99 protein-coding genes and 1 pseudogene (2 of these 100 running past the window's edge) are annotated in these 113,314 nt (G+C 71.7%); 60 read left to right on the forward strand and 40 right to left on the reverse strand.

Going from position 1 to position 113,314, the window contains the following annotated elements; translation table 11 throughout:
* The 11 genes from Q0863_RS07330 to Q0863_RS07380 all read left to right on the forward strand — a co-directional run.
* Window positions 1–163, forward strand: the 3' portion of a protein-coding gene (locus Q0863_RS07330; protein WP_298576851.1) for an RNA polymerase sigma factor FliA. 599 nt of this gene lie to the left of the window's left edge; only the last 163 of its 762 coding nucleotides appear in the window; its start codon lies beyond the left edge, outside the window; its stop codon occupies window positions 161–163.
* A 41-nt stretch (window positions 164–204) separates the two neighbouring features.
* Window positions 205–597 (forward strand): chemotaxis response regulator CheY, encoded by a 393-nt coding sequence (cheY, locus tag Q0863_RS07335; protein ID WP_298576853.1) that lies wholly within the window; start codon window positions 205–207, stop codon window positions 595–597.
* Window positions 598–632: 35 nt separating this feature from the next.
* Window positions 633–1,220, forward strand: coding sequence for a protein phosphatase CheZ (locus Q0863_RS07340; protein ID WP_345780519.1), 588 nt, complete (start codon window positions 633–635; stop codon window positions 1,218–1,220).
* A gap of 4 nt (window positions 1,221–1,224) precedes the next feature.
* Complete coding sequence (locus Q0863_RS07345; RefSeq protein ID WP_298576858.1) at window positions 1,225–3,051, forward strand: chemotaxis protein CheA; 1,827 nt, start codon at window positions 1,225–1,227, stop codon at window positions 3,049–3,051.
* A gap of 7 nt (window positions 3,052–3,058) precedes the next feature.
* Complete coding sequence (locus tag Q0863_RS07350) at window positions 3,059–3,799, forward strand: flagellar motor protein (protein ID WP_298576859.1); 741 nt, start codon at window positions 3,059–3,061, stop codon at window positions 3,797–3,799.
* 4 nt (window positions 3,800–3,803) lie between these two features.
* Window positions 3,804–4,826, forward strand: a complete 1,023-nt coding sequence (gene motD, locus Q0863_RS07355; RefSeq protein ID WP_298576861.1) for a flagellar motor protein MotD — start codon at window positions 3,804–3,806, stop codon at window positions 4,824–4,826.
* Between the two features lies 1 nt (window position 4,827).
* Complete coding sequence (locus Q0863_RS07360; RefSeq protein WP_298576862.1) at window positions 4,828–5,601, forward strand: ParA family protein; 774 nt, start codon at window positions 4,828–4,830, stop codon at window positions 5,599–5,601.
* Window positions 5,598–6,332, forward strand: a complete 735-nt coding sequence (locus Q0863_RS07365; RefSeq protein WP_298576863.1) for a chemotaxis protein CheW — start codon at window positions 5,598–5,600, stop codon at window positions 6,330–6,332. Before Q0863_RS07360 ends, Q0863_RS07365 begins: the two co-directional genes overlap by 4 nt.
* Window positions 6,333–6,397: 65 nt before the next feature.
* Complete coding sequence (locus tag Q0863_RS07370; RefSeq protein WP_298576864.1) at window positions 6,398–6,709, forward strand: STAS domain-containing protein; 312 nt, start codon at window positions 6,398–6,400, stop codon at window positions 6,707–6,709.
* A complete protein-coding gene (locus Q0863_RS07375; protein ID WP_298576865.1) occupies window positions 6,706–7,074 on the forward strand; it encodes a response regulator in 369 nt (122 codons plus the stop codon). The genes Q0863_RS07370 and Q0863_RS07375 overlap by 4 nt, the downstream gene beginning before the upstream one ends.
* A 3-nt stretch (window positions 7,075–7,077) precedes the next feature.
* Window positions 7,078–9,087: a chemotaxis protein CheW gene (locus Q0863_RS07380; RefSeq protein ID WP_298576866.1), complete on the forward strand. Its 2,010-nt coding sequence runs from the start codon at window positions 7,078–7,080 to the stop codon at window positions 9,085–9,087.
* Window positions 9,088–9,816: 729 nt separating this feature from the next.
* Here Q0863_RS07380 and motB read toward each other — a convergent pair.
* Both motB and motA read right to left on the reverse strand, forming a co-directional pair.
* Window positions 9,817–10,701, reverse strand: a complete 885-nt coding sequence (gene motB / locus Q0863_RS07385; protein WP_298576867.1) for a flagellar motor protein MotB — start codon at window positions 10,699–10,701, stop codon at window positions 9,817–9,819.
* Between the two features lie 9 nt (window positions 10,702–10,710).
* Window positions 10,711–11,571, reverse strand: coding sequence for a flagellar motor stator protein MotA (motA, locus tag Q0863_RS07390; RefSeq protein ID WP_298576868.1), 861 nt, complete (start codon window positions 11,569–11,571; stop codon window positions 10,711–10,713).
* Window positions 11,572–11,932: 361 nt separating this feature from the next.
* Between motA and Q0863_RS07395 the strand changes: the two genes are divergently transcribed.
* The 20 genes from Q0863_RS07395 (at window position 11,933) to Q0863_RS07490 (ending at window position 41,835) form a co-directional block, all read left to right on the forward strand.
* Entirely contained in the window at window positions 11,933–14,167 is a 2,235-nt protein-coding gene (locus Q0863_RS07395) for a methyl-accepting chemotaxis protein (protein ID WP_298576869.1), read from the forward strand.
* A gap of 62 nt (window positions 14,168–14,229) precedes the next feature.
* Window positions 14,230–14,730, forward strand: coding sequence for a chemotaxis protein CheW (locus Q0863_RS07400; RefSeq protein ID WP_298576870.1), 501 nt, complete (start codon window positions 14,230–14,232; stop codon window positions 14,728–14,730).
* A 66-nt stretch (window positions 14,731–14,796) separates the two neighbouring features.
* The gene (locus Q0863_RS07405) at window positions 14,797–17,112 is read left to right on the forward strand and encodes a methyl-accepting chemotaxis protein (RefSeq protein WP_298576871.1); all 2,316 of its coding nucleotides are present in this window, start codon (window positions 14,797–14,799) and stop codon (window positions 17,110–17,112) included.
* 385 nt (window positions 17,113–17,497) lie between these two features.
* On the forward strand, window positions 17,498–18,646 hold the full coding sequence (locus Q0863_RS07410) for a porin (protein ID WP_298576872.1): 1,149 nt from the start codon (window positions 17,498–17,500) through the stop codon (window positions 18,644–18,646).
* Window positions 18,647–18,865: 219 nt separating this feature from the next.
* Window positions 18,866–21,109, forward strand: coding sequence for a methyl-accepting chemotaxis protein (locus tag Q0863_RS07415; protein WP_298576873.1), 2,244 nt, complete (start codon window positions 18,866–18,868; stop codon window positions 21,107–21,109).
* 149 nt (window positions 21,110–21,258) lie between these two features.
* A complete protein-coding gene (locus Q0863_RS07420) occupies window positions 21,259–22,035 on the forward strand; it encodes a flagellar brake protein (protein ID WP_298576874.1) in 777 nt (258 codons plus the stop codon).
* Window positions 22,036–22,147: 112 nt separating this feature from the next.
* A complete protein-coding gene (locus Q0863_RS07425) occupies window positions 22,148–22,528 on the forward strand; it encodes a hypothetical protein (protein WP_298576875.1) in 381 nt (126 codons plus the stop codon).
* Window positions 22,529–22,590: 62 nt separating this feature from the next.
* Window positions 22,591–24,969 carry a methyl-accepting chemotaxis protein gene (locus Q0863_RS07430; protein ID WP_298576876.1) on the forward strand — a complete coding sequence of 793 codons (2,379 nt, stop codon included), beginning with the start codon at window positions 22,591–22,593 and terminating at the stop codon, window positions 24,967–24,969.
* A gap of 268 nt (window positions 24,970–25,237) precedes the next feature.
* Window positions 25,238–26,410, forward strand: a complete 1,173-nt coding sequence (locus Q0863_RS07435; RefSeq protein WP_298576877.1) for a hypothetical protein — start codon at window positions 25,238–25,240, stop codon at window positions 26,408–26,410.
* 11 nt (window positions 26,411–26,421) lie between these two features.
* Window positions 26,422–26,841, forward strand: a complete 420-nt coding sequence (locus Q0863_RS07440) for a phosphate ABC transporter substrate-binding protein (protein ID WP_298576878.1) — start codon at window positions 26,422–26,424, stop codon at window positions 26,839–26,841.
* Window positions 26,842–26,941: 100 nt separating this feature from the next.
* A complete protein-coding gene (locus Q0863_RS07445; protein ID WP_298576879.1) occupies window positions 26,942–29,203 on the forward strand; it encodes a methyl-accepting chemotaxis protein in 2,262 nt (753 codons plus the stop codon).
* A 236-nt stretch (window positions 29,204–29,439) separates the two neighbouring features.
* Window positions 29,440–31,698, forward strand: a complete 2,259-nt coding sequence (locus Q0863_RS07450; protein ID WP_298576880.1) for a methyl-accepting chemotaxis protein — start codon at window positions 29,440–29,442, stop codon at window positions 31,696–31,698.
* Window positions 31,699–31,756: 58 nt separating this feature from the next.
* Entirely contained in the window at window positions 31,757–34,000 is a 2,244-nt protein-coding gene (locus Q0863_RS07455) for an EAL domain-containing protein (RefSeq protein WP_298576881.1), read from the forward strand.
* Window positions 33,993–34,865 carry a CheR family methyltransferase gene (locus Q0863_RS07460; RefSeq protein WP_298576882.1) on the forward strand — a complete coding sequence of 291 codons (873 nt, stop codon included), beginning with the start codon at window positions 33,993–33,995 and terminating at the stop codon, window positions 34,863–34,865. The genes Q0863_RS07455 and Q0863_RS07460 overlap by 8 nt, the downstream gene beginning before the upstream one ends.
* Complete coding sequence (gene cheD / locus Q0863_RS07465) at window positions 34,862–35,449, forward strand: chemoreceptor glutamine deamidase CheD (protein ID WP_298576883.1); 588 nt, start codon at window positions 34,862–34,864, stop codon at window positions 35,447–35,449. The genes Q0863_RS07460 and cheD overlap by 4 nt, the downstream gene beginning before the upstream one ends.
* Before the next feature lies 1 nt (window position 35,450).
* On the forward strand, window positions 35,451–36,491 hold the full coding sequence (locus Q0863_RS07470; protein ID WP_298576884.1) for a chemotaxis response regulator protein-glutamate methylesterase: 1,041 nt from the start codon (window positions 35,451–35,453) through the stop codon (window positions 36,489–36,491).
* 63 nt (window positions 36,492–36,554) lie between these two features.
* Window positions 36,555–37,733, forward strand: a complete 1,179-nt coding sequence (locus Q0863_RS07475) for a methyl-accepting chemotaxis protein (RefSeq protein WP_298576885.1) — start codon at window positions 36,555–36,557, stop codon at window positions 37,731–37,733.
* 72 nt (window positions 37,734–37,805) lie between these two features.
* Window positions 37,806–39,623 carry a cache domain-containing protein gene (locus Q0863_RS07480; protein ID WP_298576887.1) on the forward strand — a complete coding sequence of 606 codons (1,818 nt, stop codon included), beginning with the start codon at window positions 37,806–37,808 and terminating at the stop codon, window positions 39,621–39,623.
* A 97-nt stretch (window positions 39,624–39,720) separates the two neighbouring features.
* Window positions 39,721–40,785 carry an HDOD domain-containing protein gene (locus Q0863_RS07485; protein WP_298576889.1) on the forward strand — a complete coding sequence of 355 codons (1,065 nt, stop codon included), beginning with the start codon at window positions 39,721–39,723 and terminating at the stop codon, window positions 40,783–40,785.
* A 141-nt stretch (window positions 40,786–40,926) separates the two neighbouring features.
* Window positions 40,927–41,835 (forward strand): Ku protein, encoded by a 909-nt coding sequence (locus Q0863_RS07490; RefSeq protein ID WP_298576890.1) that lies wholly within the window; start codon window positions 40,927–40,929, stop codon window positions 41,833–41,835.
* A 168-nt stretch (window positions 41,836–42,003) separates the two neighbouring features.
* On the opposite strand, the gene Q0863_RS07495 is transcribed toward Q0863_RS07490, so the two are convergent.
* From Q0863_RS07495 to glnA, 5 genes are all read right to left on the reverse strand, one after another.
* Window positions 42,004–42,774: an N-acetylmuramoyl-L-alanine amidase gene (locus Q0863_RS07495; RefSeq protein WP_298576892.1), complete on the reverse strand. Its 771-nt coding sequence runs from the start codon at window positions 42,772–42,774 to the stop codon at window positions 42,004–42,006.
* A gap of 284 nt (window positions 42,775–43,058) precedes the next feature.
* Window positions 43,059–44,447 carry an ammonium transporter gene (locus Q0863_RS07500; protein WP_298576894.1) on the reverse strand — a complete coding sequence of 463 codons (1,389 nt, stop codon included), beginning with the start codon at window positions 44,445–44,447 and terminating at the stop codon, window positions 43,059–43,061.
* Window positions 44,448–44,469: 22 nt separating this feature from the next.
* On the reverse strand, window positions 44,470–44,808 hold the full coding sequence (locus tag Q0863_RS07505; RefSeq protein WP_298576895.1) for a P-II family nitrogen regulator: 339 nt from the start codon (window positions 44,806–44,808) through the stop codon (window positions 44,470–44,472).
* A 26-nt stretch (window positions 44,809–44,834) separates the two neighbouring features.
* Window positions 44,835–45,539 carry a TorF family putative porin gene (locus Q0863_RS07510; protein WP_298576897.1) on the reverse strand — a complete coding sequence of 235 codons (705 nt, stop codon included), beginning with the start codon at window positions 45,537–45,539 and terminating at the stop codon, window positions 44,835–44,837.
* Between the two features lie 330 nt (window positions 45,540–45,869).
* Window positions 45,870–47,279, reverse strand: a complete 1,410-nt coding sequence (gene glnA / locus Q0863_RS07515) for a type I glutamate--ammonia ligase (protein ID WP_298576898.1) — start codon at window positions 47,277–47,279, stop codon at window positions 45,870–45,872.
* 308 nt (window positions 47,280–47,587) lie between these two features.
* On the opposite strand from glnA, the gene Q0863_RS07520 reads away from it, so the two are divergent.
* The 3 genes from Q0863_RS07520 to Q0863_RS07530 all read left to right on the forward strand — a co-directional run bounded on the left by Q0863_RS07520 (window position 47,588) and on the right by Q0863_RS07530 (window position 49,655).
* Window positions 47,588–48,382: an undecaprenyl-diphosphate phosphatase gene (locus Q0863_RS07520; RefSeq protein ID WP_298576900.1), complete on the forward strand. Its 795-nt coding sequence runs from the start codon at window positions 47,588–47,590 to the stop codon at window positions 48,380–48,382.
* Between the two features lie 212 nt (window positions 48,383–48,594).
* On the forward strand, window positions 48,595–48,984 hold the full coding sequence (locus Q0863_RS07525; RefSeq protein ID WP_298576902.1) for a VOC family protein: 390 nt from the start codon (window positions 48,595–48,597) through the stop codon (window positions 48,982–48,984).
* Between the two features lie 71 nt (window positions 48,985–49,055).
* Window positions 49,056–49,655, forward strand: a complete 600-nt coding sequence (locus Q0863_RS07530; protein ID WP_298577082.1) for a YceI family protein — start codon at window positions 49,056–49,058, stop codon at window positions 49,653–49,655.
* Window positions 49,656–49,736: 81 nt separating this feature from the next.
* On the opposite strand, the gene Q0863_RS07535 is transcribed toward Q0863_RS07530, so the two are convergent.
* Window positions 49,737–50,999, reverse strand: a complete 1,263-nt coding sequence (locus Q0863_RS07535) for an RNA polymerase sigma factor (protein ID WP_298576904.1) — start codon at window positions 50,997–50,999, stop codon at window positions 49,737–49,739.
* A 255-nt stretch (window positions 51,000–51,254) separates the two neighbouring features.
* Window positions 51,255–51,653, reverse strand: coding sequence for a VOC family protein (locus Q0863_RS07540; protein ID WP_298576906.1), 399 nt, complete (start codon window positions 51,651–51,653; stop codon window positions 51,255–51,257).
* Window positions 51,654–51,880: 227 nt separating this feature from the next.
* Between Q0863_RS07540 and Q0863_RS07545 the strand changes: the two genes are divergently transcribed.
* Window positions 51,881–52,366, forward strand: coding sequence for an META domain-containing protein (locus tag Q0863_RS07545; RefSeq protein ID WP_298576908.1), 486 nt, complete (start codon window positions 51,881–51,883; stop codon window positions 52,364–52,366).
* 149 nt (window positions 52,367–52,515) lie between these two features.
* On the opposite strand, the gene Q0863_RS07550 is transcribed toward Q0863_RS07545, so the two are convergent.
* The 11 genes from Q0863_RS07550 to Q0863_RS07600 all read right to left on the reverse strand — a co-directional run bounded on the left by Q0863_RS07550 (window position 52,516) and on the right by Q0863_RS07600 (window position 62,714).
* Entirely contained in the window at window positions 52,516–53,127 is a 612-nt protein-coding gene (locus tag Q0863_RS07550) for a YbhB/YbcL family Raf kinase inhibitor-like protein (RefSeq protein WP_298576910.1), read from the reverse strand.
* Between the two features lie 19 nt (window positions 53,128–53,146).
* The gene (locus Q0863_RS07555; RefSeq protein ID WP_298576911.1) at window positions 53,147–55,228 is read right to left on the reverse strand and encodes a tetratricopeptide repeat protein; all 2,082 of its coding nucleotides are present in this window, start codon (window positions 55,226–55,228) and stop codon (window positions 53,147–53,149) included.
* Window positions 55,229–55,287: 59 nt separating this feature from the next.
* Window positions 55,288–56,295, reverse strand: a complete 1,008-nt coding sequence (locus Q0863_RS07560) for an alpha/beta fold hydrolase (RefSeq protein ID WP_298576913.1) — start codon at window positions 56,293–56,295, stop codon at window positions 55,288–55,290.
* Window positions 56,292–57,101, reverse strand: a complete 810-nt coding sequence (locus Q0863_RS07565) for a lysophospholipid acyltransferase family protein (RefSeq protein ID WP_298577083.1) — start codon at window positions 57,099–57,101, stop codon at window positions 56,292–56,294. The genes Q0863_RS07560 and Q0863_RS07565 overlap by 4 nt, the downstream gene beginning before the upstream one ends.
* A gap of 447 nt (window positions 57,102–57,548) precedes the next feature.
* Window positions 57,549–57,965 carry a hotdog fold thioesterase gene (locus tag Q0863_RS07570; protein ID WP_298576914.1) on the reverse strand — a complete coding sequence of 139 codons (417 nt, stop codon included), beginning with the start codon at window positions 57,963–57,965 and terminating at the stop codon, window positions 57,549–57,551.
* Window positions 57,966–57,976: 11 nt separating this feature from the next.
* On the reverse strand, window positions 57,977–58,597 hold the full coding sequence (locus Q0863_RS07575) for a YkvA family protein (protein ID WP_298576916.1): 621 nt from the start codon (window positions 58,595–58,597) through the stop codon (window positions 57,977–57,979).
* Between the two features lie 88 nt (window positions 58,598–58,685).
* Window positions 58,686–58,877, reverse strand: a complete 192-nt coding sequence (locus Q0863_RS07580; RefSeq protein WP_298576917.1) for a hypothetical protein — start codon at window positions 58,875–58,877, stop codon at window positions 58,686–58,688.
* A gap of 203 nt (window positions 58,878–59,080) precedes the next feature.
* Window positions 59,081–60,997: a phospholipase D family protein gene (locus Q0863_RS07585; protein ID WP_298576918.1), complete on the reverse strand. Its 1,917-nt coding sequence runs from the start codon at window positions 60,995–60,997 to the stop codon at window positions 59,081–59,083.
* Window positions 60,994–61,563 (reverse strand): YceI family protein, encoded by a 570-nt coding sequence (locus tag Q0863_RS07590; protein WP_298576919.1) that lies wholly within the window; start codon window positions 61,561–61,563, stop codon window positions 60,994–60,996. The genes Q0863_RS07585 and Q0863_RS07590 overlap by 4 nt, the downstream gene beginning before the upstream one ends.
* An 11-nt stretch (window positions 61,564–61,574) precedes the next feature.
* On the reverse strand, window positions 61,575–62,051 hold the full coding sequence (locus Q0863_RS07595; protein WP_298576920.1) for a histidine phosphatase family protein: 477 nt from the start codon (window positions 62,049–62,051) through the stop codon (window positions 61,575–61,577).
* Between the two features lie 27 nt (window positions 62,052–62,078).
* Window positions 62,079–62,714 (reverse strand): ParA family protein, encoded by a 636-nt coding sequence (locus tag Q0863_RS07600; RefSeq protein WP_298576921.1) that lies wholly within the window; start codon window positions 62,712–62,714, stop codon window positions 62,079–62,081.
* A gap of 255 nt (window positions 62,715–62,969) precedes the next feature.
* On the opposite strand from Q0863_RS07600, the gene Q0863_RS07605 reads away from it, so the two are divergent.
* Entirely contained in the window at window positions 62,970–64,457 is a 1,488-nt protein-coding gene (locus Q0863_RS07605; protein WP_298576923.1) for an AAA family ATPase, read from the forward strand.
* Between the two features lie 6 nt (window positions 64,458–64,463).
* Here the strand turns inward: Q0863_RS07605 and Q0863_RS07610 are convergent, their stop codons facing one another.
* The 4 genes from Q0863_RS07610 to Q0863_RS07625 all read right to left on the reverse strand — a co-directional run bounded on the left by Q0863_RS07610 (window position 64,464) and on the right by Q0863_RS07625 (window position 68,608).
* Complete coding sequence (locus Q0863_RS07610) at window positions 64,464–64,955, reverse strand: hypothetical protein (protein WP_298576925.1); 492 nt, start codon at window positions 64,953–64,955, stop codon at window positions 64,464–64,466.
* A gap of 92 nt (window positions 64,956–65,047) precedes the next feature.
* Complete coding sequence (locus Q0863_RS07615; RefSeq protein ID WP_298576926.1) at window positions 65,048–66,085, reverse strand: hypothetical protein; 1,038 nt, start codon at window positions 66,083–66,085, stop codon at window positions 65,048–65,050.
* A 93-nt stretch (window positions 66,086–66,178) separates the two neighbouring features.
* Complete coding sequence (ggt, locus tag Q0863_RS07620) at window positions 66,179–67,888, reverse strand: gamma-glutamyltransferase (RefSeq protein WP_298576927.1); 1,710 nt, start codon at window positions 67,886–67,888, stop codon at window positions 66,179–66,181.
* Between the two features lie 63 nt (window positions 67,889–67,951).
* Window positions 67,952–68,608, reverse strand: a complete 657-nt coding sequence (locus tag Q0863_RS07625) for a tetratricopeptide repeat protein (RefSeq protein ID WP_298576929.1) — start codon at window positions 68,606–68,608, stop codon at window positions 67,952–67,954.
* Between the two features lie 202 nt (window positions 68,609–68,810).
* Between Q0863_RS07625 and Q0863_RS07630 the strand changes: the two genes are divergently transcribed.
* Together Q0863_RS07630 and Q0863_RS07635 are read left to right on the forward strand one after the other, a co-directional pair.
* A complete protein-coding gene (locus tag Q0863_RS07630) occupies window positions 68,811–70,430 on the forward strand; it encodes a hypothetical protein (protein ID WP_298576931.1) in 1,620 nt (539 codons plus the stop codon).
* 135 nt (window positions 70,431–70,565) lie between these two features.
* Window positions 70,566–71,234 (forward strand): ankyrin repeat domain-containing protein, encoded by a 669-nt coding sequence (locus Q0863_RS07635; RefSeq protein WP_298576932.1) that lies wholly within the window; start codon window positions 70,566–70,568, stop codon window positions 71,232–71,234.
* Window positions 71,235–71,559: 325 nt separating this feature from the next.
* Here the strand turns inward: Q0863_RS07635 and aceA are convergent, their stop codons facing one another.
* Together aceA and aceB are read right to left on the reverse strand one after the other, a co-directional pair.
* Window positions 71,560–72,903 carry an isocitrate lyase gene (gene aceA, locus Q0863_RS07640; RefSeq protein WP_298576933.1) on the reverse strand — a complete coding sequence of 448 codons (1,344 nt, stop codon included), beginning with the start codon at window positions 72,901–72,903 and terminating at the stop codon, window positions 71,560–71,562.
* A 74-nt stretch (window positions 72,904–72,977) separates the two neighbouring features.
* Window positions 72,978–74,543 (reverse strand): malate synthase A, encoded by a 1,566-nt coding sequence (gene aceB / locus Q0863_RS07645; RefSeq protein ID WP_298577085.1) that lies wholly within the window; start codon window positions 74,541–74,543, stop codon window positions 72,978–72,980.
* A 159-nt stretch (window positions 74,544–74,702) separates the two neighbouring features.
* Here aceB and Q0863_RS07650 point away from each other — a divergent pair, with 159 nt between their 5' ends.
* On the forward strand, window positions 74,703–75,671 hold the full coding sequence (locus tag Q0863_RS07650; RefSeq protein WP_298576935.1) for a LysR family transcriptional regulator: 969 nt from the start codon (window positions 74,703–74,705) through the stop codon (window positions 75,669–75,671).
* Between the two features lie 19 nt (window positions 75,672–75,690).
* Here the strand turns inward: Q0863_RS07650 and Q0863_RS07655 are convergent, their stop codons facing one another.
* The 3 genes and pseudogenes from Q0863_RS07655 to Q0863_RS18450 all read right to left on the reverse strand — a co-directional run.
* A complete protein-coding gene (locus tag Q0863_RS07655; RefSeq protein WP_298576936.1) occupies window positions 75,691–76,554 on the reverse strand; it encodes a hypothetical protein in 864 nt (287 codons plus the stop codon).
* Between the two features lie 265 nt (window positions 76,555–76,819).
* The gene (locus Q0863_RS07660) at window positions 76,820–77,815 is read right to left on the reverse strand and encodes an isoaspartyl peptidase/L-asparaginase (RefSeq protein WP_298577087.1); all 996 of its coding nucleotides are present in this window, start codon (window positions 77,813–77,815) and stop codon (window positions 76,820–76,822) included.
* 429 nt (window positions 77,816–78,244) lie between these two features.
* Window positions 78,245–78,814 (reverse strand): annotated as a pseudogene (locus tag Q0863_RS18450) (Type 1 glutamine amidotransferase-like domain-containing protein); the annotation flags it as partial.
* 48 nt (window positions 78,815–78,862) lie between these two features.
* Here Q0863_RS18450 and Q0863_RS07670 point away from each other — a divergent pair.
* From Q0863_RS07670 to Q0863_RS07680, 3 genes are all read left to right on the forward strand, one after another.
* Window positions 78,863–79,441, forward strand: a complete 579-nt coding sequence (locus Q0863_RS07670) for a sigma-70 family RNA polymerase sigma factor (protein WP_298576938.1) — start codon at window positions 78,863–78,865, stop codon at window positions 79,439–79,441.
* A gap of 1 nt (window position 79,442) precedes the next feature.
* Window positions 79,443–80,504, forward strand: coding sequence for a FecR domain-containing protein (locus Q0863_RS07675; protein ID WP_298576940.1), 1,062 nt, complete (start codon window positions 79,443–79,445; stop codon window positions 80,502–80,504).
* An 80-nt stretch (window positions 80,505–80,584) separates the two neighbouring features.
* Window positions 80,585–83,680, forward strand: a complete 3,096-nt coding sequence (locus tag Q0863_RS07680) for a TonB-dependent receptor (RefSeq protein ID WP_298576942.1) — start codon at window positions 80,585–80,587, stop codon at window positions 83,678–83,680.
* A 184-nt stretch (window positions 83,681–83,864) separates the two neighbouring features.
* On the opposite strand, the gene Q0863_RS07685 is transcribed toward Q0863_RS07680, so the two are convergent.
* The gene (locus tag Q0863_RS07685; RefSeq protein ID WP_298576943.1) at window positions 83,865–84,467 is read right to left on the reverse strand and encodes a lysophospholipid acyltransferase family protein; all 603 of its coding nucleotides are present in this window, start codon (window positions 84,465–84,467) and stop codon (window positions 83,865–83,867) included.
* Between the two features lie 31 nt (window positions 84,468–84,498).
* Entirely contained in the window at window positions 84,499–84,903 is a 405-nt protein-coding gene (gene arfB, locus Q0863_RS07690) for an alternative ribosome rescue aminoacyl-tRNA hydrolase ArfB (RefSeq protein ID WP_298576945.1), read from the reverse strand.
* Between the two features lie 66 nt (window positions 84,904–84,969).
* Here arfB and Q0863_RS07695 point away from each other — a divergent pair, with 66 nt between their 5' ends.
* Window positions 84,970–85,470, forward strand: coding sequence for a DUF2059 domain-containing protein (locus Q0863_RS07695; RefSeq protein ID WP_298576946.1), 501 nt, complete (start codon window positions 84,970–84,972; stop codon window positions 85,468–85,470).
* A gap of 48 nt (window positions 85,471–85,518) precedes the next feature.
* Here Q0863_RS07695 and Q0863_RS07700 read toward each other — a convergent pair whose 3' ends face one another.
* Window positions 85,519–86,313, reverse strand: coding sequence for a pseudouridine synthase (locus Q0863_RS07700; RefSeq protein ID WP_298576947.1), 795 nt, complete (start codon window positions 86,311–86,313; stop codon window positions 85,519–85,521).
* Entirely contained in the window at window positions 86,310–87,614 is a 1,305-nt protein-coding gene (locus tag Q0863_RS07705; RefSeq protein WP_298576948.1) for a sialidase family protein, read from the reverse strand. The genes Q0863_RS07700 and Q0863_RS07705 overlap by 4 nt, the downstream gene beginning before the upstream one ends.
* Before the next feature lie 175 nt (window positions 87,615–87,789).
* Between Q0863_RS07705 and Q0863_RS07710 the strand changes: the two genes are divergently transcribed.
* A complete protein-coding gene (locus tag Q0863_RS07710; protein WP_298576950.1) occupies window positions 87,790–88,167 on the forward strand; it encodes a DUF2007 domain-containing protein in 378 nt (125 codons plus the stop codon).
* 111 nt (window positions 88,168–88,278) lie between these two features.
* Complete coding sequence (locus tag Q0863_RS07715; protein WP_298576951.1) at window positions 88,279–90,624, forward strand: Tex family protein; 2,346 nt, start codon at window positions 88,279–88,281, stop codon at window positions 90,622–90,624.
* A gap of 37 nt (window positions 90,625–90,661) precedes the next feature.
* Here the strand turns inward: Q0863_RS07715 and Q0863_RS07720 are convergent, their stop codons facing one another.
* Window positions 90,662–93,568, reverse strand: coding sequence for a ligand-binding sensor domain-containing diguanylate cyclase (locus Q0863_RS07720; RefSeq protein ID WP_298576953.1), 2,907 nt, complete (start codon window positions 93,566–93,568; stop codon window positions 90,662–90,664).
* A 180-nt stretch (window positions 93,569–93,748) separates the two neighbouring features.
* Here Q0863_RS07720 and Q0863_RS07725 point away from each other — a divergent pair, with 180 nt between their 5' ends.
* Window positions 93,749–93,952 (forward strand): oxidoreductase-like domain-containing protein, encoded by a 204-nt coding sequence (locus Q0863_RS07725; protein ID WP_298576955.1) that lies wholly within the window; start codon window positions 93,749–93,751, stop codon window positions 93,950–93,952.
* 25 nt (window positions 93,953–93,977) lie between these two features.
* Here Q0863_RS07725 and Q0863_RS07730 read toward each other — a convergent pair whose 3' ends face one another.
* Window positions 93,978–94,340 (reverse strand): carboxymuconolactone decarboxylase family protein, encoded by a 363-nt coding sequence (locus tag Q0863_RS07730; protein ID WP_280941122.1) that lies wholly within the window; start codon window positions 94,338–94,340, stop codon window positions 93,978–93,980.
* 78 nt (window positions 94,341–94,418) lie between these two features.
* Window positions 94,419–94,766: a metalloregulator ArsR/SmtB family transcription factor gene (locus Q0863_RS07735; RefSeq protein ID WP_280941123.1), complete on the reverse strand. Its 348-nt coding sequence runs from the start codon at window positions 94,764–94,766 to the stop codon at window positions 94,419–94,421.
* A 230-nt stretch (window positions 94,767–94,996) separates the two neighbouring features.
* On the opposite strand from Q0863_RS07735, the gene Q0863_RS07740 reads away from it, so the two are divergent.
* The 10 genes from Q0863_RS07740 (at window position 94,997) to Q0863_RS07785 (ending at window position 105,754) form a co-directional block, all read left to right on the forward strand.
* Window positions 94,997–96,268 (forward strand): FAD/NAD(P)-binding oxidoreductase, encoded by a 1,272-nt coding sequence (locus Q0863_RS07740; RefSeq protein WP_298576958.1) that lies wholly within the window; start codon window positions 94,997–94,999, stop codon window positions 96,266–96,268.
* 28 nt (window positions 96,269–96,296) lie between these two features.
* A complete protein-coding gene (locus tag Q0863_RS07745) occupies window positions 96,297–96,500 on the forward strand; it encodes a DUF2892 domain-containing protein (RefSeq protein WP_298576960.1) in 204 nt (67 codons plus the stop codon).
* 9 nt (window positions 96,501–96,509) lie between these two features.
* Window positions 96,510–97,592, forward strand: a complete 1,083-nt coding sequence (locus Q0863_RS07750; protein ID WP_298576962.1) for an efflux RND transporter periplasmic adaptor subunit — start codon at window positions 96,510–96,512, stop codon at window positions 97,590–97,592.
* A 1-nt stretch (window position 97,593) separates the two neighbouring features.
* Entirely contained in the window at window positions 97,594–100,839 is a 3,246-nt protein-coding gene (locus Q0863_RS07755) for an efflux RND transporter permease subunit (protein ID WP_298576964.1), read from the forward strand.
* Complete coding sequence (locus Q0863_RS07760; RefSeq protein WP_298576966.1) at window positions 100,836–101,477, forward strand: DUF3365 domain-containing protein; 642 nt, start codon at window positions 100,836–100,838, stop codon at window positions 101,475–101,477. The genes Q0863_RS07755 and Q0863_RS07760 overlap by 4 nt, the downstream gene beginning before the upstream one ends.
* 21 nt (window positions 101,478–101,498) lie before the next feature.
* Entirely contained in the window at window positions 101,499–101,978 is a 480-nt protein-coding gene (locus tag Q0863_RS07765; RefSeq protein ID WP_280941130.1) for an OsmC family protein, read from the forward strand.
* Window positions 101,975–102,412, forward strand: a complete 438-nt coding sequence (trxC, locus tag Q0863_RS07770) for a thioredoxin TrxC (protein ID WP_280941131.1) — start codon at window positions 101,975–101,977, stop codon at window positions 102,410–102,412. Before Q0863_RS07765 ends, trxC begins: the two co-directional genes overlap by 4 nt.
* Window positions 102,409–103,536, forward strand: a complete 1,128-nt coding sequence (locus tag Q0863_RS07775) for an FAD-dependent oxidoreductase (protein WP_298576969.1) — start codon at window positions 102,409–102,411, stop codon at window positions 103,534–103,536. Before trxC ends, Q0863_RS07775 begins: the two co-directional genes overlap by 4 nt.
* Entirely contained in the window at window positions 103,533–104,387 is an 855-nt protein-coding gene (locus tag Q0863_RS07780; RefSeq protein ID WP_280941133.1) for a TlpA disulfide reductase family protein, read from the forward strand. Before Q0863_RS07775 ends, Q0863_RS07780 begins: the two co-directional genes overlap by 4 nt.
* A 191-nt stretch (window positions 104,388–104,578) precedes the next feature.
* Window positions 104,579–105,754, forward strand: coding sequence for a porin (locus Q0863_RS07785; protein ID WP_298576971.1), 1,176 nt, complete (start codon window positions 104,579–104,581; stop codon window positions 105,752–105,754).
* Between the two features lie 255 nt (window positions 105,755–106,009).
* Here the strand turns inward: Q0863_RS07785 and mnmG are convergent, their stop codons facing one another.
* A complete protein-coding gene (mnmG, locus tag Q0863_RS07790; RefSeq protein WP_298576973.1) occupies window positions 106,010–107,938 on the reverse strand; it encodes a tRNA uridine-5-carboxymethylaminomethyl(34) synthesis enzyme MnmG in 1,929 nt (642 codons plus the stop codon).
* 497 nt (window positions 107,939–108,435) lie between these two features.
* The gene (locus tag Q0863_RS07795; protein ID WP_298576975.1) at window positions 108,436–109,134 is read right to left on the reverse strand and encodes a hypothetical protein; all 699 of its coding nucleotides are present in this window, start codon (window positions 109,132–109,134) and stop codon (window positions 108,436–108,438) included.
* 123 nt (window positions 109,135–109,257) lie between these two features.
* Between Q0863_RS07795 and Q0863_RS07800 the strand changes: the two genes are divergently transcribed.
* The 4 genes from Q0863_RS07800 to Q0863_RS07815 are packed head-to-tail and all read left to right on the forward strand — an operon-like array spanning window position 109,258 to window position 112,335.
* On the forward strand, window positions 109,258–110,220 hold the full coding sequence (locus Q0863_RS07800; protein ID WP_298576976.1) for a pyridoxal-phosphate dependent enzyme: 963 nt from the start codon (window positions 109,258–109,260) through the stop codon (window positions 110,218–110,220).
* Entirely contained in the window at window positions 110,217–110,825 is a 609-nt protein-coding gene (locus Q0863_RS07805) for a YdcF family protein (RefSeq protein WP_298576978.1), read from the forward strand. The genes Q0863_RS07800 and Q0863_RS07805 overlap by 4 nt, the downstream gene beginning before the upstream one ends.
* Before the next feature lie 54 nt (window positions 110,826–110,879).
* Entirely contained in the window at window positions 110,880–111,305 is a 426-nt protein-coding gene (locus Q0863_RS07810; RefSeq protein ID WP_298576979.1) for a ketosteroid isomerase-related protein, read from the forward strand.
* Window positions 111,306–111,336: 31 nt separating this feature from the next.
* On the forward strand, window positions 111,337–112,335 hold the full coding sequence (locus Q0863_RS07815; protein WP_298576981.1) for a glycoside hydrolase family 16 protein: 999 nt from the start codon (window positions 111,337–111,339) through the stop codon (window positions 112,333–112,335).
* A gap of 237 nt (window positions 112,336–112,572) precedes the next feature.
* On the opposite strand, the gene Q0863_RS07820 is transcribed toward Q0863_RS07815, so the two are convergent.
* On the reverse strand, window positions 112,573–113,169 hold the full coding sequence (locus Q0863_RS07820; protein ID WP_298576982.1) for a hypothetical protein: 597 nt from the start codon (window positions 113,167–113,169) through the stop codon (window positions 112,573–112,575).
* A gap of 127 nt (window positions 113,170–113,296) precedes the next feature.
* Window positions 113,297–113,314: the 3' end of a malonyl-ACP O-methyltransferase BioC gene (gene bioC, locus Q0863_RS07825; protein ID WP_298576984.1), read on the reverse strand. 906 nt of this gene lie beyond the right edge of the window; 18 of the gene's 924 nt are visible here — the last part of the coding sequence; its start codon lies beyond the right edge, outside the window; its stop codon occupies window positions 113,297–113,299.

Genomic DNA, 113,314 nt, shown 5'->3' on the forward strand with positions numbered 1-113,314 from the left:
GCTGTACTACGAGCAGGAACTGAACCTGCGCGAGATCGGCGCGGTGCTGGGCGTGAGCGAGTCGCGTGCCTGCCAGATCCACGGCCAGGCCGCGGTACGCCTGCGCGCGCGGCTGGCCGACTGGCGCCGCGACGACGGCGAAGACGACGACTACCTGCCCTGAGCACAACCGGTGCGGCCCCCGCACGCAACCAAGAGGTCCGCATGGACAAGAACATCCGCATCCTGATCGTCGACGACTTTTCGACCATGCGTCGCATCGTCAAGAACCTGCTCAACGACCTGGGCTTCTTCAACACCACCGAAGCCGACGACGGCTCCACCGCGCTGGTCGAACTGCGCAAGGGCCCGTTCGACCTGGTGATCACCGACTGGAACATGCCCGGCATGCCCGGCATCGACCTGCTCAAGGCGATCCGCGCCGACGCCGCGCTGGCGAAGACGCCGGTGCTGATGGTCACCGCCGAGGCCAAGCGCGAGCAGATCATCGAAGCCGCGCAGGCCGGCGTGAACGGCTACGTGATCAAGCCCTTCACCGCGGCCACGCTCGGCGACAAGCTGGGCAAGGTGTTCGAACGCCTCGGGGCCGCGGCGTGACCGCGGCGCCCGCCGCCACCGCGCCGGGCGCCGGCGTGGCCGAGGAACGCGCCGCGCTGATCGAGTGCCTGCACGCCGCGCTGGCAGCGCTCGAGGACGAGGACGACGATGCCTGGCGCAGCAATGTCGACGAGCTGATCCATTGGCGCAGCCAGCCGCTGGTGCAGGGGCTGGTCAAGCTCGCGCGCGAACTGGAGCAGGCGCTCGGCACCGGCAGCGGCGGCGGTTCGCTGGCCGAGGCCTGCCTGCGCCTGGAGCACGTGGTCAAGGTCAGCGAGGACGCCAGCCACCACACCCTGGACCTGATCCAGGAGTGCGCGGGCCTGCTCGCCACCCTTCCCGGCGCGGAAGCCGAGGCGCACGCCGCGACGGTGGCCGGCATCCGCAGCCGGCTGTCGGAGATGACCGCGGCCCAGGGCTACCAGGACCTCACCGGCCAGATCATCCGCCGCGTGGTCGAGCTGGTGCGCACGGTCGACGAAGGCCTGGGCGACTACGCGCCCGCCGGCGACCGCCCGCTGCAGCTGTCCAGCCACGGCTACGGCCCGTCGATCCAGGGCCTGGACGCGCCCGCGGCCAGCCAGGACGACGCCAACAGCCTGCTGTCGTCGCTGGGGCTGTAGCGCGATGTCCTCGCCCGCCTCCGACATCTGCGCCGACTTCCTGGTCGAGGTCGGCGAGATCCTCGACCAGCTCGGCGAGCAGATGGTCGCGCTCGAGCGCGCGCCTGCCGACCGCGAATGCCTCAATGCCGTGTTCCGCGGCTTCCACACCATCAAGGGCGGTGCCGGCTTCCTCGACTTCACCACGATGGTGTCGGTCTGCCACGCGGTCGAGGACCGCCTCAACGCCGCGCGCGACGGCAGCGCGCCGCTCGACCCGCCCGCCTTCGATGGCGTGCAGCAGGGCATCGACCTGCTGATCGACATGCTCCACGCCATCTCCAGTGGCGTCGAACCCGAACCCGCGCCCGAGGCGCTGCTGGCCGCGCTGCGCGCGGGTGCGGCGCCCGTGGCCGCGCCTGCCCCGGCTGCGGCGCCCGTTTCCGCCGTGGCGACGCAGGCCGGCGCCGGCGATTCGCTCGACGACCTCGATTTCGAAGCGCTGCTCGACAGCCTGCACGGCAGCGGCGGCATCCCCGGCGAGCCTGCGGCGCCGGCACCGGCACCGGCGGCAGTGCCCGTGCCCGCGGCCGCACCGCCACCGCCCCCGCGCCCGGCGCCTGCACCACGCGCAGCCGCGGCCGCGGCACCCGAACCGGCCGACGTCACCGTGCGCGTGGACGTGCGCCGGCTCGATGCCATGGTCAACCTGGTCGGCGAACTGGTGCTGGCGCGCAACCGCCTCAAGACCCTGCGCCCGCGCCTGCGCGACGACGACCTCGACCGCGCCGTGGCCGCGCTCGACGTCGCGACCTCGCGTCTGCAGGGTGCGGTGATGACCGCGCGCATGCAGCCGGTGGGACGCGTGTTCGCGCGCTTTCCCAAGCTCGCCCGCGATGTCGCCCGACAGCTCGACAAGCAGGTGAACCTCGAAGTCACCGGCGCCGAGACCGAACTCGACCGCAACCTGGTCGAGGCCCTGGCCGATCCGCTGGTGCACCTGGTGCGCAACGCGATCGACCACGGCATCGAGATGCCCGAGGCGCGCCGCCGCGCTGGCAAGCCCGAGCTCGGCACCGTGCGCATCAGCGCGCAGCAGGAAGGCGACCACGTCGCCATCGAGGTGCGCGACGACGGCGCCGGCATCGATCCCGACCGGATCCGCCGCAAGGCGGTGGAGAAGGAGCTGATCGACGACGATGCGGCCGCGCGGCTGTCGGCCGACGAGTGCCTGCAGCTGCTGTTCCTGCCCGGCTTCTCCACCCGCGACGCGGTCAGCGACCTGTCCGGCCGCGGCGTGGGCATGGACGTGGTGCAGTCGCGCATCCGCGAACTCTCCGGCACGGTGCAGATCCATTCCGAGATCGGCGCCGGCTCGCGCTTCGCGATCCGGGTGCCGCTGACCCTGGCGATCCTGCCCACCCTGCTGGTGGAGGTGGAGGGCGACGTGTACGCGCTGCCGCTGGTGCGGGTGGTCGAAGTGCTCTCGCACGACCCGGGCCGGGCGCTGTGGATCGACGGCCAGCGCGTGCTCGACCTGCGCCAGCAGCCGCTGCCGCTGCTGGGCCTGCGCGAATGGCTGGGCATGGCGCCGGCGCCGCTGCCCGACTCGACCTGCGTGGTGCTGCAGTCGGGCGAGGCGCGCTACTGCCTGGCCGTGGACCGCGTGCGCGGCCGCGAGGAGGTCGTGATCAAGGCGCTGCCGCCGACCCTGCGCGGGCTGCCCGGCTACGCCGGCGCGAGCCTGATCGGCGACGGCCGCATGGCCCTGATCCTGGACGTGGACGCGCTGCTGGGCAGCAGCATGCGCACGCCCGGCCTGCGTTCAAGTAACCCCGGCAAGGACCGTTAAACAGGCAATGGACAGACTCAGCGTCATCGGCACCGTGCTCGCGCTCGTCGCGCTGATCGGCGGCAGCGTGCTCAAGGGCGCGGGGCTGTCGGGATTGTGGTCGCCGGCCGCCTTCGTGATCGTGATCCTCGGCACCCTGGCCGCGATCCTGCTGCAGACGTCGCTGCCGACCTTCATGCGCGCGATGAAGATGGTCGCCTGGGTGTTCAAGCCGCCGGCGCACGACCAGGCCGCGGTGATCGCGCAGATCGTCGAATGGTCCACCACCGCGCGCAAGCAGGGGCTGCTGGGGCTGGAGGCGCAGGTGGCGCAGCAGTCCGACCCGTTCCTGGGCAAGGGCCTGCAGATGGTGGTCGACGGCGTCGAGCCCGAGTCGATCCGGCAGATGCTGGAGATCGAACTGCACGGGCAGAGCGCGCGCGACCTGGCCGCGGCCAAGGTGTTCGAGGGCATGGGCATCTACGCGCCCACACTGGGCATCGTCGGCGCCGTGCTCGGCCTGATGGCGGTGATGAAGAACCTCGCCGATCCGAGCAAGCTCGGCCACGGCATCGCCGCGGCGTTCACCGCCACCATCTACGGCATCGGCTCGGCCAACCTGGCGCTGCTGCCGATCGGCAACAAGCTCAAGAACCTGGTCAACGCGCAGACGGTGGAGCGCGAGATGATCATCGAGGGCCTGATCGCGATCGCGCAGGGCGAGAACCCGCGCAACATCGAAGCCCGCCTCAGCGGCTACGTGCACTGACGCCATGGCACGCCGGCACCATCACGAGGAGCACCAGAACCATGAGGCCTGGGCCGTGCCCTACGGCGACCTCATGACCCTGCTGCTCGCCTTCTTCGTGGTGATGTACGCGATCTCCTCGATCAACGAGGGCAAGTACCGCGCGGTCTCCGACGCGCTCTCCTCGGCCTTCGGCGGGCCGCCGCGCTCGATCACCCCGATCCAGCTCGGCCAGACCCAGCTGCGCGGCTCCTCGTTCGACCGCCCCTCGCTGCTCACCCCCGGCGCCAAGACCGGCCCGACCGCGACCAGCCCGGTGAGCAACGTGCGCGTGCGGCAGATGCTCGACGCGCCCATGGGTGGACAGAGCGCGCTGGCGGCGCGGCAGGCGGCCGAGGCCGCGGCGATGGACGCCAGCCTGCGCGGCCAGTCGCAGCTCAGCACCCTGGGCCGGCGCATCCAGGAGGCGCTGTCGGAACTGGTCCGCCAGCAGCTGGTCGCGGTACGCCGCGGCCGCACCTTCCTCGAGGTCGAGATCCAGAGCGACATCCTGTTCGCCAGCGGCGTGGCCGTGCCCAGCGACGTGGCCACCTCCACCGTGCGCAAGCTCGGCCAGGTGCTGCGCGCCGAGCCCAACGCCGTGCGCGTGGAGGGCTATACCGACGATGTGCCGATCCAGACGGCGGTGTTCCCGTCCAACTGGGAGCTGTCCACGGCGCGCGCGGCCAGCGTGGTGCACCTGCTCGCCGAAGAGGGCGTGAACCCCGGCCGCCTGGCCGTGGTGGGCTACGGCGAGCACCAGCCGGTGGCCGACAACGCCACCGTCGAGGGCCGCAACGCCAACCGCCGCGTGCTGCTGGTGATCCTGGCCGCGCCCGACGGCCCCGACGCGGTCCCCGAAAACGGGCCGACGATCGCCCTGCAGCCCGCGCCCGCGGCGCCGTCGCCGGAACCGGCGACAGCGCCGTCCACAGCGTCCGCGCCCGCCCTGCTGGGTTCCGCCGCCACCCACCTCACGCCATCCAACACCTACCCGGGAGCCGACTGACATGCAGGTCTGGGCCATCGCCAACCAGAAAGGTGGAGTCGGCAAGACCACCACCAGCCTGTGCCTGGCGCGCGGACTGGCGCAGGACGGCGGCCGCGTGCTGCTGGTCGACCTGGATCCGCATGCCTCGCTGACGCGGGCGTTCTCGGTGCCGACCGATCCGCCGCCGGCGGGCACCCACGACCTGTTCGTCGGCAGCGGTGCCTCGCTGGCGGCGCTGGCGCGCGCGACCGACGTGCCCGGCCTGCAGCTGGTCGCCGCGCAGCCGGCCCTGGCCACGCTGGAGCGGCGCAGCGCAGGCGCGCCGGGCCTGGGCCTGGCGCTGGGCCGCGCCCTGCACGCGGTCCACGCCAGCTACGACCACGTCCTGCTCGACTGCCCGCCGACGCTGGGCCTGCTGATGGTCAACGCGCTCGCCGCCGCCGACCGCCTGGTGGTGCCGACCCAGACCGATCCGCTGGCGCTGCACGGCCTGGCCGACATGCTGCGCACCGCCAGCATGGTGGAGCGTTCGCGGCGGCGCCCGTTGCCGCAGCACGTGTTGCCGACCCTGTACGACAAGCGCACCCGCTCGGGCGTGCAGAGCCTCGAACAGCTGCACGCGCAGTACGAGGGCCGGGTCTGGCCGGACGCCGTGCCGATGGATACGCGCCTGCGCGATGCCCAGGGCCTGACCAGCGAAGCCGGCAGCAGTGGCCGCGGGGCCGAAGCCTATGCGCGCGCCCTGTCCTGGCTGCTGGAGCAGGGGCAGCCGGCGCAGAGGCGCGCGGCATGAACCCGGTTGGCGCCAGCGACGTGATCGACTACGTCGATGCCCTGCTCGACGATTCCCAGCCGGTGGCGATGATCGCCGCCGACGATTCCGGCGCGCCCGTACGGGCAGTGCCCATGGCCACGCCCGATCCCATGCAACCCCCCGGATTCGTCTCCGCACCGGAACCGGAGCCTGCTCCCGCACCGGACCCCGTGCCTGCCCCCGTGCCGCCACCCACGGCCGTACCGGCCGCCGCCAGACCGGCTCCCGCACCCGCGACTTTCCTGGCGCCGGCGCCCGCCCAGGCGCTGGCCGCAACGCCGCCGCCGGCCAGCGCGATCACGCAGACCTCGCGCTGGCTGCGGGTCGTGGTCGGCCGCGACAGCTACGCGCTGGAGCTGCTGCGCGTGCAGGAAGTGGTGCGCGTGGTCCCGATCGTGCCGATGCGCGGCGCGCGGGCCGCGGTGCTCGGGGTGATGAACCTGCGCGGCCGCATCGTGCCGGTGTTCGACCTGGGCCTGTGGCTGGACGCCGGGCACGTCGACGCCGACGAACACAGCCGGATCGTGGTGGTCGAGCGCGACGACGAGCTGATCGGGGTACTGGTCAGCGCGGTCGAGGACGTGGTGACCCTGGGCCGCGACCGCATCGAGCCGCCGCTGCACGGCAGCGCGACGGGCGTGATCCTCGGCGTCGCCCGCGTCGGCGCCGCACCGACGGTGCTGTTCGACGCCTACGCGCTGTACGGCTGACGCGCGCTCAAGTCGCGGTTGCGGACGCCGTTAATCCTCAGGACTGCATCCACGTGGCCACGCCCATGACCCATCTGACGCTCCAAACCGATCTCGGGATCGAGCGCGTCGCCGAACTGCAGGCGGCGCTGCAGCCCCACCTCGAAGCCGACGCTCCGCTCGAACTCGCCGGCGACCGCGTCGAGCGCGTGCACGCCGCCGGGCTGCAGCTGCTGCACGCCTTCGTCCGCGACCGCGCCGCGCGCGGCCAGCGCACCACCATCACCCAGGCCTCGCCCACCCTGGCCGCGGCCGCGCGCCAGCTCGCGCTCGCCGTCAGCCTCGGCGTCGACGATGCGCCGGCCGACCCCATTCCTTCCAACGGAGCAACTGCATGAGCGCCAAGCAACTGCTCGTCGTCGACGACTCGACCTCGATGCGCCAGATGGTCGCCTTCGCCCTGACCTCGGGCGGTTTCGAGGTCAGCGAAGCCGAGGACGGCCAGGCCGCACTGGAGATCGCGCGCACGCGCTCGTTCCACGCCGTGGTCACCGACGTCAACATGCCGCGCATGGACGGCATCTCGCTGATCCGCGAGCTGCGCCAGCTGCCCGACTACCGCTTCACCCCGCTGCTGATGCTGACCACCGAGTCCGGCGGCGACAAGAAGATGGAAGGCAAGGCCGCCGGCGCCACCGGCTGGCTGGTCAAGCCCTTCGATCCCGAGCAGCTGCTCGCCACCGTGCGCAAGGTCCTGAGCTGAGCCATGGACATCACCCGCTTCCATGCCGCGTTCTTCGAAGAAAGCCGGGAAGGCCTCGACGCCATGGAGCGCGGGCTGCTGTCGCTCGAATCCGGCGCCGGCACCGCGGATGCCGAGACGATCAACGTCATCTTCCGCGCCGCGCACTCGATCAAGGGCGGCGCGGCGACGTTCGGGTTCTCCAGCGTCACCGACCTGACCCACCTGCTCGAAACCCTGCTCGACGAAGCCCGCGCCGGGCGCCGCGTCCTCGACCAGGCCGCCATCGGCGCGCTGCTGGTCTCGGTGGACGTGCTGCGCAGCCTGCTGGCCGCGTGCGAGCACGGCAGCCCGATCGACGCCCAGGCGCTGGCCGCCGCGCGCGACGCGCTCGACGCCCTGCTCGCCGGCGAGGCCCCGGTCGCGGCTGCCGCCGCCGAGGCAGCGCCCGCGGCCGCCGGCGACTGGCGCATCGCCTTCGCCCCGGCGCCGTCGATGTTCCTCAGCGGCAACGATCCGCTGCGGATCCTGCGCGAGCTCGCCGGCCACGGCGAACTGGGCGTGGAATGCATCGACGCCCGCCTGCCACCGTTCACCGACATGGATCCGTTCGAGGCCTACCTGGCCTGGAACCTGACCCTGCCCGGCAGCGTGCCGCGCGCGGCGATCGACGAAGCCTTCGCCTGGGTCTCGGACGAATGCGACCTGGGCATCGAGGCCAGCGCACTCGCGCCGGCGGCCGAACCCGCGCCGCTCTCGCTGGGCAACACGCCCACGCCCGTCTCCGCGCCCGCGGCCACGGCCGCGCCCGAGGCGGTCGCCGCCACCGCGCGCCGCGGCGGCGACGCCGACAACTCGATCCGCGTGGCGGTCGCCAAGGTCGACGCGCTGATCAACCTGGTCGGCGAACTGGTGATCACCCAGGCGATGCTGCGCCAGCGCTCCGAGCACCTGGATCCGGTCGCCAACGAGGCGCTGATGTCGGGCCTGGTGCAGCTCGAGCGCAATACCCGCGACCTGCAGGAGTCGGTGATGGGCGTGCGCATGCTCCCCGTCGACTTCGCCTTCAGCCGCTTCCCGCGCATGGTCCGCGACATCGCCACGCGCCTGGGCAAGAAGGTGCAGCTGCGCACCCACGGCGAGGCCACCGAACTGGACAAGGGCGTGATCGAGAAGATCGTCGATCCGCTGGTGCACCTGGTGCGCAACGCCATCGACCACGGCCTGGAACTGCCCGACGAGCGTCGTGCCGCAGGCAAGGACGAAACCGGCACGCTGAGCCTGAGCGCCGCCCACCAGGGCGCGAACATCGTCATCGAGATCGGCGACGACGGCCGCGGCCTCGACCGCGAGCGCATCCTGCGCAAGGCCGCCGAACGCGGCATCGCCATGCCCGACAACCCGACCGACGCCCAGGTCTGGGACCTCGTGTTCGCGCCAGGCTTCTCCACCGCCGACACGCTCACCGACCTGTCCGGCCGCGGCGTGGGCATGGACGTGGTGCGCAAGAACATCGCCGCGCTCGGCGGCCAGGTCGAAATCCGCAGCCGCGCCGGCCACGGCACCACGGTGGTCATCCGGCTGCCGCTGACCATGGCCATCGTCGACGGCATGTCGGTGGCGGTGGGCGAGGAAGTGTTCATCGTGCCGCTGAGCATGGTGGTCGAATCGCTGCTGCCCACGCCCGCCGACGTGCGCACCATCGCCGGCGAGGCGCGGGTGCTGCGGGTGCGCGAGGACTACCTGCCGCTGCTCGACCTAGCTTCCCAGTACGGCCTGCCCGCGGCCGCGCGCGGCCAGGGCGAGGACGCGCCGCCGCGCATCGCGGTGGTGGTCGAGGCCGACGGCCGCCGGCTGGCGCTGGAGGTCGACGAACTGCTCGGCCAGCAGCAGGTCGTGGTCAAGAACCTCGAAAGCAACTACAAGCGCGTCGCCGGCGTGTCCGGGGCCACCATCCTCGGCGACGGCCGCGTCGCGCTGATCGTCGACGCCGGCGGCCTGGCCCAGGCCACGCCGCTGCCGGTCGCCGCCTGACCGCGGCCGCCGCCCGCCGGGACCGACAGGGATTTCCATCCGTTGCGGGCATCCGCCCGCGACGGCCCCCGGATCCCACCCCAGCGCGTTGACTGGCTGACCCGTCGGGACGCACCCGCACGCAAAGGCGGTCTCGCCCGGGCCGCGCCCACCGCGTGGATCCACCGCTGCCTGTAGGAGCGCGCGCTCGCGCGAAAGGGGTCCGACCCAGGGTCGCCACCCGCTACTGCCTATGGGAGCGCGCTCGCGCGCGAAGAGCGTCCGGACCCGGCTCACTCCTGCAGCATGGCCCGCTGCCCCCTGTGGGAGCGCGCTCGCGCGCGAAGAGCGCCCGGTCCCGGGCCACTCCTGCAGCACGGCCCGCTGCCGCCTGTGGGAGCGCGCTCGCGCGCGAAGAGCGTCCGAACCCGGCTCACTCCTGCAGCATCGCCCGCTGCTGCCTGTGGGAGCGCGCTCGCGCGCGAAGAGCTTCGGACTCCTCTCACTCCTCCAGCATGACCGCTGCCATCTGTGGGAGCGCGCTCGCGCGCGAAGAGTGCCCGGTCCCGGCTCACTCCTGCAGCATGACCGCTGCCATCTGTGGGAGCGCGCTCGCGCGCGAAGAGCTTTCGATCCCGGGTCGCTCCAGCGGCATGGACCGCCTTCCCCCTGCAGGAGCGTGCCTGCACGCGCAAGGCTGGGACAAACGCGGCGCATGGAGGCATGCACCGCACGGCCCGCCCGCTCGATCTAGGCCCCGGCGTCGACGCTGGCCGCGATGCGTTCTGCGGCATCGCTCAGGACCACGATGCTGATCCGTCGGTTGACCGGGTTGTCCGGATCGGTGCGGTCGAACGGCACCGAGGACGACAGGCCGACGACGCGCGAAAGCTTGTCTTCCGACAGACCGCCGGCCACCAGGGCGCGCCGCGCCGCGTTGGCGCGCTCGGCCGACAGTTCCCAGTTGCTGTAGCCGGTGCGCCGGGTGTACGGCGCGGTATCGGTATGGCCGGAAATCGCGATCCGGTTGTCGACCTGCTCGAAATACCCTGCCAGCTCGAACAGGATATCGCGCGTGTAGTCCCTGAGCGTGGGCGAGCCGAGATCGAACATCGGGCGGTTGTGGGCATCGACGATCTGGATGCGCAGGCCCTCGGGCGTGATGTCGATCAGCAGCTGGTCCTTGAACGGGGCCAACGCCTGGCTGCTGGCGACGGCTTTCTCGAGCGCCCGCTTGAGCGCCTCCAGCTCGCGCCGGTCGGCCGCGTCCCCGGCCTTCTGTGCCCCGCCCGACGACTGCGGCGTGGCGCCCGGGGTGCGGATCGGGCTCGCGTCCGGCGACTTGCGGGCATGGTCGAACATCCGGATCGGGGCTTCACCCGCGCCGCCCGGCCCGGCGCGGCCCGGCGCCATGGTCGCCGCCTTGCCCGCCACCGCGCTCGGGTTCTTGAAGTAGTCGGCGATGCCACCGAGCTGCTCCTGGGGCATGGTGGCCACCAGCCACATCACCAGGAAGAAGGCCATCATCGCGGTGACGAAATCGGCGTACGCGACCTTCCATGCGCCACCGTGGTGGGGATGCGCGCCGCGCTTCCTCTTGCGGACGACGATGATCGGTTGCAGTGGCGTGGCCATGGCGGCCCGTCAACCCTTCGCGGCCTTGAGGTCGGCTTCCAGGTCCTGGAAACTCGGACGCACGTCGGAGAACAGCAGCTTGCGCGCGAACTCGATCGCCACCGCCGGCGCGTATCCGCGCAGCGATGCCACCAGCGCCATCTTCACCACCTCGAAGGCCTTGCCCTCCTCCTCCGCGCGTTTCTCCATGGCCGAGGCGATCGGCCCCACGTAGCCATAGGCGAGGAAGATGCCGAGGAAGGTGCCCACCAGCGCGGAGGCGACCTTCTGGCCGATCTCGGCGGGCGCCGCGCTGCCGACGATGGACATCGTGTTGATGATGCCCAGCACCGCGGCCACGATGCCGAAGCCCGGCAGCGCATCGGCCACCTTCTGCACCGACTGGGACGGCCCGAGCGCCTCGTGGTGGTGGGTCTCGAGCTCGTACTCGAGCAGCGATTCGAGCTCGTGCGGCGTCATGCTGCCGCCGACGATCAGGCGCAGGCAGTCGGTGATGAAATCGAGGATATGGTGGTCGGCCAGGATCTTCGGGTACTTCTGGAAGATCGCGCTCTCGGTCGGGCGCTCGATGTGGTTCTCGATCGCCATCATGCCCTCGCGCCGCATCTTCTGCAGCAGCGCGTAGATCAGCTTCAGTAGTTCGACATAGTCCACGCGCTGGTACTTCGGCCCCTTGACCAGGGCCACAGTGCCGGCCAGCGCGGCCTTCATCACCTTCGGCGGCGTGGCGATCACGTAGGCGCCCAGGGCCGCCCCGCAGATCACGACGATCTCGTTGAGATGCCAGAGCGCCAGCAGCTTGCCGCCGACCATCATGAAGCCGCCGAGCACGCTCGCGATGACCACGAGGGCTCCGATGATCGGGTACATGCCGGGCTGTCCGTAAGGGAGGGGGAATTGCGACGGGTAACGGCGCGCGCCGCTCCGGCTTGAGCCGGATGCGACGGGCGGTACACGGTGCGCATGAAGAATCCGCATGCCCGGCCGACATCGGGGACAGGATCGCGGTCTGCACGGGCGACGGTCCGACAGGACCGCCCCGTCCACGCCGAACCCCGTCTCGCGCCTGGCGCGGATCGCACCACCGCTGGCCGCGACCCGGCGCAATGGTGATGCAGCGCCCGGTTCCCGCCGGAGATCCGCGTTGGCAGCCCAGTGCTTGACATGGATCAAGCAGCGGGCCGGGTGCGGGCCGATACGGACGATTCCTCCCTCGCGCAGCAAGCCCCACATGAAATCGCTCCTGCACCACTATCGCATCGGCACGCGCCTGTCCTGGGCCTTCGGCATCCTCTTGGTGACGATGGTGTGCCTGGCCGCGACCGCACTGGTCGGCATGTCCCGCATCCAGGCGAGCCTGGACGAGATCGTCCAGGACAACAACCTCAAGACCACGCAGCTCGAGATCATGCTCGACGCGTCGCAGGCGGTCATTGCCCTGGTACGGGGCGCGATCATCGAGAACGATCCCGCGGCGATCCCCGGGACCATCGACGCCCTGGCTCAGCAGCGCAGGAAGTTCGACGACGCGTTCCAGGCATTGTCGGCGTTGCCGGCGTCCGCCGAAGGACAGCGTCTGCGCGACGAGACGACCGCGGCGCGCAACCTGGCCAAGCCGATCAACGACCGGACCCTGCAACTGCTCATGGACGGCGACGTCGATGCGGCCCGCGCGTTGCTCCTCGCCGAGGGCAACCCGGCGATGGAAGCCTGGCACGCGCCGCTTCGCGCCAACCTCATGCTGCAGGTCCAGGCCAACGAGAGGGATTACGCGGTCGCCACGGCAAACTACCGGGTCGCCCGCGGCATGGCGATGGGCATCGCCCTGGCCGCGCTCGCGATCGGCGTGCTGCTGTCGTGGATCATCACCCGCAGCCTGACCGGCCCGCTGGCACAGGCGACCCGCGTTGCCGATGCGATCGCCAAGGGCGAGCTCGACGGCGAGATCGTGGTCCGCGGGCGAGACGAGGTGGCGCTGCTCCTGGGCTCGATGCGGACCATGCAGCAGGCACTACAGCACTTCTCCGCTGCGCAGGCCGACATCGCGCATCAGCACGCGGACGGCGAGATCGACCATCGCATCCCCGCCAGCGAATTCCCGGGCGCGTTCGGCAGGATGGCCGAAGCGGTCAATGCGCTGGTGGATGCGCACCTGCAGACGGTCGTGGAGATCAACGGCCTGGTGGACGAGTACGCCCGTGGCGACCTGTCCCGCGATTTTCCGCCGATGCCCGGCAAACAGGCGCGGATCAAGCAGGCGATGGACGCCGTCAAGGCGAACATGGTGTCGGTGACCGGCGAGATCCAGCGCCTGGTCGATGCGGCGATGCGCGGCGACTTTTCCCAGCGCGGCGACGCGCAGCACTTCGCGTTCGTGTACCGCGACATGCTCACCAGCCTCAACGGCCTGATGGCCAGCGCCGACCGCGGCATCGAGGAAGTCGGCGAGGTGCTCACCGCCATGGCGCGCGGCGATCTCGGGCGGCGCGCCGACATCGATCTGCCCGGCCGCTTCGGCCAGCTGGCCATCGACTGCAACCGCACGGCGGAGCAGATCACCGGCATCGTCGACCAGATCCGCAGCGGCAGCGACGCGATCAATTCGGCCGCCAGCGAGATCGCCGCCGGCAACGACGACCTCTCGCGCCGCACCGAGCAGCAGGCCGCATCCCTGGAGGAAACCGCCTCGTCGATGGAGGAGCTCACCTCCACCGTGCGCCAGAACGCCGACAACGCCCGCCAGGCCAACCAGCTCGCGATCGGCGCGGTCGACGTCGCCTCGCAGGGCGGCGAAGTCGTCGACAAAGTCGTGCACACCATGTCCGCGATCTCCGAGTCCTCCAACCGCATCGCCGACATCATCGGCGTGATCGACGGCATCGCCTTCCAGACCAACATCCTGGCGCTCAATGCCGCGGTGGAAGCCGCGCGCGCCGGCGAACAGGGCCGCGGCTTCGCGGTGGTCGCAGCCGAGGTGCGGTCGCTGGCGCAGCGTTCGGCCGGGGCTGCGAAGGAGATCAAAACCCTGATCACCGATTCGACCGACAAGGTCCGCCACGGCAACGACCTGGTCGGCCAGGCCGGCAGGACCATGGGCGAGATCGTGACCAGCGTCAAACGCGTCACCGACATCATCGCCGACATCTCGGCCGCTTCGCAGGAGCAGAGCGCGGGCATCGAGCAGGTCAACCAGGCGATCACGCAGATGGACGAGAGCACCCAGCAGAACGCCGCGCTGGTCGAGGAAGCCACGGCGGCTGCGCGCAGCATGGAGCAGCAGGCCGGACAGCTGGTGCAGGCCGTGGCCGCGTTCCGGCTGGAGGGCGCATCCGGCGGCAACGGCCGGAGCCTGCGCCCCGATGCGGCCATCGCGGCGTCGCGCCGCCCCCTCCCGGCGCCCGGCGAAGGCCGGAAACCGCTCCTGCCGGCGGAGAACGACGCCGATCACCGGCTCCGTGCCTCCTGAGCCCTAAAGAATCCAGCGACCGGGCCGATCCCACCAACATGCATCCGAAAATCGAGCAGACCATGTCCCAAGCCACCACAACCCCCGTCCCCGCCGCCAACGGCGACGCCGATACCGGCGAGTTCCTCACCTTCGTGCTCGGCGAGGAGGAGTACGGGGTCGACATCCTGCGCGTGCAGGAGATCCGCAGCTACGACGCGGTCACCCGCCTGCCCGACGCGCCGGACTACATCAAGGGCGTGATCAACCTGCGCGGCATCATCGTGCCGGTGGTCGACATGCGCCTGAAGTTCCGCCTGGCCAAGGCCGAGTACAACGCGCTCACGGTGATGATCGTGCTGAGCGTGGGCGGCCGCGTGGTCGGCATGGTGGTCGACAGCGTCTCGGACGTGGTGCGCCTGTCGGGCGAGCAGGTCCGCGCGGTGCCGGAGATCGGCGCCACCATCGACCGCCAGTTCCTCACCGGCATCGGCACGCTCGACGAGCGCATGCTGATCCTGCTCGACATCGAGCGCCTGATGGGGCACGAAACGATGGGGCTGGTGGCCGCCGAAGCCGCCTGATCGAGCCCGCGCAAGTCCCCCGCGGCGCGTCGACGCCGCGGGTTTGTCTCCCCGCCGGAAGTCGAAATGCGCAACAACCTCCCTGTCACCCGGCGCGAATTCGCGCTCGAGGACGACGAACCCCTCGTCTCGCGCACCGACCGGCGCGGCCTCATCGTCTACGTCAACGCCGCGTTCGTGCGCGTCAGCGGCTTCGGCGAAGCCGAACTGCTCGGCCAGCCGCACAACCTCATCCGCCATCCGGACATGCCGCCCGCCGCCTTCGCCGATTTCTGGCGCACGCTGCAGGCCGGTCGCCCCTGGGTGGGCATGGTCAAGAACCGGCGCAAGGACGGCGACCATTACTGGGTCCGCGCGCACGTCACGCCCTACTACGAGGGCGATACGCACGTGGGCTACATGTCGGTGCGGCGCAAGGCCAGCCGCGCCGAGATCGACGCGGCCGAGCGCGACTATGCCGCGATGCGCGCCGGTACCAGCCGGCTGCGCGTGCGCCATGGCGCGCGCGTGGCGCCGGACCTGCTGCGCACGCTCAATCCGCTTTGGCGCCTCAGCCTGCGCCAGCGCCTGCTGCTGTCCGCCGCCGGGGTCGGAGGCCTGTGCGCCGCCCTGGTGCTGCTGGCATCCGCGGGCGTGTCGTTGCCGCTGCTGCTCGGACTGGTGGCCGCGGCCACCGCGGCGGCGTTCTACTCGGCCTGGTGGCTGTGCCGGGACGTGGTCGGGCGGCTGGAGACGGCCGTGTCGCACCTGCGCGACTTCGCCACCGGCCACTACAACCGCGACATCGCCATCGACCGCAACGACGAAGTGGGCGGCGTGCTGCTGGGCCTGAAATCGATGCAGGTGCGCCTGGGCTTCGAGATCGAGGACCGCCGCCGCGAGGCGGCGGAGATGGCGCGGGTGCGCTGCGCGCTGGACGCCGCGTCCACCAGCGTGCTGGTGGCCGACCACGACCACGCGATCGTGTACGCCAACCCGGCGGCGCGCACGATGCTCGCGGTCGCCGCGGCCGACCTGGGCGAAGCCTGTCCCGGCTTCGTGCCCGACGCCCTGGACGGCAGTCCGCTGCATGTCCTAGATCCCGACCCGCAGGCGCAGCGCGCCAGGCTGGAGACCCTGGCGGCGACGCATCCCTACCGCATCACCTGTGGCGCCCGCACCTTCGACATCACCATGACCCCGGTGCTGGGCGACTCGGGCGCGCGCCTGGGCACGGTGGCCGAGTGGCGCGACCGCACCGTCGAACTGGCGCTGGAGCAGCAGCTGGAGACGGTGGTCGCCGCCGCCGCCGACGGCGACTTCAGCCAGCGCCTCGACCTGCGCGGGGCCAGCGGCTTCGTGCACACGGTCGGCACTGGCCTGGCGCGGCTGATGCAGGCCACCGAGCTGAGCCTGCGCGAGACCGCGGGCGTGCTCGACGCGCTCTCGCACGGCGACCTGCGCCAGCGCATCACCAGCGACATGCACGGCCTGTTCGGCGAGATGAAGGCGAGCACCAATGCCGCTGTCGAGCAGCTCGCGCAGCTGGTCGCCGACATCCAGGCCGCCACGCGCACCATCGGCCAGGCGGCCGCCGAGATCTCGACCGGCAACATCGACCTGTCCACCCGCACCGGCCAGCAGGCCGCGAACCTGCAGGAAACCGCCAGCTCGATGGAGCAGCTGACCGCAGCCGTGCGCCGCAACGCCGACAGCGCGCTGCAGGCCAACGAACTCGCGCGCGGCGCCGGCGACGTGGCCGAGGACGGTGGACGGGTGGTCGCCGACGTGGTGGCGACGATGGCGCAGATCAGCGAATCCTCGCGCCGCATCACCGACATCGTCGGCGTGATCGACGGCATCGCCTTCCAGACCAACATCCTCGCGCTCAACGCCGCGGTCGAAGCCGCGCGCGCCGGCGAGGAAGGCCGCGGCTTCGCTGTGGTCGCCGCCGAAGTGCGCAACCTGGCCCTGCGTTCGGCCGAGGCCGCGCGCGAGATCAAGGCGCTGATTTCGGATTCTTCGGCGAAGGTCGGCGAGGGTGCCGAGCGCGTCGATCGGGCCGGCCGCACGATGGCCGAAATCGTCGATGCCGTGCAGCGGGTGACCGCGATCATGGGCGGGATCACCTCCGCCTCCAGCGAGCAGTCGGCCGGCATCGGCCAGGTCAACCGCGCGGTCATGCAGCTCGACGAAGCGACGCAGCAGAACGCCGCGCTGGTCGAGGAAGCCTCCGCCGCGGCGCGCAGCCTGCAGGACCAGGCCAACGGCCTGGCGGCCGCGGCCGCCGCCTTCCGCATCGATGGCGCCGGCCAGGCGCAAGCGACCCGGCCCGACAGCGGCGCCGCCGGTGCTTCGTGCCCGCCGCGTCCCGCCCGGGTCCTGGCGACGGCGGCAGGCTGACCGGCGCTCACGGGCGGTCGCGACCGCGCCCGCCCCGTATCGGCAGTCCTGCATTCCTGCCGCAGGGAAGGATCCATCTCGCCATCGGCGTGCACCCGCCCGCGCAGGCGGATGCCCGGACTTGCCTGCGCGCGCTCCCTTGTCTGCAGGGCGCGCGGGACCTGGGACGCGGCGCACGCGCCCATTGCAGGACGGCGCTGCGTCGCAGGGATGAGCGGAACGTCGCGCGGATCGCCCCTCAAGCCCGCTGCGGCACCGCCGACAACGTTCCCAGGCCGGCATCGCGTCGCCCGGGGTGGCGGTCGCGAACGCGCCGCCCGCCTGCGGCGCGTTGCCTTCGATCGTCCACGTCCGCCGGGCCCCAGTGCGCCCGCCAGGAGCTGCCATGCGCATCCAGATGTTCCTCTTCGTGTCGTCCTTCGCCCTCGCCGCCGGCGCCCACGCCGCGGACTGGCGGGACATCTCGTTCAAGGCGCCGGTCGGCGAGCGCGACGAGCTCGTGTTTACCGGCAACTGGGCCTGGGACCACAACGGCTTCGGCCATCTTGGCCAGGGGATCGATGCGGCGGCATTCGATGACGACAGCCGGTTCCGCCGCCGCGAGGTGGGCGTGGCACTGCGTCGCAAGGGCAGCTACGAGCTGGCCGTGCAGCGCGATCTCGAGGCCGGGGTCTGGATGGACGTGGCGCTGAAGCTCGATTCGAAAGGCCTGCTCGGCCACGATGCCGGCACGCTGCGCCTGGGCCAGTTCAAGACGCCGGTAGGCTTCGACGGGGTGGGCGCATCGCGCAACACGCCGTTCCTCGAATCGGCGCTGCCGGTGCAGGTGGCCTATGCCGGGCGCCGCATCGGCGCGGAGTGGTCGCTGCAGCGTCCGGCCTGGCTGGCCAGCGTGGGCTGGTTCGACGGCGGCGACCTGGAAGGCGCCAATGAAGGCAGCACCGTGGCCGCGCGCGCCGCCTGGGCGCCACGCAAGTCCGCGGGCGACGTGCTGCACCTGGGCATCGCCGGCAGCCGCGAACGTCCCGACAGCAGCACGGCGCGAATGCGCGCGCGCCCGGAAGTCGGGCTCACCGACGTGCGCCTGGTGGACACGGGTACGCTGGCGGGCGTGGACGCGATCCGCCGCGTGGGCCTCGAGGGGTTGTGGATCCACGGCCCCTGGTCGCTGCAGGGCGAACTGCTCGACGTGCGCGCGCAGCGCGATGCCGGGCTGGCCGATGTGGCGGGACAGGGCGGCTACCTGTTCGGCAGCTGGGTGGTCACCGGCGAATCGCGTGGCTACAACGGTTACGCGACCAACGTGGTGCCCGCTTCGACCGCGGCGCTTGAGCTGCTGCTGCGCTACAGCCAGCTCGACCTGGACGACGGCCAGGTCCGTGGCGGGCGCCAGTCCGACTGGACGGTCGGCGCCAACTGGTACCTCGGCCGCAACTTCAAGCTGCAGGCCAACTACGTGTTCGCCCACGCGCGGCGCGGTGGTGTGCTGCGCGATCCGGAAGCCTTCGGCCTGCGCGCGCAGTTCCACTTCTGACCATCGCGTCCAGCGCAAGGGCTGGACGGTCACACCTTGCAGGCGCCGCGCAGGCCGGCGGAGCCGGCCGGGGGCGCGTGCATCGCGTCACCGCCGCCGGCGCCCGCTGCGGCCGCGTCATTCGCAGCGGGCTGCTCTCGGTTACACCGCCAGCCTGCCTCAAGCACATCCGGGCGGCGCCGTTACTACAGCATCCGTCATCACACCGGGACACCGCACATGTTCAGTTCGTTCAGCATCGGCAAGCGTCTCGGCATCGGCTTTGCCGCCCTCGCGCTCCTGATCCTCGTCATGGGCGGCTTCGCCGCCGACCGCATGGGGAGGGCACAGGACATGGTGCTCGACCTCACCCACGAATCTGTCCCCGCCGTGCGCGAGCTGGGCGCGATGGCCACCGCATTGGCCGAGTACCGCGTCAGCGAGCGCGGCCTGGTCAGCAGCGTCGGCGACACGGCGAAGATGGAGGAGTACGGCAGCGAACTCGTCGCCGGACGCCAGGCCTTCGAGGCGATGACCAGCGCCTTCGCCGCACGGGTGCAGGGCGATGGCGAGCGCGCGGCCTACGAGGACGTGCTGGCGAAGGCCGCGGCCTATTTCGACAACAGCGCCGGACTGATGGCGGCGCTGGAAACCGGCGATCCGGGCCCCGCATCCGCCGCCGGCGACCTGCGCCAGGCCACGGCCGACGCCGTCGCCGCGCTGCTGCAGCAGAACCTCGCCGACCTCGACGCCGCGGTCGCGCGCCAGGAAGCGGCCCACGTCTCCAACCTGTGGGCGATCGCGGTGCTGCTGGGCGTCGCCCTGCTGCTCGCGGTCGGTGCCGCGCTGCTCATCAGCCGCTCGATCGTGCGGCCGCTGGCCGAGGTCATGGCGGCGGCCGATGCGGTCGCGCGCGGCGACCTCGATCGCCCGGTCACCGTGTCCGAGCGCAGTGAACTGGGCGCGCTGGCCGAGTCGATGCGCGCGATGGTCGCAACGCTCAAGCGCTATGTTGCCGCGCAGCGCGAGATGCACCAGGCGCACGACGCCGGCACGATCAGCCACGTGATGCCGGCCGCCGAGTTCCCGGGCGCCTACGGCACGATGGCGACCGGCCTCAACGACCTGGTCGCCGCGCACATCGCGGTGAAGATGCACGTGGTCGATACCGTCGCCCTCTATGCGCGCGGTGATCTCTCCCGCGACCTCGACCGCCTGCCGGGCGAGAAGGCGAAGATCAGCGCCATCATCGACGCGGTGAAGCAGTCGATGCTCGACAGCAACGCCGAAGTGCGGCGCCTGGTCGAAGCCGCGGTGGCGGGCGATTTCTCGCAGCGCGGCGATGCCGGGCGCTTCGAGTTCGCCTACCGCGAGCTGATCGAGGAACTCAACCGGCTGATGGCCGCGACCGACGAAGGTCTCGGCCAGATCGGCGCCCTGCTCTCGGCCGTGGCCGATGGCGACCTCTCGCGCCGCGTCGATGCCGGCCTGCCCGGCCGCTTCGGCGAGGTGGCCGGGGATGCCAACCGCACGGTCGAGCGCCTGGCCGAGATCGTCGGCCAGATCCGCAGCGGCAGCGATGCGATCAATTCGGCCGCTGGCGAGATCGCCGCCGGCAACGACGACCTCTCCCGGCGCACCGAGCAGCAGGCCGCATCGCTTGAGGAAACCGCCTCGTCGATGGAAGAACTCACCTCCACCGTTCGCCAGAACGCCGACAACGCCCGCCAGGCCAACCAGCTGGCGATCGGCGCGGTCGATGTCGCCTCGCTGGGCGGCGAAGTGGTCGACAAGGTGGTCGAGACGATGTCGGCCATCTCCGAATCGTCCAACCGCATCGCCGACATCATCGGCGTGATCGACGGCATCGCCTTCCAGACCAACATCCTGGCGCTCAACGCCGCGGTGGAAGCCGCGCGTGCGGGCGAGCAGGGCCGTGGCTTCGCGGTGGTCGCGGCCGAGGTGCGCTCGCTGGCGCAGCGTTCGGCTGGCGCGGCCAAGGAGATCAAGACCCTGATCACCGATTCGACCGACAAGGTGCGCCACGGCAACGACCTGGTCGGCGAGGCCGGCAGGACCATGGGCGAGATCGTGACCAGCGTCAAACGCGTCACCGACATCATCGCCGACATCTCGGCGGCCTCGCAGGAACAGAGCGCGGGCATCGAGCAGGTGAACCAGGCGATCACGCAGATGGACGAGAGCACGCAGCAGAACGCCGCGCTGGTCGAGGAAGCCACGGCGGCTGCGCGCAGCATGGAGCAGCAGGCCGGGCAGCTGGTGCAGACGGTGGCGGTGTTCCAGGTGCAGGGCGGCCAGCCGACGCCAGCCGCGAAGTCCGAGCCGGCTGTTGCGACGCGGGCCGGTGTGGCCAGGCTGTCCAGCCACAGGCCGGTCCCGGCTCGCTCCAGGCCGGGTCCACGCGCCGCGGCGCCAGCTGCGGCTGCAGCTGCCGGGGTGTCGGAGGATTGGCAGGAGTTCTGAGCGCGCGTTGGCGGGGGGATGGAAAGGGCGGCTACGGCCGCCCTTTGCATTTGTCCGCGCCGCGGCCAGATTCGGCGCGGCGGCGACCGGCGACTCAACTCCCCGGCCGCGCGGCCGTTACCGGCTTGACGGACCCTGCTGCCCGGACGATGCCTGTCGCCGACGAACACGAATCCTCGCACCTGCTGGACGACGAAGAACAGTCGCCGTTCGCCCTGCGTGAACCGGGCGAGATCGCGGCCGTCCTGCGTGCGCTGGTCGAGGCACGGGCGCTGATCAGCGCCAGCCTGGTCCCGGGCGGCCATGCCTGCCCGACCGCGCTGCTGGCGGTGCACGACGACGGCACCCTGGTGTTCGACGGCAACCGCGACGAGGCGATGAACCAGCGCATGGCAGCGGCCAGCCGCATGGTCTGCAGCGCACAGCTGGACCTGGTGCCGATCCGCTTCCGCGTCTCCGAGCCGGCGCGGATCGTGCACGAGGACTACGTGGCGTTCGCCACGCCATGGCCGCAGGCGTTGCTGCGCATGCAGCGGCGCGAGATGTACCGGCTGCAGTCCCCGGCGTCCGCGCCGGTGACCGTGCACCTGGGCGATGCCGACCGCGCGCCCGATCCGGCCGCGCCGGGCCTGCGCGTGCTCGACATCAGCGGCAGCGGGCTCGCCATCGCGATCCCGGAAGGCGCGCAGGCGCGGTTCCAGCCCGACGCGCGACTCGCGCCCTGCCTGCTGCGCCTGGGCGATGCGGCGCCGGTGGCGGTCGTGATCGAGGTCATCTACACCCGCCCCCACGAGGTGCGCGGCGTCGCCCAGTGGCGTGCCGGCTGCCGCTTCGTGGACCTGCCGGCGGCCGTCGAGCAGCAGCTCATGCAGTACATCTTCCAGGTCGAGCGCCAGCGCAACGCGCGGCTGCGCCGCGGCGGCTGACGGCCGCGCAACCGGTGACGGAACGGGCCTCAAGTTCCGGTCCGCGATGCCGCTATCGGGTCGACGGGCGTGCGCGACGGCATGCCTCCAGCATCCCCACCGGAGTAGACAGATGACCGCAAGGACCCCCCGTTTCATCGCCGCCGTGCTGCTTGGCGGCTGCGCGTTCGCCAGCTTCGCCCAGGACGTGATCCGCCCCGAACAGGCCTCGCGCCACGTCGGCCAGAGCGGCATGGTCTGCGGCAAGGTCGAGAAGACCCGCTACGCCGAGAACTCCGAAGGCCAGCCCACCTTCCTGCACATGGGCGGCGCGTTCCCGCGCCACACCTTCTCGGCGCGCATCCCGCAGGACCAGCGCGGGAAGTTCCGCCCGACCCCGGAAGAACTCGAGGGCCGCGACGTCTGCGTGGTGGGCACCATCGAGCGCGATGCCAGCCGCGCGGAGATCGCGGTGCGCTCGCCCGGCGACGTCAAGCTCGCCACGATCAAGTGATCCAGCGGCCCGGCGCGCAAGCGACCGGGCCGCTCTCGTTTACGTCACAGGGGAGTGACCCAATGCAGTGGTTCTCGAATCTCAAGCTCGCGCCCAAGCTGATGCTGGCCTTCGGGCTGGTCCTGGTGCTCATGCTCGTGCAGGGCATCGGCGCCTACATCGGCATGCGCTCGATGGAACGCGTCACCGGCGAACTGGCGCAGGATGTCCTGCCCAGCGTCACCCTGGTGGGCGACACACGCGCCCTGCTGGGCGAGTACCGCACCGCGTCCTACCGCGGCCTCGTCCGCGCCAGCGACGCCGTCAAACGGGAAGCACGCGAGCGCACGGTCCAGATCGACGCGCAGCTGGCCGAGAACCTCAAGGCCTACGGGAAGTTCGCGACCACGCCGGACGAACAGCGCCTGCTCGCCGAACTCGCCGCCGCGTGGGAGTCCGCGCGCGCCTCGTATGCGTCGGTCAACGAGATGCTCGACCTCGAACTGCCCGACGACGCCACCGATACCTTCATCGGCGAGACCAGCCGCCTGCACGACGCCACCAGCGCCGCGCTCGCCGCGCTCGCCGACGAGGCCAACCGCGCCGCCGCCGCGTCCACCGGGCGCGCGCAGAGCACCTATACGGCCTCCAGCCTGATGCTGGTGAGCCTGCTGCTGGCCGGCATCGTCGCCGGCCTGGCGGTGGCCTGGCTGATGGCCCGCAGCCTGACCCGCGCCGCGCGCGAGGCCGCGAGCGTCGCCAACGACGTGGCCGGAGGGAAGCTCGACAGCCACATCGACACCACCCGCGCCGACGAGATCGGCGACCTGCTCAAGTCCATGCGCCGCATGCAGCACGACCTGCGCGAGCGCATCGAACGCGATCAGGCGATCGCCGGCGAGAACCTGCGCATCCGCACCGCGCTGGACAGCTCCGGCACCAGCGTGATGATCACCGACCCGCAGCGCACGATCATCTATGCCAACGCCGCGGTCACCGCACTGCTGCAGGAGCACGAGGACGAGATCCGTTCGGCGCTGCCGGAGTTCCAGCTCGACCAGCTCGTCGGCACCCGGGTCGATGCCTACCAGGCCAAGCCGGAACAGTTCGGCCAGGCCCTGGTCGAAACCAGCGGCGTCCACCAGTGCGAGATCTCGATGGGCGCCGCACACTTCGGCCAGAGCGTGGCGCGCGTCGAGGACGGCGACGGCCACCTGCTGGGCTATGTGGTCGAACTGCGCGACCGCACCCAGCAGGTGCACGTGGAGGTCGAACTGGGCCGCGTGGTCCAGGCGGCCGCCGGTGGCGATCTGTCCCAGCGCATCGGCCTCGACGGCAAGCAGGGGTTCTACCTGCAGCTCGCCGAACAGCTCAACGGCCTGCTCGACGCCAATGCGACGAGCCTGGAGCAGGTATCGCAGGTACTGACCGCGCTGGCCGACGGCAACCTGACCGCGCGCATGGACGGCGATTACCACGGCGTGTTCGCCACCATGCGCGACGACGCCAACCGCACCGTCGAGCGCCTGGCCGAGATCGTCAACCAGATCCGCAGCGGCAGCGATGCCATCAATGCCTCGGCCTCCGAAATCGCCGCCGGCAACGACGACCTCTCCCGGCGCACCGAGCAGCAGGCCGCATCGCTGGAGGAAACCGCTTCGTCGATGGAGGAACTCACCTCCACCGTGCGCCAGAACGCCGACAACGCCCGCCAGGCCAACCAGCTCGCGATCGGCGCGGTCGATGTCGCCTCGCAGGGTGGGGAAGTGGTCGGCAAGGTGGTCGAGACGATGTCCGCGATCTCCGAGTCGTCCAGCCGCATCGCCGACATCATCGGCGTGATCGACGGCATCGCCTTCCAGACCAACATCCTGGCGCTCAACGCCGCGGTCGAAGCCGCGCGCGCCGGTGAACAGGGGCGCGGTTTCGCGGTCGTAGCAGCGGAGGTGCGCTCGCTGGCGCAGCGTTCGGCCGGCGCGGCCAAGGAGATCAAGACCCTGATCACCGATTCGGCCGACAAGGTCCGCCACGGCAACGACCTGGTCGGCCAGGCCGGCAGGACCATGGGCGAGATCGTGACCAGCGTCAAACGCGTCACCGACATCATCGCCGACATCTCGGCGGCCTCGCAGGAGCAGAGCGCGGGCATCGAGCAGGTCAACCAGGCGATCACGCAGATGGACGAGAGCACCCAGCAGAACGCCGCGCTGGTCGAGGAAGCCACGGCGGCGGCGCGCAGCATGGAGCAGCAGGCCGGGCAGCTGGTGCAGACGGTGGCGGTGTTCCGGGTGCAGGAAGACAGGCCGGCACGAGCAGCCAAGCCAGCGGCGACGCCCGCGTCCGCCACCGCCGCTCCTTCGGCCAACGTGGCCAGGCTCAAGCCGGCCGCGCCACGGGGCAAGCCCGCCCCGCGCCCCGTGGCGGCCACGGCCGGGAACGGCGGGGACTGGCAGGAGTTCTAGGGCCGGCGCACCGGGTGTGGCTCGGGAACGGGGCGCTCTGGCGCCCCGTTCCGCTTTGCCCGCCCGCTTTCCCCTTCCATCGCCCGGCGCACTGCGTCCGCCCCGCCGGCGCGTGACCCGGTGCGGGTCCGACGCATGTTCGAACTTGGACGTTATGTCCCAGTTCGCGGCTGGATCGCGGCGGGCGCCAGCCGATAACAACGGCACAGACCTACTGTGCCCCGGGTCCGGGGCATCACCGCACACCTGACCACAGGATTTCCGCACCATGTCCGTTCGCACCACGTCCCTTTCGCTCGCGCTCCTGCTTGCGCTGCCGCTCACGGCCGCTGCGCAGGACGCCGACTCCATGTTCTCCTTCAGCGGCTTCGGCACCGTGGGCGTCGTCCACAGCAGCGAGGACCAGGCCGACTTCGCCACCGATTTCCAGCCTGACGGCGCGGGGTACTCCGACAGCTGGTCGGCCAACCCCGACAGCCGCCTGGGCTTCCAGGTCGATGCGCGGTTCACCGAGCGGTTCTCGGCCGTCGTGCAGCTGATGAGCGAGTACGACTACGAGGGTTCGCACGAACCGGAGCTGACCCTGGCCCACCTGCGCTATGACTTCACCCCGGCGCTGTCGCTGCGTCTCGGGCGCCTGGCCCCGCCGACGTTCATGCTCTCGGACTATCGCAAGGTCGGCTACGCGATGCCCTGGGTGCGCCCGCCGGTGGAGGTCTACAACACCTCGCTCGCGATCGATGGCGCCGAAATCGCCTACAAGTTCAACGTCGGCACCACCGCCATGACCCTGCAGCTGGTCGGCGGCGACACCGATGCCGGTGTCATCAAGCTGGACGACACCATCGGCCTGGTGGGACGCGCCGAGTTCGGCAGCTCGACGATCTTCGCCGGCTACAACCGGACCACGCTTTCGCTGGAGGCCGACCCGTCGGTCGAAGCCCTGCTTGCGCTCTACACCCAGGTCGCCCCCCAGCTGGCGTCGCGCTTCCGTTTCGCCGACAACGACGTGACCTTCTCGTCGCTGGGCTACGCCTACGACCCGGGCGCCTGGTTCGCGCGCGCCGAAGTCACCCGCCTCGGCACCGACGACGGCATGATCGCCGGGACCACCAACATGTATGCAAGCGCCGGCTGGCGCGTTGGCGCGTTCACGCCGTACCTCACGCTGGGCAAGGTCAAGGTCGACAGCGACACCAGCGTGGGCGCCGTCGATCCGATCGGCGTGGTCAACGCCATCCTGGCCGGCCACAACGAAAACCGCCGCAGCCTCACCGTCGGCACCCGCTGGGACTTCCGCGAGAACTTCGCGCTGAAGCTCGAGGCCTCGCATGTCGATGCCGGCGCCGGCTCCAACGGCGGCCTGACCAACCTGCAGCCCGGTTTCGAGCGCGGCGGCAGCTACAACCTGCTGTCGGCCTCCGTCGACTTCGTGTTCTGAGGACCCCGCCGATGAAGTTCCGCAACGCTTTCCTGTGTCTCGCCCTCGCCGCGCTGCTGCCGGCCGCCGCCCACGCCGAAGTGGTGGTGGTGGTATCCGCCAACAGCCCGGTCACCAGCCTCACCGCGGCCCAGGCCTCGCAGATCTTCCTGGCCAAGTCGGTCAGCCTGCCCGGTGGCGGCGCGGCCACGCCGATCGATATCGCCAGCGGTCCGGTGCGCGACGAGTTCTACACCAAGGTGACCGGCAAGGACGCCGCGCAGCTGAAGTCCTACTGGGCGCAGCTCACGTTCACCGGCAAGGCCAAACCGTTCCGGCAGGCGCCGAGCGCGGCCGAGGCGAAGAAGCTGATCGCCGCCTCGCCATCGGCGATCGGCTACCTGGCCCCCGCCGACGTCGACTCCAGCGTCCGCGTCGTGCTCAAGCCGTGACCCGTCCCGGCCCCGGTGGCAGCCGCCACCGGGGCCGGCATGTCCCCGGCGTCCGTGGCTACCCGCCGCTCGCGCCTGATGTCTTTCGCGAGGCAACTCCATGTTTGCGTTCCTCAACAATCTGAATGTCGGCAAGCGCCTCGGGGCAGGCTTCGGCCTGCTCGTGGCGCTGTTGGCCCTGCTCGCCGGCATCGCGTTCTTCGAGATGCGGGCGATCCAGGACCGGCTGGTCGAGATCGTCGACACCTACAACGTCAAATCGCGCCACCTCAACGAGATGCATCGGGCCAGCGCGGCCACCTCGATGTCGGTACGCAATCTCCTGATCCTCGACGATCTGGAGATCATCGAGATGGAGCGCGAGTCGTTGAGCGCGGCGCGCCAGCAGTACGACACGGCGCGAGATGCCCTGTATGCGCTCCCGGCCGAGGGCGCGGCGCTGGAACTGCGCGAGAAGACCGACGCCGCGCGCGCGGTCAGCCGCGAGGCCAATGACCGCATCGTGGCGCTCGTGCTGGCGCAGGACAAGGCCGGCGCACGCGACGTGCTCATGGCCGAGGGCGGTCCGGCCGCCCGCGACTGGCGGCTGCTGCTGGAAGAGAACCTCCAGCAGCAGGAATCGGCGACGAGCCAGGCGCACGCGAGCGCGCTCGCCGCCTACGACATCGCCCGCCTGCTGCTGCTCCTTGTGGCCTGCGCTGCACTGGGCATCGCCGTCGGATCTGGCTGGCTGCTCACCCGCAGCATCGTGCGTCCCTTGAACGAGGCCACGCGCGTGGCCCGCGACATCGCGCGCGGCAGGCTCGACGGCGACATCCGGGCCACCGGCCGCGACGAGCTGTCCGCACTGCTCGGCTCGATGTCCGAGATGCAGGCCGGGCTGCAGCGCTTCGCGCAGGCGCAGGGCGAGATCAGCCAGCGCCACGAGGCCGGCGAAATCGACCATCGCATGCCGGAGGAAGAGTTCCAGGGTGCGTTCGCCGAGATGGCTGCGCAGATCAACGGCCTGGTTGCGTCCCACCTGGCGGTGCAGATGCAGGTGGTGGACATGGTGGGCGCCTATGCACGCGGCGACCTGTCCGGCGACCTGGAGCGCCTGCCCGGGCAGAAGGCGCGGTTCACCGAGGCGGTGGATGGCGTCAAGGCAGGGCTGGAATCGGTGATGGCGGAGATTGGCGGGCTGGTCGATGCGGCCGTGGCCGGCGATTTCAGCCGCCGCGGCGACAGCGAGGTGTTCGAGTTCGCCTACCGCGACATGATCGCCAACCTCAACCTGCTGATGGAAAGCGCCGACCGCGGCCTGAGCGACGTGGGCAGCCTGCTGGAAGCGGTCGCCGCCGGCGACCTCAGCCGCCAGGCGGACGCCTCGCTGCCGGGCCAGTTCGGCAAGCTCGCCGCGGACGCCAACGGCACCGTGCGCAAGCTGGCCGAGGTGGTCACCCAGATCCGCGGCGGCAGCGACGCGATCAATTCGGCCGCCGGCGAGATCGCCGCCGGCAACGACGACCTCTCGCGCCGCACCGAGCAGCAGGCCGCATCCCTGGAGGAAACCGCCTCGTCGATGGAGGAACTCACCTCCACCGTTCGCCAGAACGCCGACAACGCCCGCCAGGCCAACCAGCTCGCGATCGGCGCGGTCGATGTCGCCTCCCAGGGTGGGGAAGTAGTCGGCAAGGTGGTCGAGACCATGTCCGCGATCTCCGAATCGTCCAACCGCATCGCCGACATCATCGGCGTGATCGACGGCATCGCCTTCCAGACCAACATCCTGGCGCTCAACGCCGCGGTCGAAGCCGCGCGCGCCGGCGAACAGGGCCGCGGTTTTGCGGTCGTGGCAGCGGAGGTGCGCTCGCTGGCGCAGCGTTCGGCCGGGGCTGCGAAGGAGATCAAGACCCTGATCACCGATTCGACCGACAAGGTCCGCCACGGCAACGACCTGGTCGACCAGGCCGGCAAGACCATGGGCGAGATCGTGACCAGCGTCAAACGCGTCACCGACATCATCGCCGACATCTCGGCAGCCTCGCAGGAACAGAGCGCGGGCATCGAGCAGGTGAACCAGGCGATCACGCAGATGGACGAGAGCACGCAGCAGAACGCCGCGCTCGTCGAAGAAGCCACGGCGGCTGCGCGCAGCATGGAGCAGCAGGCCGGGCAGCTGGTGCAGACGGTGGCGGTGTTCCGGGTGCAGGATGGCGACGCTTCGCGCGTGACGCGGGTGGCATCGCCCGTAGTGGTCCCCGCCCCGCGGCAGGTCCACACGCTGCCGGCGACCAGGCGCGCGGCGCCCGCTCTGCGCGGCCCCGGCAGGCCGTCTGCCGCGCTGCCCGTCGAGGCCGCCGGCGAGTGGCAGGAGTTCTGAGCGACCGGCTCCCGGCCAGGCAGGAGGCGGCTGCGGCCGCCGGCCTGGACCCCGGGCGGGGGCGCCACACGCCTCCGCCCGCAGGTTGCCGTCAGCCTCCGTGACCGCAGGGGCGCATGGTCCGTCCCGCCAGCGTCCAATGACCAGGCCGCGGGCCGGCCCGCCGATGGACGGTCTCACGATTCCGCGGTCACCGCCGATAAGACCTTCAACTCAGATCGAAGGCGCGACGGCCAATGTCCGGACTCCTCTCCCGAATCGGGATTTCCCGCAAGCTTGGACTCCTCACCCTGCTCGGCGTGCTTGCCGTGCTGGTCGTGATGTCGCTCGAGCTGGTCAGCGAACGCCGCCTGCTGCTCGCCGAGAAGGAATCGGCCACGCGCGGCCTGGTGCAGACGGCGGTGAGCCTGGCCGGCCACTACCACGCCCGCGTCCAGTCCGGTGAACTGACCGACGATGAAGCGCGTGCCGGCGCGATGGGCGCGATCAAGGCCCTGCGTTTCGGCGACGACGACTATTTCTGGATCAACGACATGCATCCGCGGATGGTGATGCATCCGTTCAAGCCCGAGATGGACGGCACCGACCTGTCGGGCTTCGCCGATCCGAACGGCGTGCACCTGTTCGTCGAAGCGGTGGAGCGGGTCCGGGACGGCGGCGGCGGCTTCGTGCACTACGCCTGGCCCAAGCCCGGTGCCGATGCGCCCGTGCCGAAAATCTCCTTCGTCCAGGAGTTCGCGCCCTGGGGCTGGGTGATCGGCTCGGGCATCTACATCGACGACGTACAGGCGGCGGTCTGGGCCTCGGCGCGTGCGGCCGTGGTCAAGTTCCTGGTCGTGCTGGCGCTCCTGCTCGCCGCATCCTGGACCCTGTCGCGTTCGATCATCCGGCCGATCGCGCGGGCGCTGGAGGCCTCCGATGCGATGGCGCAGGGCCGTCTCGATGCCGACATCCAGGCCAGCGGCAGCGACGAAACCGCGCGTATGCTCGGATCGCTGCGGCAGATGCAGCAGGTGCTCAGGCGTTTCGCCACCGCGCAGCAGGACATGCACCAGGCGCACGGACGTGGCGAGACCAGCCACCGCATGCCGGCAGCCGAGTTCCCGGGGGCCTACGGCACGATGGCCACGGGCACCAACGACCTGGTGGCCTCACATATCGCGCTCAATGCCCAGGTGGTGGACACCGTGGCGCATTACGCACGCGGCGATCTCTCCCGCGACCTCGACCGCCTGCCGGGCGAGCAGGCGAAGATCACCGAGGCGATCGACGCGGTGAAGCAGTCGATGCTCGACAGCAACGCCGAGGTGCGGCGCCTGGTCGAAGCCGCGGTGGCGGGCGACTTCTCGCAGCGCGGCGATGCCGGTCGCTTCGAGTTCGCCTACCGCGAACTGATCGAGGAACTCAACCGGCTGATGGCCGCCACCGACGAGGGCCTGGGCCAGATCGGCAGCCTGCTCTCGGCCGTGGCCGATGGCGACCTCTCGCGCCGCGTCGATGCCGGCCTGCCCGGCCGCTTCGGCGAGGTCGCCGGGGATGCCAACCGCACCGTGCGCAAGCTGGCCGAGGTGGTCACCCAGATCCGCGGCGGCAGCGACGCGATCAACTCGGCCGCCAGCGAGATCGCCGCCGGCAACGACGACCTCTCGCGCCGCACCGAGCAGCAGGCCGCCTCGCTCGAGGAAACCGCCTCCTCGATGGAGGAACTCACCTCCACCGTGCGCCAGAACGCCGACAACGCCCGCCAGGCCAACCAGCTGGCCATCGGTGCGGTCGACGTCGCCTCGCAGGGTGGCGAAGTGGTCGGCAAGGTGGTCGAGACGATGTCGGCGATCTCCGAGTCGTCCAGCCGCATCGCCGACATCATCGGCGTGATCGACGGCATCGCCTTCCAGACCAACATCCTGGCGCTCAACGCCGCGGTGGAAGCCGCGCGTGCGGGCGAGCAGGGCCGTGGCTTCGCGGTGGTCGCGGCCGAGGTGCGCTCGCTGGCGCAGCGTTCGGCTGGCGCGGCCAAGGAGATCAAGACCCTGATCACCGATTCGACCGACAAGGTGCGCCACGGCAACGACCTGGTCGGCGAGGCCGGCAGGACCATGGGCGAGATCGTGACCAGCGTCAAACGCGTCACCGACATCATCGCCGACATCTCGGCGGCCTCGCAGGAACAGAGCGCGGGCATCGAGCAGGTGAACCAGGCGATCACGCAGATGGACGAGAGCACGCAGCAGAACGCCGCGCTGGTCGAGGAAGCTACGGCGGCTGCGCGCAGCATGGAGCAGCAGGCCGGGCAGCTGGTGCAGACGGTGGCGGTGTTCCGGGTGCAGGAAGACAAGCCGGCACGAGCAGCCAAGCCAGCGCCGACGCCCGCACCCGCCACTGCCGCTCCTTCGGCCAACGTGGCCAGGCCCAAGCAGGCCGCGCCACGGGGCAAGCCCACCCCGCGCCCGGTAGTGGCCACGGCCGAGACCGGCGAGGACTGGCAGGAGTTCTGAGACCCCACCGGTCCAGCCCGCCTGGGCAGCACCCCTACACCCCCCGGAACCCCCGCACATGTCCTCCCCTTCCGCCGACCGCGCCTTTGCACGGACAGGCATGCCGGTCGCCTCCGGCACGCCTGCGCGCACGCACGCAGGACCGCGGCCGCTCGACGCCGTGGCCGACGCGGGGTTCTCCGCGGTGCTCGCCGTGGCCGCCGAACTGCTGGATTGCCCTAGCACGCTGCTGTGGGCGGCGCAGGACGGCCGGCTGCAGCTGGTCGCCCGACACGGTCCGCTGCCTGGCGCGGTAGAGCGCAGCCGCCTGGCTGCCACGGTGTCGCACGACCATCCACTGGCCGTGATCGCCGACGCCAGCGCCGATCCGCGCTTGGCCTACGACGCCCTCGTGGCCGGCCGTGACGGCCTGCGCTTCTTCGTCGCCACCGTGCTGTACAGCCCTGCCGGCGAACTCCTCGGGGTGCTCGGCGCCGGCGACCATCGCCCGCGCGACGTGCCGCGGGAGGCCCTGGCCGGCCCGGTTTCGACGCTGGCCACGCTGGCCACGCGCATGTTCGGCGGCAACGTGCTGGCGCGCTGCCTGCAGGTCGCCGAGGCCGCCTTCAGCGCCGTGATCCTGGCCGACGACCAGGGCAGGATCATCTCCGCCAATGGCGCCGCGCGCGATCTGCTCGGCAGCGTGGCCGTGCCGGGGCAGTCGCTGGACCAGCTGGTGCCGGCCGCGCTCCAGGTGGACCCGGAGGCGGTGTCTGACTGGCTGCATGCGCCGCCCGTCAGCGGCGGCAGCGTGCGGACCCAGCGCGAGCTGCGGATTCGCGACACGCAGGGCGAACTCCGTACCGTGCAGGCGGTCCGGACCGACTGGTACGACGGCAACGCGCGCGGCCTCGTGCTGGTGATGCGCGACGCCACCGAAGGCGGCCCGCGCCGCGAACCGCGCCCGGCGCGCCGCGACCCGCTCACCGGCCTGCCCAATCGCGAGGCCCTGTTCGCCACCGTCGACTCGCTGCGCGGTCGCGGCGCGCGACTGGGCGTGGCGCTGCTGGGCCTGGACCACTTCCGCGCGGTCAACGAAGCGCTCGGCCATGTCATCGGCGACACCGTGCTGCAGGTCGTGGCGTCACGGCTGATGGCCTGGCTGCCCGCCAACGCGCACCTGGCGCGCTTTGGCGGAGACGAGTTCGTGATCCTGTTCCCGTCGGTCGAAGACACCGGTGAACTCGAACGGCGCCTGCTGGGCCTGCTGGGCGAGATCGGCCGCCCCTGCGAGATCGAACACCAGCGCGTGCACGTGGAAGCCTGCATCGGCCTGGCATTCGACGACGGCGACGGCAGCGCGGGTGGGTACGACGACGGCGGCAGCAGCGGCCTGCTCGCGCTCGCCGCCCTGGCCCTGCGCCATGCCAAGCGCGGCGGCAGCATGAAGCTGCGGCACTTCTCGGCGTCGATGCGCGAAGAGGCGGTGGACCGCAGGCAACTCGACCTCGAGCTGCGGCGCGCCTTCCGCGATGGCGAGTTCGAACTGCACTACCAGCCGCAGATCGGCCTCGCCAGCGGCCAGCCCTCGGGCGCCGAGGCGTTGCTGCGCTGGCGGCATCCCGAGCGCGGCCTGCTGATGCCCGGCGCCTTCATCGACGCGCTGGGGCGCAGCGCGATCGCGCCGCAGGTCGGCACCTGGATCCTGCAGCAGGCCTGCCGCGACGCCGCCAGCTGGCCGCAGGTCGGAGGACGCGGGCTCAAGGTCGGGGTGAACCTCTTCCCCGCCCAGTTCAACGACGAGACGCTGGTCGAGAAGATCGATGCGGCCCTCGCCGCCAGCGGCCTGCCGGCCGGGCAGCTGGAGATCGAGCTCACCGAGACGATCGCATTGCGCGAAGACGGCGTGGCCGAGCGCACCCTGTTGCAGCTGCGCAGGCGCGGCATCCGCGTGTCCTACGACGATTTCGGCACCGGCCACGCCTCCCTGTCGATGCTGCACCGGCTGCCGGTGGACCGGGTCAAGATCGACCGGTCGTTCGTCCGCGACCTGGTCGGAAGCCGTGGCGACAAGGCCATCGTGCGCTCGATCACCCTGATCGCCAGGAACTTCGACATGGAGGTGATCGCCGAGGGCGTGGAGACGCCGGACCAGGCGGCGCTGCTGCGCGAGTTCGGCTGCCAGGAAGTGCAGGGGTTCCTGTACTCGCACGCACTCCCGCAGCCGGTGTTCGATTGCTGGCTGCACGACCGGCTCGCCGCACCCGCGCCGGTGTCGGCACCCTCCCCTGCGACCGCCGCCACGGAACATGACCATGCCTGAGTTCCTCCGCGACGAGGCGCAGGTGGCGGACGGGCGTCCGTTCGCCTTCGACGACCGCGACTTCCGCCGCGTCTGCCGCATGATCCACGCCCGCGCCGGCATCCACCTGGGCGCGCACAAGCGCGACATGGTCTACAGCCGGCTGGTGCGGCGGCTGCGCGCGCGCGGCGTCGAGCGCTTCAGCGACTACCTGGACATGGTCGAGGACGGCGTCGTCGACGAAGGCCAGCATTTCGTCAACGCGCTGACCACCAACCTGACCTCGTTCTTCCGCGAGGCGCACCACTTCCCGCTGCTGGCGTCCCAGCTGCAGGCGGCGCAGCGCGACGGCCAGCCGCTGCGGATCTGGTGCTGCGCGGCGTCCACCGGCGAGGAACCCTATTCGCTGGCGATCACCGCCTGCGAGGCGTTCGACACGCTGACGCCGCCGGTGCGGATCCTGGCCACCGACATCGACACCACGGTACTGCAGTCGGCAGCGCGCGGCGTGTATCCGCTCGAGCGCATCGACTCGATCGACGCCGCGCGCAAGCGCCGCTTCTTCCAGCGCGGCGGCGGCGCCAACGCCGGCCTGTGCCGGGTGCGGCCGGAGCTGCGGGCGCTGGTCGAGTTCCGTCCGCTGAACCTGCTCGACGCCGACTACGGCCTCAAGCGCGGTGCCTTCATCGCGGTGTTCTGCCGCAATGTCATGATCTATTTCGACAAGCCCACCCAATACGGGGTGCTGCAGCGCATCGCCCCCCTGCTGTCGGCCGAGGGCAGGATGTACGCCGGCCATTCGGAAAGCTTCAACCACGCCACCGACCTGGTGACGCCCTGCGGACGCACGGTGTACCGGGCCGCGGCCGGCGCGGGTGCGGCATGAGTACCGCCATCGCCACCCCGCCGGGCAGCTATTACGACGCCACGCTGAAGACGCAGGCCATCCGGCTGCTGCCGGCCGACTACCTGGCCACCGACGAACCGGTGGCGCTGGTGACCCTGCTGGGCTCCTGCGTGGCGGCCTGCCTCTACGACCCGGTGCTGGGCCTGGGCGGCATGAACCATTTCATGCTGCCCGGCGGCGACGTCAACGACGCCACCTCGGCGCGCTACGGCGCCAACGCGATGGAACTGCTGATCAACGACCTGCTCAAGCGCGGCGCGCGACGCCAGCGCCTGCAGGCCAAGGTGTTCGGCGGCGGCAACGTGCTGAGCGGATTCCACAGCGATCCGATCGGCACCCGCAACGCGGGTTTCGTCGTCGACTACCTGGCGGCCGAGAAGATCCCGGTCGTGGCCAGCGACCTGGGCGACAACCAGGCGCGCAAGGTCTGCTTCTTCGTGCAGAACGGCCGCAGCCTGGTCAAGCGCCTGCCCGCGACCCGCGACGGCGTGGTGGACACCGAGCGCGCGCTGTACGGCCGCCTGGCCCGCGCGCCGGCCGCCGGCTCCGTCGAGCTGTTCTGACATGGGCAGGCGACCGGTCCGCGTGCTGGTGGTGGACGACTCGGCGCTGGTGCGGGCGCTGATGACCGAGCTGCTGGGTGCCGACCCGGGCATCGAGGTGGTCGGCACCGCATCCGATCCCTACATCGCCCGCGAGAAGATCAAGCAGCTGTCGCCCGACGTGCTGACGCTCGACATCGAGATGCCGCGCATGGACGGGCTGACGTTCCTGCGCAACCTGATGCGGCTGCGGCCGATGCCGGTGCTGATGGTGTCCTCGCTGACAGAATCCGGCGCGAAGGTGACGCTCGAGGCGCTGGCCCTGGGCGCGGTGGACTTCATCGCCAAGCCCCGCATCGACGTCGCACGCGGCCTGGCCGAGTACGGCTCGGTGCTGGTGGAAAAGGTGAAACAGGCCGCGCTGGCGCAGGTCGCGCGCATCGCGCCGGCGCCGTCGACGCACTCCGAAGGGCCCATCGGCTACCGCACCACCGAACGCCTGCTGGCGATCGGCGCATCCACCGGCGGCACCGAGGCGATCCGCGAGGTGCTGGAACAGATGCCGGCCGACGCACCGGCCACGGTCATCGTCCAGCACATCCCCGCCGCGTTCAGTCGCGCCTTCGCCGAACGGCTCGACCGCCACAGCCGCATGACCGTGATGGAGGCCACCGACCGGCAGCCGCTGCTGGCCGGGCACGCCTACGTCGCCCCCGGCGGGCACCACCTGCGCGTGGTGCGCAGCGGCGCGCGCTGGATGTGCCGGCTCGGCGAGGACGACCCGGTGCGCCGCCACCGGCCCAGCGTCGACGTGCTGTTCCAGTCGGTGGCCGAGCACGCCGGCCGCAACGCCAGCGCCGCCCTGCTCACCGGCATGGGCGACGACGGCGCGGCGGGACTGCTGTCGCTGCGCCGCGCCGGTGCGCACACCATCGCCCAGGACGAGGCCAGCAGCGTGGTCTGGGGCATGCCGGGCGCCGCGGTCGCCAACGGCGCGGCCGAAGACGTGGTGCCGCTGCAACACGTGGCGCAACGGCTGCTGGCGGTTTCCCGCGGCGGCTAAAGCACGACCGCCCACGGCCGTTATCAGGGGCAGACCGTTTCGACACACATTACGGGACAGACAATGGATTCGCGCCTACTGCTTCGCCTGGCACCGCCCCTGGTGCTCACACTGGTCCTGGTCCTGGCTCAGGCGCTCGACCTTGCCCCCGCAGTGCGCTGGGGCGCGCTCGCGGCCATGACCCTGGCCTGGCTGGTCTTCGCCTGGACCGTGCTTCGCCCCACCGCCAGCGACGCCGCGCTGCTCGGCGAGCAGAGCCGCCTGCTGGAGGAGCTGCGCAACTTCATCGGCGCCGAGGTGGAGGGGTCGCGCGGCGAGATCGAGCGCACCCGCGAGCTGATCCGCGAATCGGTGGCCAAGCTCGGCACCAGCTTCGATGCGGTCAACCGCCGCTCGCGCCAGCAGAGCGAAGTGGCCTCGCGCATCATCGACCGCCGCAACGACGGCGACGGCAGCGGCTCGGACGTGCACCGCTTCGCGCTGCAGGCCAGCCAGCAGATGGAACAGCTGGTCGAGGCGCTGGAAGCGGTGAGCGGCCAGAGCGGCGCCACCGTGACCCACATCGACGCGATGGCCGAGCACCTGGACGGCATCTTCTCGCTGCTCGAGGACGTCAAGTCGATCGCCGACCAGACCAACCTGCTGGCGCTCAACGCCGCGATCGAGGCGGCACGCGCCGGCGAGGCCGGCCGCGGCTTCGCGGTGGTGGCCGACGAGGTGCGCAACCTGTCGGAGCGCTCGACCGCGTTCAACGAACAGATCCGCAAGCTCGCCCACAGCTCCAAGGATTCGATCGCACGGGTCCGCGACACGGTCAGCACGATGGCCTCGCGCGACCTCGACCGCAGCCGGCTGGCGCGGATCGAAGCGGCGGCGATGCTCGAGCGCGTCGACGGCATCAACCGCAACCTGGGCACCGGCATGCGCGAGATCGCCGAATGCAGCAAGGCCATCGACGGCTCGGTCGCCGAAGCGGTGCGCTCGCTGCAGTTCGAGGACATCGCCACCCAGGCGCTGGGTGCGGCCAACGTGCACCTCGACCGCCTCGGCGCGATCAACCGCGAGGCCACGGTGCTGCAGGACCTGCTGCATCGCAGCGGCGGCCAGGCCGGCGCCGAGCTGCACCGGGCACTGGGCCAGATCGGCCAGCGCATCGCGCAGATGCGCGGCGAATGGGAGCGCCCGCCGCACAAGCCGGTGACCCAGCAGTCCATGGATGCCGGCAGCGTCGAGCTGTTCTGACCCCGCGATTCCGGACCACGGCTGCAGGCCCGCAGTTGCGGGCCTGCAGCTTCGGCCGGTAGCGTGGCCGACATGCCGACCGACCGCACCGCCCCGCCAACACCCGGCCGCAGCCTGCTCGGCCAGTTCACCGCACTGGTGCTCCTCGCGGTCTTCCTGCCGGTGCTGGTATTGGCCGGCGTCCTGCTCTGGCAGTCCTCGATGTCGGTGCGCAGCCAGGGCGCCACCCGGCTGGCGGCGACCGCCGACGCCAGCGCTCGCGAGCTCGACAGCTTCCTGCGTGCGCACCTGGCCGCCCTGCAGGTGCTGGCCGACCGCCGCAACGCCGCCGGCGACATCGGCGACCTGGCGCGCTGGGACGCCGACCTCGCCCGGGTGAACCACTACTACCCCGCCTTCGCCCACCTGCTGGTCACCGATGCCGACGCCCGCGTGCTGACCAGCGCGCCGCCGCTGCCGGTGGACGCCGTCGCCTCGGTGGCCGACCGCGAGTACTTCCGGATGCCACGTCGTACCGGCCAGGGACACGTGTCCAGCGTCTACCGGGGACGCGGGCCCGACAATGGTGCGCGCATCGCCATTTCCGTGCCCCTGTACCGCGACGGGCAGTTCGCCGGCGTGCTGGTGGGCTCGATGCAGGCGGACGCGCTGGTGCCCGTGCGCGGACTGGAAGAGAACGGATTCGAACTGCTGCTGCTCGACCGTGGCCTGACCGTGGTGCAGGCCAGCGCGGGCCTGCAGAAACGCCCGCTCGACCAACTCGCTGCCGGCCCGGACCCGGGCCTGGCGCGCGTGGCGCGCACCCTCGACGGCGTCCAGGAGCTCGACGCGGTGCTGCGCGGGGGAGAGGACGCGCTCGCCGTCGCCGCACCCGTGGACAACGGCTGGCGCCTGCTGCTGCTGCAGCCCAGCGGGGTGGTCGAGGCCGAATTGCGGCGCACCGCCGCGGCCGTTCTGGCCCTGCTGGTGCTGGTGCTGACCGGGGTGCTGGCGGTGGTGGTGGCGAAGATGCGCCGGCTCGGCGGCAGCGTCCGCGGACTGCTCAGGCGCATGCGCCAGTTCGCACTGGATGGCGATACGACGCAGCTGGCGCCGGCCAACCTGCCGCGCGAGCTGCTGCCGCTGGCCGACGCCATGAACGGGCTGGCCACGCGCGCGCGCGCGTCCTTCGACGAGGTCAACCTGAGCCTGCAGGAGCAGCGGCGCCTGCGCGAGGAGCTGCAGTCGGTGGCGCAGCGCCTGCTCACGGTGCAGGAGGACGAGCGGCGCACGCTCTCGCGCGAGTTGCACGACGACATCGGCCAGTCGATCACCGCGATCAAGCTGGCCGCGACCTCGCTCACCGACGATGCGCTCGCCGACGAACCGGCGGTGCGGCGCGAGATCCTCGACGAGATCATCGCCATCGCCGACCAGACGGTGCTCAAGCTGCGCAACCTGTCGCTGCTGCTGCGCCCGCCGCAGCTCGATTCGCTGGGCCTGGAGGCGGCGCTGCGCGGCCAGGTGGCGCTGCTCTCGCGCAACAGCGCACTCGAGATCCGCCTCGAGGTCGCACCGCTGGAAGCACGGCTTCCACCCGATGCCGAGCTGGCGTGTTTCCGCATCGCCCAGGAGGCGCTGACCAACGTCGCCCGCCATGCGGGCGCGACGCGGGTCGAGGTCGAGGTCGAAGTCGAGGACGGCGACCGCGGCCCGCTGCTGGTGCTGCGGGTGTCCGACGACGGCCGCGGCTTCGATGCGGCCCATCCGGCCGGCCTGGGACTGGTGACGATGCGCGAGCGGGCGACCCAGCTCGGCGGCAGCGTGACCATCGCCAGCCGCGCCGGCGGCGGCACCGTGGTGCGCGCGGTGCTGCCGTTGGCGGCAGGCAAGCGAGCTCCACGCACGTGAACTGTGCGCATGGTGGAAGAACGCGCAGCGCAGGCTACGACCGCCCGTCGCGGCGGGGTATCTTGCGCAGCGAACGGATATCGAAGGGGGAAATGCCGTGCAGATCGTGGTGGTAGGGGGCGACGCCGGTCATGTCGCGGGCGTCGGGCGCGAACTGCTCGAGCACGACCCGGGCTGGCAGCTGCAGCACGTGGCGAACGCGGACGACGTGCCGCCGGCCGATGGCGACCGTGCCCCGGACGTGCTGGTCTGCGCATCGCGCGTGGGGGCCAGCGGCGGCCTGGCCGTACTCGCCGGGCTGCGCAAGCGCCATCCGGGCGCCGTGCGCATCCTGCTGCTGGCGCCGGATGCCGAGCACGACCTGCTCGAAGCGCTGACGGTCAGCCACCGCATCCTCAACGAGCCGCTGGATTCGCTGGCGCTCATCGACGCCATCGAAAGCGTGGTCGAGCTGCGCGAGCTGCTCCACGACCCGGCGCTCAAGCATGCGATCGAGCGCGTCGGCACCCTGCCGGCCGCGCCGCGCCAGTACCTGGCCCTGACCGCGCTGTTGCGTGATCCGGACAGCACCGCGGCGAAGATCGCCGAGGTGGTGGCGCAGGATCCGACGGTCGCCGCGCGGGTGCTGCGGCTGTCCAACTCGGCCTACTACTCCGGTGGCCGGGAGATCACCGACCTGCGCTCGGCGGTGACCCGCCTGGGCCACAACACGTTGCGGCAGCTGGTGCTCGCCAGCGAGGTGTTCTCGGCGGGCGCGGAAGCCGACGAACTGCGCGACCGGGCGCTGCGCATCTCGCAGCTGGCCGGCAAGCTGCTGGCCGGGCCCAGCGCGGACCTGGCCTCCACCGCCGGCCTGCTGGCCGAGGTCGGCCTGCTGCTGCCGCGCTCGGCCGGGCTGGACCCGGCCACCACGCCTTACAGCACCACCGGCGCCTACCTGCTGGGCCTGTGGGGCCTGCCCGGCCCGATCGTCGAGGCCGTGGCCTTCCACGATCGTCCCGCGCGCGTACGCGGCAGCTTCTGGGTGACCGGCGCGGTGCACGTGGCCGCGGCCCTGGTCAACGGCCGCGAACCCGACCAGGCCTACCTGGCCTCGGTCGGCCAGCTCGACCGCCTGCCGCGCTGGCGGGCGATGGCCGAAGCGGCCGCCGACGCCAGCTGATCCGCGGCCACCCGGCCACGTCCGTGGCGGGCGGTGCCGGTGCCTGCGGTCGCCCGGCCGCGGTCACGGCCGCCGGCTTGCACAGGGCCACCACATCGGCAGGGGCAGGCTGTCGTTCCGATTCCACCCGCGAGCGACGGCATGGCACGACCGATCTGGACCGGCAACCTCAGTTTCGGACTGCTCAACGTGCCCGTCTCGCTGATGTCGGGCGCGCGCAGCAACGACATCTCGTTCCGCATGCTCGATGCGCGCGACCGCAAGCCGATCCGCTTCGAGCGGGTCAACGCCGAGACCGGCGAGGAAGTGCCGTGGAAGGAGATCGTCAAGGCCTTCGAGTACGACAAGGGCAGCTACGTGGTGATCGAAAAGGCCGACATTGCCGCGGCCTCGCCGGAGACGCACGAGTCGGTCGAGATCGAGGCCTTCGTCGATGCCGACGCGATCGACATCCGCTATTTCGAGAAGCCTTACGTGCTGGTCCCGGGCAAGAAGGCCGAGAAGGGCTACGTGCTGCTGCGCGAGACCCTGCGCAAGTCCGGCAAGATCGGCGTGGCGCGGGTGGTGATCCGCACCCGCGAATACCTGTCGGCGGTGATGCCGCTGGGCGACGCGCTGGTGCTGATGATGATGCGCTATCCGCAGGAGCTGGTGGATCCGGCCGAGTACAAGCTGCCCGAGGGCAACACCGGCGACTACCGGATCAGTCCGAAGGAGCTGGAGATGGCCACCCAGCTGGTGGATTCCATGGCAACGGAATGGAATCCGGACGCGTACCGCAACGAGTTCCGCGAGCGCCTGTCCGAGATCATCCGCAAGCGCATCAAGGACAAGGGCGCGACGACCCAGGTACTGGAGGAACCGGCCACCAGCGAGGACGCGACCACCAACGTGGTGGACTTCGTGGCGCTGCTGCAGAAGAGTCTGGGCGACAAGACCCGCACCCCGGCCAGGAAGGCGGCGAAGAAGGCGACCGGGAAGGCCGCGACCAAGAAGAAGACCGCCAAGAAGGCGGCCAAGTCCGGATCGCGGACGCGCAAGGCCGGCTGACGGGCCGGCGCGGGCGATACGTTCCGCTGCCGGCGACGTTCGCGGGCGCCGGTATCGGGTGGTGCGCCGCGCGCCAGCGCCCGAGCGCAGTCCAGCGCTGGCCGACGTTCCGTCAGCGCCAGCGGGTCTTCAGGCAGTCGCTTGCATCCGCCGTCGCGGGCGTCGCGATCAGGGCGCGCCCGCCTCCACCGGCGCCGCGGCCGGCGACGGGCGCCAGGTCAGCGCATGCAGGATCCGCAGGTCTTCGTCGTCGAGCGCCTTGCCGTTGTCGCCGCGAAAGCGCATGCGATAGGAATGGATCGCCGCTTCGGGCCGGTCCACCGGATAGCCGATCAGGCGCAGCGCCTCGATGGGATCGAAGCCGGGCGGCGGCGGCGGCGCATCGGGATCGGGCCAGATGCCGAAGCCGGCCTGGTGCAGGCGCTGCCAGGGAAACAGCGGGCCCGGGTCGATCTTGCGGCCGGGCGCCAGGTCCGAATGGCCGATCACCGCCGTCTTCGGAATGCGATGGCGCGCGGTGAGGTCTTCCAGCAGGCGCAGGATCGCGGCGACCTGCGGTTCGCTGAAGGGTTCCACGCCGTCGTTGTCGATCTCGATCCCGATCGAGGCCGAGTTGAGTTCGTGAATGGTGCCCCAGCTGCCGGCACCGGCATGCCAGGCGCGATGGTCGTCGGAGACCAGCTGGTAGATGCGTCCGTCGTCGCCGACCAGGTAATGCGAGCTCACCCGCCCGCCGCTGTTGCGCGTGCGCAACGTGCGCAGGCTCTGCGCGACCGAATCCTGTTCGGTGTAGTGCAGCACGATCACCTGCGGCCGGCGCATGTCGTGGTTCTTCGACGGCACCCAGGTGGCCATCGGATTGCGCGGCGCGGTGTGCTGGCAGCCCGCCAGCGCCAGCGCGCAGGCAGCGGCGGCAAGGAGACGAAGACTTGGTTTCATGCCCCGCATTGCAGCCGTTGCCCGCGCCGAATGCAAGCGCCGCACTTTGCCGGAAGCACGGCGACGCCCCTGCTTTTGCACGATGTCATCGACCGTACTGCCCCCTGACGGCGCCGGCGGGCCTTCGCAGCGAATCAGCGAGGAGGCATGCGCGACGCGACCCCCCCGGCACGCGAATGCCACCCGTCCGCACGGCTCGCAAGGACGCATTGTCCGGACAGAAAAAAGGCGGGCAGCCTGCGCTGCCCGCCTGCACCTCGTGGGGGAGGTGTGTCACTGCATGATCAGCTCTCGTAGGCGGACTCGCCGTGTGCGCTGATGTCGAGGCCGTTGCGCTCGGCTTCCTCGCTCACGCGCAGGCCGAACACCAGCTTGGCCACCGTGAACCCGATGACGGACACGATGCCGATCCAGGCGATGGTCAGCGCCACGCCCAGCGCCTGCGTGCCGACCTGGGCCGCCATGTTGAAGTCCTCGCCACCCTGCCCGCCCAGTCCTGGCGCGTAGAACACGCCGGTCAGGATCGCGCCCACGATGCCGCCGATCGCGTGCACGCCGAACACGTCGGCAGTGTCGTCGACCTTGAGCAGCTTCTTCAGCCCGGTCACGCCCCAGACGCAGATCACGCCGGCGGCAAGGCCGATCGCGATCGCACCCAGCGGACCGACCAGGCCTGCGGCTGGGGTGATGCCGACCAGGCCGGCGACGGCACCGGAGGCCACGCCGAGCGCCGAGGCCTTGCCCTTGGTCAGCTTCTCGGTCAGCGCCCACGCCAGCACCGCTGCGGCGGTCGCCACCAAGGTGTTGATGAAGGCCAGCGCCGCGCCGGCGGTGGCTTCCAGGTTGGAACCTGCGTTGAAGCCGAACCAGCCCACCCACAGCAGCGACGCACCGACGAAGGTCAGGGTGACGTTGTGCGGCTTGAGCGCCTCGCGCCCGTAGCCCACGCGCTTGCCGACGAAGTAGGCGCCCACCAGGCCGGCGATGCCCGCGTTGATGTGCACCACCGTGCCGCCGGCGAAGTCGAGCGCGCCGTGCTCGAACAGGTAGCCGCCGGTCGCCCACACCATGTGCGCGATCGGCAGGTAGCCGAGCGTGAACCAGATCACCGAGAACAGCAGCACCGCCGAGAACTTCACCCGCTCGGCAAACGCACCGACGATCAGCGCGCCGGTGATGCCGGCGAAGGTCGACTGGAACGCGACGAACACGTATTCCGGCAGGCTGACGCCCTCGGTGAACGTGGCCGCGAGCGTGTCGACCGTCACCCCCTTCAGGAACAGCTTGTCGAGGTTGCCGATCCAGGGCCCTTCGCCGGAGAACGCCAGCGAGTAGCCGTAGACGATCCACAGCACCACCAGCAGCGAGAACACCGAGATCACATGGATCAGGACCGACAGTACGTTCTTGGATCGCACCATGCCGCCGTAGAACAGCGCCAGGCCCGGCACCACCATCAGCAACACCAGCAGGGTCGAGGTCAGCATCCAGGCGACGTCGCCCTTGTCGACGGTCGGTTCGGCGGCGGCTTCGGCGACCGCTTCGGCCACCGGTGCGGTCGCATCCTGCGCGAGCACGTCGAACGTGCCGGTCAGTCCGGCCACGCCCACCAGCAGGGCCAGTCCCAGCACCTGCACACGGGTCTTCCACCCGGAGAACGAAAGCAATTTCATTGAATGAGCCTCCACAGGTGGTTTAAAGCGCGTCGGCGCCGATCTCGCCGGTACGGATGCGGATGACCTGGTCGAGTCCGACCACGAACACCTTGCCGTCGCCGACCTTGCCGGTGCCCGCGGAGCGGTTGATCGCCTCGAGCGCCGCCTCGAAGGTCTCGTCGGACACGGCGGCCTCGATCTTGAGCTTGGGCAGGAAATCCACGACGTACTCGGCGCCGCGGTACAGCTCGGTATGGCCTTTCTGCCGGCCGAAGCCCTTGACCTCGGTGACGGTCAGTCCGTTCACGCCCGCTTCGGCGAGCGCTTCGCGCACCTCGTCGAGCTTGAACGGGCGGATGATGGCGATGATCAGTTTCATGCGGTGCTCCTGTTGCAGGTGGGCGCTCAGAACGACTTGGACAGCGACACCAGCACGGTGTCGTCGACACCGGCCAGATCGGTGTCGTGCCATTCCAGTCCGATGCCGAAGCCGTTCTCGAAGCTCTTGCCGCCGGTGAGCTTCCAGTAGTCGTAGTCGAGTTCGCCGCCGTAGCCGCTCACCCACTGGCGGCCGTAGCCGGCGCCGACGCTCCAGCCGCCGTCGAACTCCCAGCCCGCGCCCAGGTCGAGCGCGGCGCTGCCATCGGAATCGGGGATGCCGAACAGGTCGGTGGTGGCGTAGGAGTACTTGGCGCTGAGCACGTTCCAGCTCAGCCCGAAGTACAGCTCGACCGTATCGGCCTCGTTGAAGCCGGCGGGGTAGTCGCCCGGATACCAGTAGTAGGTGGCGCCGACGTCGTAGCCGAAGCCGCTTTCGCCGAAATCACCGGCGAAACCGATGAAGCCGTCGAGTTCGACCTGGCTGGAGATCTCCGGATCGGAGTCGGACAGCCAGCTGATGCTGCTGCCCCAGGCGCCGGCATAGAAGCCGCTCTCGTGGTTCCAGGTCACGCCGCCCTGCAGGGCGGGGTTCTCGTTGGTCTGGGTGACGCCGCGGAACAGGTAGTCGCTGACCACCGCGACGGAACCCGACACCTCGGCCGAAGCATTGCCGGCGAGCATCAGCCCGGCGGACAGGAGTGTGGCAACTGCGATCTTGCGAGACGACATGACAGGCTCCTCGTTGATGGAAGGCCCTCCCCGGTCTTGCCTACTTCTGGATCCGCCCGGCCCGGCATCCCCATGCCCGGCGCGGACGCCGGCGAGGCACTCTGCGGCGCCCGCGACCGGTCATCTGCCTTTCCTGTCGGTGTTGCTTCCTGCCTCTGGCGTTGCGTGTCCTCGTCTGGAAAGTCCGCGGCCCGGGTATGGGGAGGGCCGCATGCCCGGCTCGCCGCCGGGCACGAATCACTGGTTTGCCGGTGATTGCAGGGGTTCGGCCGAGGCTGCGCGCCCGCCCCCTTCGCGCCCTTCCCCGCGGGCGGGGAAGGGCACAGGGCATCACACCCCGTAGTACATCTGGTATTCGAGCGGGTGGGTCGCCGCGCGGAAGCGGGTGACTTCCTGCATCTTCAGGTCGATGTAGGCATCGATGAAGTCGTCGCTCATCACGCCGCCGGCCTTGAGGAAGTCGCGGTCGGCGTCGAGCGCGGCCAGGGCCTGGTCGAGGCTCGAGCACACCTGCGGGATCTTCTTCTCCTCTTCCGGCGGCAGGTCGTACAGGTCCTTGTCGCTGGGGCCACCCGGATCGATCTGGTTCTTGATGCCGTCCAGGCCCGCCATCATCAGCGCGGTGAAGGTCAGGTATCCCGACTGCAGCGGATCGGGGAAGCGAACCTCGATGCGGCGTGCCTTGGGGTTGGAGACCCACGGAATGCGGCAGCTCGCCGAACGGTTGCGCGCCGAGTAGGCCAGCATCACCGGCGCCTCGAAGCCCGGCACCAGGCGCTTGTAGCTGTTGGTGCCGGAGTTGGCGAAGGCGTTGATCGCGCGCGCGTGCTTGAACACGCCGCCGATGTACCACAGCGCCATCTGCGACAGGCCGCCGTAGCCGTCGCCGGAGAACAGGTTCTGCCCGCCCTTGGCCAGCGACATGTGCACGTGCATGCCGCTGCCGTTGTCGCCGACGATCGGCTTGGGCATGAAGGTCGCGGTCTTGCCGTTGCGGAAGGCGACGTTGCGGATCACGTACTTGGTCGCCAGCAGCTCGTCGGCCTTCTTGACCATCGAGTTGAACTTGGTGCCGATCTCGCACTGGCCGGCGGTCGCGACCTCGTGGTGGTGCACTTCGGTCTCGATGCCGATCTGCTCGAGCGTCTTGACCATCTCCGCGCGCAGGTCGTGCAGCGAGTCGGTCGGCGGGACCGGGAAGTAGCCGCCCTTGACGCCGGGGCGATAGCCGCTGTTGCCGCCCTCGTATTCCTTGCCCGTGTTCCAGGCCGCTTCCTCGGACTCGACGTGGAAGAAGGTGTTGCCCATCTCGTTGGCGAAGCGCACCGAGTCGAAGATGAAGTACTCGGGCTCGGGGCCGAAGAAGGCCTGGTCGGCGATGCCGCTGGACTTGAGGTAGGCCTCGGCACGGCGCGCGATGCCGCGCGGGTCGCGCGAGTAGTCCTGCATCGTCGCCGGATCGAGGATGTCGCAGGTCAGGTTGAGGGTCGGGTCCGCGTAGAACGGATCCAGGTAGGCGGTGGACGCATCGGGCAGCAGGATCATGTCCGACTCGTTGATGCCCTTCCAGCCGCTGATCGACGAGCCGTCGAACATCTTGCCGTCCTCGAAAAGCGACGGCTCGATGATGCTGGCCGGGAAGGTGACGTGCTGCTGCACGCCGCGCATGTCGACGAAGCGCAGGTCGACGAATTCGACCTTGTGGTCCTTGATCAGCTTTTCCACGTTCTCGAGCGACATCGGTGACTGCCTCTGGGTTTGCGAAAGGTTGTCCATGTTGGAGCAAACCGCGTGCCAAGCCAGCCATCAGTGCAAGTGATTGTTTTGCATGGGACAGGAGCGCGTGCGCCCGTCTCACCGCACGCAAATGGTGAAGAATTTGTGATGATTGCACCATTGTGGGGAGCATCCTTTCGGGGTGCCGCCATCGAGCGCGCGTACCGGATCCGCGAAGCCTGATCGCGCATGCCGGCGCGCCGCTGGAGTCTCCCGGGCCGGTGCCGGACGGGGTTTTCGTTATCCTGCCCACCCCTGGCCGCGCCGAACCCATGTCCGATCCGCTGTCCGCCCTCCTGCTGGGCATCCTCGAAGGGCTGACCGAGTTCCTGCCGGTGTCCAGCACCGGGCACCTGCTGATCGCGCAGCACTGGCTGGGCGCGCGCTCGGACTTCTTCAACATCGTGATCCAGGCCGGGGCGATCCTGGCGATCACGCTGGTGTTCCGCCAGCGCATCTGGCAGCTCGCCACGGGCCTGGGCGAGCGCGACAACCGCGACTACGCGATGAAGCTGGCGGTGGCGTTCCTGGTCACCGCGCTGGTCGGCCTGCCGGTGCGGCTGGCCGGCTGGGAGCTGCCCGAGACGGTCACCCCGGTGGCGTGGGCGCTGATCCTGGGCGGGATCTGGATGATCCTGGCCGAACGCATCGCCGAGCGCCGCGGCGATGCCACACACGTGACCTGGACAGTGGCGGTGCTGGTGGGGCTGGCGCAGGTGGTGGCGGGCGTGTTCCCGGGCACCTCGCGCTCGGCCGCGGCGATCTTCATGGCGATGCTGGCCGGACTGGGCCGGCGCTCGTCGGCGACCGAGTTCGTGTTCCTGGTCGGCATCCCCACCATGTTCGCGGCCAGCGCCTACGCCTTCCTCGAGCTGTGGAAGGACGGCGGCCTGGGCGGCGAGGCCTGGGGCGACGTGGCCCTGGCCTTCGCCGCTGCCACGGCCACCGGCTTCGTGGTGGTGAAGTGGCTGCTGGGCTACATCAAGCGCCACCGTTTCACCGGCTTCGCCGTGTACCGCATCGTGCTGGGCGCGGCGCTGCTGCTGTGGCTGCCCGCCGGCGACTGAGGGGGATCCGCCGCTGCGGCCGCGCCCGGGCTGTCCCCCGGCCCGCCACCCGACGACCGGCGAACGCCTGCCCCGGCGGCCGCTGGCCGACCGGCGGCGCTCCTCTGTCGAATTTCCGCGCCATGCTTCGTCGCTGACCCGATCCGGCGGTGCCGCAGCATTCCGCCCGCCCTGTCGCCACCACCACGAGCAGACCACGGCAAGGAGTCCCGATGTCTTCAGCGAACAGCGTCAACTGGTTCGAACTCTACGTGCAGGACATGGCGCGCGCCCGCGCGTTCTACGAGGCCCTGCTGGGCATCACCCTGGAACCGCTGAAGCTGCCGGAGGGCAGCGACGACGGGCTGGAGATGTGGTCGTTCCCGGGCGACATGGAGCGCTACGGCGCCAACGGCGCGCTGTGCCGGATGCCGGGCGTTCCCTCCGGTCCCGGCGGGACGCTGGTGTACTTCGCCTGCGACGACTGCGGCGTCACCGCGGCGCGCGCCGCGCAGGCCGGTGGCCGCATCCATCGCGACAAGATGTCGATCGGCGAATACGGGCAGATCGCCCTGGTCTTCGACACCGAAGGCAACATGATCGGCCTGCACTCGATGCACTGACAACGCATGCCGCGGCGCGTCCTGCCACGGCGATGGCAGACGCGTTCGCGGCCCACGACGAGGTGATGCAGATGCCCCACCGCATGGCCGCCATCCCGCTGCTGCTGGCGGCGCTGGCCGCCAGCGCCGGCGCGCCGGCCGCCGAGGTCGCCTACGAGCTCGATCCCGCCCACACCTTCCCCAGCTTCGAGGCCGACCACCTGGGCGGGCTGTCGGTCTGGCGCGGCAAGTTCAACGCCAGCCGCGGCACCGTGTACCTGGACCGCGAGGCCGGGACCGGCCGGCTGGAAGTGGTGGTGGACACCGCCAGTATCGATTACGGCCTGGAGGCGATGAACGAACAGGCGCGCGGCGCGGAGCTGTTCGACAGCGCACGCTGGCCACAGGCGCGCTACAGCGGGCGCCTGGTGGACTTCGTCGACGGCAGGCCGACCCGGGTCGAAGGCGACCTGACCCTGCGCGGGGTCACCCGGCCGCTGCCGCTGGAGATCCGCAGCTTCAAGTGCATGCCGCATCCGCAGCATGGGCGCGAGCTGTGCGGCGCCGATGCGCTGGCCACGTTCGACCGCGACGACTTCGGCATGGACGCCGGCAAGGACCATGGTTTCGACATGGCGGTGACGCTGCGCATCCAGGCCGAGGCGGTCGCGGTCGCCGCACCGGCGCCGTAGCGACGCGGCGCGTGGGTCGCGCCCTCCGGCGCGCATGCCATCGGGACCGCTTCGCGGCACCGGGCCTGGCGCCGGCACGCGTCAGCCGCCAGCCGATGCCTCCGCGCGCGCCAGCAGCAGCGCGCGCTCGCGCGTGTTGCGGGCCATGTCCGCGGCGCGCAGGAACTCGGCGCGCGCTTCCGCGCCGCGCCCGAGCTTGTGCAGCAGGTCGCCGCGCACCGCCGGCAGCAGGTGGTAGCCGCGCAGCGCGGGCACGTCGGCCAGCGCATCGACCAGGACCAGACCTTCGCCCGGCCCCGAACGCATCGACACGGCCACCGCGCGGTTGAGCGCGACGACCGGCGAAGGCGCGACTTCGCCCAGCAGGTCGTACAGCGCGACGATGCGCGCCCAGTCGGTGCTGTCGACGTCCGCGGCACGCGCGTGGCAGGCCGCGATCGCGGCCTGCAGGGTGTACGGCCCCGGCGCGGCCGACAGGCGTTCGGCCTGGACCAGCGCGCGCAGGCCGCGGTCGATCGCCTCGTGGTCCCAGCGGCTCCGGTCCTGGTCCTGCAGCAGGACCGGCTCGCCCGAAGGCCCGGTGCGCGCGGACGCGCGCGAGGCCTGCAGTTCCATCAGCGCCAGCAGGCCGAAGGCCTCCGCTTCGTCCGGCGCCAGTCCCACCAGCAGCCGTCCCAGGCGCAGCGCCTCGGCGCACAGCGCCGGCCGCATCCAGTCCTCGCCCGCGGTGGCGGCATAGCCCTCGTTGAACACCAGGTACACCACGCCCAGCACCGCCGAGAGCCGCTCGGGCAGCTCGTCGCGGCGCGGCACCTCGAACGGCACGTTGGCCTCGCCGAGCGTGCGCTTGGCGCGCACGATGCGCTGCGCGACGGTGGCCTCGGGCACCAGGAACGCGCGCGCGATCTCGTCGGTGGTCAGGCCGCACAGCAGGCGCAGGGTCAGGGCCACCTGCGCTTCGCGCGAGAGCAGCGGATGGCAGGCGACGAAGATCAGCCGCAGCAGGTCGTCGCCGATGTCGTCCTCGAGCGCGGCCTCGCGCGCCGCGTGCAGCTCGTCGTGCAGGCCATCGAGTTCCTGCGCGATCTGCGCGTGCTTGCGCACCAGCATGGTTTCACGGCGAAGGTGGTCGAGTGCGCGGTTCTTCGCGGCGGCCATGAGCCATGCGCCCGGGTTGTCAGGCACGCCGCTGGCGGGCCAGCGCTCCAGCGCGGTCACCAGGGCGTCCTGGGCCAGTTCCTCGGCGAGATCGAGGTTGCGCACCAGGCGCATCAGCGCGGCGATGATCCGCGGTGATTCGGTGCGCCAGACGGCGTCGATGCTGCGGTGCAGGTCGGCGGGCATGGGCCCGCATCAGACCATCGCGCGGCGGCACCGTGCAAGCGGCCATTTCAATCGGCCCGGTCCCGCGCGGGCGGGCGTGGCGGACCGGCCGGACGCCGCCGCGCCGGTCGCGCACTCTCGGCTGCCGGTGCAAGCGACGACGGTCGCCCGGCGCATTCGGGGGCCCGTGCGGCGGGCGCGGTCGCCGCACGCCGCAACAGCAGCGCGAACAGGCTCATCCCCTTCCCTCCCTGAAGCCGCTGCCGGCACCTGCGCTCATGCCGGCATCGACCGCATGTGCGCCAGCTCCCAGAGGTGTCCGTCGGGATCCTCGAAGCCGTGCGCGTACATGAAACCGTGGTCCTGCGGCGTGCGGTGCGCCCGGCCGCCCGCGGCCACGGCCCGGTCCACCAGGTCGTCGACTTCGGCATCGCTGTCGCAGGACAGGCACACCAGCACTTCGGTCCGGGTGCGCGCGTCGGCGATGCGGCGGTCGGTGAAGGTCTGGAAGAACGGCTCGACCAGCAGCATCACGTGGATGCCCTCGGCGACCACCATGCTGGTGGCGTTCTCGTCGGTGAACCGGGGATCGAATGTAAAGCCGAGCGCGGTGAAGAATTCCACGGAGCGGGGAAGGTGCCTGACCGGAAGGTTGACGAAGATCTGGCGTGACATGGGCATTCCTGCGAAGGGGCGACGAGGCCGGGCGCCGAGAGGACGGCTGCGCTGCCGCCCTGTCCGGACGACGAGCGGCGGCGACGCGGATCGACAAGGATTCACGCCAGCGCCGGACGGGCGCGCGTAGGCTGCGCGGGCCAGGCATGCCGGAAGCGCGCTGCGACCGCGCGCATGCCGGACAGCCTCGCGACACATCACGGGTCCGACCCGCCAAGGAGAGCGACATGCGCCACACCCTTCTGTTGCCCTTGTGCCTCGCGCTGGCCGCATGCGCCTCGCCGCCGCCGGAAGCCACGGCATCGCCGCCGGGCGGCGCAGCCGCAGGCGAGCCGGTGAGCGCGCAGACGCTCGCCGCGCATGGCTGGCGCCTGGTCGAAGCCAGCGACGCCTCGGGCAAGCGCATTGATGCCCTGTTTCCCAAGTCCGACGCCGCGCTGCGCTTCGAGTTCGCCGATGGCCGCCTCGCGGTCGGCGGCGGCTGCAACCGCATGAGCGCGGCCTACACGTTCGACCGCGGCAGGCTCAGCGTGGGACCGGTGGCGCAGACCAAGATGTTCTGCGGCGGCGGCGCGCTGATGGCGGCGGACGAGGCCATCGCCGCACGGCTGTCGGGGCCGCTGACGGTCTCGGCGCAGGGCGACGCGGTGGTGCTGGCCACCGCCGACGGAGACAGGCTGGTGCTGCACGGCGAGGCGCGCGCGCAGCCGTGATGCTGGCGGCGCTCCGCCACGTCCTCGCTTGCGCACGCAGGTGATGCCGGCACGGTCGCGCCCAAGCGCCGTGCGCATGCCTCAGGTGGCCATCGCGCGCCGCCGGGCTGGCCGTGTCGATTGCCGCGCCTCGCCGCGCGGCGGTGCGCTCAGCCGCCGGCCTTGGCGTTGAGCGAATAGGTGCCGTAGATCGCGGCCTCGTCGAGCACGTGGCCCTGCATCGCGCGCAGCACGTCGCCGGCGCCGAACGTCGCGGGCAGCTCGAGCGCGTCGACGTCGAGCGCGAACACGCGGAAGAAGTAGCGGTGCACGCGCAGGTCGTTGGGCGGCGGATAGGGACCGTCGTAGCCGAGGTAGTCGCCGCCCATGTCGGCGTCGCCGGCAAACCAGCCGGTGTAGTCGTTCCGCCCCTGGCGCGCACCGGCCGGTCCGCGCGGATCGGCCTTGCCGCGCTTGTCGATGCCGTCGCTGCAGCTGCCGGCGGCGATCGCGCGCACGTCCGCGGGGATGTCGGCCATCGCCCAGTGAACGAAGTCGCCGCGCGGATGCGCGACCGGGATCGCCGCGTCCTGGCCGGCCAGCGACGGATCGGTGGGCGCGTCGGTGTCGATGCACAGCAGCGCGAACGAGCGCGTGCCTTCGGGTACGCCGTCCCAGGCCAGGTGCGGATTGCGGTTGCCACCGAAGCCGTCGGCGGCGCCCATCGCGAACTCGGCCGGGATCGGGCCGCGGTGCTGGAAGCTGTCGCTGCGGATCTGCATCGCAAGCGCTCCGGAGGGGTCAGTCCTCAGGATAGCCCAGCGCCCTGGCCACCGGCGTCAGCAGCGCGAACGGCTCCGCCAGCACCTCGGCATAGCGGCGCCAGTGGCCCGGCGCGAAATGCATGCGCGAGAGCGGGCGGCCGCTCGCCGCGACCGGCATCCCAAGCACCTGCGACAGCAGTCCGGCCAGGGCCGCCTCGTCGCTCTCGCTGCCGTCGATGCGCAGCAGCGCGACGCGGTACAGCGAAGATGCCTCGATCACCTGCGCCAGGCGGCGCTCCAGCCACCAGGCCGCTTCCATCAGCGAGGGCACGGCGAACTGCATCGGCGAACCGAACGCCACCCACTGCAGCAGCATGTCGCGCGGATCGCGCAGCACGAACAGCAGCGCACCGGCCGGCACCTGCGGACGCAGCACGCGCAGCAGGGCGTTGTCCCACCACACCAGCCATTCGATGGCGTGCGCGCCCTCGGCGCCGCGCGCCTGCAGGGTGGCCCGCCAGTCCTGCGCGGCCTGCGCCGGATCGAGTTCGCCGCCGCTCAGGGCGGGAATGCTGTCGAAGCGCTGGAACACGTCGCCGGGCGCCGCGGACGTCAGCCGGTCGCTGCGGAAGCCGCGCACGCTCGACAGCATCGTGGCCACGTTCTCCACGCACGAACCCGGCGGTCCCCACAGGAACAGGGTTTCGACGCGGCCATCGGCCTGCGCCTGCGCCGGCTCCGGCCATGGCCCGGCCGCGGTCTGTTCGGCAGGCAGGCTGACCGGCGGCAGCGGCAGCTGCGAGGGCGCGCGTCGCGCGCCGAGGGCTTCCCAGCGGGCCGCGGCCTCGCTGCAGCGCCCGGCCGCGTCCTCGAGCAGGGCCAGCCAGGCGTCCAGCGCATCGCGCGCCCGCTCGTCGGTGGCCTCCTGCAGCAGGCCGGCCACGTGCGCGACCGCGTCGGCCGGGTCGCGGCGCTGCAGCACCTGCACGATCACCGCGTGCGCCGCTCCACTGCCGGGCACGCGCGCGGCAAGCTCGCGCGCCAGCGCCAGTGCGGCGTCCTCGTCGCCGGCCTGCAGGGCCACGCCCATGCGCGCTTCCAGGGCCTCGGGCGCTTCGGGCATCGCCTCGCCCCAGCGCGCCGCCACTTCGCGCGCGCGCGCCGCATCGTCGGGTTCGAGCGCCAGCCGCGCCCGCCACAGCGCCGACGACTGCGGCGTGGCGGCCAGCAGTTCCTCGAGCGCGGCGCGCGCCTCGTCGCGATCGCCAAGGCGTTGCCACGCCGCCATCGCGGCGGCCAGCGCGCGGGCGTCGTGCGGCATCGTCGCCAGTGCCCGGCGCAGCCAGGGCAGGGCTTCGCCCGGCCGGCCCGCGGCCAGTTCGAGTTCGCCGGCCAGGCGCAGCACCGGTGGCGCGACGGTCTCCACGTCCACAAGCACGGGCGCCAGGGCCTCCAGGCCTTCGGCCGCCCTGCCCTGCCGCGCCAGGGTTTCGGCCAGCAGCAGGCGCCAGGGCAGCGCGCCGCCGTGCCCGTCGACCAGCTTGCGCAGCGCCTGTTCGGCGAAGGCGTGGTGGCCCTTGGCGTTGTAGGCGAGCGCCAGCGGCAGCAGCACCTGCGGATCGTCGGGCGCCTGCCCGGCGGCCTGCGACAGCAGCGCCAGCGCCTCGTCGGCCTGGCCGCGGCCGAGCGCGGCCATGCCCTGCACGGCGCCCAGCCAGGGATGGCCGGGCTGCAGGCGGTTGGCCAGCGTCGCCAGCCGCGTGGCTTCGTCGAGGTCGCCGCGGCCAAGCGCGAACTGGGCCTGCAGGATGTAGGCGCTGAACTGGTTGGGATCGAGGCGGATCGCCTCGTTCAGCGCTGCCTGCGCGGTGGCCATGTCGCGCGCACCGCCGAGGATCACGCCGCGCTGGAAATGCGCGTCGGCGTCTTCGGGATCGATCCCCAGCGCGGTTTCCACCGCCGCCAGGGCGGCATCGCGCTCGCCGCGGACCTGCAGCACCATGGCCAGCAGCCGGTGCGACCGCGAGGCGCCGGGTTCGGCCTCGAGCAGCGTCCGCGCGAGCGCCAGCGCCTCGTCGGCGTCGCCACGGCGCAACGCCGCGAGTATCTGTTCCTGCATGGGGATCCGGCCGCGCGGGCCTCCGGAAAACGGGCCGCCATTGTAGCGGCGCGCCCGGTTCAGCCCGCCGCCAGCCGCGCCGCCGTCCAGCGCTCGGCATAGCCGCTGCCGTGCAGGCCGTCGAGGAAGCCGCAGTGGCCGCCCCAGGGCAGGATGTCCACCGCGGCGGTGCCAGGCAGCGCCAGCGCGTGGAATTCGTCGACCGGGATCACCGGGTCGTCGGCGGCCATCAGCACGTGCGCCGGCACCTGCAGCGCGCGCAGGCGCTCGCCGGCGATGGAATAGCCGTCGAAGTAGGCGTCCAGCGAGCCCAGGTCGGTATGCCGCCGCACCAGCCAGTCGGTGAGCTCGCGCATGCCCAGGCGCAGGGTGGCGTCGTCGATGTCGAGGCGCTCGGGGAACAGGGCGCGTTTGCGCAGCAGGGAGCCGCGCCACTTGCGCTGGAAATAGTGCATGTACAGCCACAGCCCGCTTTCCATCCGCTGCATGGTGCGGGCCGGGTCGATCACCGGGCACACCGCGGCCACCCGCGCCAGCGGCAGGCCGGCGGCCGGCGCGCGCAGCGCCAGGCGCAGGGCGAAGTTGCCGCCCAGCGAGTAGCCGGCCGCCACCATCGGCCGCGCCGGGAACATCCGCGCCACGTCGCAGGCCGCGTGCACCACTTCCTCGATCCGGCAGGAATGGAAGATGTCGGGGTTGAGGTGGTGGGTGTCGCCGTGGTCGCGGAAATTGAGCCGGAACACCTCGAAGCCTCGCGCCAGCAGCTGCGCCGCGGCCAGCCGCATGTAGCTCGATTCCGCGCTGCCCTCCCAGCCGTGCAGCAGCAGGGCCAGGCCACGCGATGGCACCCCGGGCACCGCGCTGTGCAGGCCGAGCAGGCGCACCCCGTCGCCGCCGTCGACCAGGTGCGGCCGGGTCACCGCACCGGTGGCCGCCAGCGCCTGCGCGCCGCGGTGGCGTCGCCATGCGCTGGTGCCCAGGACGGTCTGCAGGTGCGGACTGCGCAGCCAGCGCGGCGGTGCGAAAGCCGCCAGGCCGCCGCCCCCGTCGCCGCCGGCCGGGCTCATGTGCGCATCGCCGCGACGATCCGCTCGCGCGCGATCTCCGCGATGCGGCGGCGGCCCTCGGCGTCGCCCGGCACCACCGGCTCCAGGAACGCCACTTCGGCCGGACGCGCCGGCTCGCCGAGCAGGCGCAGGAAGTTGCCGAAGAAGCTCTCGCCGGGCGCGAACGCGACCACCGGTTGCGCGCTGCCGCCCTCGCCGTAGCGCAGCGCCACCGGCTGCACCGGGGCGCCGGCCTCCACGGCGGCCAGGAAGATGCGCGCGTGGAACGGCCCGACCGCGCGCCCGTCGCGGGTCCGGCCTTCGGGGAATACGCCCACCGCCCGGCCCTCGCGCAGGCGCGCCAGCATCTCGTGGAGCACCCCGCCCAGCGATTCCTGGCTGCCGCGCTGGTGGAAGATCGTCTCGCCGCGCGCCACCACCCAGCCCACCACGGGCCAGCCGGCGATCTCGCGCTTGGCGACGAAGCCCATCATCCGCTGGCTGTGCAGCGCCACGATGTCGATCCAGCTGACGTGGTTGGCCACGAACAGCACCGCGCCCGGCATCGGCTCGCCGGTGCGGCGCACGCGCATGCCGAACACGCGCAGCAGCCCGCCCGACCACCAGCGCACCATGCGATGGTCGAGGCGGTCGCCGCCCGCCAGCCGGATGTCCGCGAACGGCGGCGTCAACAGCAACAGCGTGAGCGGCAGGTGCACCAGCAGGTGCCACAACAGGAAGGGGAGACGCACCGCGAAACGGAGGACACGCACGACAGGGTCAGCCAGCAGGACAGGGGGCGTCCGAAGCCGCCCACGATACCCAATGCCGGCCACGCGCGGCCAGTGACGTCTTGCCCGGGGTGCGGCCGGGGCCGATGGGAAGTCCAACGCGAAGGCGTGGCCGGAATACCCGGCTGCGCCGGAACTTCCACGTTGTCCGACCAGCCGGGACGCAGGCCATGTGCCGGCGCCGGTGGCGGCAGCAGGGATGTGGATCGTGCCGACGCCGCGATCCAGGCTTGCATCGACGAGTGCCGGCATCAGTCGGCGAGCGCCACGAGGCCGCCGCCACCCTCAAGTCTTCCTGGGACAGGCCGAGCGGATGTCCGCGCTGCTGGACCAGACCAGTGCGCTTCCGCCTGCCGGTCCGACCCCTTGCGGCCCCTTCGCGCAAAGCAGGACGACCCGTGGCCGATCGCGCACCGGGCCAGGGACGACATGGCCCCGTCCTCGCCAGGCGTCGCGCGCGGGCTCCCCGCGCGGCACGCGGGATCAGGGCCTGGCCACCACCGCCAGGGTCAGGCGCGAGATGCAGACCAGCCGGCCGGCCGCGTCCTCGATCCGGATCTCCCACACCTGCGTGCTGCGTCCGACGTGCAGCGGGCGCGCGGTGCCGGTGACCATGCCTTCGCGCACGCCACGCAGATGGTTGGCGTTGATCTCGATGCCGACCACGCCGCAACCCTCCGGCGCGCACAGGCCGCCGGCGCTGCTGCCCAGCGTTTCGGCCAGCAGCACCGAAGCGCCGCCGTGCAGCAGGCCATAGGGCTGGTGGGTGCGCGCATCCACCGGCATCGTGGCGCGCAGCCAGTCGCTGCCGATGCCGGTGAACACGATGCCCAGCGACTGGATCGCGGTATCCCGCGACATCGCGTTGAGCTGCTCGAGATCGACGTCCGCGCGGAACATCCGCGCGTCGCTCACTTGAAGCGGAACAGGCTCGGGCGCCAGGCGCGGGAGTAGGCGGCGCGACCGTAGCCGCTGCTGCTGCCGTAGCCGATGCCGAACTCGCCGTTGCCGCTGCGTTCGCGGCGCGCGTGCATGCGCTCGACCAGTTCGTCGCGGCGGCTGTCGAGCCAGTCGGTGCGGCCCACTTCGGACGGCTGCACGCCACGCTTGGTGGCTTCGCGCTCGCGGTACTCGCAGAAGTCGTCGTAGGCCTCGAGCTCGTGGCGCAGTTCACGCACGCACAGCTCGATCATGATCGCGTCGTCGAGGTAACCGAGCACCTGCACGTGGTCCGGGATCACGTCCTTGGGATCGGCGAAGTAGACCAGTGCCGACAGCACGTGCTGCAGGTCGGCGTCGTCCAGGTGCCAGCCTTCGTCCCGGACCATGGCGATCATGTCGTCGAGCCGCTCGAGCCGCTCACGGATGAAGTCGGGCGTCTTGACCTGCTGCGCGCCTTCCAGCAGCGCAGCGGCCGCCTGCACGATCTGCTCGGGACTCTTGTCCTCAGCGGCCTTGCGTGCGGCCTTGAGCGCACTGGTGAAGTGCTCGAGGTCCTGGTCGTTGAGATCGATGGTCAGCGAAAGCGACATAGCCGGTCCAGTGTCGGAAAGATGCGCAGCCTAGGCTCGGCGGCGCGCGCGCGTCAATGCTGGACGACTGCCGCCCGCCGCATTGGAATCAGGCGAAACGGAATGGCGTGGTCACCGGCTTGGGGGCGTAGTTGCGGCCGCTGGCATAGCCGCTGCTGTTGCCGTAGCCGACGCCAAAGCCGCGCTCGCGGCGTTCGAAGGCCGGCCGCGGACGCAGGCCGCCGGGACTCGGGGAAGCGGTGCGAAGCGTGGAGACGGAGGTGGTGGTGAAGTGGTTCATGGCGCGTCCTCGTGGGGGAATGTGTTTTGGTGTGTTGGTAGAGTAGTACACCAGACCGGTTCGGTCATGGGCCGGAAGTCACGGTTCCGCAAATGGGGTGCGGATTGCCGGAACTCGTTGATTGGGATGGGATCGGGAGGCCGCGGGTTGCGGCGGCGAGGCATGACTGACGACACCCCGCCCTTGGGAGCGTCGCCGCCGGCTCAGAGGATCGGGGCCAGTCCGGCGCCGAAGGCGGTGAAGATGCGCGTGAGCAGGGTGCGGAAGCCGAGGTTGACCTCGGGAAAGTCGCCGACCGGGTCGTAGCAGGCACGGAAGCCCGGATCGAAGGGCGACAGCGGCTCCGGGCAGGCGGGCCCGGGCCGGAACTCGTAGCTGGTCGCGTAGCGCACCGGCCACAGGTCGAACACCGGCAGGTGCTCGGACACCTTGGTCAACGAGTATTCGAGTCCGGAGAACACCGGCGGCCGGTCGCGCCTGGCGATGGTCCAGGCGTTCTCCGGCGCCAAGTCGCGGCGGATGCTGTCGCCCAGCGCGCGCGCGAACGCGGGGTCGTCGATGATCACCGCGCTTTCGGTGTTGTAGTCGTCGCCGCGCGGGTCGAAGTTGTGGGTGCCGACCACGCCGATGCGCCCGTCGATCACCAGCGACTTGGCGTGCAGGCCGAAGCGCACGCCGGCGCGCTTGAGCGGCACGCGCTGGTGCACGCCGATGCCGGCGTAGCGCAGCGCGGCGTACTCGCGCTCCAGCGGCGGGGTGCGGCGCTGGGTTTCCTCCGGTTCCGGCGCGATCCGGCCGATGTTGGCGCTGCCGTCGCGGTTCCAGGAGATGTCGACCGCGCCGGTGGCGTCCAGGTCGATCGGCGCATCCTCCGGGAACGGCTTGAACTCGTGGATCTCGAAGCCGAAGTCGCGCAGGTGCCGGCGCTTGTACTTGTACGACAGCGCATAGGTGATGAACGAATCGGTCGCGGCCAGGCTGTTGGTGGACACGATCACGCGCGGCGACGAGGGCCGCTCGTGCATGCGTCCGAACATGGCCTGCGCCTGCCCGGACAGCACCAGGTACGGCGTCTGCAGCAGCACCTCGTGCTGCGCCGATTCGATCAGCTCGTTGAGCAGCGGCGAGGCGTGCACCGCGTTCGCGGCCAGTTCGCGGTCGCGGCGGTGCTTCTGCGGCAGGTCGGCGATGAACACCACCTCGCCCACCGGGATCGCGGCCTCGACCAGCCGTTCGCGCACCAGGTCCGCGTTCGCGGCCGCGCGCGACACCGCCTCCACCCGCGCGGGCCGCTCGTAGGGCCATTCGGGCAGCGGCGGCGCGCCCTTGCGCAGCAGGTGCCGGCCGACGTCGTTGAGCCGCGCCACCGGCACGCTCAACCGCGCATTCCAGAACGCCTCGAAATTGGCCGCCATGTCGGCCGTCACCGGGCCGCTGACCAGCACGTCGCGGTCGCGGAAGTTGTACTCGGCGCTCCAGTCGTAGTAGTCGTCCTGGTAGTTGCGCCCGCCGGTGATGCCGACCAGCCCGTCGACCAGCAGCAGCTTGCTGTGCATGCGCTGGTTGAGCCGGCGCCAGCAGCAGGCCGCGGCCCAGGCGTACATCGGATAGGTGATGCGCGCGCGGTCGAGCACCGGGTTGTAGATGCGGATCTCGAAGTTGACGTGGGCCGAGGCCAGCGCCGCCAGGGTGTCGACCTGCTTGAGCGCGGACAGCTGGTCGACCAGCACCCGCACGCGCACCCCGCGCCGCGCCGCCGCCATCAGCTCGTCGAGCACCAGGTGGCCGGCGTCGTCCTCGTCGAAGATGTAGGTCTGCAGGTCGATGCTGTGGCGGGCGCCGCGGATCAGGTCCAGGCGCGAGACCAGCGCGTCCTGGCCGTAGTCGAGCAGCAGCGCGTAGTGGCGCGGTTGCGCCGGCGCGCTTTCGGCCATCGCCCGTTCGCCCAGTTCGCGCAGCGGCGAGGGCCGCGCGCAGGCGTCGGCGGCCTCGCAGGTGACCAGGGGCGAACGCGCCTGCGCGGCGATCGCCGCGGCCTGGTCGCGCTGCAGCGCCGACAGGCCGCCGCAACCGCTGCAGGCCAGGGCCAGCAGCGCCAGGAGCGCCCGCAGTGCGGTCATGGCGCCGGCGCGGGCCGGGTGCGGATGCGCAGGTTGAACACCACCCGGTCGGACAGGGCGAAGCCCCAGCGGTCCATCGCGTAGTCGCTGCGGTAGACCACGCCGCTGGCCACCACGTCGCAGTCGATGGTCGGACGCGCGCAGGTGGCCGGCTCGAGCGTGAACACCTCGCGCCGGCGCACGCCGCGGATCGTCAGCGCGCCGCCCAGCAGCCCGCCCTCCTGCAGCAGGTCGCCGGTGTAGGGATCGGACACGAACTCCACCCAGGGGTGGTGGTCGGCATCGAAGAAGCCGTTGCCGCGGGTGATCTTCGAATAGCGCGGATGGTCGAGGATCTCGACCTCGCGCGTGGGCAGGCGCAGGCGCACCTGGCGGCGCTGCTCCGACACCTCGACGATCTCGCCCTGCCAGTCCGGGAACCGGCCCTCGAGCGACTGGCCCCAGCGCGTCTTCAGGGTGAAGCCGATACGCGAGAGCGCGGTATCGATTTCAGACGCGGGCGCCGACAGCGCGGCCGCCAGTCCCAGCAACGCCAGCCAACGCAGCCGCTGGCAGGTCCGGCGCATCGTCCCAGTCCTCACGGCCACCAGAAGGCGGAGACCGAGGCGATGCCCGGCTCGATCGGCGTGTCCTCCTGCAGGTGCAGGACCGCCACCGCCGCCGGGGGCATGCCGCGGTAATCGCCCGACTGGCCGCTGTGGAGCAGCGCCAGCAGCCGCTCCAGGCCGGGGTTGTGGCCGACCAGCAGCAGCCGGTCGACGTCGCGGTGGCTGTCGACCAGGCCCGCCAGGGTCCCGGCGGTCGCCTCGTAGATCGACGCCTCCAGGCGCTTGTCCAGCTCGCCCACCACCTGGGTGACCGCGTCCAGGGTCTCGCGCGTGCGCCGCGACGGCGAACACAGGACCAGGTCGGGCAACAGCGACTTGTCGCGCATCCACGCGGCCACCGCCTCGGCTTCGGCCAGGCCTTCGGCCGAGAGCGGCCGGTCGAAGTCGGCCTGCCCGGTGCGCGGCAGCTCGGCATGGGCATGCCGCAACAGGATCAGTTCACGCATGGCGGGCGTACTCCGGAAGGTGCGGGCTCAGGCGCGCTTGAGCCATTTGAGCAGGGGCTGCCAGTCGGCCTGGTGATCGCGCACCTGGGCCGAGTTGTAGTCGAACAGGCTCTTGCCGAAGCCCACCAGCATCACGTAGGCCTGGCTGTCGCGCAGCTGCGCCACCAGCGGGTACGGCCATTGGCCCAGCAGCTCCATGGCCTGCTGCGAGGCATTGGTCCAGGGCCGCAGGCGGTTGCCGACCAGGCCCACCGGCAGCGCGCCGCTGCGCACCCGCGGGTGCTTGGCCAGGGCATTGAGGAAGGGCACGGTGGCATCGATGTCGAGCGCCGACGGCAGCACCGGCACCACCAGCGCATCGGCGTGCTCGAGGTAGACCTCCAGCGCGTCGGCGTGGGCGCCGGCCGGGGCATCGACCACCACCCGGTCGGTGCCCTCGGGGATCGACTTCCATGCGGTCTTGTGGCGACTGCTGCCGTCGATCGGCAGGACCGCGCTCTCCAGCCCGGCGCGACGTTCGGCCCAACGCGTGGACGAGCCCTGTGGATCGGCATCGATGATCACCGTGCTGCGCCCCGCCAGGGCCGATTCGGCCGCCAGATGGGTGGCGATCGTGGTCTTGCCGACACCGCCCTTGGAACTGGCCACCAGCACGGTCTTCATGCATTGCCTCCGCCACGGGAACGAGCCGCGAGCGTACACCGGCGGCGTGGTCGTCGCGACCACATGGCCGCGGAACCCGCGCGGGGTCCGCGCGCTTGACGCAACTTTTACAAACTGGCGGATGCGGATGTCGTGATGATCGCGCTCGCCTGTTGCGGCAGGCGCTTCCCGCGCGTCACGGGACCGGGACCCAGGCGCGGCCGCGCGGCCGCCCGCGTCTGCTATCGTCGCCCGGCCCGCCACCACCCCCCGAACATGAGCGACCTGCAGGACCTCGTGGCGCTGATCCGCGCCGACACGCCGCTCATCGTGGTCGAGACACCCGACGAGATGCGGGCCGTGCAGCTGTTCCAGCAGTCGCTGACCCGGGTCTGGCGTGCGCTGTACCGCTGGTCGATCACCGAAGGACTGCGTCGCATCGACCTGGACGGCGAGGATCCGGCACAGGTGCCGCCCGATGCGGGCAGCACCCTGTCCGCGATCCGCAACGCCGGCCAGCGCGGCGTCTACCTGCTGCTCGATTTCCATCCCTACCTGGGCTATGCCGGCACCCAGCGGCAGCTGCGCGAGATCCTGCAGCGGCGCGGCTGCCTGGCCCATACCGTGGTGCTGGTGGGGCACAAGGTCGAACTGCCGGGCGAACTCGAGGCCAAGGCCGCGCGCCTGCGCCTGCGGCTGCCCGACGCCAACGCACTGCTCAAGCTGGTGCGCGAGGAGATCGCCGCCTGGCAGCGCGAGAACGAGGGCCGGCGGCTCGAAGCCGACGAGGCGGTGGTGCGCCGGGTCGTGCGCAACCTGCAGGGCCTGGACGCGATGGACGCACGCCGGATCGCGCGCCACCTGATCCACGACGACGGCGCACTGGGCCCGGACGACCTGCCGGAACTGGCGCGGCTGAAGTTCGAGCTGCTCAACCGCAGCGGCCACCTGCATTACGAGTACGACACCGCGCGCTTCGCCGACGTGGCCGGCGCGCGCCGGCTCAAGCGCTGGATCGAGCAGCGCCGGCGCGTGTTCGCCGAGGGCGAGGCGCCACCGGGCCTCGATCCGCCCAAGGGCATCCTGCTGCTGGGCGTGCAGGGCTGCGGCAAGTCGCTGCTGGCCAAGGCGGTGGCCGGCGGCTTCGGCGTGCCGCTGGTGCGGCTGGACTTCGGCACGCTCTACGCCAAGTACCACGGCGAGACCGAGGCCAACCTGCGAGCGGCGCTGGCCCAGGCCGAGCAGCTGGCGCCGTGCGTGCTGTGGATCGACGAGATCGAGAAGGGCCTGGCCGCGGGCAGCGCCGATGGCGATGGCGGCGTGTCGCGGCGCGTGCTGGGCTATCTGCTGACCTGGATGGCCGAGCGCCGCTCGAGCGTGTTCCTGGTCGCCACCGCCAACCAGGTGCAGGAGCTCCCGGCCGAACTGCTGCGCAAGGGCCGCTTCGACGAGATCTTCTTCGTCGACCTGCCCGATGCCGACACCCGCGCGCACGTGTTCGAGCTGCACCTGCGCCGGCGCGAACTGCCGGCCGACCGCTTCGACCTGCCCGCCCTGGCGCAGGCCTCGCAGGGTTTCTCCGGCGCCGAGATCGAGCAGGCCATCGTCGCGGCCCTGTACACCGCCCACGCCGATGGCCGCGCGGTCGACAACGTCCTGCTGCTGGAAGAGATCGGCGCCACCCGCCCGCTGTCGGTGGTGATGCGCGAACAGGTCGAGGCGCTGCGCGCCTGGGCCGCCAGCCGGACGGTGCCGGCCGACTGAGGCGGCTCAGCCGGCCCGGCGCGCGCGCACCCGCGCCTTGCCGCCGCTGCGCTCGAAGGCGAAGGCGTACATCAGGCGGATCGGCACCGCGCGCACCATCACGCCCTCGCCGCTGCAGTCCTCGGTCACCGGCTGTTCCCCGGGAAACTCGCACAGCGCGGCCGCGAAGAACGTCCATTGCCGCACCGCGGCCAGCGCCGCCGCCACGTACCCCGCGTCGGGCTGCGCATCGCAGGCATCGACCCCGGGCATGTGCCGCGCTTCCGACACCTGGCCTTCGACATCGATGACGATCTCCACGCACACCTCGGTGCGTCCGTCCGGGCCGCGGGCCTCGTCCGCCAGCACGGGCAGCGGCTCGTGGATCGGCACCGCCATGAGGAAGCCCTGCCGCGTCTCCAGCGTCATGGTAGCGGCGCCCGGCGGCAGCACCATCCGCTTGTCGATCGCGGTGCCGCGGCTGGCGCAGCCGGCAAGTCCGACGACAGCGGCGGCCATGACCAGGCCGTCCCTCACCCGCCGGCGGCCCCTGGTCCGGGCGGGCGCGAACGCCACGCGCGGATCGTCCGACCCCCCAAGGCGCGGGCCTTTCATCGACGCGGCGGCATCCAGCCATGGGGTGGATCGGACGGCACCCCGGCCTCGGCCAGCACGCGCGCCACCAGCTGCTGCTCGGTGCGGATGTCCGGGTCCGACAGCAGTCGGACGAACTGCGCCGCGCCGCCACGCGGCTGCTGCTGGGCGATCCGCCCCCACTGCAGCATCCGCCAGTCCAGCGCGCGCTGCCGCTCCTCCACCTGGGCGCGTTCCGCCGTGGTGGTCGCCAGCGCCCGCAGCATCGCCAGGCCGGCGTGCTCGTCGCCGACCCGGCCGGAGCCGTCGGCCAGCAGGCCTGCCGCGTGGCGGCAGTCGTCGCGACGCGCGGGACGTGCGCGCAGCATCGGCTCGCTGCAGGCCTCGAGCAGGGTCGCCAGTCCCGGAACCGCGGCCGCCGTCCACAGCCCCATCGCCGAGACCGCTGCCGCCTCGTCGACGCGGTACTCACCGTCGCCGGCCATCGCGGCCTGTTCGGAAGCCGATGGCGGGGACCGGCGGTACGCCGCCATGATCCAGCGCACGCCCTCGTACATGTGGGCATCGGCGTGCGTGGCCTCGCGCGCGGCGGACAGCAGCGCCTCGGCGTCGAGGTCCAGGTGCAGCAGCGGATACAGGTTGCCCGGATCCGCCGCCTGCCAGCGGCCTGCCGCGGCGCGGCGCATTGCGTTGTCCGCAGCCGCGCCGGAGCCCGCCAGCAGCTGGTTGGCCAGAATGTCCTGGCCGGCCTTCGCCGCGGCTGCGCGTCGCCAGGCCTGCGCCTGCGGATCGGCCGGTGCCGCGCCCGGCGCAGCGTCGTCCGTGGCGGGACTGCGCCGAGCAGCCTCCGCCATGTCGCGCAACACCGCGGCCAGGGCCAGTTCGCGCGCCGAACCCGAACCTGCGAGCGATCCGGCCAGGCGCGTGGTGTAGGCCTCGACGGCCGTCGCCTGCGCCAGTGCGGTGGGGTCGGCATCGTTCCAGTCCTGCGCCCGCGCGCCGGGGGCGAGCAGCAGGGCGCTCATTGCAAGACGCGTGAGGATCGACTTGATCATGCGCAGACCGGGAGTGGTGGAGACGCGCAGAATAGCGCCCGCGCGGCCGGCCGCCTGCTCCGGCGCCGCCATGGCGACGCCGCCCCGTCTTCGTCAGTACCCGGCCGCCTGCCCGTCCTTGCGCGACTCGCTGGCGCCGGTCCAGCCGCCGTGCGGGTTGGCCATGATCGCCTGGTAGCCGCCGTAGGGGCCGTCGGCGAAGCGCACGCTGTGGCCCTTGCGCATCAGCGCACGCACGGTCTCGTAGGGAAAGCCGGTTTCCAGTTCGACCCGGCCGCCGTCTGCCATGGCCTCGGCCTGGCCCGCCGGATCGGTGGAGCCGTCGTGCTGGATGCGCGGCGCGTCGCCGGCTTCCTGCAGGTTCATGCCGAAGTCGATCAGGTTGAGCAGGATCTGCACGTGGCCCTGCGGCTGCATCGCGCCGCCCATCACGCCATAGCTCAGCCAGGGCTTGCCGCCCTTCGTCACGAACGCCGGGATGATGGTGTGGAACGGACGCTTGCCCGGCGCGAAGCTGTTGGGATGGCCTGGCTTGAGCACGAACTGCTCGCCGCGATCCTGCAGGATGAAGCCCAGCCCCGGCGGCGCCATGCCGCTGCCCATGCCGCGGTAGTTGGACTGGATCAGCGACACCATCATGCCGTCGGCATCGGCGGTGGTGAGATAGATGGTGTCGCCCTCGTTGAGCTGCGGGATCACCCCAGGCTCGGCCGCCTGCATGGCGCGATCCATCGAGATCAGGCGGCCGCGTTCGCGCGCATAGTCCTTCGAGACCAGGCGCGCGACGGGGGTACGGTAGAAGTCCGGATCGGCGTAGGAGGCGGCGCGGTCGGCGAACGCCAGCTTCTTGGCCTCGACGAACAGGTGCACGTGCTCGGGGCTGCCGAAGCCGTAGGCCTTGAGGTCGTAGGGTTCGAGCAGGTTGAGGATCTGCAGCGCGGCGATGCCCTGGCCGCTGGGCGGCAGCTCCCAGACGTCGTAGCCGCGATAGTTGGTGGAGACCGGATCGACCCACTCGCCCTGGTGCGCGGCCAGGTCGTCATAGGACAGGAAGCCGTCGTGGGCCTTGAAGTAGGCGTCGATGGTGCGGGCGATGTCGCCCTTGTAGAACGCGTCGCGGCCGCCGTCGGCGATCCGCTGCAGGGTGTCGGCGAGGTGGGGGTTCTTCCAGGTCTCGCCGCTGCGCGGCGCGCGCCCGTCGATGGTGAACTGCTCGGAAAATCCCGGCCACTTCGACAGCCGCGGCACCGAGCGGTCCCAGTAGTAGGCGATCACCTCGTGCACGGGATGGCCGTCGCGCGCGTAGCCGATCGCCGGGGCCAGGTTCTGCGCCATGGTGCGCTTGCCGAAGCGCCCGTGCAGGGCGAACCAGCCGTCGACCGTGCCCGGCACCGTCACCGGCAGCGGCCCGTGCGACGGCACCTCGGTCAGGCCGCGGCGTTCGAACTCGGCCAGCGTGAGCGAGCGCGGCGAACGACCCGAGCCGTTGTAACCATGCAGTTTCTGCGTCTTCGGATCCCAGACGATGGCGAACAGGTCGCCGCCGATGCCGTTGCCGGTGGGCTCCATCAGGCCCAGCGCGGCGTTGGCGGCGATGGCCGCGTCGACCGCGCTGCCGCCGGCCTTCATCACGTCGAGCGCGATCTGCGTGGCCAGCGGATGCGAGGTCGCCGCCATCGCGTGCGGCGCATGCACCTCGCTGCGGGTGGCGAAGGTGTGCCCGGTGATGCGGTCGGCGGCCCCGGCCGCCGCGACGCCGCCGAGGGCGGCGGCGAGCGTGATGATCCTGGCGGTGGTGCGCATGCGGAAGCCCGTCAACTGCGATGCGCGCACCTTAACGCGGAAGCCGGGCTGCCGCGCGTGGGCCTATGGCCAGGCCGGCGGATCCTCGCGCCAGGCGGCGAGCACCTGGGCCAGGGTGGCGCGATCCTCGTCGCTCCAGTCCGGCAGCAGGCCCGGCAGCGCATCGGGACTGGACCAGCGGTCGGGCCAGGTGCGGACTGCCGCGGCGTACCAGGCCACGGCCTCTTCGCGGCGGTCGAGCTTCCACAGCGCCAACGCCAGGGTCGGCGGGACCCAGGCATATCGCACCACCGGATTGCTGCCGGCCTCGGCCCACAGCGACAGTGCCGCTTCGACATCGCCGCTGCGGTACAGGTCCCAGGCCTGGTTCCACTGCAGCGAGCGGCGGCGCTGGCTGCCCGGCGAGGTCTCCTGGATGGCCTGCGCGTACAGGGCCATGCCGGTATCGGTGCGGCCGGCGGCCATCGACAGGTGCGCCAGCTGCGCCACCGCCTGCTCGGCGTTGCGGCCGCCGCGGTCCCGCAGGCGCAGCAGCTGCGCCACGGTCGCATCGTCGCTGCCCTCGATCGCGACGATCGGGCGCGCGGCGCTGTCTTCCTCGAAATAGAACTCGGCCGGCCTGGGCAACGATTGCGCCAGCGCGGCCGGAACCGGCGCGGCCAGCAGGATGCACAGGCCAAGCAGGCCTGCATGCGCGAGCGCACGTGTCTTGGATTGCATTGTGTTTCCCCCTGTCGGACTTCGACAGCTCCGTGCCGCCATTCTAGCCGCCTGCCGGTCCGGGTGCCGCGGCCCCGCCTGCCTGGGGCCGCTTGCGGCCGCAGCGGAAACCCGCCCCACCACGGATCGGGGGTGCTCCCTAGGACACGCCCTAGCTGTCACGGCACGCCGGGCCCGGGCTAGGGTGGCCGTACCAGCTGGTATGGAGACCGTCATGGTCAGCGGGATTTCACCGGTCCTCGATTCGGGCACGCGCGCGCAATGGCTGTCGTCCGCGCCGTCCTCCCCGGCAACGTCGACCTTCATCAGCCCGGGCCCGTGGCGTCCGGAGGCCAGCTACCACCCGCAGCTGCAGGCACCGGGCCCCTCCGCCACCGGCGCGCATCCATCTCAAGCGGGCGGCCCGTACGCGATTCCGGCCGGACAGACCCTCGCCGACGTGGCCAGCGGCACCCGGGCGCAGCCGTTCGACGTGACCCTGTCGCAGCTGGCCACCGCCGTGTACGGCACGCGCGGCGCGCCGCCGGCCGGCTGGAGCGCGGTCAGCGACCAGCAGCTGCAGGACCTTGGCGTCGCCGATCCGCAGGCCTGGCGGCTGCAGTACCTGGGCGCGAACGACAGCGTGCCGACCAACGCGCAGGAGTTCCGCGCCGAGATCTACACCGACGGCGCCGGCAACTACGTCCTGTCCTATCGCGGCACCGCCGAGGGCGCGGACGACTGGGACAACAACTTCCGGCAGGGCCTGGGCTACGAGACCCGCGACGGCGACAAGTTCAGCGGCACCGCGGTCAACTCCGCGGTGGAATTCGCGCGGGTGTTCGGCGACAACCCGGGCGGCGAATCGACCAACCTCGCCATCACCGGCCATTCGCAGGGCGGCGGTCTGGCGTCGGTGGGCGCGCTGGCCAGCGGCGTGCCGGCGGTCACCTTCGACGCCTCCGGCATCCATCCCAACACCCTGGACCGCCTCGGCATCGATCCGCAGCGCGCGCGGGACCTGGCCGAAGGCGGGCAGATCCGCGCCTATTCGCTGCAGGACGATGCCCTGACCAAGGCCCAGGACAGCTGGATCACCGGACTCGCCGCGCCGGACGCGATCGGCACCCAGATCGTGGTCAAGCCGGCCAGCGCCGACGAGCACAACATGTTCAACCACTACGGGCCGATGGAGCTGGAGGGCATGACGCCGCAGCAGCTGGCGCTGGTCAACGCCGGCGTCGAGGCCGCGCGCCACACGCCGTTCCTGCCGCTCAACCCGGTCACCGGCGTGCTCACCGGTGGCGCCAACCTGGCCGGCAACGTCGCCTACAGCGCGATGAGCCACAGCCCCAACGCGCTGACCGCCGGCATCATCGAGCACCAGCCCTGGCAGGCGGGCTACGAGAACCCGTCCAACCTGGGCCGCGACCTGCAGAACCTGCTGCCCGACGTGGCCAAGGACGACTACGCGCGCAACGTGCACGATTTCGCCACCGACGTCGACGCGGTCAGGGCCGACGAGTTCGCCGATGGCCGCTTCGTGCAGGGCGGCGTGCGCCTGGCCGGCGACTTTGCCGAAGGCGCGTTCAACTCGGTCGGCGATACCGTGGACGGCTACGCCGACACCCTGGCCGCGAAGATCGACGAACAGGTCGACGGCTGGATCGGCGACGTGCTGTCGGGCGCGGTCGACGGTGGCGGCGACGCGATCGAGTTCGTGGCCGATGTCGGCGGCCAGGCCGTCGAGACCGTTGCCGACGGCGCCGGCTGGGTGGCGCAGGGCGTGACCGATCTCGCCCAGGGTGCGGCCAGCTTCGTCGGCGGCCTCTTCGGCCGATAGTCGTTGGTGCCGCTCCCGGAACGCGGCCGCTTGCGCGGCGCTATGATCGGGGCTCCAATGCCGCGCATGCGCCGCCCTGCCGCGATCGCGTCCGCCCTTCTCCTATGCCTTGCCGCGGGGTGCGCCCGGCCGTCCATGAGCAACGACGCCTTCTCCAGTCCGGAACTCTCGCCGCTGTCGGACGCGGTCGCGCGTGGGGATGCAGCCGAGATCCGCCGCCAGCTCGGGCACGTGGACGTCGATGCGCCCGGCAGCGACGGCAGCACCCTGCTGCTGGCGGCGATCGCCAAAGACCAGCAGGCCAGCGTCGAAGCGCTGCTGCAGGGCGGCGCCGATCCCAACCGGGCCGGCCCGCGTGGCGATACGGCCGTCCACGCGGCGGCATTCTCGGGCAAGCCCGAACTGCTGCGGCTGGTGCTCGAACACGGCGGCGACGCCAACGCGCGCAACCCGCATACCGGCACCACGCCGCTGGTGCAGGCCCTGCTCTCGCCGCGCGCCGACCAGTACCAGGTGCTGCTGGACGCCGGCGCGGACCCGGGCATCGCCGACCGCAACGGCGACACTCCCCTGCACGTCGCGGCGCGCACCAACAACGGCGGCGCGATCCTGGCGCTGCTGGCCAAGGGCGCCCCGCCCATGGCGGAGAACTCGGGCGGCGCCAGCTTCCAGTCGTACTACTTCGGCTACAACCGCGCCCTCCTCGCCGACCGCGCCCTGGCCGAGCGCAGGGCGGTGGCGGAGTGGCTCAAGGCCAACGGCGTGCCGCTGGAGGCGGCGGTGGAGGCGGCGGACCAGCGCTAGCCGGGACCGGGGACTCGTCGCTGCGTTGACCCCCACCCCAGCCCTCCCCCGCAGGCGGGGGAGGGCGCGAGGCCATTGCGGCGCCCCTGGGTCCGCGGTCGCCTTGTCCCTCGTCGCCACTACACCGCGAGGGTTCACCTCGATCGTGCTGCCCGCCCCCCCGCCTGCGGGCGCTGCGCCCTTCGCGGGTGCCGGTTCGGATAGTGGGGGCCACCGAAGCACCGCTCGCGTGCCCCCCCGCCCAGCCCGAAGCCCGCTGATCAGAAAAACGAACGGCCGGGCATCAGGCCCGGCCGTCCGATCCTCCCACCGCGTCCTGTTCCGGTCAGGCGGCGACCGCGTGCGACCGCGCGAACTGCTCTTCTTCCGTCGAGCCGGTGAGCGCGGTCACGCTCGAGGCGCCACCCTGGATCACCGTGGTCACGTCGTCGAAATAGCCAGCGCCCACTTCCTGCTGGTGCGAGACGAAGGTGTAGCCCTTGTCGCGCGCGGCGAACTCCGGTTCCTGCACCTGCTCCACGTAGTGGCGCATGCCCTCGCCGCGCGCGTAGTCGTGCGCGAACTTGAAGGTGTTGAACCAGTTGATGTGGATGCCGGCCAGGGTGATGAACTGGTACCTGTAGCCCAGCGCCGCCAGCTCGTCCTGGAACCTGGCGATGGTGGCGTCGTCGAGGTTCTTCTTCCAGTTGAAGCTGGGCGAGCAGTTGTAGCTCAGCAGCTTGCCCGGGTGCCTGGCGTGCACCGCCTGCGCGAACTCGCGGGCGAAGCCCAGGTCCGGGGTGCCGGTCTCGCACCACACCAGGTCGGCGTAGGGGGCGTAGGCCACGCCGCGACTGATCGCCTGCTCCAGGCCGTTCCTGACCTTGTAGAAGCCTTCGGCCGTGCGGCTGCCGGTGACGAAGGGTTTGTCGTTGGCGTCGAAGTCCGAGGTCAGCAGGTTCGCCGCTTCCGCGTCGGTACGCGCCAGCACCACCGTCGGCACGCCCAGCACGTCGGCGGCCAGGCGCGCGGCCACCAGCTTCTGCACCGCTTCCTGGGTCGGCACCAGCACCTTGCCGCCCATGTGGCCGCACTTCTTCACCGCGGCCAGCTGGTCCTCGAAGTGGACCGCGGCGGCGCCGGCGCCGATCATGTTCTTCATCAGCTCGTAGGCGTTGAGCACGCCGCCGAAGCCGGCCTCGCCGTCGGCGACGATCGGCAGGAAGAAGTCGATCGCGTCCTCCTCCTTCATCTTGCCGTCGCAGATGTTCTTCCACTGGATCTCGTCGGCGCGCTGGAAGGTGTTGTTGATCCGGCGCACCATCGTCGGCACCGAGTCGTAGGCATACAGCGACTGGTCCGGATACATGGTCTCGGAGGTGTTGCCGTCCGCGGCGACCTGCCAACCCGACAGGTACACCGCCTCCAGCCCGGCCTTGGCCTGCTGCATGGCCTGGCCGGCCGAGATCGCGCCGAAGGCGTTGACGTAGCCCTTCTTCGCGCCGCCGTTGACCAGCTTCCACAGCTTCTCGGCGCCGCGCTTGGCGAGCGTGTACTCGGGCTGCAGGCTGCCGCGCAGGCGCACCACGTCGGCGGCCGAATAGGGGCGCTGGATGCCGGTCCAGCGCGGGTCGTTGTCCCACTGCTGCTGCAGCGCGTCGATCTGTCGGGTGCGGGGCTCGGTGTTCATGCGGATGTCCTCGATTCGAAAGGGGGTGCAGGCGCGCGCGGCAGGCGCGGCACGCGGGGCGGCAAGGCGGCGGGTCAGATGCGCTCGTAGGCGGGCAGGGTCAGGAAGTCCTCGAGCGTGGCGCGATGGGTCAGCTCCTCGAGCATCGCGATCGCCTCGGGCACGCGCGCCGCGCCGATCACCGGCTGCCCGGCCAGGCGCGAAGGCAGGCACAGCAGCACGCGGTCGAACAGGGCCTCGTCGATCACCGTGCCGTCGTCCAGGTGCAGCGGGCAGCACCCGCCGTCGGCGGCATGCAGCCACTGCCACAGCTGCGCCCGCGCGATCTCGGCGGTGGCGGCGTCCTCCATCAGCCAGTGGATCGGCACGCAGCCGTTGCCGTCGAGCCAGGCGGCGAGGTAGCGCACGCAGACCTCGACGTTGTTCTCGAAGCCGATCCGCGTGATCGTGCCCAGCGAAGGCGCCAGCAGGTCGCGCGCGGTGACGATCACCTCCTCGCGCCCGATGTGCTGCTGGTGCAGGGTCGGCATGCGCTCGTCGAACACCTCGCGCGCCAGCGGGATCAGCGCCGGATGCGCGACCCAGGTGCCGTCGTGGCCGGCGGTGACCTCGCGCAGCTTGTCGGCGCGCACGCGGGCCAGCGCGCGCTCGTTCGCTTCTTCGTCGTTGTTGATCGGGATCTGCGCGGCCATGCCGCCCATGGCGTGCGCGCCGCGGCGATGGCAGGTCTGGATCAACAGCTCCGAGTAGGCCTTGAGGAAGGGCTGGGTCATCGTCACCTGGCTGCGCTCGGGCAGCACCCGCGAGCGGTGCCCGCGCAGGGTCTTGATGTAGGAGAAGATGTAGTCCCAGCGGCCGCAGTTGAGGCCGACGATGCGCTCGCGCAGCGCATGCAGGATCTCGTCCATCTCGAACGCGGCCGGCAGGGTCTCGATCAGCACGGTGACCTTCATCTGCCCCTGCGGCAGGCCCAGCTCGCGCTCGATGTGCGAAAGCGCCCGCTGCCACAGCGCGGCCTCCTCCATCGACTGCAGCTTGGGGAGGTAGAAGTACGGGCCGCGGTCCTTGGCGGCCAGCGCGGCGGCGTTGTGCCAGGCGAACAGGCCCGCGTCGAACAGCGAGGCGGACATGCGCTGGCCGTCGACCAGCACGTGCTTCTCGTCCAGGTGCCAGCCGCGCGGCCGCACGATCAGCACCGCCTGCTCGCCTTCGGGCCGGAGCGCATAGCGCTTGCCGCCGGCGGCGAAGGTCAGGGTGCCGGCGACCGCCTCGCGCAGGGCGCGCTGGCCGGTGGTGATGTTGGCCCAGGTCGGGGCGGTGGAATCCTCGAAGTCGGCCATGTAGCAGTTCGCGCCCGAGTTCAGGGCGTTGATGACCATCTTCGGGTCGACCGGGCCGGTGATCTCGACCCGGCGGTCGAGCAGCGCCTCGGGGATCGGCGCCACCTGCCAGTCGCCTTCGCGGATCGCGCGGGTGTCGTCGCGGAAGTCCGGCAGGGCGCCCGCGTCGAACCCGGCCTGGCGGCGGCGTCGCGCGGCGAGCAGGGCCTGACGCTCCGGTTCGAACTGGCGATGCAGCTCGGCCAGGAACGCCTGGGCGCGCGCGTCGACGAGGTCGGCGACGGCGGCGGACTCGGGCATTTCGATGCCGGAGGCGATCTGCGAGGGCTTCAGGACGGCGGACATGGCGGACTCCGGTGGATGTTGCGGTGCAGCGCCACCCTCCGCCCCATGGAATTATTTGACAACTGAGTTTTCTCAATGTAATTGATAAGTTTTCCAAATAGATGCGTCGAATCAATGCCTTCGGCCGGGAATCCGACCCCCAGGTTCGCCTACAAGGCCGATCGGCTGAAGCCGCTGCGGGCCTTCTGCCAGACCGTGCGACTGGGATCGGTGTCGCGCGCGGCCGAAGCGCTGTACGTCAGCCAGCCGGCGATCACCCTGCAGCTGCAGGCGCTGGAGCGGGAGCTGGGGCAGAAACTGTTCGAGCGCAGTGGCCGGCGCCTGGTGCCGACCCGCGCCGGCGAGGCGCTGTACGAACTGGCGCGCCCACTGGTGGACGGCATCGATACGCTGCCGACCGCCTTCCGCGACGCGCTGCGGGGCATGGACGCGGGCGACCTCAACATCGCCGCCAACAGCTCGACCATCCTCTACCTGCTGCCGCGGATCGTGGAGCGATTCCGCCAGCACCATCCAGACGTGCGCCTGAGCCTGCACAACACGGTCAGCGCCGACGGCACCGACCTGCTGCGCGCCGATTCGGTCGACCTGGTGGTCGGCTCCATGCACGACGTGCCCGGCGACCTGGTCTACGAGCCGCTGCACCGCTTCGAGCAGCGGCTGGTGATGCCGCCGGGCCACCCGCTGGCCGACAAGGACGACCTGACCCTGGCCGACATCGGCCAGTACGGGCTGATCCTGCCGCCCAAGCGCCAGATCACCTGGCGCCTGGTGGACCTGGTGTTCCAGCAGAACCGCGTGCCCTACACCGTGGCGCTGGAGGTCGGCGGCTGGGAGGTGATCAAGCAGTACGTGGCGATGGGCATGGGCATCAGCATCCTGTCCTCGATCTGCCTGACCGATGCCGACCGCGGGCGCCTGGTCACCCGCCCGCTCGACCGCTTCTTCCCCGCGCGCAGCTACGGCGTGGTGATGCGCAAGGGCCGCCTGCCCTCACCGCAGGCACGCGCGTTCATGGACCTGATCCAGCCCGACCTGTTCCTGCGCCGCGACTACTACGAGAGCGGGCACTCGGAGCGGTGAGGCCGGCGCCCACCCTCGCTCAGCCCCCGCCATGCCGGCCGGGTTGCTGGTCGCAGTCGTTCCGGTCCACGTCGAGCAGGCCGCCGTTCGGGAACAGCTGCGGCAGCTGATCGGCGCTGCCATCCATTGGGGGCCGGTAGCCTGCCAACGCCGCTTCGGCCCGCCGGAGCTCGTCGGGCGGCACCAGTCGCGACAGCGAGGACAGGTATCCCTCGATTTCCAGCCGCACCACATGGGTCTCGGGCAGCCGCTGCACGGTCGGGGTCGCCTGCAGTCGCCGGAACCAGACCAGCGCGCGCCCCGCATCGGGCGGGAGCGTCTGCGCGAGGAACGGCCGGTACCGGCCATCCGACCCTTCGGCGTGGGCCATGGCCAGCGCATACATCATTGCCGGGTCGCCGGCATTGGCCGAGCGCAGGGCCAGCGCACCGGCTTCGCGCCGGTAGCGCTCCAGCTCCGGCAGGGCGTCGAGCAGGTCATTGAACCGGAACGCATTGCCGATCGCGTAATGCCGTAGTGCCGCAGGATGTCCCCGCAGCGCGGCCTGGCGCCAGTAACCCACCCGGCGCGCCGCGTGCAGGGGCGGCGCATCGGCGCAGTGCTGGCTGAACCGCCCTTCGGCGGAGTCAAGCGCGACCTCGGCCGCCTGGCGCTGGTCCGCCAGGAGATCGGGGCCGCGCCGACCGGCTTCGAGTGGGGGCAGCTGCGCCACCCGGGCCGCCGCCATCGACCGCGCCCTGCCCAGGGCGTCGCACCATTCGTACTCCGCGGCGAGCCTGCAGGCCGCCCGCGCATCGCCCCGGGCAGCGCGGGACGCCAGTTCCGATGCGACCACGCGCAGCGGAGCATCGAGCGGCGGCAGGGGCCGCGCCAGATCCCGCATGCCTGGCGCGGGCAGGGGAGGTTCACGCGGCCGGGCGTCCTTTGCCGCAGTGGCGACGAAACGCTGATCGTTCGCCGCGCCCTCCTTCCGCGAACCGTCTCCGGGCGGCGCCAGCCAGCGCCCCGCGCTGAACGCCACTCCGAGCAGGGCCAGGGCGCCGAGGGCCCAGATCCATCGACGCGTGCGAACAGTCGGCAAGGCAAGTCATCCATGAGGCCAGGCGACAGCACAGCCCAACCACGGGGCCGGGTCAAGCCGGTTGGCGTTATGGGGCTTCCAGCGTTTCGTGCGGCCAGATCGCCACGTGCGGCACGCCGTCGGCGCCGATCCAGCCGCGGTACATGCCGCCGGTGTTGAACGGGAACGACACGCTGCCGTCGGCACCGAGCGCGATTGCGCCACCGTCGCCGCCGGCCGCCGGAATCAGCTCGTTGATCACCGCCTCGCCGGCGCGCGCGATGCTGTCGCCGGACAGGCGCACGCGCGCGCAGATCTCGTGCGCGGCAGCGGTGCGGATGTAGAACTCGCCCCAGCCGGTGCCCGAGACCGCACAGCGGTCGTCGGCCCAGGTGCCGGCGCCGATGATCGGCGCGTCGCCGACGCGGCCGTAGCGCTTGTTGGTCATGCCGCCGGTCGAGGTGCCCGCGGCCAGCAGGCCCTGCGCGTCCAGCGCCACCGCGCCGACGGTGCCGAAGTAGGCCTTCGGCGGCGCATCCGAGAACAGCGCGTGCGGCTTGCTGTCGTCGCGCAGCGCCTTCTGCAGCTGTTGCCATCGCTTGTCGGTGCGGAAATACGCCGGATCGACCAGGGCGATGCCCTGCTCCTTCGCGAAGCGCTCCGCGCCCTCGCCCACCATCATCACGTGGCGCGAGCGCTCCATGATCGCGCGCGCCAGGGTGATCGGGTTGCGCACGCGATGCAGGGCGGCGGCAGCGCCGGCCCGGCCGGTGGCGCCGTCCATGATCGAGGTGTCGAGCTCGTTGGTGCCGTCGTGGGTGAACACCGCGCCGCGACCGGCGTTGAACATCGGCGCGTCCTCGAGCGCGACGATCGCCGCGGTCACCGCGTCCAGCGCCGGCTTGCCGGCGGCGAGTTCGGCATGGCCGGCGCGCAGCGCGGCCGCGAGCGCGGCGCGCGCGGCGGCTTCCTCTTCCGGCGTCAGGTCGCCCGGCTCGACGCCGGCACCGCCATGGATCACCAGGCGCGGCGCGTCCTGCGCCAGCAGCACGCCGCCGCGCACCGCGTGGCGGCGCGTCCACATCGGTCGCTCGACCTCGCCCGAGGGCAGGTGCAGCACCGAGTCGACACCGACCCCGACCACCTCGACCCGGTCGAGCTGCATCGGTCGATCCTCCTGCTGCGGCGCGAAGCCGCCCCGGACCACGGTCGCGCCCGCGCCCGGCGCGGTCGCATGCACGCGCGCGCGACCATCGGCCTCGACCGCCAGCGCGGCGTCCTCGTCCACGCCCAGGCCCAGCACCGGGCGACCGCCCGACAGCGTCTCGGCCTTGGCCACGAAGGCCAGCAGACGGCCGAGGCGGTTGCGCTCGCGGAAGTGCGAGTCGGTGAGCACGCCGCGCATCACGTCGAAGTCGAGGAAGCCGGTCTCGATGGTGTTCTCCGGGCCCAGCGGATCGGCCAGCGCGCGCGGGCTGCTCTGGCTGCCGCCGTCCATCGCGCCGTAAACGAACTCGCCCAGGATCGCCAGGCCCGCGCTGGTGCCGCCCAGCGGCTTGCCGGCGCGCACGTGCGCCTCCAGCGCCTGCTCGACCGGGGTGCCCTTCCAGTAACGCAGGTAGCGCGACTGGTCGCCGCCGGCGATGAAGATGCCGTCGGCCTTGCGCAGGCTGGCCAGCAGCCTGCGATCGTGCGCGGCCTGGCGGTTGGCGAAGACGAAGGTCTCCACCGAGGCCACGCCGCCTACCTCGTCATGGAATTCCTGCCCGATCTCGCCGCCCAGCGAAGCGCGCAGCACCACCACGTGGCCATTGCCGGCCTTGCCCAGGAACCAGCTCAGCGCGGCGGTGTTGCGGTCGCCGCCGCCCATCAGCAGCAGTCCGGGCGCCGGCGTGCCCGGCGTGGCCAGGGCGCGATCGCCGATGAAGTGCCGCTCGTAGTCCGCGGCCAGCGCATGGGCCGCGGGCAGCGCCAGCAAGGCCACCACCAGCCACGCCGATCGAATCGCGCCTGCTCTGATCATCCGTCGTTCCTTTCGCCCCGGGTACGGGCCGTCCACACAGGAGACGAACCTTGGCGCCATTTCCCCCGCCGGGCAACGACCGTGCCCGCATCGGCTATGGTGCGCCCCATGCCCGATCGCCTCGACGACTGGTTCATCCGCGAGATCCTCGTCCACGAGGAAGCGCTGATGCACTACCTGGTCCGCAACGGCGCGCGCGGCGACGATCCGGCCGACCTGCGCCAGGAGGTCTATGCGCGGATCTACGAGGCGGCGGGCAAGGCGCGCCCGCTGCAGCCGCGGGCCTTCCTGTTCACCACCGCGCGCCACCTGCTGACCGACCGCCTGCGCCGCAGCAAGGTGGTGTCGATCGAGCCAGTGGGTGATTTCGAGCCCTTGCACGTCTTGGTGGATGAGGTGTCGCCGGAACGCTGGTGCGGCGGCCGCCAGGTGCTCAAGCGCCTGGCCGAGGCCTTCGACCGCCTGCCCGACCGTTGCCGGGAGGTGGTCTGGCTGCGCCGCGTCCAGCACCTGTCGCAGCGGGAAGTGGCCCAGCAGCTCGGGATCAGCGAGAAGACCGTGGAAAAGCACATCGCCAAGGGAATGCGACTGATGGCCGACCATTTCCATGGCGGCGACGGCGCCGTGCGCGCCCCGTCCGCGGCAGACGCGGCCACGCCGGCCGACGGGCGCCGGCGGGCCGACTGAGATGGACCCGCGTCCGGAGCAGATCGAGGCCACGGCCGCCGCCTGGCTCGCCCGTCGCGACCGCGCGGACTGGGTCGAGGAGGACGAACAGGCGCTGGCCGACTGGCTGCGCCGCGATACCCGTCACCGCGTCGCCTACCTGCGCCTGCGCGCGGCCTGGGACGAGGCCGGCCGGCTCGAGGCGCTGGGCGCCGGCCGGCACGAGGCCGGGCCGCCACCCCGCGGCCTGTGGCCGGCCGCCGTCGGCGACACCGCGACACGGCCGCCGCACGCGCCGCCGCCACGCTTCGACGGCGTGGTGTTCGCGCCGCGCGCGCCGCGACGCCGCAGCGTCCTGCCACGCGTGGCGGCCGGGGCGTTGATGGTGGGCGCGCTCGCCCTGGGCTGGGCCTGGTACAGCTTCGCGCCGCTGGAAACGGCCGCCCACCAGACCGCGCTGGGCGAACTGGGGACGGTCCCGCTCGCCGACGGCACCCGCGCCACCCTGGCCAGCGACAGCCGCATCGAGGTGCGCCTGACCCGGCGCGAGCGCCGCGTCACGCTGCGCCGGGGCGAGGCCTATTTCGACGCCGCCCGCGACCCCGGCCGGCCGCTGGTGATCGCCGCCGGCGAGCGCCGCGTCGTGGCCGTGGGCACGCGTTTCTCGGTGCGTCGCGACGGCCCCGACCTGCGCGTGGTGGTGACCGAGGGCAGCGTCCGCCTCGAATCCGATCCGGTCGACGGCAAGGCGCGGCCGGCGGCGCTGCTGCCGGCCGGCAGCGTCGCCCTCGCCCGCCGCGACGGCACCCTGGTGCGCTCGATGCCGCTGGCCGATGCCGCGCAGCTGGTCGACTGGCGCAGCGGCCTGCTGGTGTTCCGGGATACCACGCTGGCCGAGGCGGCCGACGAGTTCAACCGCTACAACCGCCGCAAGATCGTGATCGTCGACGACGAGATCGCCGGCCTGCGCATCGGCGGCAGCTTCCGCTGGGCCAATGCCGAAGGCTTCGTGCGCCTGCTCGAGCAGGGCTTCCCGGTGCGCGCCGACTACGGCGCCGAGCGGATCGTGCTGCGCAGCCCCTGAGTGCAGCGGGGGATTTGCGGACCTCGTTCGTCCTCAGATCAGGAACGGCGCCGTCCGCCACCACCACCCGGGGAATCCTCTTGAAACCGTCCCGCCCGCTGCGCGTCCTGCTCCTGTCCCTGGCCTGCTCCACCGCGCTCGCCGCGCAGGCGCAGGCGCCGATCGGCGTCCGCGTCGACGTCCCCGCCGGCGACCTGGCCACCGCCCTCGATACCTGGTCGCGCCAGTCGGGGACCCAGCTGGTCTACCGCGCCGACCTGGTGCGCGGCGCGCGCAGCGCCGGCGTCCGCGACCTGCCCGCCGACCAGGCGCTGGACAGGCTGCTGCGCGGCAGCGGCTTTTCCGCGCGCCGCGACGGCTCCGGCGCGGTGCTGATCGTGCAGCAGGAGGTGCTGGCGCAGGCCACGGGCACGCCGGCGCCCGCCTCCATGCCGGCCAGGCCACCTGCGCCCGCCCCGGCCGCCGCGCCGCAGGTGTCCAACCTGGAAGCGATCCAGGTCACCGGCTCGCGCATCGCCCGCGCCCAGATCGAGGGCCCGGCGCCGATCACCGTGATCAGCGCCGAGCAGATCCAGGCCGCCGGCCTGACCAGCGTGCCCGACGTGCTGCGATCGCTCAGCCAGAACAGCGGCAGCGTGCAGGGCCAGCAGAACACCACCAGCGCCCAGTCCACGCCCGGCGCACAGGCGGTCGACCTGCGCGGCCTCGGTCCCAACCACACCCTGGTCCTGATCAACGGCCGCCGCATCGCCGACTTCCCGCTGCCGCTCAACGGCCGCAGCAACTTCACCGACATCGGCAACATCCCGCTCGGCATGATCGACCGCATCGAGGTGCTCACCGGCAGCGCCTCCGCGGTCTACGGTTCCGACGCGATGGCCGGCGTGATCAACTTCATCCTCAGGAAGTCGACCGACGGCACCACGCTCGACTACCGCTACGGCGACACCGACCGCGGCGGCGGCGAATCGCATTCGCTGACCCTGACCTCGGGCTTCGACCGCGGCGACTTCACCGGCATCGTCGGGATCGAGCTGATCGACAAGCGTCCGCTCTGGGGCTTCGAACGCGACCTCCAGGACTCGACCCTGGACGCGCCGACCGAACGTCGCCGCCTGCCGCGCCTGATCGCCCAGGTCTACGACTGGGACGAGGACGTCAACATCGCGCCGGCCGATGGCTGCGCCGCGCTGGGCGGACTCAACGAGGGCACGACGGACCTGGCCGAGGACCGCTTCGGCGAACCCTACTGCGGCAGCGACCGCGCCATCGCGTACCGGACCATCACCAACCAGCGCACCGGCTACAACGCCTACGGCTCGTTCGAGTACCGGTTCTCCGACGCGCTGCGCTGGTTCGCCGACGTGCAGCTCGGACGCCAGGAAGTGAAGCTGCTCACCGGCACCAATGGCAACGACGTGGCCAGCGACCACATGGGCTGGGAGTTCCACGACCCGGCCTCGGAGAGCAACTACCGCAACAAGATGTTCTACAACGCCGGCACCGGCACCTACCAGATCTGGTCTCGCCAGTTCACGCCCGAGGAAACGGGCGGCCTGCGCAACCGCATGAACACCACCACCCAGAAGACCTTCGCCCTCACCACCGGCCTGGCCGGCACGCTGGGCGAACAGTGGGACTGGGAGGCGGCGTACAACCACTCGCAGTACAAGGCGCAGGTGCAGATGCCGCGCATCCGCGCCGCCGCCGCGAACCGCCTGTTCCTCGGCGAGCGCCTGGGCTACGACGACGATGGCTATGCGATCTACAACCCGGATCCCGAACGCCTGTTCCGCCCGCTGACGCCGCAGGAGTTCGATTCGATCGCGGCGATGTCGACCTGGCAGCCCGAAGCGGAGAACGACAACCTCGGCTTCACCGCCACCACGCCTGCCCTGTTCACGATGCCGGCCGGCGATGCCGGCTTCGCCGGCGCGCTGGAATACGGCCGCCAGTCCTACGAGATCAACCCCGACCCGCTGGCGCTGACCGAAGACGCCTACTACGGCCCGCGCTATGGCGACGGCAGCGGCGACCGCGACCGCTGGAGCGCGGCGGGCGAGTTGCGCCTGCCGCTGTTGTCCACGCTGCAGGCGAGCTTCGCCGGCCGTTACGACCGCTACAGCTACGCCGACAAGGATCCGGGCAAGTTCACCTGGAGCACCGGCCTGGAATGGCGTCCGCTCGACTCGCTGCTGGTGCGCGGCTCCTACGGCACCGGCTTCCGCGCCCCCGACATGCACTACCTGTTCGCCAGCGAGGACTACTACCGCACCCGCTTCGCCACCGACTACTACGACTGCCGCACCGCCGAGCCCGGCATGAGCAACGGCGACTGCTACGACGACGGCAGCTACGACGTCAGCACCTTCGACGTGTACACCGGCAACATGCAGCTCGACGTGGAGACCAGCACATCCGCGTCGGCGGGCCTGGTGTGGTCGCCTTCGGCGGACTTCGACCTGGCCCTGGACTACTACAGGATCCGCGTGTCCAACCAGGTGCAGACCCAGGACCGCGAGCTGCTGCGCCAGACCGAAGCGGACTGCCGCCTGGGCGCGACCGACAGCGGCACGAGCGTCGACCCGTCCTCGCCGACCTGCCTGGACGCGCTCGCGCGCGTGGTCCGCGATGCCGACGGCGTGATCACCAGCGTGCACTTCGCACCCGTCAACATCGCCAACGAGGAAACCTCGGGACTGGACCTGGCTGCCAACTATCGCCTGCGTACCGATATGGCGGGCGACTTCCGCTTCAGCGCCAGCTACAACTGGACCCATCGCCACAGCCGCCAGCTGTACCCGGGCGATCCGCGCGAGGACATGCTGGACGTGGGCTTCAGTGCCACCACCCTGCCACGCAGCAAGGGCAATCTCGGCGCCAGCTGGGAACGCGGCGCCTGGGGCGGCAGCCTGTTCGGCACCTATGTCGGGCGCGTGGCCAACTACGACAACGACGCCTGGACGCCGGCGACCTGGCGCTTCAACGCCGGTGCCGCCTATCGCGTCACCGACCACCTGCGTGTCTCGCTGACGGTCAACAACCTGTTCGACAGGATGCCGCCCAGGGACGCGACCTGGGCCAACTATCCCTACTACGACACCTCGTGGTTCGACTCGCTGGGCCGCAGCTATTTCGTCCAGATGACCTGGAAGCTGGGCGGCGCGGGGCTGTAGGCACGCAGGTCCGGAACGGCCAAGGTGGGACCCGCCGAAAGGCGGGCTTTCCGTCCGGAGGGGTTGGCGGCGGCGTGGCTGGCGCGGGCCGGGCGTCGCGCTTCATCGGCCGCGGCTGGGGCGGAGCCCACCGCCGCGGGATTGCCGCCGGAGCGTCCCCCAGGCGGCGCACTCGCAACGCGCCTCACACCGTGCCGCGGTTCCGGCCCTGCCAGGGCCTGTACCAGGCGCGCAGCGCTTCGAGGTCGGCCTCCATGTCGTCGCTGGTGTGGAACGGTTCGCCGATGCCGATGATCCGCTCGGGATAGTGGAAGTACGCCGGCAGGATCGGCACCTGCGCGCCGTGCGCGATCTTCCAGAAGCCGGTCTTCCAGCGCTCCACGCGCTTGCGTGTGCCTTCCGGCGCCAGCGCGTACCAGACGCGCGGGCTGTCGCCGATCAGCGCCACCGCCTGGCCGACCGTGCCCTGCGGCGCACTGCGGTCGATCGGGATCACCCCCAGCCTGCGCATCAGCGGCGCCAGCGGCCGGCGGAACAGCTGCGCCTTGCCCAGCACGCGGATCTCCAGGCCCAGCGCGAGCTTGGCCGCGAAGCCCCAGATGCCGTCCCAGTTGGACGAGTGCGGCGCGGCGATCAGCACCAGCTTCGGCAGGTCGGGGAACTGCCCGACCACGCGCCAGCCGCCCAGCCGCAGCACGCTGCGCCCGATCCAGCGGGTCAGGCGATTGGCCCTGACCCGCGGCGCGGCAGGCGGCAGCGGCGGCACGATCGCGGCGGTCCCGCTCATGCCCCTGCGCGCCCCGTGCGGTGCGGCCCCATCAATCCCAGTCCCAGCGTCCACGCGTGCTCTTGATCGTACTGCGCTGGCGCTTGTCGCCGAGGCGGCGCTCCTTCGATGCGCGTGTGGGCCTTGTCGCCACCCGCGGCACCGGTGCACGCAATCCGCTCTCGATGAAGGCCGCCAGCCGCTCGCGCGCATCCTGGCGGTTGCGGTCCTGGGTGCGGAAGCGCTGCGCCTGCAGCACCAGCACGCCATCGTCGGTGACGCGGCGGTCGCGCTTGGCCAGCAGCCGTTCGCGCACCGCTTCGGGCAGCGACGGCGAGCGCGCCACGTCGAAGCGCAGCTCCACCGCGGTGGCGACCTTGTTGACGTTCTGACCGCCCGCGCCGCTGGCGCGGACGAAGCGTTCGACGAGTTCGTTTTCCGGAATCTGGATGTTCATGCCAATGCGTCGCGCCCTGCCCGTGCGCGTAGAATCCGCGGCTCACACCAGACAGGGACGCCGCAAATGTCGCACAGAATCCTCCTCGCCGTGCTGTTGGCCGTGCTCGCCGCATTCCCCGCGCATGCGCAGCAGGCGCCCGCCGACGATGCCCGCATCGACCGACTGCTCGAGGTGACCCGCGCGCGCCAGATGCTCGATGCCATGCTGCCGCAGATCGAGGCCTCGCAGCGGCAGATGGTGGCGCAGATGACCGGCGGCCGCACGCTGGACGCGAGCCAGCAGCAGCGGCTGGACGCGATCCTGGCCAGCAGCTCCTCCGCGGTCCGCAAGGCCCTGGCCTGGGAGAACCTGGAGCCGATCTACCGCGACATCTACCGCCAGACCTTCACCGGCGAGGACATCGACGCGATCGTCGCGTTCTACGAAAGCCCGGCCGGCCAGCGCATGCTGGAGAAGATGCCCGAGCTGATGCAGAACACGATGACGGCGATGCAGCGGCTGGTCGTGCCGATGCTGCAGCAGATGGAGCAGGATCTGGCGGCAGAAGTCTCCGCCGCGCAGTAACCGCGTCGCATCGCCCGGCGCGCTGGCCCGGCGCGCTGGCGCCGGCCGCTATTCCGGCTGGGCAGCGGCGCAGGTGCCTGCCTCTGCAAACAGCGCCAGCGCTTTCGCGAACTCCGCATCCGGCGGCGCCTCCACCACCAGGCGTTCGCCGCTGCCCGGATGCGGGAACGCCAGGCGCGAGGCGTGCAGCAGCATGCGGTGGATGCCGAGCATGCGGAAATGCCGGTTGTGGCGCCCGTCGCCATGGCTGGTGTCGCCGATCAGGTGGTGCGAGGCGTGCTTGAGGTGGCGGCGGATCTGGCGGAAGCGCCCGGTCTGCGGCATCGCCTGCAGCAGCGCGTAGCGCGAGGTCGGGAAGCCGGCCGAGGCCAGTTCCAGCTCGCAGGTCGCCAGCCGCTCGAACCGCGTGACCGCCGGCTTCTTGAGCGGCTTGCCGGGGCCGCCGTCGAGCGCGTGGTCGATGGTGAAACGTTCCTCCGGCCAGCCGCGGCAGACGGCGAGGTAATGCTTGTCGACCTCGCCGGCCATCAGCACCTTGCCCAGCGCCGAAGCGGTGTCGCGATCGAAGGCCAGCAGCAGGCAGCCGCTGGTGGCGCGATCGAGCCGGTGCACCAGGAACACCGGGCGGCCGAACTGCGCGCGCAGGCGGTCGGCCAGGAAATCGTCCTCGCCGCGGGCCAGCGCACTGTCGTGCACCATCAGCCCGGCAGGCTTATCGACCACCGCCAGCCAGGCATCGGCGTGCAGCACCGCGACCGGCGCCACCGCGTCCGCCGCCTCCACCGTGGACAGGTCGCCCTGCGCGTCGACGATGGACGCCGCGACCGGCGCTGCACCATTCATCGCGACACGCGCAGGCCCTTGAGGTTGGGCCTGCCTCCGGCCACTTCGGTCCAGGCGACGTAGGCCGCGCCGCCGGCCAGCGCCAGCTGCGGGAAGCCGGTCGCGCGACCCTCGCCGGCGATCTTCGCCAGCTCCAGGCGCTCATGCTCGGTCGCCAGGTCGTGGCTGCGGCGCGACAGCCACAGCGACTGCCGTCCACCTTCCTCGCGCACCCACAGTACCCAGGCCTGCCGCGCATCCATGGCCACCGCCACGCGGCCCAGCACCGCGGGGCCGCGGTCGAGCGTGAGCGGCGCGGCGAAGGCGTCGCCGGCGTCGGCGCTGGCCGCCAGCCGCAGCTCCGGCTCGCCATCGGCCTCGGTATACCAGCCGACCACGACCGCATCGCCGACGGCGGCCACGTCCGGGCCGTTCACCGGGCAGGCCGGCATCGTCCAGCCATCCGCATGCACTGGCGCCGGTGCGCGCCACCGGCTGCCGTCGAAGCGCGTGGCCAGGATGTCGCGCACCTCGGTTTCGCTGCGCCCGCGATAGACCAGCAGCGGACCCTTGCCAGTTACCGCCACCGCGGTCTGGCAGCAGTCGCACACGCGCGCGTCGATCTCCACCTCGGCGCTGCGCTGCAGGTTGGCGTCGAACACCGCCGCGCGCAGCGTCATCGCGCCGGCGCCCGCGGCGTGGCCGGCATGCGCGTCGCCGCGATCGCCCGCGCGCGTCGCGGCCGCGGCCGTGTTGCGCCCGTCGAGCCAGGCGACGCCGAGCGCGTCGCTGCCCTGCGCCCACATCGAGACGAAGCCATGCTCGCTGCGGGTGCCATCGTCGTGCGCCAGCACCGGCGCGGCCCAGTTGGCGCCGCCGTCGCGCGAACGGGTCAGCACCACGTCGTAGGCATACGGCGCATCGCTGCTCTTCTGCAGCCAGTGCGCCCACAGCGCGCCGTCGGGCGTGGCGGCCAGGTGCGGGATGTCGGCCCAGTTCACGAACATGCTGTTGCCGACCGCCACGGTGGTCATCGCATGCATCCAGCGTCCCCAGTCCGGCGCATAGCTGCTGAACTGGAAGATGTGGCGACGGCCCTTCTGCGAGTTGATCCAGCCCAGCAGCAGCTTGCCGTCGGGCGTGGCCGCCAGGCTGGGCGAGGCCGATCCGGGCAGCGTGCTGGGCAGCGGCCAGTCCTCGATCCGGCTGGGCGCGTCCAGCGCCGCCGCGGCGACCGCCGGCTGCGGCGCGGCGTCCTTGTCGCCGCAGCCGGAGGCGAGCAGGACGGCGAACAGCGCGGTGGCGAGGGCGGGCCGGATCATGGCGATGACTCCTGTTGGGGAATGCGCGGACCAGCCGCCATGGCAGGCGAAATGAGAACCTCGCGGCGCCCGCGTGCCTGCATTCTCGGGAATGCGGGGGCCGATGGCCAGTGCGCGACACCGGCGCGGCGCCGCTGGCGTACGCTGCAGGCCACGCCCGCCGCCAGCCCCGCGCATGTTCACCACCGTCGCCAGCTACCTCGATCCGATCCAGGCCCAGATCGCCCGCGGCCTGCTGCTGGCCGAAGGCATCGAGGCCCAGCTCGGCGACGAGCACCTGGCGCTGGCCAACTGGGAATGGCGGCTGGCGATCGGCGGCACGCGCCTGCGCGTGGCCGACGCGGACGCAGCGCGCGCACGCGCGATCCTGCACGCGCTCGAGGCCGGCGAATACGCGATCGACGACGACGCGGCGCCGGCCGATCCGCAGCTGCGCGCGCCCGACCGCGAGTCGGCCTCCAGCCGGCTGGCGTGGCTGGCGCTGGTGCTGTTCAACCTCCCGCTGCCGTGGCGCCGCCGCACGCGTGCCGATACGGTGGAGCGCGACGCCTGAGACGGGGTGGCGGCACTGCCCCGCGCGCGGATTGTCAACGGGTTCCTGCGCGCCGCCGCGGTTGCCACAATCGCCGTTCCGCGGCCCGACGCCGCCAGCAGCACCGACGACATGCCCGAGATTTCCCCGGCGCTCGCGCGCAAGATTTCGCACACCATCGCCGAGGAGATCGGCGCGAAGGCCGAACAGGCCAGCGCCGCGATCGCCCTGCTCGACGAGGGCGCGACCGTGCCGTTCATCGCGCGCTACCGCAAGGAGGTCACCGGCGGCCTCGACGACACCCAGCTGCGCAACCTCGAGGTGCGCCTGGTCTACCTGCGCGAGATGGAGGAGCGCCGCGCCACGATCCTGTCCAGCATCGAGGAACAGGGCAAGCTCACCGACGCGCTGCGCGCGGACATCGAGGCGGCCGACAGCAAGGCGCGGCTGGAAGACCTGTACCTGCCCTACAAGCAGAAGCGCCGCACCCGCGCCCAGATCGCGCGCGAGGCCGGCCTGGAACCGCTGGCCGACGGCCTGATCGAGGATCCCACGCGCGTGCCGGAAGAATTCGCCGCGCAGTTCGTCGATGCCGAACAGGGCGTCGCCGACGCGAAGGCCGCGCTGGAAGGCGCGCGCGCGATCCTGATCGAACGCTGGGGCGAGGACGCGGCGCTGATCGGCGAACTGCGCGAGTGGCTGTGGAACAGCGGCGTGATCCGCGCGAAGGTCGTGGAAGGCAAGGAGGCGGCCGGTGAGAAGTTCCGCGACTACTTCGACCACGCCGAGCCGCTGGCGAAGATCCCCTCGCACCGGCTGCTGGCGCTGATGCGCGGCCGTCGCGAGGAGTTCCTCAGCCTCGACCTGGAGCCGGGCGGCGATCCCGACGCCGGCCACCTCTACGCCGAAGGCCGGGTGGCGCTGCATGCCGGCATCCGCGACCAGGGCCGCGCCGCCGACCCTTGGCTGCGCAACGCCTGCCGCCTGGCCTGGAAGGCCAAGTTGCACCTGCACCTGCTGATCGACCTGTTCGCGCAGGCGCGCGAGCAGGCCGAGGCCGAGGCGATCGCGGTGTTCGGCGACAACCTCAAGGACCTGCTGCTGGCCGCCCCGGCCGGCCCGAAGTCGGTGCTGGGCCTGGACCCCGGCCTGCGCACGGGCGTCAAGGTGGCGGTGGTCGATGCCACCGGCAAGCTGGTGGCCACCGACACCGTCTATCCGCATGAGCCGCGCCGGCAATGGGACCAGTCGCTGGCCTCGTTGCGCAAGCTGTGCCTTGCCCACGGCGTGCAGCTGGTGGCGATCGGCAACGGCACCGCCAGCCGCGAGACCGACAGGCTCGCCGGCGACCTGCTCAAGCTCTGCCCCGAACTGAAGATGCAGAAGATCGTGGTCAGCGAGGCCGGCGCCTCGGTGTACTCGGCCTCGGAGCTGGCGGCGAAGGAATTCCCCGGCCTGGACGTGTCGCTGCGCGGCGCGGTGTCGATCGCGCGGCGGCTGCAGGATCCGCTGGCCGAACTGGTCAAGATCGAGCCCAAGGCGATCGGCGTGGGCCAGTACCAGCACGACGTCGACCAGTACAAGCTGGCGCGCGCGCTCGATGCGCGCGTGGAGGACTGCGTGAACGCGGTCGGCGTGCACGTCAACACCGCCTCCAGCGCGCTGCTGGCGCGCGTGGCCGGGCTGTCGACCTCGGTGGCCGAGAACATCGTCGTGCATCGCGACGCCAACGGACCGTTCAGGCGCCGCCGCGACCTGCTCAAGGTGCCGCGCCTGGGCGAGAAGACCTTCGAGCAGTGCGCCGGCTTCCTGCGCATCGCCGATGGCGACGAACCGCTCGATGCTTCTTCCGTGCACCCGGAAGCCTATCCGGTGGTCGAGCGCATCGTGCAGGCGACCGGCAAGCCGATCCAGGCGATGATCGGCGACAGCGGCTTCGTGCGCACGCTGAAAGCCGCGCAGTTCACCGACGAGCGCTTCGGCGAACCGACCGTGCGCGACATCCTGAAGGAACTGGAAAAGCCCGGCCGCGACCCGCGCCCGGAGTTCAAGGCCGCGGTGTTCGCCGACGGCGTCGAGGACATCAAGGACCTGCGCGAGGGCATGATCCTGGAAGGGGTGGTGAGCAACGTCGCCGCCTTCGGCGCCTTCGTCGACATCGGCGTGCACCAGGACGGGCTGATCCACATCTCGGCGCTGTCGGACCGGTTCGTCAAGGATCCGCGCGAGGTGGTCAAGGCCGGCGACATCGTCAAGGTCAAGGTGCTGGAGGTGGACGTGGCGCGCAAGCGCATCGCCCTGACGCGTCGCCTCGACGACGCGCCCGCGCCGCGCCAGGAGCGCGGCGGCGAACGCAACGCCGCCGGTGCGCGCGATTCCGCCCGGCGCAATCCGCGCGGCGGCGGCGCGCCGAAGCCGTCCGCACCGCCGGCCGACAACGCGCTGGCCCAGGCGTTCGCGCGCGCAAAACGCAGCTGACGGCGGCGCCTGCCCGGCGCAGGCGCGCGGCGCAGCGTCAGCCGGCGACGATGCGGTCGCGGCCCTGGCGCTTGGCTTCGTACAGCGCCGCGTCGGCGCGCTGCAGCAGCGCGTCGGCGCCCTCGCGACCGCTGCGCTCGACCACGCCGGCACTGATGGTGCAGGCGATGCTGTCGTCGCTGTCCGGCGCGATCGCCAGCGCCGCCACGTCGTGGCGTGCGCGTTCGAGCAGCGACAGCGCTCCGGCCAGCGCGGTCTGGCGCAGCACCACCAGGAATTCCTCGCCGCCCAGGCGCGCCACGAACAGCGACGGCTCGCGCAGCGACGCCTGCAGCTGCCCGGCCACGTGCGCCAGCACGCGATCGCCGCCCTGGTGCCCATAGCGGTCGTTGATGTGCTTGAAGCGGTCCAGGTCGACGATCGCCACGCACAGCGGGGTGTGCGCGGCGTCGGCCTGCTGCAGCGCCATCGCCAGCTGCTGGTCGCCGGCGCGGCGGTTGGGCAGGCCGGTCAGGCTGTCGTGGCTGGCTTGGTGGGCCAGCTGCTCCACCAGCCGCTCGCGCTGGCGCGAGGCTTCCTCCAGTTCCTGGTTCTTCTCCCGCAGCTGCGCGGTGCGCTGCGCCACTTCGGCTTCCAGCTGGCGCGCATGCCGCCGCTGGCGGCGGCCCAGGACGTGGTGCAGCAGGATGAACAGGAGCAGCAGCGTCCCGATTGCCGGCAGCACGGCCCAGGGTCGCGCCCACCACGGGGCCGCGACCTGCAGCTCGAAGCCGGTCGAGGCCGCCGGCCTGCTCCAGTCGGCGGGCGCGTGCGCCACCTGTACCTCGAAGCGCAGCCGGCCGGCGGGCAGGTTGGTGTAGGTCACCTCGCGCGCCGTGCCGGCGTCGATCCAGTGCGCGTCCACGCCCTGCATGCGGTAGCGGTAGCGCAGGGCGTTGGGCTGGCGCAGGCTCAGGCCCGCGTAGCGGATCTGCACGCGCGAACCCGGCTGCAGCACGCCCGCATCCGCAGGCGCCAGCTCGCGGCCGTCGACCTGCAGCGTGTCGATCACCAGCGGCACGTCGCCGCGCCCCCGCTCCATCACCAGCCCCGGGTCGAACACCGCCACGCCGCTGGCGGTGGGCAGCCATACCTCCCCGTCGGCCAGGCGCCAGCCCGCCGGTGCGCTGCCGCCGTTGGCCTGCCGGCTCGGCATGCCGTCGTCGCGGTCGAAAACCTGCACGTCCAGGCGCGCGCGATCGCCACGGTCCACCGCCTGGAACGAGCGCCGCGGCACTCGCGCCACGCCATGGTTGCCGCTCAACCACAGGTTGCCGTAGGCGTCGTCGAGCAGGCGGAACACGCTGCTGCCGCGCAGGCCCTGCGCCGCGCCGTACTGGCGCCAGCCACCGTCGCGCAGGTGGAGCACGCCGCGGTTGCTGGCCACCCAGGTGCCGCCATCGGCGTCGTGCAGGAAGTCGAAGACCGACTGCGCCGGGAATCCCTGGCCCGGACGCAGCACCACCAGGTGTCCGTCGGGCTCGCGCCAGGCCATGCCGCCCAGCTGGCCGATCCACAGCCGGCCGCCCTCGCTGCGCTGCAGGGCGCGCACCGGCAGTGCCGGCAAGCCAGGCAGCGGCTGCGGATCGAAGCGGCCGTCGCGCCAGGCCACCAGGCCGCGCTCGGTGCCGATCCACAGCGTGCCGTCGGGATCCTCCAGCAGCGCGCGCACCTGTTCGGCGGCCAGCGGGTGGTCGCCGGTCGCCAGTGGCCGAACCGGCGCGGGAACACCCGGCCCGACGCGCAGCACGCCGCGGTTGTAGGTGCCGGCCCAGACGCCGCCTCCGGCCGCCGGGGCCAGCGCCAGCACGCTCGACGGCTGTGTGCCCGGCTGCGGGAACAGCAGCTCCGGCCGCGTATCGCGGATGCGGCTCAGGCCCAGCGAGTGGCCGATCCAGACCTGGCCGTCCGCGGTCTGCAGCACGCTGCGGATGTAGTCCGACGGCAGCCCGGGCTGGCGCGCGATACCGCGGACCGGGCCGTCGGCGATCCGGAACAGGCCGTGCGTGGTACCGAACCAGACCAGGCCCTCGCGATCCTGGAACAGCGCGCCGGTGGCATAACCCACCACGCCCTCGCCCTCGCCCCAGCGGTGCCAGCGGCCATCGCGATGGCGCAGCACGACGCTGTCGGTGCCGGCGACCCACAGCGCTCCCGAATCGTCCAGCAGCAGGCCTTCGGCGCGCTCGGGGCGCACCGCCTGCAGGCGGCCCCCGCGGTAGCGCCAGACGCCCTGCTCGCTGGCGATCCAGATGTCCCCGCCAGCGTCGCGCACCAGTCCCCGCACCTCGCCGGCGGGCAGCCCGAGCCGCTCGCCCAGCGCCTCGAGGCGGCCGCCTTGCCAGCGGAACAGGCCGCCGCGCAGGCCGAGCCAGAGGCTGCCGTCGGCCTGGGCAAGCATGCCGTTGACGGTGCGCCCGGCCAGCGACTGGCCACCGGCCACCCGCGTGCAGCGGCCGTCGGACTGCAGGCGATAGAGCCCGTCGCGCGCGGCCAGCCAGGGCAGGCCGTCGACGCCCGGCGCGAGCTGGCTGACCTGGAGCGCGTCGATGTCCCGGCAGGCCGGCCGGGCCGCGCCCACCGCCGGCACCCGCAGCAGCCCGGGACCATCCACCGCCACCAGCATGCTGCCGTCCGCATCCCGCCACAGCCGCCGCGACGGGCGCCGACCCCCGGTGGGATCGTTCAGGCGCGCGACTTCGGAAAAGTCCAGCCCGTCGAAGCGGGCGGTGCCCTCCCAGGTGGTGACCCACAGGAAGCCGTCCGGGCTCTGCCCGATGTCGTGGATCTGGCTGTGCGGCAGGCCGTCGTCGGCGCTCCAGCGGGTGATGGTGTAGCGCTCGGGCGGCAGCTCGGGATCGAGCGCGCACGCCGGCCCGGCCAGCGCCAGCCAGGCGCCGGCCATCGCACAAGCGAGCCGGGCCCGCCATGCGCGCATGGCGGGAATGGATGCAGCCGGTCCTGGCATGCCGCGTACGTGCCCCTGTTCACGTTCCCGCCATTTTACGGCGGGACTGCGCGGCGGCGGCGAGACGCGCGCCGCGTTCCGGTTCACGCCGACGCGCGGTCGGGCGACCATAGGCGCATGTCCAGCGCCTCCGATCCCGCCCGCCGCGCCACGTCGACTCCGCCCGCCGATCCGCGCCCGTTGCCGCCGGAGCCGCCACTGCCGGGCGACTGCTGCGACAGCGGCTGCGATCCCTGCGTGCACGACAGCTACAGCGAAGCGTTGCAGCATTACCGCGAGCAACTGGCGCAGTGGCGCAGGCGCAATCCGGACGCGGACTGACGCGCGCGGCGCAGCGTCGTCCGGATCAGGCCGGATTCGACGCCGCGCCGAATTCCTCGAAGGCGGCCAGCGCGTTGGCCGCGTACATCAGCGACGGCCCGCCGCCCATGTAGACGGCCACGCCCAGCATCTCGCGGAACTCCTCCGGCGTCGCGCCCAGGCGCACCAGGGCCTTGGCGTGGAAGCCCAGGCAGGCATCGCAGCGGCTGGCCACGCCGATCGCCATGGCGATCAGTTCCTTGGTCTTCTCGTCGAGCGCGCCGGGCGCGAGCGCGGCACGGCTCAGCGCGCCGAAGCCCTGCATCAGCTCGGCATTGTGGGTGCGCAGCGGGGTCAGGTTCTTCGAGACGGCGCGGGTGAGATCGGTGTAGGAGTCGATGGCGGACATGGAATTCTCCGTGGGTTTTCGTTCGGGTCGGGTGTCGGCACCGCACGCGGCGGGAGCGGGCGCGTGGCGCGGTCGCGATCAGGCGCGGCGCCTGCGTGCCGACGCTGGGCTGCAGTAGATGCCGTGCAGCGTCTCCATGACCGCGGCGGCCGGGCCCGGGGCCAGCGCGTAGTAGATCGTCTGCGCCTCGCGCCGCGTGCGCACCAGGCCTTCCTCGCGCAGCACGGCCAGGTGCTGGGACAGGGCCGACTGGCTCAGGTCGAGCAGCGCGTTGAGCTCGCCGACCGAGCGTTCCCCGCCCGCCAACAGGCACAGCACCTGCAGCCGGCGCTCGTTGGCCAGGGCCTTGAGCAGCTGCGCGGCATCGCCGGCATGGGCCTGCATGGCGGCGAGGTCGAAGTCGGGGCCGGGATTGCGTGCAGGCATGGTCAGGCGTTCGCGGAGGGCCGGGCATTGCGCCATGCCCACGGGCGGACGGCAAGCCGGGAGGCGTGGGCGAAGCGTGGCATCCCAACCGCGGCAGGGGATGGAAACGCGGGATCGGGACGCATGGGCGAGGTCTTCATTTATCAGTTGCATCTAATATAAGCGTTTGCTAATGTGACTGCAAGCCGGGGCTGGTCCTCGACATCGACCGGTTCGAAGGAGGCTGTGTCATGACCCACATCGTGGTGCTGGGCGCGGGCATCGGCGGCATGAGCGTCGCCTACGAACTGCGTGGTGCGCTGGGCAAGGGTCCGGCGATCACCGTGGTCGGCGAAGGCGAGCTGTTCTCGTTCACCCCGTCCAATCCCTGGGTCGCCGTCGGCCGGCGCACGCCGGCCGAGGTGCAGCTGCAGGTGCCGGCGTACCTGGCGCGCCACGGCATCGACTTCGAGCCGGCCGGCGCCGAGCGGGTGGAGCCGGCGCACAACCGCGTCCGCCTGCGCGACGGCCGCGAACTCGGCTACGACCACCTGGTCGTCGCCACCGGCCCGCGGCTGGCGTTCGACGAGGTCCCGGGCCTGGGTCCCGACGGCGGCCACACCCATTCGATCTGCACCACCGCCCACGCCGCGGCCGCCTGGGAGGCCTACCAGGCCTTCCTCGAGGCGCCGGGCCCGGTGGTGATCGGCGCAGCCGCCGGGGCCAGCTGCTTCGGTCCGGCCTACGAGTTCGCGATGATCCTCGACCACGACCTGCGCAAGCGCAGGCTGCGCGACAGGGTGCCGATCACCTATGTCACCCCGGAACCCTATGCCGGGCACATGGGCCTGGGCGGCGTCGGCGATTCGAAGGGGCTGATGGAATCGGAATTCCGCCAGCGCCACATCCAGTGGATCACCAACGCGAAGATCACCGAAGTGCGCGACGGTGCGATGGACGTCGTCGAGATGGACGTCGACGGCAAGCCGGCCAGGCAGCACACGCTGCCGTTCCGCTACGCGATGGTGCTGCCCGCGTTCACCGGCGTGGACGCCGTGCGCGGGATCGAGGGGCTGTGCAATCCGCGCGGCTTCGTGCTGATCGACCCGCACCAGCGCAACCCCGCCTTCCCCAACGTGCACGCGCTGGGCGTGTGCGTGGCGATCCCGCCGGTGGAGGCCACGCCGGTACCGACCGGCGCGCCCAAGACCGGGTTCATGATCGAGTCGATGGTCACCGCCATCGCACAGAACATCCGCGCCGAACTGGCCGGGGAACCGGCCACCGCGCAGGCCACCTGGAACGCCATCTGCCTGGCCGACATGGGCGATACCGGCATCGCCTTCGTCGCGCTGCCGCAGATGCCGCCGCGCAACGTGACCTGGAGCCGCGCCGGCAAGTGGGTGCACCTGGCCAAGGTCGCGTTCGAAAAATATTTCCTGATGAAGATGAAGTCCGGCCACACCGAGCCGGTGTACGAGAAGTACGTGCTCATGCTGCTGGGCATCGACCGCACCCGCTGAGCGCCACCCGACCCCACGGAGAACACCCATGAACCTCGATCGCGCCATCTTCGCCTTCGCCGGCGTGATGATCCTCGGCAGCCTGCTGCTGGCCCACTTCGTCTCGCCGCTGTGGCTGTGGCTGACCGCCTTCGTCGGCGCCAACCTGCTGCAATCCAGCATCACCGGCTTCTGCCCCGCCGCCATCGTGTTCCGCAGGTTCGGCGTGCGCAGCGGCTGCGCGTTCCGCTAGGGCTGCGCCATGACCCTGCGCGTTCCCCCTGTCCTGCGCCTGGCGGCGGCGTCGCTGCTGGCGTTCGCGCTCGCCTCCTGTGGGGGCGGCGACGCCGGGTTGCCGCCGCCGCCCGCCATCGACGGCCTGGACACCGTGGTGGTCGAGGGCGGCGACAGCGCCGGCAGCCGCGCCTGGGACGGCGTGGTCGAGGCCGTGCGCCACGCCACGCTCGCGGCGCAGACCAGCGGCCGCGTGGCCGAGGTGCGCCGCGACGTCGGCGACCGTGTCGCCGAGGGCGAGCTGCTGGTGCGCCTGACCGCGGTGGAGCAGCAGGCCGGCGTCAACGCCGCGCGCGCGCAGCTGCAGGCCGCCGAGGCCGCGGCCCGCGAGGCCGACGCCAGCCATGCGCGCTACCTGGCGCTGTCGCAGGGCGACTATGTCTCGCGCGCGCAGCTCGACCAGGCGCGTGCGGTCCGCGATTCGGCGCGCGCCGCGCGCGACGCCGCGCGCGCGCAGCTGGCCAACGTCGGCCAGCAGGCCGCCTACACCAGCATCCGCGCACCCTATGCCGGCATCGTCGCCTCGCGCGAGGTCGATCCGGGCGAGAGCGTGGGCATCGGCGCGGTCCTGATGTCGGTGTTCGCGCCCGATGCCCTGCGGATCGAGGTCAGCGTGCCGCAGTCGACGGCGGACGCGATCCGCGCCGAGCCGGTGGCCAGCGTGCACCTGCCCGATGGCCGCAGCGCGGAAGCGGCCGACGTGACCGTGTTCCCGGCCGGCGATGCCGCCAGCCACGCCGTGCGCGTGCGCGTGCAGCTGCCGCAGCTCGATCCGGTTCCGTCGCCCGGCAGTACCGCCAAGGTCGCGTTCCCGGCCGTGCCGGGCGCCGCTCATCCGCGCATCCCGGCCGGCGCGGTGCTGCGCCGTGGCGAGGTCACCGCCGCCTACGTGCTGGCCGACGGGCAGCTGACGCTGCGCCAGCTGCGCCTGGGCGCGCAGGTGGGCGACCGGGTCGAGGTGATCGCCGGGCTGGCGGAGGGCGAATCGATCGCCGCCGACCCCGTGGCCGCGATGCAGGCGCTGGCGGCCGCGCGCGGAGCCGGGGACTGACATGGCGGCCCACGACAGCGCACGCCTGGGGCTTGCCGGACGCCTGGCCGCGACCTTCCAGGCCAACCCGCTCACGCCGGTCCTGGCCCTGCTGGGGCTGTTGCTGGGCATCGTCGCGGTGCTGGTCACGCCGCAGGAGGAAGAGCCGCAGATCGACGTGACCATGGCCAACGTGATCGTGCCCTTCCCCGGCGCCGACGCGCGCCACGTGGAGCAGATGGTCGCCTGGCCGCTGGAGCAGGTGCTCTCGGAGATCGAACAGGTCAAGCACACCTACTCGGTGAGCCGTCCCGGCATGGCGGTGCTGACCGTGGAATTCGAGGTTGGCGTGGCGCGCCAGCCTGCGCTGGTGCGCTTGTACGACAAGGTCTTCTCCAACCAGGACTGGATGCCGCAGGGCCTGGGCATCGGCCAGCCCGTGGTCAAGCCCAAGGGCATCGACGACGTGCCGGTGATGGCGCTGACGTTGTGGACCGACGACCCGGCGCGCTCGGCGCGCGATCTTGCCGCGGTCGCGCACACGCTGGAAACCGAACTCAAGCGCATCCCCGGCACCCGCGACGTGTTCACCATCGGCGCACCCGAGCGGGCGGTGATGGTGGAACTCGATGCCGCGCGCCTGGCCAGCCACGGCCTGGCCGTGACCGACCTCGCCGGCACGCTGCAGGCGGCCAACCTCGCACGCCAGGCCGGCGAGCGCATCGGCGTCGACGGCGTGGTCCAGGTCACCTCGGGCAGTTTCCTGGCCGACCGCGACGAAGTCGCCGGCCTGGTGCTGGGCGTCGCCGGCGGCCAGCCGGTGCGGCTCGAGGACGTCGCCCGGGTCAGCGATGCCGCCGACGCGCCGGCGAGCTACGTCTGGCATGGCGCCCCGGCGGGGCGCGACGGTCCGGCCACGGGCACGGCCCCCGCGGTCACGCTGGCGATCGCCAAGAAGCCGGGCAGCAACGCCGCCGACATCACCCGCGCCGCGCGCGAGCGCGTGCAGGCGCTGCGCGGGCAGCTGATCCCCGACGGCATCGAGGTGCAGGTCACCCGCGACTACGGCGCCACCGCCAGCGACAAGGCGCACACCCTGATCAAGAAGCTGGTGTTCGCCACCGGCTCGGTGGTGCTGCTGGTGCTGTTCGCGCTGGGCCGGCGCGAGGCGCTGGTGATCGGCAGCGCGGTGGTGCTGACCCTGGCCACCACCCTGTTCGCCTCCTGGGCGATGGGCTTCACCCTCAACCGCGTCTCGCTGTTCGCGCTGATCTTCTCGATCGGCATCCTGGTCGACGACGCCATCGTGGTGGTGGAGAACATCCACCGGCACATGGCCCACGGCGGAAAGACCCTGCGCGAGGCGATCCCGCCGGCCGTGGACGAGGTCGGCGGCCCGACCATCCTGGCCACCTTCACCGTGATCGCGGCGCTGATGCCGATGGCCTTCGTCAGCGGCCTGATGGGACCGTACATGCGGCCGATCCCGATCAACGCCTCGGTGGGCATGCTGCTGTCGCTGGCGATCGCGCTGGTGGTCACGCCGTGGCTGTCGCTGAAGCTGCTCAAGGGCCACGTGGCCGCCGGCGCCGGCCAGCACGACGGCCACGCCGAAGGCACGATGGCCGCGCGCCTGCACCGCCTGTTCGAGCGGCTGATGACGCCCTTCCTGTCCGCCGATCGCGGCGCGCGCCGGCGCCGCTGGCTGTTCGCGGCGATGGCCCTGCTCGTGGTGCTGGCCGCGAGCCTGGCCGGCTTCCGGCTGGTGGTGATGAAGATGCTGCCGTTCGACAACAAGTCCGAACTGCAGATCGTGGTCGACCTGCCCGAAGGCCGCACCCTGGAAGACACCAGCGCGCTGCTGTCGGAGCTGTCGGCGGTGATCGGGCGCGTGCCCGAGGTGCGCGACTGGCAGGCCTATGCCGGCACCGCGGCGCCGATCAACTTCAACGGCCTGGTGCGCCAGTACGACCTGCGCGCCGGCGCCAACGTCGGCGACCTGCAGGTGAACCTGGTCGACCGTCGCGAGCGCGACCGCAAGAGCCACGACATCGCCGTGGCGCTGCGCCCGCAGGTCGCCGGGGTCGGGCGCCGCCACGGGGCGTCGGTGAAGGTGGTGGAAGTGCCGCCGGGCCCGCCGGTGCTCTCGCCGATCGTGGCCGAAGTGTATGGGCCCGACTACGCGCGACAGCGCGAGATCGGCCGCGCGCTGGAGCAGCGCTTCCTCGCCACCGACGGCATCGTCGACGTCGACAGCAGCGTCGAGGCCGACGCCGCGCGCGAAGTGCTGGCGATCGACCGCGTGCGCGCCGCGCGCCTGGGCGTGTCGCAGGCCGATATCGCCGACACCATCGCTGCCGGCCTGTCCGGCCTGGACGCGAGCCACCTCATCGACGGCAGCTCGAAGTACCCGCGCCCGATCCGGCTGCGCCTGCCGGTGGCCGACCAGGCCACGCTCGACGGCGTGCTGGCGCTGCGCGTGCGCGGCGGCGACGGCCAGCTGGTGCCGCTGTCGGAGCTGGTGCAGCCGCGCACGCAGGCCTGGGACGGCGCCATCCACCACAAGGACCTGCTGCCCGTGGTCTACGTGATGGGCGACGAGAGCAGCGCGACCGACAGTCCGCTGTACGGCATGTTCGAGCTGGTCGGACAGCTCGACGAACACGCCGTCGCGGGCCAGCGGCTGTCGCAGCACTACATCGCCCAGCCGGCCGACACCGCCGGCTATGCGGTCAAGTGGGACGGCGAGTGGCAGATCACCTACGAGACCTTCCGCGACATGGGCATCGCCTATGCGGCGGGCATGGTGCTGATCTACCTGCTGGTGGTGGCCTGGTTCCGCAACTACGCGGTGCCGCTGGTGATCATGGCGCCGATCCCGCTGACCGTGATCGGGGTGATGCCGGGACACGCGCTGCTGGGCATGCAGTTCACCGCCACCAGCATGATCGGCATGATCGCGCTGGCCGGCATCATCGTGCGCAACTCGATCCTGCTGGTGGACTTCATCAACCACGAACTGGCGCGCGGGCGCACGCCGGCGCAGGCGGTGGTCGACGCCTGCGCGGTGCGCGCGCAGCCGATCGCGCTGACCGCGCTGGCGGCGATGGGCGGTGCGTTCTTCATCCTCGACGACCCGATCTTCAACGGCCTGGCGATCTCGCTGATCTTCGGCATCCTGGTCTCGACCGTGCTCACGCTGCTTGTCATTCCCCTGCTGTACTACTCGCTGCTCACGCGCAGCCGCCCGACCAAGGCCACGCCATGACACTGCACCTGCCGCTCCGCGCACTCCTGCCCCTGCTCGCCGCGACGGCACTCGCCGCCTGCGCGCACGAGCCGGCGCCCGCCGCATCCACCGCCAGCGCTGCCGCCGCGCCCGCGCAGGCGGCCGGCGATGCGGACGCGACCCGCGCGCGCGCGGCCGCGATGGCGTTCAGTACGCGCCTGCGCGAGCGGCTGCAGGGCGCGATGCAGGCGGGCGGGCCGGTCGCCGCGATCGGGGTCTGCCACGACGACGCGCCACGCATCGCCGCCGACGTGATGGCCACGCACGACGTGCGCCTGGGCCGCGTCGCCGTGCCGGGCCGCAACCGCAATCCCGGCCACGTCGCCGCGGACTGGCAGCGCGCGCCGCTGGACGCGTTCGCACGGGCGGTGGCCGACAGCGCCCCGGCCGGCGAGCAGGTCGCGGTGATCCGCGACGGCCTGCCAGACGGCGTCGCGCTGCGCATGATGCGCGGCATCGCCACCGAACCCGGCTGCCTGGCCTGCCACGGCAGCCATCTCGCGCCGGACGTGCAGGCGGCCCTCGCCGCCCGCTACCCGGACGACGCCGCCACCGGCTTCTCGGTCGGCGACCTGCGCGGCGCGCTGTGGGTCGAAGTCCCGGCCGCGGCGCGCTGACCGGCGGCCACAGGAGGACGCATGAGCATCGACAGCCCCATCCGCATCAGCCTCGCGCAGGACGGCGACTACGCCTTCCGCGTGCAGTTCCACGACACCGCGCTCGAGCCGCTGCTCACCGACGAGTCGCCGCCGCTGGGGCAGGACCAGGGGCCCAACCCCTCGCGCATGCTGCTGGCCGCGGTCGCCAACTGCCTGGTCGCCAGCCTGCTGTTCGCGCTGCGCAAGCAGCGCAACACGCCCGGGCCGCTGACCGCCGAAATCACCGCTGTGCCGCAGCGCAACGCCGAGGGGCGCTGGCGGATCCCGTCGGCGGCCGTGACCCTGCACCTGCCCGGGCACAACGCCGACTACCGCGCGCTGGACCGGGTGCTGGCCCAGTTCGAGGAGTTCTGCGTGGTCACCCAGAGCGTGCGCCAGGGCATCGACGTCGCGGTCACCGTGGTCGACGGCGAGGGCCGCGTGCTGCTGGGCGACAAGAGCTTCGAGGCCGGGTCGTGAGCGCCGCGCTCAAGATCCCCTGCGTCCACTGCGGCGCGCTCAACCAGGTGCCCGAAGCGCGGCTTGGCGACGCTCCCGGCTGCGGCCGTTGCCACCAGCGGCTGTTCGCCGCGCGCCCGGTCGTACTGCACCGCGGCAACTTCGACCTGCACGCCAGCCGTTCGGACCTGCCGCTGCTCGTGGACTTCTGGGCGCCATGGTGCGGCCCCTGCCGGGTGATGGCGCCACACTTCGAAACCGCCGCCGCGCAGCTGGAGCCGCGGATGCGCCTGGGCAAGCTCGACACCCAGGCCGAGCCCGACCTGGGCGCGCGCTTCGACATCCGCAGCATTCCGACGCTGGCGCTGTTCCGCGGCGGCCGCGAGCTGGCACGCGTGTCGGGCGCGCTGCCGGCGGCGGAGATCGTGCGCTGGGCGCGGGAACACGCCGCATGACGCGGATCGTCATCCTCGGCAGCGGCTTCGCCGCGCTCACCACGATCCGCCGCCTGCGAGCGCTCGGCGTGCGCGAACCGGTGACCGTGGTGTCGCCGCGCAACGAGCTGGTCTACCTGCCGAGCCTGATCTGGCTGCCCTCGGGCGAGCGCAGCGGCGAAGACCTGCGCATCCCGCTGGCGCGCTTCTTCGAGCGCCACGCGGTGCACTGGCATCGCGGCAGCGTGCTCGAAGTGGCCGACGGCGGGCGCCGCGTGATGACCGATACCGGGGAAGTGCACGGCGACGTGCTGGTCATCGCCACCGGCGGACGCTACCTGCGCAAGCTGCCGGGCATCGAGCACGCCATCATTCCCTGCGAGGGCGTCGAGGCGGCCGAGTCGATCCGCGACCGCCTTGCGGCGATGGACGGCGGCACGATCGCCATCGGCTTCGTCAGCAATCCGGACGAGCCGGGTGCCGTGCGCGGCGGGCCGATGTTCGAGTTCCTGTTCGGCATCGACACCCTGCTGCGCCGGCAGGGCCGGCGCGAGCGGTTCCGGCTGGTGTTCTTCAACCCGGCGACGCAGCCCGGCCAGCGCCTGGGCGCCGCCGCCGTGGCGAAAATGCTCTCGCGGATGCGGGCGCTGGGCATCGAGACCCACCTGGGCCACAAGCCGCTGCGCTTCGAACCCGGCAGGGTCGTGACGGAAGGCGGCGGATTCGATGCCGACCTGATCCTGTTCATGCCCGGACTCACCGGCCCGGCCTGGCTCGACGGCAGCGCGCTGCCGCGCTCGGCGGGCGGGTTCGTCGCCGCCGATGCGTCGTGCCGGGTGCCGGCCCTGGAGCAGGTGTACGTCGCCGGCGACGCCGGCAGCTACCCGGGACCGGACTGGATGGCCAAGCAGGCGCACCAGGCCGACCTGCAGGCCGACGCGGTCGCCCGCAACATCGCCGCGGAACTGCGCGGCGAGACAGCCGCGCACGGCTTCCGCACCGAACTGGTCTGCATCGTCGATGCGCTCGACAGCGGCATGCTCGTGTACCGCAGCGGCAGGCGCAACCTGGCGCTGCCGCGCATGCGCGTCTTCCACTGGCTCAAGCAGCGCTTCGAGGCCCGCTACCTGAAAGCCTACCGGTGAGCGGCCTGGGTCCGTTCCCGATGCACGCGGTGATCGCCGCGGCGGCCACCATCGTCGGCTGGCTGGTGGTGCGCGCCTGGGCACGGCGACTGCCCGATGCGGCGGCGGCCTGTCCGCACCGGATCGCGGTGGCGCTGTTCGTCGATGCGGTGCTGGTCGGCCTGCTCGCCGCGCGACTGGGCTACGTGCTGCTGTGGTGGCCGGAATACATGGCAGCGCCCAGGTCGATCATCGCCATCGGCGACGGTGGCTTCCTGTGGTGGGCGGGTCTGCCTGCGGCGGCGGCCTTCGCCTGGTGGCGGACCGGGAAGCGGCGACCGCTGCGGCGCCCGCTGCTGGCCGGCATCGCCGCAGGCATGCTGGCCTGGGCCGTGTTCGGCGGCCTGCTGGCGATGATGCAGCGCGCCGCGCCGCCGCTGCCCGCCTTCGAACTGGCGACGCTCGACGGGGAACCGACCACGCTCGCCGCGCTCTCGGGTCGGCCGATGGTGCTGAACCTGTGGGCGACCTGGTGCCCGCCCTGCCGGCGCGAGATGCCGGTGCTGGCCGATGCGCAGCGGCGCTGGCCGGACGTCGTCTTCGTGCTGGCCAACCAGGGCGAGGACCGCGGCACCATCGGCGACTACCTCGATGCCGCCGGGCTGGAACTCGACCATGTCCTGCTCGATCCGCAATCGCAGGCGATGCTGGAAACGGGCACCCGCGGCCTGCCGACGACGCTGTTCTTCGACGCCGACGGCCGCCTGGTCGATACCCACATGGGCGAACTCACCCGGGCCAGCCTGGCCAGCACGCTGCAGAAGCGCTTTGGCATGGCGGCCGGCGCGGCCGCCGCGCCACGGAGCCACTGAAACAACGGCCTTCGGACAAGCCGACGGCGCGGTGCCGCGCGACGGGCCCGCCGGCGTGCGTCATGTCCGCGCCCCCGAATCATCGAGTGCGGTGGCAGGCCGCGGGCCGGCAGGGGTTGATCGGGGTCAAGGACATGCCTCGTGTCGGCGCGCACACTGGCGCGCATGATCCGGCCCGAAGGAGGCTTGCCATGCGTACCCGTCGCGCCAATCCCGGGTCGCGGTCCATGACCCGCGCCCGTCACCCGCTTGCCGCAGCGATGGTGCTGGTACTGGCGGCCGGCGGCGTCCACGCCGAGGAGTCCTGGAAGACCAGCGGCGACGTGCGCTTCGGTTACGTCGCTTCGGAAACCCGTGCCCGCAGCGGCGCCGAGTCCGACGCCGACAGCCTGCGCGCCCGCCTGCGCCTGCGCCTGCGCGGCGACCTCGGCGGCGGCTGGCACGTCAGCGGCCGCGTCGCGGCCCGGCTCGACAGCGACCAGGACGACGAAGCGTTCTGGATGCGCACCTACGCGCCCGGGCCCGCCGGCCTCGAGGACGGCCAGGCCACGATCGACGAGGCCTACCTCGAATACCGCCCGGCGCAATCGCCCTGGAGCTTCCGCGTCGGACGCTTCCAGGCCGCCTGGGGCCTGGACGACGTGATGAAGAAGTCGCTCGACCAGAACGACAGCCCCAACTTCGACGTCACCTGGACCGACGGCGCCTGGCTGCAGTGGCGCGCCAGCGACGACTGGACCACGCACCTGGTGCTGCGCCACAACGATCGCCGCGGTCCGACCGGCACCCTGCGCCGCCCGCTGGCATTCGATGACGGCGACTCGCACGTTGGCGTGCTGGCGGTGGCCGAATCGAAGACCGCGATCGGCCCGCTGGTGCAGCGCGTGCTCACGCTCAACTGGCTGCCTTCGGCGCTGCATCCCGACGGCGTCGCGGATCCGCGCACGCAGGACTACCTGGCCGTCACCGCCAAGGCCACCGCGCAGTGGCCGCTGGGCGCGGGCGGCACGAAGCTGCGATTGGGCGGCGAACTGGGCTACGCACCGGACACGCCACGCCGCGAAGCGGTGAATTCCGGTACCGGCAGCGCCGACGGCCTCTCATGGCAGGCCTCGCTCAACTTCATGGACCTCCTGCCCGACCACGACCTCGGGATCGTCTACGGGCGCGTCGCCGACGGCTGGCTGATCTCCAGCGATTTCCGGCCCAACGACGAGCTGCTGGAGGCGCGTTGGGTGTGGCAGCCGTCGAAGGAATGGCAGTTCGACGCGCGCTACCGGCAGCGCGAGGAGATCGACCTGCCGGCGACCGCCGTGCGACCGCGCCGCGACAACGACCTCTACGTGCGCGCGACCTGGAAATTCTGAGCGGCGCCGGCTGCTTGCGCCGTTGCGACTTCGCTGGTGGCACGGGCAACACCCGCCCCCGCACTCGCCACGCGCGGCAGGTGCATCGCAGCGCCGCGCTGGGCGTCGGCGATCAGGCGCAGGTCATCGGCAGCGACAGGCAACCGTGACGCACGGCAAGGCCACGCGCCGCGGGCGGGGTAGATCGCAATCCGGCGTCGATCCTGGCAAGAGGCGTTTGCCGCTTCCTAGCCCCGATGCAGAACGCGCGACGGTTCAGCGCCCCGCCGCCGTCGGAACGGATCCAACCTCGGCGACCCGCGCACCGGGCCTGCGTCGCGCCAGGTGCACCAGCAGCAGCGAGATCGCCGCCGGCGTCATGCCGGGAATGCGCTGCGCCTGGCCCACCGTCTGCGGGCGCACCCGCGACAGCTTCTGCATGGCCTCGGCCGACAGGCCGCGCACCTGGGTGTAGTCGAAGCCATCGGGAATGGCCGTGGATTCGTTGCGCTGCGCGCGCGCGATCTCCTCGCGCTGGCGCTGCAGGTAGCCGGCGTACTTGGTCTCGATCTCGACCTGTTCGGCGACCTCGGGCGCGACCGGCATCTCCGGCGCGAACGCATCCAGCGCCGCCAGTTTCGCGTAGTCGAGTTCGGGCCGCCGCAGCAGGTCGAGCGCGCTGCCCTCGCGGCTCAGTTCGATGCCCAGCGTCGCGGCCGCCTCGCGCGATGCGGCGTTGCCGGGCGAGGCGCGCAGCGCACCCAGGCGCCGCGTCTCGCCCTCGATTGCCTCGCGCTTGGCCTCGAACCGGGTCCAGCGCGCATCGTCCACCAGTCCGAGCTCGCGACCGACCGGCGTCAGCCGCAGGTCGGCATTGTCTTCGCGCAGCTGCAGGCGGTACTCGGCGCGCGAGGTGAACATCCGGTAGGGCTCGGAGGTGCCGTGCGTGATCAGGTCGTCGACCAGCACGCCCAGGTAGGCCTGGTCGCGGCGCGGCGACCACGGCGCCAGGTCGCGCGCGAAGCGTGCGGCGTTGACGCCGGCCAGCAGGCCCTGCGCCGCGGCCTCCTCGTAGCCGGTAGTGCCGTTGATCTGGCCGGCGAAGAACAGGCCTTCGATCGCCTTGGTCTCGAGCGAGGTCTTCAGCCCGCGCGGGTCGAAGAAGTCGTACTCGATCGCGTAGCCGGGACGGGTGATGTGGGCGTGTTCGAAGCCGGCGATCGAGCGCACCAGTTCCAGCTGCACGTCGAACGGCAGCGAGGTGGAGATCCCGTTGGGATAGATCTCCACCACGTCCAGCCCCTCGGGCTCGACGAAGATCTGGTGGCTCGCCTTCTCCGCGAAGCGCACCACCTTGTCCTCGATGCTCGGGCAATAGCGCGGGCCGATGCCCTCGATCTGGCCCGAGTACAGCGGCGAGCGGTGCAGCGCGCCGCGGATGATGTCGTGGGTGCGCTCGCTGGTGTGGGTGATCCAGCACGAGACCTGGCGCGGCTGGTCGGCATGCGAGCCCATGAACGAGAACACCGGGCGCGGGTCGTCGCCGGGCTGCGCCTGCATCACCGTGTAGTCCAGCGTGCGCCCGTCGATGCGCGGCGGCGTACCGGTCTTGAGCCGGTCGACCACGAGCGGGCGTTCGCGCAGACGCGCGGCCAGGGTCGCCGCCGGCGGATCGCCCATGCGGCCGGCCGCGTACTGCGTTTCGCCGATGTGCACCTTGCCGGCGAGGAAGGTGCCGGCAGTGAGCACCACGGCCGGCGCGTCGAAACGCAGGCCGGTGTTGGTGATCGCACCGCGCACCGCGTCGCCTTCGATCACCAGGTCGTCGACCGCCGCCTGGAACACGGTCAGGTTCGGCTGGTGCTCGACCGCGCGGCGGACGAAGGCGCGGTACAGCGCGCGGTCGGCCTGGGCGCGGGTGGCGCGCACCGCCGGGCCCTTGGAGGCATTGAGGCGGCGCCACTGGATGCCGGCGGCGTCCGCGGCCCTGGCCATGATCCCGCCGAGCGCGTCGATCTCGCGCACCAGGTGGCCCTTGCCGATCCCGCCGATCGCCGGATTGCAGCTCATCGCGCCGACCGTATCGATGCTGTGGGTGAGCAGCAGGGTGCGCGCACCGGCGCGCGCCGACGCCAGCGCGGCCTCGGTGCCGGCATGGCCGCCGCCGATCACGATGACGTCGTAGCGATGGAAGTCTCGGTTCATGGGGTCGATGGCGCCGGCAGGCGCGGAAAGCTGCGGCATGTTCCGGCCCGCTGGCGGGCGCTGCAAGTGGGCCCGCCTGCACAGGTGGCGGGCGGCCGGGCCGTCGCCGCGCCGGGCGAGGCAGGTCGTGGCCGGAGGTTGGCACGCTTCCTGCGACCCTGTTTCCTGCACCCGGGCTGGCAAGCGTCTTGGGGGGCGCGGCCGGAGATTGGAACAGGGCTGGCCAAGCACAACCCGGGGAAGCAAAGGGGCCGGATGTCGGGGGACATCCGGCCCCATTCTTTTTGTGGCCTGCCCTGCGTCTGCAGGAGAGACCTGGCGCCCCGGGAAGAGGCGCCGACGCCCGGCGGGAGCGGAACAGGGGGGATCCGGTATCCCCCGCCGGGAGTCGACTCGGAAATTTTGTCGCTCTGGACCTGATTACGTCGTAATCCGACGCAACCGGTCAGTGCGGCTAGCTTGAACCGCCCTTGCGCGCGGTGCAAGGGGTATCCGACCTACGGTTCGGCACGGCGGTCGCGGTCCGTCGGGGTCCTGCGCTCCATGCGCGGGGCCGGGCGCGGGGTCGCGCGCACCGGGGCCGACTGCATGCGCGGTGCCGGCCGATCCATCCGCGGCACGCTGGCGGGCGCGGGGGCACGCATCGACGGCGCGGGCGCCAGCGGCTGGGCACTACGGCGCTGCTGCATGCGCGGCTGCGGCGCGGCCATGGGCGCGACCGGCATCGACGGCCGCCGCAGCGGCTGGCTCTGCATGCGCCGCTGCGGGCCCAGGCTCGGCGCCGCATGCTGCGGCTGGGGGGCGACCTGGCGCCGCGGCGGCAGGTTGCCGCCGGTACCGCGCTCGACCGTCGGCGGCGGCGGCTCGTGGTCCGGACGCGGCCGCGGACGCGGATAGTAGGGGTAGTAGTAGGACGGCCATGGCGAATAGCCGTAGAACGGAGAGCCATACCAGCCGCCGTAGCCGTAGTGGCGCCGGTAGGGCGCGTATCGGCCGTAGCCATGGCCGTAGCCCACGCCGCCATACCAGCCGTCGTAGCCATAGCCCAGCGAACTGTAGGGCGCGCCGTAGTAGCCCGAGTAGCCCGGACTGCCGTAGTAGTAGTCGCCACCGCCGCCGCCGCGATGGTAGTAATCGCTGACGCAGCCCGACAGCGCCACTGCGGCGAGCAGTGGGATCAAAAGCTTGCGGATCATGGCGAACCCCCGTTCCTGCGAATCCGCAGCATCGGCCCGGCGCTTTGAATCCGTGCTTAATCCGGCCGGCGCCGCGTTGGGCTTGCTGAACACGTCCGGCGGCGATCGGCTAGTCTGTGCCCGATGCCTGCCGTCCCGCTTCCGCAGTTCGACGACGTGCTGGACGCGGCGGCACGGATCGCGCCCTACGCGAAAGTGACGCCGGTCCTGCGCGCCAGCGCGCTCGACGCGCGCGCCGGATGCCAGCTGCTGTTCAAGGCCGAGTGCCTGCAGCGCGGCGGCGCCTTCAAGTTCCGCGGCGCGTGCAACGCGGTATTCGCCCTGGCCGACGACGAGGCCGCGCGCGGCGTGGTCGCGCATTCCTCCGGCAACCATGGCGCGGCGCTGGCGCAGGCGGCGCGGCTGCGCGGGATTCCCTGCCACGTGGTGGTCCCGGACGGCGCGGTCGGCATCAAGCTGGCCCGGATCGCCAGCCTCGGCGCGGTGCTGCACCGCTGCGCGGCGACCATCGAGGCGCGCGAGGCGATGTGCGCCCAGGTCCAGGCGGCCACCGGCGCGGCCCTGGTCCATCCCTACGCCGATGCGCGGGTGATGGCCGGCCAGGGCACGGCCGCGCTCGAACTGCTGGGCCAGGCGCCGGACCTGGACGTGGTGGTGGTCCCGGTCGGCGGCGGCGGCCTCGCCAGCGGCACGGCGATCGCTCTGGCCGGCCTCGCCCCCGGCGTCGAACTGGTGCTGGCCGAGCCGGCCGGCGCGGCCGACACGCTCGAATCGCTGCGCCGCGGCGTGCGCTGCACGGAGCTGGTGCCCGACACCGTCTGCGATGGCCTGCGTGCGGTGCTGGGCGAACCCAATTTCCGCATCCTGCAGGCGCACCCCGTGCAGGTGCTGGCGGTCGAGGACGCGGAGACGGTCGCGGCCATGCGCATGCTGCTGGCCGCCCTGAAGCTGCTGGTCGAGCCGTCCTCGGCGGTCGCCCTGGCCGCGGTGCTGGCGCAGCCGGCGCGGTTCGCCGGGCGCCGCGTGGGCATCGTGCTGACCGGCGGCAACGCCGATCCCGACCACCTGCCGTGGGTGGCGGCATGAAGCGGCAGGCCCCACGCCGGCGCCTGCCGCGCCTGCTGCTGCGGCTGCTGCTGCTGGGCGCGCTGTGGCTGGGCGGGGTGGCCGGCTGGATCCACTGGGTCGGCGAACGCGACCAGGCCGCGCCGGCCGACGCGATCATCGTGCTGGGCGCGGCCGCCTACGACGCGGTGCCCTCGCCGGTATTCAAGGCCCGGATCGAACACGGCCTGGACCTGTTCGGCGAGGGCCTGGCGCAGACGCTGATCTTCACCGGCGGCTACGGCGGAGGCGGCGCGCGCTTCGCCGAGTCGCAGGTCGCGCGCCGCTACGCCATCCGCAGCGGCGTGCCGGAGTCGGCGATCCTGATCGAATCGACCTCGCAGACCACCTACCAGAACCTGCTGGAAGCGCGCCGGCTGATGCAGGAGCACGGCCTGCACCGCGCGATCGTGGTCAGCGATCCGCTGCACATGGCGCGCGCGCTGCGCCTGTGCCGCGGCCTCGGCATCGACGCGCTGGGATCGCCGACGCCGAGCACGCGCTTCCGTTCGTTCCGCACGCGCTGGGAATTCCTCGCCCGCGAGGTCTACTTCTTCCACCGCGACCTGTTCGTCAAGCCGCGCTAGCGCCCGCGCTATCATCGCCTCGCGCCGACCTGCGCGCGTTTCCCGGTCCGAACGATGCACATCGACGGCAACCGCCAGCACGATCGCGGCACCGAGCTGGTGCTGGCCTACTACGCCGCGTTCAACCGCGGCGATCGCGAGGCGATGCTGGCGCTGCTGGCCGACGAAGTGGTGCACGACCTCAACCAGGGCCCGCGCGAGACCGGGCGCGAGGCTTTCGCGGCCTTCATGGCGCGGATGGACCGCTGCTACCGCGAACAGCTGCGCGACATCGTGGTGATGTCGGCCGCGGACGGCGAGCGGCTCGCGGCCGAGTACGTGGTCCACGGCGAATACCTGGCCGACGACGAGGGACTGCCACCCGCCCGCGGACAGCGCTACACGCTGCCGGGCGGCGCGTTCTTCGAGATCCGAGATGGCCGCATCGCGCGGGTGAGCAACCACTACAACCTGGCCGACTGGCTGGCGCAGGTGCGCTGACCGCGGTCGCTGCCACGGGGGAGTCGTGCGCATGAGGATTCCGGACCTGTCCCGGCGCGTGCTGGCCGGTTGCGCCGCGCTGCTGATGGCGTCGCTGTTGCCCGGCTGCGCCTCGGGCGCCGGCCCGACGGCCGCCAGCCTGGTGTGGTCGGACGAATTCGAGACGATCGATGCCGGCAGCTGGCGGTTCGAGACCGGTGGCCACGGCTGGGGCAACCAGGAACTCCAGTACTACACCGACGGCGGCAACGCCTTCATCCAGTACGACCCGCTGGCCGGCAGCCGGGTGCTGGTGATCGAGGCGCGCCGCGGCGCGCCCGCCGCCGCGGCGTGCTGGTACGGGGCCTGCCAGTACAGTTCCAGCCGCATGGTCACGCGCGGCCGCCGCGAGTTCCGCCACGGCCGCATCGAGGCGCGCATGCGCCTGCCGCAGACGCAGGGTATCTGGCCGGCGTTCTGGATGCTGGGCGGCAATTTCGCCGAGGCCGGATGGCCGCACAGCGGCGAGATCGACATCATGGAGCACGTGGGATCCGAGCCCACGCTCACCCACGGCGCGCTGCACGGGCCGGGCTATTCGGGCAACACGCCGTTCTCCGGCACCCACGACCTGCGACAGCGCGTCGATGCGGCCTACCACGTGTACGCGGTGGAATGGGATGCGACGGGCATCCGCTGGTTCGTCGACGGGCAGCAGTTCCACGCGATCACGCGGGCGCAGGTGGAAGCCCGCGGCCCGTGGGTGTTCGACCAGCCCTTCTTCCTGCTGCTCAACGTCGCCGTCGGCGGCAGCTGGCCCGGCAGCCCGGACGCGACCAGCCTGTTTCCGCAGCGGCTGTACGTGGACTGGGTGCGCGTGCACCAGCAGGTCGAACGGCGCCGCGGCGTCGGCAGCCAGCCGCTGGCGCCGGCGCGCCCGGCCGCGCCGGCGACGACGCGGCGGCAGGGCGCGAAACCGGCGATGGCGCCTGCGCCGCATCGCGCGCGCGATGCGGCGCGACCGGAACGTCCGCGCTCCGCGCAGCCGTAGGCGCGTTGCCGGCGACGGTCTCGGCTAGTCGCCGGTCGCCGCGATCGACTGGAAGCCAGGCCGTTTGCCGTTGACGCGTCAGATGTGGACGAGCCGACGCGACATCCCCACGCCACGCGGCGCAGATCTTTCAGGCGCCGTCCGCGCCAGCTGCCTTCTGCCCGGCGGATCGCGTGAAGGCTGCCGCACGACGCCTTCCAACGGTCTCCCAGCGCGCGTACGCCACGCGCGCCCCGATCAGAGGTCGCCGCCGTAGCGCGACAGCCCTTCGCTGAGCAGGTAGCGGGTCGCGGCGACGCGTTCGCCGAGGCTGAAGCCGTCGAGCACGTCGACCATCTGCCGGAACGCGGTGCAGCGCGCGTCGCGGCTGGCGGCGTCGCGGCCGGTGCTGGACAGCCCGAGCAGGAAGCCGTCGTGCAGCATCATCCCGGTGACCGTCGCGGCCTTGAGCGCCTGCTCGCCGACGGCCGGATCGTAGGCGGTCGGCTGCCCCTGCAGGCCGCCGACCGCGACCGCGGTGACCGCGTCGATGAAGCGCAGGCGGCTGCGCTCGCCCAGGGCGTTGGCGGCGCGCTGCAGGCCGGGCAGGCTGCGGTCGGCATCGGGCTCGAACAGCGCGCACAGGCCGCGCGCTTCGCGTTCGTCGCGCGAGGCCGCGTGCACGGCCTGGAACAGCCGGTCGATGTCGGTATCGGGCGCGCGCAGCAGCACGTCGTTGGCACCGGCGATGACCTGCATCGGATCGATGCCGGACAGGTCGACGCGCGAGGACTGCGCGTGCGCGGCGAGGGCGGGGACCAGCGAGAGGCACAGGGCGGCAAGCAGCGGTTTCATGGGCGCGACCGGGGCGGGAACCGGGCCGAGTCTAGGACGCGCGGCGTGAATCGGCGCCGTCGCCGCGGACCCGCCCCCACCCCAACCCTCCCCCGCAAGCGGAGGAGGGAGCAGGGCGGTCCCGCGCTCAGCTGCGCCGCCGCAC

Source organism: uncultured Luteimonas sp. (assembly GCF_947492465.1).
Classification (GTDB): Bacteria; Pseudomonadota; Gammaproteobacteria; order Xanthomonadales; family Xanthomonadaceae; genus Luteimonas.

Excerpts from the sequence above, each read along its gene's own strand:
- Q0863_RS07715 (WP_298576951.1), top strand. The coding sequence starts at position 88,279 with ATGCCCGAGATTTCCCCGGCGCTCGCGCGCAAGATTTCGCACACCATC.
- Q0863_RS07540 (WP_298576906.1), bottom strand. The coding sequence starts at position 51,653 with ATGTCACGCCAGATCTTCGTCAACCTTCCGGTCAGGCACCTTCCCCGC.
- Q0863_RS07470 (WP_298576884.1), top strand. The coding sequence starts at position 35,451 with ATGGGCAGGCGACCGGTCCGCGTGCTGGTGGTGGACGACTCGGCGCTG.
- Q0863_RS07370 (WP_298576864.1), top strand. The coding sequence starts at position 6,398 with ATGACCCATCTGACGCTCCAAACCGATCTCGGGATCGAGCGCGTCGCC.
- Q0863_RS07795 (WP_298576975.1), bottom strand. The coding sequence starts at position 109,134 with ATGATCCGCAAGCTTTTGATCCCACTGCTCGCCGCAGTGGCGCTGTCG.
- Q0863_RS07720 (WP_298576953.1), bottom strand. The coding sequence starts at position 93,568 with ATGGCCGGCGCCTGGCTGGCGCTGGCCGGGCCGGCGTGCGCGCTCGAT.
- Q0863_RS07675 (WP_298576940.1), top strand. The coding sequence starts at position 79,443 with ATGGACCCGCGTCCGGAGCAGATCGAGGCCACGGCCGCCGCCTGGCTC.
- Q0863_RS07800 (WP_298576976.1), top strand. The coding sequence starts at position 109,258 with ATGCCTGCCGTCCCGCTTCCGCAGTTCGACGACGTGCTGGACGCGGCG.
- Q0863_RS07650 (WP_298576935.1), top strand. The coding sequence starts at position 74,703 with ATGCCTTCGGCCGGGAATCCGACCCCCAGGTTCGCCTACAAGGCCGAT.
- Q0863_RS07775 (WP_298576969.1), top strand. The coding sequence starts at position 102,409 with ATGACGCGGATCGTCATCCTCGGCAGCGGCTTCGCCGCGCTCACCACG.
- Q0863_RS07425 (WP_298576875.1), top strand. The coding sequence starts at position 22,148 with ATGACCGCAAGGACCCCCCGTTTCATCGCCGCCGTGCTGCTTGGCGGC.
- Q0863_RS07590 (WP_298576919.1), bottom strand. The coding sequence starts at position 61,563 with ATGCGCCGGACCTGCCAGCGGCTGCGTTGGCTGGCGTTGCTGGGACTG.
- Q0863_RS07610 (WP_298576925.1), bottom strand. The coding sequence starts at position 64,955 with ATGGCCGCCGCTGTCGTCGGACTTGCCGGCTGCGCCAGCCGCGGCACC.
- Q0863_RS07435 (WP_298576877.1), top strand. The coding sequence starts at position 25,238 with ATGTCCGTTCGCACCACGTCCCTTTCGCTCGCGCTCCTGCTTGCGCTG.
- Q0863_RS07480 (WP_298576887.1), top strand. The coding sequence starts at position 37,806 with ATGCCGACCGACCGCACCGCCCCGCCAACACCCGGCCGCAGCCTGCTC.
- Q0863_RS07820 (WP_298576982.1), bottom strand. The coding sequence starts at position 113,169 with ATGAAACCGCTGCTTGCCGCCCTGTGCCTCTCGCTGGTCCCCGCCCTC.
- Q0863_RS07695 (WP_298576946.1), top strand. The coding sequence starts at position 84,970 with ATGTCGCACAGAATCCTCCTCGCCGTGCTGTTGGCCGTGCTCGCCGCA.
- Q0863_RS07405 (WP_298576871.1), top strand. The coding sequence starts at position 14,797 with ATGCGCAACAACCTCCCTGTCACCCGGCGCGAATTCGCGCTCGAGGAC.
- Q0863_RS07710 (WP_298576950.1), top strand. The coding sequence starts at position 87,790 with ATGTTCACCACCGTCGCCAGCTACCTCGATCCGATCCAGGCCCAGATC.
- Q0863_RS07815 (WP_298576981.1), top strand. The coding sequence starts at position 111,337 with ATGAGGATTCCGGACCTGTCCCGGCGCGTGCTGGCCGGTTGCGCCGCG.
- Q0863_RS07365 (WP_298576863.1), top strand. The coding sequence starts at position 5,598 with ATGAACCCGGTTGGCGCCAGCGACGTGATCGACTACGTCGATGCCCTG.
- Q0863_RS07510 (WP_298576897.1), bottom strand. The coding sequence starts at position 45,539 with ATGTCGTCTCGCAAGATCGCAGTTGCCACACTCCTGTCCGCCGGGCTG.
- Q0863_RS07495 (WP_298576892.1), bottom strand. The coding sequence starts at position 42,774 with ATGAAACCAAGTCTTCGTCTCCTTGCCGCCGCTGCCTGCGCGCTGGCG.
- Q0863_RS07550 (WP_298576910.1), bottom strand. The coding sequence starts at position 53,127 with ATGCAGATCCGCAGCGACAGCTTCCAGCACCGCGGCCCGATCCCGGCC.
- Q0863_RS07685 (WP_298576943.1), bottom strand. The coding sequence starts at position 84,467 with ATGAGCGGGACCGCCGCGATCGTGCCGCCGCTGCCGCCTGCCGCGCCG.
- ggt (WP_298576927.1), bottom strand. The coding sequence starts at position 67,888 with ATGCGCACCACCGCCAGGATCATCACGCTCGCCGCCGCCCTCGGCGGC.
- Q0863_RS07755 (WP_298576964.1), top strand. The coding sequence starts at position 97,594 with ATGGCGGCCCACGACAGCGCACGCCTGGGGCTTGCCGGACGCCTGGCC.
- Q0863_RS07345 (WP_298576858.1), top strand. The coding sequence starts at position 1,225 with ATGTCCTCGCCCGCCTCCGACATCTGCGCCGACTTCCTGGTCGAGGTC.
- Q0863_RS07375 (WP_298576865.1), top strand. The coding sequence starts at position 6,706 with ATGAGCGCCAAGCAACTGCTCGTCGTCGACGACTCGACCTCGATGCGC.
- Q0863_RS07525 (WP_298576902.1), top strand. The coding sequence starts at position 48,595 with ATGTCTTCAGCGAACAGCGTCAACTGGTTCGAACTCTACGTGCAGGAC.
- Q0863_RS07705 (WP_298576948.1), bottom strand. The coding sequence starts at position 87,614 with ATGATCCGGCCCGCCCTCGCCACCGCGCTGTTCGCCGTCCTGCTCGCC.
- motA (WP_298576868.1), bottom strand. The coding sequence starts at position 11,571 with ATGTACCCGATCATCGGAGCCCTCGTGGTCATCGCGAGCGTGCTCGGC.
- aceB (WP_298577085.1), bottom strand. The coding sequence starts at position 74,543 with ATGCCCGAGTCCGCCGCCGTCGCCGACCTCGTCGACGCGCGCGCCCAG.
- aceA (WP_298576933.1), bottom strand. The coding sequence starts at position 72,903 with ATGAACACCGAGCCCCGCACCCGACAGATCGACGCGCTGCAGCAGCAG.
- Q0863_RS07635 (WP_298576932.1), top strand. The coding sequence starts at position 70,566 with ATGAGCAACGACGCCTTCTCCAGTCCGGAACTCTCGCCGCTGTCGGAC.
- Q0863_RS07570 (WP_298576914.1), bottom strand. The coding sequence starts at position 57,965 with ATGTTCCGCGCGGACGTCGATCTCGAGCAGCTCAACGCGATGTCGCGG.
- Q0863_RS07530 (WP_298577082.1), top strand. The coding sequence starts at position 49,056 with ATGCCCCACCGCATGGCCGCCATCCCGCTGCTGCTGGCGGCGCTGGCC.
- Q0863_RS07450 (WP_298576880.1), top strand. The coding sequence starts at position 29,440 with ATGTCCGGACTCCTCTCCCGAATCGGGATTTCCCGCAAGCTTGGACTC.
- Q0863_RS07760 (WP_298576966.1), top strand. The coding sequence starts at position 100,836 with ATGACACTGCACCTGCCGCTCCGCGCACTCCTGCCCCTGCTCGCCGCG.
- Q0863_RS07455 (WP_298576881.1), top strand. The coding sequence starts at position 31,757 with ATGTCCTCCCCTTCCGCCGACCGCGCCTTTGCACGGACAGGCATGCCG.
- Q0863_RS07810 (WP_298576979.1), top strand. The coding sequence starts at position 110,880 with ATGCACATCGACGGCAACCGCCAGCACGATCGCGGCACCGAGCTGGTG.
- Q0863_RS07615 (WP_298576926.1), bottom strand. The coding sequence starts at position 66,085 with ATGATCAAGTCGATCCTCACGCGTCTTGCAATGAGCGCCCTGCTGCTC.
- glnA (WP_298576898.1), bottom strand. The coding sequence starts at position 47,279 with ATGTCGCTCGAGAACGTGGAAAAGCTGATCAAGGACCACAAGGTCGAA.
- Q0863_RS07600 (WP_298576921.1), bottom strand. The coding sequence starts at position 62,714 with ATGAAGACCGTGCTGGTGGCCAGTTCCAAGGGCGGTGTCGGCAAGACC.
- Q0863_RS07380 (WP_298576866.1), top strand. The coding sequence starts at position 7,078 with ATGGACATCACCCGCTTCCATGCCGCGTTCTTCGAAGAAAGCCGGGAA.
- Q0863_RS07740 (WP_298576958.1), top strand. The coding sequence starts at position 94,997 with ATGACCCACATCGTGGTGCTGGGCGCGGGCATCGGCGGCATGAGCGTC.
- Q0863_RS07725 (WP_298576955.1), top strand. The coding sequence starts at position 93,749 with ATGTCCAGCGCCTCCGATCCCGCCCGCCGCGCCACGTCGACTCCGCCC.
- Q0863_RS07660 (WP_298577087.1), bottom strand. The coding sequence starts at position 77,815 with ATGTGGACGCGCCGCCACGCGGTGCGCGGCGGCGTGCTGCTGGCGCAG.
- cheY (WP_298576853.1), top strand. The coding sequence starts at position 205 with ATGGACAAGAACATCCGCATCCTGATCGTCGACGACTTTTCGACCATG.
- Q0863_RS07350 (WP_298576859.1), top strand. The coding sequence starts at position 3,059 with ATGGACAGACTCAGCGTCATCGGCACCGTGCTCGCGCTCGTCGCGCTG.
- motD (WP_298576861.1), top strand. The coding sequence starts at position 3,804 with ATGGCACGCCGGCACCATCACGAGGAGCACCAGAACCATGAGGCCTGG.
- Q0863_RS07410 (WP_298576872.1), top strand. The coding sequence starts at position 17,498 with ATGCGCATCCAGATGTTCCTCTTCGTGTCGTCCTTCGCCCTCGCCGCC.
- Q0863_RS07765 (WP_280941130.1), top strand. The coding sequence starts at position 101,499 with ATGAGCATCGACAGCCCCATCCGCATCAGCCTCGCGCAGGACGGCGAC.
- mnmG (WP_298576973.1), bottom strand. The coding sequence starts at position 107,938 with ATGAACCGAGACTTCCATCGCTACGACGTCATCGTGATCGGCGGCGGC.
- Q0863_RS07630 (WP_298576931.1), top strand. The coding sequence starts at position 68,811 with ATGGAGACCGTCATGGTCAGCGGGATTTCACCGGTCCTCGATTCGGGC.
- Q0863_RS07430 (WP_298576876.1), top strand. The coding sequence starts at position 22,591 with ATGCAGTGGTTCTCGAATCTCAAGCTCGCGCCCAAGCTGATGCTGGCC.
- Q0863_RS07730 (WP_280941122.1), bottom strand. The coding sequence starts at position 94,340 with ATGTCCGCCATCGACTCCTACACCGATCTCACCCGCGCCGTCTCGAAG.
- Q0863_RS07490 (WP_298576890.1), top strand. The coding sequence starts at position 40,927 with ATGGCACGACCGATCTGGACCGGCAACCTCAGTTTCGGACTGCTCAAC.
- Q0863_RS07560 (WP_298576913.1), bottom strand. The coding sequence starts at position 56,295 with ATGAGCCCGGCCGGCGGCGACGGGGGCGGCGGCCTGGCGGCTTTCGCA.
- Q0863_RS07575 (WP_298576916.1), bottom strand. The coding sequence starts at position 58,597 with ATGTCGCTTTCGCTGACCATCGATCTCAACGACCAGGACCTCGAGCAC.
- Q0863_RS07785 (WP_298576971.1), top strand. The coding sequence starts at position 104,579 with ATGCGTACCCGTCGCGCCAATCCCGGGTCGCGGTCCATGACCCGCGCC.
- motB (WP_298576867.1), bottom strand. The coding sequence starts at position 10,701 with ATGGCCACGCCACTGCAACCGATCATCGTCGTCCGCAAGAGGAAGCGC.
- Q0863_RS07625 (WP_298576929.1), bottom strand. The coding sequence starts at position 68,608 with ATGCAATCCAAGACACGTGCGCTCGCGCATGCAGGCCTGCTTGGCCTG.
- Q0863_RS07460 (WP_298576882.1), top strand. The coding sequence starts at position 33,993 with ATGCCTGAGTTCCTCCGCGACGAGGCGCAGGTGGCGGACGGGCGTCCG.
- Q0863_RS07445 (WP_298576879.1), top strand. The coding sequence starts at position 26,942 with ATGTTTGCGTTCCTCAACAATCTGAATGTCGGCAAGCGCCTCGGGGCA.
- Q0863_RS07395 (WP_298576869.1), top strand. The coding sequence starts at position 11,933 with ATGAAATCGCTCCTGCACCACTATCGCATCGGCACGCGCCTGTCCTGG.
- cheD (WP_298576883.1), top strand. The coding sequence starts at position 34,862 with ATGAGTACCGCCATCGCCACCCCGCCGGGCAGCTATTACGACGCCACG.
- Q0863_RS07735 (WP_280941123.1), bottom strand. The coding sequence starts at position 94,766 with ATGCCTGCACGCAATCCCGGCCCCGACTTCGACCTCGCCGCCATGCAG.
- Q0863_RS07420 (WP_298576874.1), top strand. The coding sequence starts at position 21,259 with ATGCCTGTCGCCGACGAACACGAATCCTCGCACCTGCTGGACGACGAA.
- Q0863_RS07400 (WP_298576870.1), top strand. The coding sequence starts at position 14,230 with ATGTCCCAAGCCACCACAACCCCCGTCCCCGCCGCCAACGGCGACGCC.
- Q0863_RS07750 (WP_298576962.1), top strand. The coding sequence starts at position 96,510 with ATGACCCTGCGCGTTCCCCCTGTCCTGCGCCTGGCGGCGGCGTCGCTG.
- Q0863_RS07585 (WP_298576918.1), bottom strand. The coding sequence starts at position 60,997 with ATGACCGCACTGCGGGCGCTCCTGGCGCTGCTGGCCCTGGCCTGCAGC.
- Q0863_RS07595 (WP_298576920.1), bottom strand. The coding sequence starts at position 62,051 with ATGCGTGAACTGATCCTGTTGCGGCATGCCCATGCCGAGCTGCCGCGC.
- Q0863_RS07555 (WP_298576911.1), bottom strand. The coding sequence starts at position 55,228 with ATGCAGGAACAGATACTCGCGGCGTTGCGCCGTGGCGACGCCGACGAG.
- Q0863_RS07580 (WP_298576917.1), bottom strand. The coding sequence starts at position 58,877 with ATGAACCACTTCACCACCACCTCCGTCTCCACGCTTCGCACCGCTTCC.
- Q0863_RS07360 (WP_298576862.1), top strand. The coding sequence starts at position 4,828 with ATGCAGGTCTGGGCCATCGCCAACCAGAAAGGTGGAGTCGGCAAGACC.
- Q0863_RS07745 (WP_298576960.1), top strand. The coding sequence starts at position 96,297 with ATGAACCTCGATCGCGCCATCTTCGCCTTCGCCGGCGTGATGATCCTC.
- Q0863_RS07415 (WP_298576873.1), top strand. The coding sequence starts at position 18,866 with ATGTTCAGTTCGTTCAGCATCGGCAAGCGTCTCGGCATCGGCTTTGCC.
- Q0863_RS07655 (WP_298576936.1), bottom strand. The coding sequence starts at position 76,554 with ATGCGGGATCTGGCGCGGCCCCTGCCGCCGCTCGATGCTCCGCTGCGC.
- Q0863_RS07440 (WP_298576878.1), top strand. The coding sequence starts at position 26,422 with ATGAAGTTCCGCAACGCTTTCCTGTGTCTCGCCCTCGCCGCGCTGCTG.
- Q0863_RS07545 (WP_298576908.1), top strand. The coding sequence starts at position 51,881 with ATGCGCCACACCCTTCTGTTGCCCTTGTGCCTCGCGCTGGCCGCATGC.
- Q0863_RS07805 (WP_298576978.1), top strand. The coding sequence starts at position 110,217 with ATGAAGCGGCAGGCCCCACGCCGGCGCCTGCCGCGCCTGCTGCTGCGG.
- arfB (WP_298576945.1), bottom strand. The coding sequence starts at position 84,903 with ATGAACATCCAGATTCCGGAAAACGAACTCGTCGAACGCTTCGTCCGC.
- Q0863_RS07605 (WP_298576923.1), top strand. The coding sequence starts at position 62,970 with ATGAGCGACCTGCAGGACCTCGTGGCGCTGATCCGCGCCGACACGCCG.
- Q0863_RS07520 (WP_298576900.1), top strand. The coding sequence starts at position 47,588 with ATGTCCGATCCGCTGTCCGCCCTCCTGCTGGGCATCCTCGAAGGGCTG.
- Q0863_RS07670 (WP_298576938.1), top strand. The coding sequence starts at position 78,863 with ATGCCCGATCGCCTCGACGACTGGTTCATCCGCGAGATCCTCGTCCAC.
- Q0863_RS07500 (WP_298576894.1), bottom strand. The coding sequence starts at position 44,447 with ATGAAATTGCTTTCGTTCTCCGGGTGGAAGACCCGTGTGCAGGTGCTG.
- Q0863_RS07505 (WP_298576895.1), bottom strand. The coding sequence starts at position 44,808 with ATGAAACTGATCATCGCCATCATCCGCCCGTTCAAGCTCGACGAGGTG.
- Q0863_RS07535 (WP_298576904.1), bottom strand. The coding sequence starts at position 50,999 with ATGCCCGCCGACCTGCACCGCAGCATCGACGCCGTCTGGCGCACCGAA.
- Q0863_RS07475 (WP_298576885.1), top strand. The coding sequence starts at position 36,555 with ATGGATTCGCGCCTACTGCTTCGCCTGGCACCGCCCCTGGTGCTCACA.
- Q0863_RS07700 (WP_298576947.1), bottom strand. The coding sequence starts at position 86,313 with ATGAATGGTGCAGCGCCGGTCGCGGCGTCCATCGTCGACGCGCAGGGC.